91 protein-coding genes and 1 pseudogene are annotated in these 112559 nt (G+C 54.3%); 50 read left to right on the top strand and 42 right to left on the bottom strand.

Annotation, left to right across the window (positions count from 1 at the left end):
- Positions 1 to 163 precede the first annotated feature (163 nt).
- From amrA to KP814_RS21500, 3 genes are all read right to left on the bottom strand, one after another.
- Entirely contained in the window at positions 164 to 727 is a 564-nt protein-coding gene (amrA, locus tag KP814_RS21510) for an AmmeMemoRadiSam system protein A (protein ID WP_216738697.1), read from the bottom strand.
- Positions 714 to 1493, bottom strand: a complete 780-nt coding sequence (gene amrB / locus KP814_RS21505; protein ID WP_216738696.1) for an AmmeMemoRadiSam system protein B — start codon at positions 1491 to 1493, stop codon at positions 714 to 716. Before amrB ends, amrA begins: the two co-directional genes overlap by 14 nt.
- A gap of 147 nt (positions 1494 to 1640) precedes the next feature.
- On the bottom strand, positions 1641 to 2411 hold the full coding sequence (locus tag KP814_RS21500; RefSeq protein WP_216738695.1) for a DUF2057 domain-containing protein: 771 nt from the start codon (positions 2409 to 2411) through the stop codon (positions 1641 to 1643).
- A gap of 170 nt (positions 2412 to 2581) precedes the next feature.
- Here KP814_RS21500 and KP814_RS21495 point away from each other — a divergent pair, with 170 nt between their 5' ends.
- Positions 2582 to 2812, top strand: a complete 231-nt coding sequence (locus KP814_RS21495; protein WP_127973440.1) for a DUF6316 family protein — start codon at positions 2582 to 2584, stop codon at positions 2810 to 2812.
- 4 nt (positions 2813 to 2816) lie between these two features.
- Here KP814_RS21495 and KP814_RS21490 read toward each other — a convergent pair whose 3' ends face one another.
- The 9 genes from KP814_RS21490 to glyA are packed head-to-tail and all read right to left on the bottom strand — an operon-like array spanning position 2817 to position 10112.
- Positions 2817 to 3332, bottom strand: coding sequence for a phosphatidylglycerophosphatase A (locus KP814_RS21490; RefSeq protein ID WP_216738694.1), 516 nt, complete (start codon positions 3330 to 3332; stop codon positions 2817 to 2819).
- Complete coding sequence (gene thiL / locus KP814_RS21485) at positions 3329 to 4306, bottom strand: thiamine-phosphate kinase (protein ID WP_216738693.1); 978 nt, start codon at positions 4304 to 4306, stop codon at positions 3329 to 3331. Before thiL ends, KP814_RS21490 begins: the two co-directional genes overlap by 4 nt.
- A gap of 30 nt (positions 4307 to 4336) precedes the next feature.
- Positions 4337 to 4786, bottom strand: a complete 450-nt coding sequence (nusB, locus tag KP814_RS21480; protein WP_216738700.1) for a transcription antitermination factor NusB — start codon at positions 4784 to 4786, stop codon at positions 4337 to 4339.
- Positions 4787 to 4816: 30 nt separating this feature from the next.
- A complete protein-coding gene (ribE, locus tag KP814_RS21475) occupies positions 4817 to 5293 on the bottom strand; it encodes a 6,7-dimethyl-8-ribityllumazine synthase (RefSeq protein ID WP_127973443.1) in 477 nt (158 codons plus the stop codon).
- A gap of 21 nt (positions 5294 to 5314) precedes the next feature.
- Positions 5315 to 6451 (bottom strand): bifunctional 3,4-dihydroxy-2-butanone-4-phosphate synthase/GTP cyclohydrolase II, encoded by a 1137-nt coding sequence (gene ribBA / locus KP814_RS21470; protein WP_216738692.1) that lies wholly within the window; start codon positions 6449 to 6451, stop codon positions 5315 to 5317.
- Positions 6452 to 6500: 49 nt separating this feature from the next.
- Entirely contained in the window at positions 6501 to 7169 is a 669-nt protein-coding gene (locus KP814_RS21465) for a riboflavin synthase (RefSeq protein ID WP_216738691.1), read from the bottom strand.
- Position 7170: 1 nt separating this feature from the next.
- Complete coding sequence (gene ribD / locus KP814_RS21460; RefSeq protein ID WP_216738690.1) at positions 7171 to 8289, bottom strand: bifunctional diaminohydroxyphosphoribosylaminopyrimidine deaminase/5-amino-6-(5-phosphoribosylamino)uracil reductase RibD; 1119 nt, start codon at positions 8287 to 8289, stop codon at positions 7171 to 7173.
- Positions 8289 to 8798, bottom strand: coding sequence for a transcriptional regulator NrdR (gene nrdR / locus KP814_RS21455; protein ID WP_216738689.1), 510 nt, complete (start codon positions 8796 to 8798; stop codon positions 8289 to 8291). Before nrdR ends, ribD begins: the two co-directional genes overlap by 1 nt.
- Positions 8799 to 8855: 57 nt before the next feature.
- Positions 8856 to 10112, bottom strand: coding sequence for a serine hydroxymethyltransferase (gene glyA / locus KP814_RS21450; protein WP_216738688.1), 1257 nt, complete (start codon positions 10110 to 10112; stop codon positions 8856 to 8858).
- A gap of 387 nt (positions 10113 to 10499) precedes the next feature.
- Here glyA and ettA point away from each other — a divergent pair, with 387 nt between their 5' ends.
- A complete protein-coding gene (ettA, locus tag KP814_RS21445; protein ID WP_216738687.1) occupies positions 10500 to 12161 on the top strand; it encodes an energy-dependent translational throttle protein EttA in 1662 nt (553 codons plus the stop codon).
- Positions 12162 to 12266: 105 nt separating this feature from the next.
- Positions 12267 to 12644, top strand: a complete 378-nt coding sequence (locus tag KP814_RS21440; RefSeq protein WP_127973450.1) for a PilZ domain-containing protein — start codon at positions 12267 to 12269, stop codon at positions 12642 to 12644.
- 11 nt (positions 12645 to 12655) lie between these two features.
- On the opposite strand, the gene radA is transcribed toward KP814_RS21440, so the two are convergent.
- The 12 genes from radA to KP814_RS21380 all read right to left on the bottom strand — a co-directional run bounded on the left by radA (position 12656) and on the right by KP814_RS21380 (position 29854).
- On the bottom strand, positions 12656 to 14014 hold the full coding sequence (radA, locus tag KP814_RS21435; RefSeq protein ID WP_216738686.1) for a DNA repair protein RadA: 1359 nt from the start codon (positions 14012 to 14014) through the stop codon (positions 12656 to 12658).
- 32 nt (positions 14015 to 14046) lie between these two features.
- Positions 14047 to 15117, bottom strand: coding sequence for a uroporphyrinogen decarboxylase (gene hemE, locus KP814_RS21430; protein WP_216738685.1), 1071 nt, complete (start codon positions 15115 to 15117; stop codon positions 14047 to 14049).
- A gap of 130 nt (positions 15118 to 15247) precedes the next feature.
- Positions 15248 to 16666 (bottom strand): FAD-dependent oxidoreductase, encoded by a 1419-nt coding sequence (locus KP814_RS21425; RefSeq protein ID WP_011399673.1) that lies wholly within the window; start codon positions 16664 to 16666, stop codon positions 15248 to 15250.
- A gap of 129 nt (positions 16667 to 16795) precedes the next feature.
- Positions 16796 to 21247, bottom strand: a complete 4452-nt coding sequence (gene gltB, locus KP814_RS21420; protein WP_216738684.1) for a glutamate synthase large subunit — start codon at positions 21245 to 21247, stop codon at positions 16796 to 16798.
- Positions 21248 to 21449: 202 nt separating this feature from the next.
- Complete coding sequence (locus KP814_RS21415) at positions 21450 to 23081, bottom strand: AAA family ATPase (RefSeq protein ID WP_216738683.1); 1632 nt, start codon at positions 23079 to 23081, stop codon at positions 21450 to 21452.
- Positions 23082 to 23095: 14 nt separating this feature from the next.
- Complete coding sequence (aroB, locus tag KP814_RS21410; protein WP_216738699.1) at positions 23096 to 24178, bottom strand: 3-dehydroquinate synthase; 1083 nt, start codon at positions 24176 to 24178, stop codon at positions 23096 to 23098.
- A gap of 11 nt (positions 24179 to 24189) precedes the next feature.
- Positions 24190 to 24768 (bottom strand): shikimate kinase AroK, encoded by a 579-nt coding sequence (aroK, locus tag KP814_RS21405; RefSeq protein ID WP_216738682.1) that lies wholly within the window; start codon positions 24766 to 24768, stop codon positions 24190 to 24192.
- Between the two features lie 90 nt (positions 24769 to 24858).
- Positions 24859 to 27021 carry a type IV pilus secretin PilQ gene (gene pilQ / locus KP814_RS21400; RefSeq protein ID WP_216738681.1) on the bottom strand — a complete coding sequence of 721 codons (2163 nt, stop codon included), beginning with the start codon at positions 27019 to 27021 and terminating at the stop codon, positions 24859 to 24861.
- A 44-nt stretch (positions 27022 to 27065) separates the two neighbouring features.
- Complete coding sequence (locus KP814_RS21395) at positions 27066 to 27608, bottom strand: pilus assembly protein PilP (RefSeq protein WP_216738680.1); 543 nt, start codon at positions 27606 to 27608, stop codon at positions 27066 to 27068.
- A complete protein-coding gene (locus KP814_RS21390) occupies positions 27608 to 28222 on the bottom strand; it encodes a type 4a pilus biogenesis protein PilO (protein ID WP_216738679.1) in 615 nt (204 codons plus the stop codon). The genes KP814_RS21395 and KP814_RS21390 overlap by 1 nt, the downstream gene beginning before the upstream one ends.
- Position 28223: 1 nt before the next feature.
- The gene (locus KP814_RS21385) at positions 28224 to 28790 is read right to left on the bottom strand and encodes a PilN domain-containing protein (protein WP_216738678.1); all 567 of its coding nucleotides are present in this window, start codon (positions 28788 to 28790) and stop codon (positions 28224 to 28226) included.
- Positions 28790 to 29854 (bottom strand): pilus assembly protein PilM, encoded by a 1065-nt coding sequence (locus KP814_RS21380; RefSeq protein WP_216738677.1) that lies wholly within the window; start codon positions 29852 to 29854, stop codon positions 28790 to 28792. Before KP814_RS21380 ends, KP814_RS21385 begins: the two co-directional genes overlap by 1 nt.
- A gap of 177 nt (positions 29855 to 30031) precedes the next feature.
- Here KP814_RS21380 and KP814_RS21375 point away from each other — a divergent pair, with 177 nt between their 5' ends.
- The gene (locus tag KP814_RS21375) at positions 30032 to 32443 is read left to right on the top strand and encodes a penicillin-binding protein 1A (RefSeq protein WP_216738676.1); all 2412 of its coding nucleotides are present in this window, start codon (positions 30032 to 30034) and stop codon (positions 32441 to 32443) included.
- 108 nt (positions 32444 to 32551) lie between these two features.
- Here KP814_RS21375 and KP814_RS21370 read toward each other — a convergent pair whose 3' ends face one another.
- Complete coding sequence (locus KP814_RS21370) at positions 32552 to 33823, bottom strand: malic enzyme-like NAD(P)-binding protein (RefSeq protein ID WP_216738675.1); 1272 nt, start codon at positions 33821 to 33823, stop codon at positions 32552 to 32554.
- Between the two features lie 241 nt (positions 33824 to 34064).
- Positions 34065 to 34283, bottom strand: coding sequence for a 50S ribosomal protein L31 (rpmE, locus tag KP814_RS21365; RefSeq protein ID WP_127973462.1), 219 nt, complete (start codon positions 34281 to 34283; stop codon positions 34065 to 34067).
- Positions 34284 to 34443: 160 nt separating this feature from the next.
- Between rpmE and KP814_RS21360 the strand changes: the two genes are divergently transcribed.
- The 5 genes from KP814_RS21360 (at position 34444) to KP814_RS21340 (ending at position 39828) form a co-directional block, all read left to right on the top strand.
- Positions 34444 to 36681 (top strand): primosomal protein N', encoded by a 2238-nt coding sequence (locus KP814_RS21360; protein ID WP_216738674.1) that lies wholly within the window; start codon positions 34444 to 34446, stop codon positions 36679 to 36681.
- A gap of 155 nt (positions 36682 to 36836) precedes the next feature.
- A complete protein-coding gene (locus tag KP814_RS21355; RefSeq protein WP_216738673.1) occupies positions 36837 to 37394 on the top strand; it encodes an SPOR domain-containing protein in 558 nt (185 codons plus the stop codon).
- Positions 37395 to 37550: 156 nt separating this feature from the next.
- Complete coding sequence (gene hslV, locus KP814_RS21350; protein WP_127973465.1) at positions 37551 to 38096, top strand: ATP-dependent protease subunit HslV; 546 nt, start codon at positions 37551 to 37553, stop codon at positions 38094 to 38096.
- A gap of 15 nt (positions 38097 to 38111) precedes the next feature.
- Positions 38112 to 39440 carry an HslU--HslV peptidase ATPase subunit gene (gene hslU, locus KP814_RS21345; RefSeq protein ID WP_216738672.1) on the top strand — a complete coding sequence of 443 codons (1329 nt, stop codon included), beginning with the start codon at positions 38112 to 38114 and terminating at the stop codon, positions 39438 to 39440.
- A 22-nt stretch (positions 39441 to 39462) separates the two neighbouring features.
- Positions 39463 to 39828 (top strand): gamma-butyrobetaine hydroxylase-like domain-containing protein, encoded by a 366-nt coding sequence (locus tag KP814_RS21340; RefSeq protein ID WP_216738671.1) that lies wholly within the window; start codon positions 39463 to 39465, stop codon positions 39826 to 39828.
- Positions 39829 to 39948: 120 nt separating this feature from the next.
- On the opposite strand, the gene KP814_RS21335 is transcribed toward KP814_RS21340, so the two are convergent.
- The 3 genes from KP814_RS21335 to rppH form a co-directional block, all read right to left on the bottom strand.
- The gene (locus KP814_RS21335) at positions 39949 to 41205 is read right to left on the bottom strand and encodes a patatin-like phospholipase family protein (RefSeq protein WP_216738670.1); all 1257 of its coding nucleotides are present in this window, start codon (positions 41203 to 41205) and stop codon (positions 39949 to 39951) included.
- A 266-nt stretch (positions 41206 to 41471) separates the two neighbouring features.
- Positions 41472 to 43748 (bottom strand): phosphoenolpyruvate--protein phosphotransferase, encoded by a 2277-nt coding sequence (ptsP, locus tag KP814_RS21330; RefSeq protein ID WP_127973469.1) that lies wholly within the window; start codon positions 43746 to 43748, stop codon positions 41472 to 41474.
- A 12-nt stretch (positions 43749 to 43760) separates the two neighbouring features.
- Positions 43761 to 44246, bottom strand: a complete 486-nt coding sequence (rppH, locus tag KP814_RS21325; protein WP_216738669.1) for an RNA pyrophosphohydrolase — start codon at positions 44244 to 44246, stop codon at positions 43761 to 43763.
- Positions 44247 to 44486: 240 nt separating this feature from the next.
- On the opposite strand from rppH, the gene KP814_RS21320 reads away from it, so the two are divergent.
- Together KP814_RS21320 and KP814_RS21315 are read left to right on the top strand one after the other, a co-directional pair.
- Positions 44487 to 45143 (top strand): HAD family phosphatase, encoded by a 657-nt coding sequence (locus KP814_RS21320; RefSeq protein ID WP_216738668.1) that lies wholly within the window; start codon positions 44487 to 44489, stop codon positions 45141 to 45143.
- A complete protein-coding gene (locus tag KP814_RS21315) occupies positions 45140 to 46297 on the top strand; it encodes an imelysin family protein (RefSeq protein WP_216738667.1) in 1158 nt (385 codons plus the stop codon). Before KP814_RS21320 ends, KP814_RS21315 begins: the two co-directional genes overlap by 4 nt.
- A gap of 53 nt (positions 46298 to 46350) precedes the next feature.
- On the opposite strand, the gene KP814_RS21310 is transcribed toward KP814_RS21315, so the two are convergent.
- On the bottom strand, positions 46351 to 47544 hold the full coding sequence (locus KP814_RS21310; protein WP_216738666.1) for a class I SAM-dependent rRNA methyltransferase: 1194 nt from the start codon (positions 47542 to 47544) through the stop codon (positions 46351 to 46353).
- Positions 47545 to 47736: 192 nt separating this feature from the next.
- Between KP814_RS21310 and KP814_RS21305 the strand changes: the two genes are divergently transcribed.
- Positions 47737 to 48612 carry an HDOD domain-containing protein gene (locus KP814_RS21305; protein ID WP_216738665.1) on the top strand — a complete coding sequence of 292 codons (876 nt, stop codon included), beginning with the start codon at positions 47737 to 47739 and terminating at the stop codon, positions 48610 to 48612.
- A 66-nt stretch (positions 48613 to 48678) separates the two neighbouring features.
- Here the strand turns inward: KP814_RS21305 and gcvH are convergent, their stop codons facing one another.
- The 5 genes from gcvH to nudF form a co-directional block, all read right to left on the bottom strand.
- Positions 48679 to 49074 carry a glycine cleavage system protein GcvH gene (gene gcvH, locus KP814_RS21300; RefSeq protein ID WP_216738664.1) on the bottom strand — a complete coding sequence of 132 codons (396 nt, stop codon included), beginning with the start codon at positions 49072 to 49074 and terminating at the stop codon, positions 48679 to 48681.
- A 91-nt stretch (positions 49075 to 49165) separates the two neighbouring features.
- Positions 49166 to 49759 carry a YqiA/YcfP family alpha/beta fold hydrolase gene (locus KP814_RS21295; RefSeq protein WP_216738663.1) on the bottom strand — a complete coding sequence of 198 codons (594 nt, stop codon included), beginning with the start codon at positions 49757 to 49759 and terminating at the stop codon, positions 49166 to 49168.
- A 52-nt stretch (positions 49760 to 49811) separates the two neighbouring features.
- On the bottom strand, positions 49812 to 50615 hold the full coding sequence (gene cpdA / locus KP814_RS21290) for a 3',5'-cyclic-AMP phosphodiesterase (RefSeq protein WP_216738662.1): 804 nt from the start codon (positions 50613 to 50615) through the stop codon (positions 49812 to 49814).
- 208 nt (positions 50616 to 50823) lie between these two features.
- Positions 50824 to 51267 (bottom strand): DUF1249 domain-containing protein, encoded by a 444-nt coding sequence (locus KP814_RS21285; protein ID WP_216738661.1) that lies wholly within the window; start codon positions 51265 to 51267, stop codon positions 50824 to 50826.
- Between the two features lie 37 nt (positions 51268 to 51304).
- Positions 51305 to 51952, bottom strand: a complete 648-nt coding sequence (nudF, locus tag KP814_RS21280) for an ADP-ribose diphosphatase (RefSeq protein ID WP_216738660.1) — start codon at positions 51950 to 51952, stop codon at positions 51305 to 51307.
- A gap of 398 nt (positions 51953 to 52350) precedes the next feature.
- Between nudF and KP814_RS21275 the strand changes: the two genes are divergently transcribed.
- Entirely contained in the window at positions 52351 to 53679 is a 1329-nt protein-coding gene (locus tag KP814_RS21275) for a TolC family outer membrane protein (protein ID WP_216738659.1), read from the top strand.
- Between the two features lie 58 nt (positions 53680 to 53737).
- Here KP814_RS21275 and waaA read toward each other — a convergent pair whose 3' ends face one another.
- Positions 53738 to 55012, bottom strand: a complete 1275-nt coding sequence (gene waaA, locus KP814_RS21270) for a lipid IV(A) 3-deoxy-D-manno-octulosonic acid transferase (protein ID WP_216738658.1) — start codon at positions 55010 to 55012, stop codon at positions 53738 to 53740.
- 150 nt (positions 55013 to 55162) lie between these two features.
- Between waaA and KP814_RS21265 the strand changes: the two genes are divergently transcribed.
- Both KP814_RS21265 and KP814_RS21260 read left to right on the top strand, forming a co-directional pair.
- A complete protein-coding gene (locus tag KP814_RS21265) occupies positions 55163 to 56365 on the top strand; it encodes an FAD-binding oxidoreductase (protein WP_216738657.1) in 1203 nt (400 codons plus the stop codon).
- Positions 56362 to 57138 carry an aldo/keto reductase gene (locus tag KP814_RS21260; RefSeq protein WP_216738656.1) on the top strand — a complete coding sequence of 259 codons (777 nt, stop codon included), beginning with the start codon at positions 56362 to 56364 and terminating at the stop codon, positions 57136 to 57138. Before KP814_RS21265 ends, KP814_RS21260 begins: the two co-directional genes overlap by 4 nt.
- A gap of 32 nt (positions 57139 to 57170) precedes the next feature.
- On the opposite strand, the gene KP814_RS21255 is transcribed toward KP814_RS21260, so the two are convergent.
- Both KP814_RS21255 and KP814_RS21250 read right to left on the bottom strand, forming a co-directional pair.
- A complete protein-coding gene (locus KP814_RS21255; RefSeq protein ID WP_216738655.1) occupies positions 57171 to 58220 on the bottom strand; it encodes a DUF2333 family protein in 1050 nt (349 codons plus the stop codon).
- Between the two features lie 38 nt (positions 58221 to 58258).
- Positions 58259 to 60262 (bottom strand): EAL domain-containing protein, encoded by a 2004-nt coding sequence (locus tag KP814_RS21250; protein ID WP_216738654.1) that lies wholly within the window; start codon positions 60260 to 60262, stop codon positions 58259 to 58261.
- Positions 60263 to 60524: 262 nt separating this feature from the next.
- Here KP814_RS21250 and KP814_RS21245 point away from each other — a divergent pair, with 262 nt between their 5' ends.
- The 13 genes and pseudogenes from KP814_RS21245 (at position 60525) to KP814_RS21190 (ending at position 76313) form a co-directional block, all read left to right on the top strand.
- Positions 60525 to 62141, top strand: coding sequence for a diguanylate cyclase (locus tag KP814_RS21245; RefSeq protein ID WP_216738653.1), 1617 nt, complete (start codon positions 60525 to 60527; stop codon positions 62139 to 62141).
- A 341-nt stretch (positions 62142 to 62482) separates the two neighbouring features.
- Positions 62483 to 62926: a type II 3-dehydroquinate dehydratase gene (gene aroQ / locus KP814_RS21240; RefSeq protein WP_127973487.1), complete on the top strand. Its 444-nt coding sequence runs from the start codon at positions 62483 to 62485 to the stop codon at positions 62924 to 62926.
- A 16-nt stretch (positions 62927 to 62942) separates the two neighbouring features.
- Complete coding sequence (gene accB / locus KP814_RS21235; protein WP_216738698.1) at positions 62943 to 63398, top strand: acetyl-CoA carboxylase biotin carboxyl carrier protein; 456 nt, start codon at positions 62943 to 62945, stop codon at positions 63396 to 63398.
- A gap of 91 nt (positions 63399 to 63489) precedes the next feature.
- Positions 63490 to 64830 (top strand): acetyl-CoA carboxylase biotin carboxylase subunit, encoded by a 1341-nt coding sequence (gene accC / locus KP814_RS21230; protein ID WP_127973488.1) that lies wholly within the window; start codon positions 63490 to 63492, stop codon positions 64828 to 64830.
- Between the two features lie 14 nt (positions 64831 to 64844).
- Positions 64845 to 65723, top strand: a complete 879-nt coding sequence (gene prmA, locus KP814_RS21225) for a 50S ribosomal protein L11 methyltransferase (RefSeq protein WP_216738652.1) — start codon at positions 64845 to 64847, stop codon at positions 65721 to 65723.
- 234 nt (positions 65724 to 65957) lie between these two features.
- Positions 65958 to 66056 (top strand): annotated as a pseudogene (locus KP814_RS33475) (MJ0042-type zinc finger domain-containing protein); the annotation flags it as partial.
- Positions 66057 to 66080: 24 nt separating this feature from the next.
- Complete coding sequence (locus tag KP814_RS21220) at positions 66081 to 67316, top strand: DUF3426 domain-containing protein (RefSeq protein ID WP_253938539.1); 1236 nt, start codon at positions 66081 to 66083, stop codon at positions 67314 to 67316.
- 255 nt (positions 67317 to 67571) lie between these two features.
- Positions 67572 to 68582: a tRNA dihydrouridine synthase DusB gene (gene dusB, locus KP814_RS21215; RefSeq protein WP_216738650.1), complete on the top strand. Its 1011-nt coding sequence runs from the start codon at positions 67572 to 67574 to the stop codon at positions 68580 to 68582.
- Positions 68579 to 68887, top strand: a complete 309-nt coding sequence (fis, locus tag KP814_RS21210) for a DNA-binding transcriptional regulator Fis (RefSeq protein WP_127973491.1) — start codon at positions 68579 to 68581, stop codon at positions 68885 to 68887. The genes dusB and fis overlap by 4 nt, the downstream gene beginning before the upstream one ends.
- A gap of 184 nt (positions 68888 to 69071) precedes the next feature.
- Positions 69072 to 70649, top strand: coding sequence for a bifunctional phosphoribosylaminoimidazolecarboxamide formyltransferase/IMP cyclohydrolase (gene purH / locus KP814_RS21205; protein WP_216738649.1), 1578 nt, complete (start codon positions 69072 to 69074; stop codon positions 70647 to 70649).
- A 91-nt stretch (positions 70650 to 70740) separates the two neighbouring features.
- Complete coding sequence (gene purD / locus KP814_RS21200) at positions 70741 to 72039, top strand: phosphoribosylamine--glycine ligase (RefSeq protein ID WP_216738648.1); 1299 nt, start codon at positions 70741 to 70743, stop codon at positions 72037 to 72039.
- 217 nt (positions 72040 to 72256) lie between these two features.
- Positions 72257 to 76048: an EAL domain-containing protein gene (locus KP814_RS21195; protein WP_216738647.1), complete on the top strand. Its 3792-nt coding sequence runs from the start codon at positions 72257 to 72259 to the stop codon at positions 76046 to 76048.
- A complete protein-coding gene (locus tag KP814_RS21190; RefSeq protein ID WP_216738646.1) occupies positions 76032 to 76313 on the top strand; it encodes a circadian clock KaiB family protein in 282 nt (93 codons plus the stop codon). Before KP814_RS21195 ends, KP814_RS21190 begins: the two co-directional genes overlap by 17 nt.
- A 15-nt stretch (positions 76314 to 76328) precedes the next feature.
- On the opposite strand, the gene KP814_RS21185 is transcribed toward KP814_RS21190, so the two are convergent.
- Entirely contained in the window at positions 76329 to 76847 is a 519-nt protein-coding gene (locus KP814_RS21185) for a hypothetical protein (RefSeq protein ID WP_216738645.1), read from the bottom strand.
- 280 nt (positions 76848 to 77127) lie between these two features.
- Between KP814_RS21185 and KP814_RS21180 the strand changes: the two genes are divergently transcribed.
- Positions 77128 to 77637: a GAF domain-containing protein gene (locus KP814_RS21180; protein ID WP_216738644.1), complete on the top strand. Its 510-nt coding sequence runs from the start codon at positions 77128 to 77130 to the stop codon at positions 77635 to 77637.
- A 208-nt stretch (positions 77638 to 77845) separates the two neighbouring features.
- Positions 77846 to 78736: a DMT family transporter gene (locus KP814_RS21175; protein ID WP_216738643.1), complete on the top strand. Its 891-nt coding sequence runs from the start codon at positions 77846 to 77848 to the stop codon at positions 78734 to 78736.
- Positions 78737 to 78751: 15 nt separating this feature from the next.
- Here KP814_RS21175 and KP814_RS21170 read toward each other — a convergent pair whose 3' ends face one another.
- The gene (locus KP814_RS21170; protein ID WP_216738642.1) at positions 78752 to 80008 is read right to left on the bottom strand and encodes a diguanylate cyclase; all 1257 of its coding nucleotides are present in this window, start codon (positions 80006 to 80008) and stop codon (positions 78752 to 78754) included.
- Positions 80009 to 80300: 292 nt separating this feature from the next.
- Here KP814_RS21170 and KP814_RS21165 point away from each other — a divergent pair, with 292 nt between their 5' ends.
- The 17 genes from KP814_RS21165 to KP814_RS21085 all read left to right on the top strand — a co-directional run bounded on the left by KP814_RS21165 (position 80301) and on the right by KP814_RS21085 (position 106564).
- Positions 80301 to 82070, top strand: coding sequence for an Ig-like domain-containing protein (locus tag KP814_RS21165; protein ID WP_216738641.1), 1770 nt, complete (start codon positions 80301 to 80303; stop codon positions 82068 to 82070).
- Between the two features lie 299 nt (positions 82071 to 82369).
- Positions 82370 to 83239: a 4-hydroxy-tetrahydrodipicolinate synthase gene (gene dapA / locus KP814_RS21160; RefSeq protein WP_216738640.1), complete on the top strand. Its 870-nt coding sequence runs from the start codon at positions 82370 to 82372 to the stop codon at positions 83237 to 83239.
- A gap of 387 nt (positions 83240 to 83626) precedes the next feature.
- Positions 83627 to 84775, top strand: a complete 1149-nt coding sequence (locus KP814_RS21155) for an acyl-CoA dehydrogenase family protein (RefSeq protein ID WP_216738639.1) — start codon at positions 83627 to 83629, stop codon at positions 84773 to 84775.
- A 232-nt stretch (positions 84776 to 85007) separates the two neighbouring features.
- The gene (locus tag KP814_RS21150) at positions 85008 to 85421 is read left to right on the top strand and encodes a DUF6041 domain-containing protein (protein WP_216738638.1); all 414 of its coding nucleotides are present in this window, start codon (positions 85008 to 85010) and stop codon (positions 85419 to 85421) included.
- 106 nt (positions 85422 to 85527) lie between these two features.
- On the top strand, positions 85528 to 87225 hold the full coding sequence (locus KP814_RS21145; RefSeq protein WP_216738637.1) for an NAD(P)/FAD-dependent oxidoreductase: 1698 nt from the start codon (positions 85528 to 85530) through the stop codon (positions 87223 to 87225).
- Between the two features lie 27 nt (positions 87226 to 87252).
- Positions 87253 to 89976 carry a PEP/pyruvate-binding domain-containing protein gene (locus tag KP814_RS21140; protein WP_216738636.1) on the top strand — a complete coding sequence of 908 codons (2724 nt, stop codon included), beginning with the start codon at positions 87253 to 87255 and terminating at the stop codon, positions 89974 to 89976.
- 206 nt (positions 89977 to 90182) lie between these two features.
- A complete protein-coding gene (locus KP814_RS21135; RefSeq protein ID WP_216738635.1) occupies positions 90183 to 92660 on the top strand; it encodes a biosynthesis protein PigD in 2478 nt (825 codons plus the stop codon).
- Between the two features lie 39 nt (positions 92661 to 92699).
- Positions 92700 to 95240: an aminotransferase class III-fold pyridoxal phosphate-dependent enzyme gene (locus KP814_RS21130; protein WP_216738634.1), complete on the top strand. Its 2541-nt coding sequence runs from the start codon at positions 92700 to 92702 to the stop codon at positions 95238 to 95240.
- Between the two features lie 34 nt (positions 95241 to 95274).
- Positions 95275 to 96294 carry a methyltransferase gene (locus KP814_RS21125; RefSeq protein WP_216738633.1) on the top strand — a complete coding sequence of 340 codons (1020 nt, stop codon included), beginning with the start codon at positions 95275 to 95277 and terminating at the stop codon, positions 96292 to 96294.
- Between the two features lie 52 nt (positions 96295 to 96346).
- Positions 96347 to 96589 (top strand): acyl carrier protein, encoded by a 243-nt coding sequence (locus KP814_RS21120; protein WP_216738632.1) that lies wholly within the window; start codon positions 96347 to 96349, stop codon positions 96587 to 96589.
- A gap of 30 nt (positions 96590 to 96619) precedes the next feature.
- Complete coding sequence (locus KP814_RS21115; RefSeq protein ID WP_216738631.1) at positions 96620 to 98899, top strand: aminotransferase class I/II-fold pyridoxal phosphate-dependent enzyme; 2280 nt, start codon at positions 96620 to 96622, stop codon at positions 98897 to 98899.
- Positions 98900 to 98986: 87 nt separating this feature from the next.
- Positions 98987 to 100612, top strand: coding sequence for an amino acid adenylation domain-containing protein (locus KP814_RS21110; RefSeq protein WP_216738630.1), 1626 nt, complete (start codon positions 98987 to 98989; stop codon positions 100610 to 100612).
- Between the two features lies 1 nt (position 100613).
- A complete protein-coding gene (locus KP814_RS21105) occupies positions 100614 to 103442 on the top strand; it encodes a polyketide synthase (protein ID WP_216738629.1) in 2829 nt (942 codons plus the stop codon).
- Positions 103443 to 103456: 14 nt separating this feature from the next.
- Positions 103457 to 103774, top strand: a complete 318-nt coding sequence (locus KP814_RS21100) for a RedY protein (RefSeq protein WP_216738628.1) — start codon at positions 103457 to 103459, stop codon at positions 103772 to 103774.
- Positions 103761 to 104564 (top strand): 4'-phosphopantetheinyl transferase superfamily protein, encoded by an 804-nt coding sequence (locus tag KP814_RS21095; protein ID WP_216738627.1) that lies wholly within the window; start codon positions 103761 to 103763, stop codon positions 104562 to 104564. Before KP814_RS21100 ends, KP814_RS21095 begins: the two co-directional genes overlap by 14 nt.
- A gap of 37 nt (positions 104565 to 104601) precedes the next feature.
- Positions 104602 to 105729, top strand: a complete 1128-nt coding sequence (locus KP814_RS21090; protein WP_216738626.1) for a nitroreductase family protein — start codon at positions 104602 to 104604, stop codon at positions 105727 to 105729.
- Between the two features lie 103 nt (positions 105730 to 105832).
- Positions 105833 to 106564 carry a DUF1295 domain-containing protein gene (locus tag KP814_RS21085; protein WP_216738625.1) on the top strand — a complete coding sequence of 244 codons (732 nt, stop codon included), beginning with the start codon at positions 105833 to 105835 and terminating at the stop codon, positions 106562 to 106564.
- 377 nt (positions 106565 to 106941) lie between these two features.
- On the opposite strand, the gene KP814_RS21080 is transcribed toward KP814_RS21085, so the two are convergent.
- Entirely contained in the window at positions 106942 to 107433 is a 492-nt protein-coding gene (locus KP814_RS21080) for a hypothetical protein (RefSeq protein ID WP_216738624.1), read from the bottom strand.
- A gap of 406 nt (positions 107434 to 107839) precedes the next feature.
- Between KP814_RS21080 and KP814_RS21075 the strand changes: the two genes are divergently transcribed.
- Together KP814_RS21075 and KP814_RS21070 are read left to right on the top strand one after the other, a co-directional pair.
- Positions 107840 to 108457: a DUF5565 family protein gene (locus KP814_RS21075; protein ID WP_216738623.1), complete on the top strand. Its 618-nt coding sequence runs from the start codon at positions 107840 to 107842 to the stop codon at positions 108455 to 108457.
- Positions 108458 to 108697: 240 nt separating this feature from the next.
- Positions 108698 to 109306: a DUF2239 family protein gene (locus tag KP814_RS21070; RefSeq protein ID WP_216738622.1), complete on the top strand. Its 609-nt coding sequence runs from the start codon at positions 108698 to 108700 to the stop codon at positions 109304 to 109306.
- Between the two features lie 67 nt (positions 109307 to 109373).
- On the opposite strand, the gene KP814_RS21065 is transcribed toward KP814_RS21070, so the two are convergent.
- Entirely contained in the window at positions 109374 to 110069 is a 696-nt protein-coding gene (locus KP814_RS21065; protein WP_216738621.1) for a hypothetical protein, read from the bottom strand.
- A 358-nt stretch (positions 110070 to 110427) separates the two neighbouring features.
- Here KP814_RS21065 and KP814_RS21060 point away from each other — a divergent pair, with 358 nt between their 5' ends.
- Positions 110428 to 112452: a UvrD-helicase domain-containing protein gene (locus KP814_RS21060; RefSeq protein WP_216738620.1), complete on the top strand. Its 2025-nt coding sequence runs from the start codon at positions 110428 to 110430 to the stop codon at positions 112450 to 112452.
- Positions 112453 to 112559 lie beyond the last annotated feature (107 nt).

Raw genomic sequence — 112559 nt, 5'->3', positions numbered from 1 at the left:
TGTGGAAAGAGCTGCGGATATAGGGCGATAGGCCCACTTCCGCCCTGAAAGGGGCGAAAGTTGTTGGAAAAAGCAGTATATGGTTGGGCCAAATGCACAATGGAGAGGGATATTGGGATAACTATGGGTTATTCAGAGGTTCCCTAGATGCAGCCATACTGAGCTATATGTACGTAGTCTGGTATATTTCAGCCTTCATATCCTTATCCCAGAAACCTCTATCCAGGCCCGCCTTACGCTTTAATTGACCAATAAAGTCTTCAGGATCAGTGAGTTGCTCCCAAACAGATGGCAAAAATGTAGCCCGGCGCCCGCGCCAAGAAAGTATCAAACCATCCTCCCCCACCTTCAGTTTGCCCGCCAGATCCTGCTCAGAAGTAACTGGCAATAATTGTGGCTGAGTAAGCACAGAGATATGCAATGCGCATAGTGGCCATTCATCCGACTTCAAAGCAGTAAATCGGGGGTCCTCAAATGCTGCGCTGAAAGCATTATGCGACACATCCTGGACTAAAGGACGGATAGCCTCCAACACACCTATGCATCCGCGTAATTCGCCTTGTTTCAAGACGGTAACAAAAGTAGCCGCCGGCTGACACAGCGTATCTGAATACCCAGACAGATCAATAATTCGTCTTTCACCAGAAATAAGCCCCTGCTCGATAGCGAGGGAAGCCACTTCGTATAGCCGCTTCTTTTCTTCGTCCGAGAGATTAATACAGTGCATAGGAAGCATACCCTACAACTCGACGCTTATCGCCAGCGGTATCACCAGAGTTAGCCTGGGCCAAACAAGAAATATGCATTCCTTTACGGCCAGCCAACAGCAGAAGCCCGTTTACACCTTTGCAGCCGCAGGCCTGATCTCCCGTGAGACCATGGTGGAGAGCCAGAATTTCACGAGTTGTCGCCGCATCAATATCTAAAGCTGTTGCGTAATCATGATAGTGACTCAGATCCGTACTAATGACGAGCAGCGTCTCCTCTCCTCCCCACAAAAGCTCTAGAACTTCTGCGACTGATTCTGCGTCAGCATCGCCTATCACAAGGGGTGTGAGTGCAAAGCCATCAAGGCACCGCTGCAGGAACGGCAGGTGCACTTCCAAACTATGCTCCTGGGCATGCGCCGAATCCAAAGTAATAACCTGAGGGAGCAAGGCAAGCTTCGCCAGATTATCGAGATCGACCACAATGCTGCCAAGGGGTGTAGAGAATACATCGGAGGAAGGGACTGCGATTCCTCGAAAGGCAACGCGATGGCTTGGCCCCAGCAATACAACCTTGCTGATCCGTTTGGCTGAATTGCGCAGAGCGCTATAAGCCACTCCCGCTATTGGACCAGAGTAAATATAGCCTGCATGAGGGGCGATAATCGCCTTGGGGGCATAATCAAAGGAGGCCGACGCCGCGATATAGCGACTCACTGATTCAGAGAGATCTTTCGCGTTGGCGGGGTAGAATAGTCCACTGACTGCAGGCTTTCGAACAGACATTTATATCTCCCTTTTGACGCCTCACAACCAATATTGATTTCAAGATTGTGGACAATTAGAGAGGATTACTGAATGTCTATTCTGGACCCACCAGGAAAATTTGTCACCCCCGAAGTCTTACAGGGCAAGCCTTCGGGGAAGAAGGTACTACTTAAAAGCCCAGTGAAGAAATTGTTTCTTCTCTTCAGCCGACGCCTTTTCCCAAAGCACTTTTAATGCCTCAATACGGGAAATGCCAGCGTCTGATGGCAGTGCTGAAACATTATTCTGCACAGCGCTTTGCCCAGGCTGAACAGCTGCAACAGCAGGGCTCACTGTAGCTGTAGCCGCAGTAGCAGACGGTTGAGTAGCTGTAGGCTGAGTAGCAGCTACAACAACTGGCTGATATGCGCCCCCTACACCAATGGTCCTATTCGCACTATCAACTAGAGCGATTTTAGGGTTACGCACAAAGACTGCCGCTTCGCGTTTATTATCAGGCTTGTCATAACTGAACGTGTAAACCTGTCCGGGCTTCATATCCACCGTAACTTGAAGACGATCCGTAGCAACCGTATCAACATGTTCGGCATTTCCATCATCGCTTTGTCTTGGCTTAGCCCAGATGCTCGCGTAACGATAAACAAGCGTCCGTTGGCCAGGCAAAATATCGTAGGTTAAATCAATGTTTTCCAAGAGAAAGTTTTTTTGCGAGACGCCGTCGATTTCAAGCAGCTCTATTTCAGCGGGAGCCATGACTTTAGCCACTTGGCCATCGCCCAGGGTTTGACCATCATAGGTTTTAATCGCTCGCGTCGTTCCACACGCACTAATGGCGATTGCTAACGCCACTACAAGCGACGACCGGAGCCAGGACCAAATAACCTTCATATCATCCTCTTTAACTTTTATTTCGTAAGAAGCTTTAGGAGCTTTCATAAAACGGGCTCAATTGTCATACGGCGGAAGGGCTTATGCAACCTCGTAGCGCCACTTATTAAGCCAACAAAATAACGCATAGGCTAACCCATTTGCCTAATTTAATAAGTTGTGCCACTTTTTAATCAAACGATAACAACACTATATCTATGCAGAAGAGGGACTTTAATATGGATACTACCAACAGAAGAGGTGAAGACGGCTTGACGCCGTTTCGCAGCGACCGCTTCTTCGCTGTCGGCGACAAGTGGTATTTTTCTACACGGGAAGGCTTTGATAGCGGACCTTACGCCGCTAAAGAACGCGCAGAAGAGGGATTGCGCCGCTTCCTGAAAGTCGCCCAGCTCCTGCCTGGCGAAAGCCAAGCCGCCAGAGTGATGCGAGCGCATAGAATCTATTGAGGCGCTAAAACAACGCGGCGCAGTAGATCGTCAGTTGCGTCGCCGCCAACGCCATGACGCCAGCCAGCAGGTCGTCGAGCATAATTCCTTTCCCCCCATGGATATGACGATCGCACCATCGAATAGGCCACGGCTTCCAGATATCAAATAGCCGAAAATAAACAAAAGCCAGCAGGACGAATACACTATTCCAGGGTAACAGGAACAACGCTATCCATTGCCCGACAAACTCGTCCCACACAATAGCCTTGTGGTCGTGCACTCCCCAGTCGCTAGCGGTTCTACCACACAAGTAAACGCCCAAGATCGATGACACAAAGATAACCGACAATTGCAGCCATGGCCCCAAGTGCGCCAAAGAGGCCATGTAAATGAGCACCGCCAACGCGGAGCCAAAGGTTCCTGGAGCCCAGGGAGCCAAGCCAGACCCTAAACCAGCCGCTAGCAAATGAGTCGGCGACTTCAGCGTCGCTATAACGGACGGTGTAAAGGAAGATTCAGCGCGCGTAGTCAAAGTCACGTTACAGAGTTCTCTTTAAAGTGGTCATATCCGCCCCTCGGAGCCAGCTTTACCTCTTCTCCATGCCTTCGCAATGCGACCCCCGACTCCCTTCGCAAGCTTCCGATACAGCTCAACGCCACATCAACGGATAATGATTGAATAAGTTCACGCGCAGATTGTGGTGCGGTAAAGCAGAGTTCATAGTCATCCCCGCCCTGAAGGGCGAAGTTCAATGCGTCTTCTTTGGGGAAAGTCGCCAGTAAAGCGGAGGACAGCGGTATCGCATCTTCTTCTATCAGCGCGCCGCAATTTGAGACGGAACAGATATGCGCCAAGTCAGCTACCAGCCCGTCAGAAATATCAATGGCTGCGGTCGCAACACCTTGCAACTCGCTTCCCAGCTTTATACGGGGCTGCGGACTTTCATAGCGCTGGTATAGCTGGCGCTCCAAAGGCGTTAAAGAGGCATGCGGCCGCCCTAATAAAGACAAAGCGGCGGCGGCGTCACCGAGAGCCCCGGAAACCCAGACATCCTCTCCGGGCGAGGCTCCGTGACGATATAGGCAATGATCTTGAACACGCCCAAACACCGTTACAGTGACAGTAAGAGGGCCTTTCGTCGTATCCCCACCAATGAGAGGAATCTTCCAAGCCAAGGCGGACTCAAACAACTGAGAGCCAAACCCCTGCAGCCAGTCCTCATTGATAATTGGCAAAGTTAACGCCAGCGTAAACCCGACAGGCTCAGCGCCCATCGCAGCTAAGTCACTAACGCTGGAGCCAAGGCTGCGGGCGGCGACCATTTCCGCAGATGCATCCACCGGAAAGTGGACGCCAGATACGCAGGTATCAGTAGAAATCACGAGACGACCACTCAGAGGAGCTAAAACGGCGCAATCATCCCCAATTCCGGTCTCAATCCGCCGCTCAGCACCCGGGAAGTTCGCGAAAGGCGCATGAAAGTAGCGCGATATTAGTTCGAACTCACCCATTAGCCGCTCTACCTGACGTATCCGCTCAATTTACTTTTTCTTGTTTTTGGCGGCGGCCACTTCCGCCTGGCGTAATTGCGGGGCCAGCTTATCCAGAACGCTGTTGACGAACTTATGTCCATCCGTTCCGCCAAACTGCTTGGCAAGCTCAACGGCTTCATTTATCACCACTCGATAGGGCACTTCGATACGCGAGCGCAACTCGAAAGCTCCCATACGGATCAAGCTCAATTCTACCGGGTCCACATCCGTCAGTTTGCGGTCAACGAATGGCTGTAATAGCGCATCAAGCTCACTCACACTGGAGGGCACGCCATATAAAACCGCCTTGAACAAATCCCTGTCCACTTGTTGCAGATCGTTATCCACGGCGAATTCCGCTTCGATCTGAGAAATGGAGGCGCCGGCGACGCGCCATTGGTAAAGCGCCTGCAGCGCCAGTTTACGGGCGGCGCGGCGCTTCTCCATCGCCTTGGACATGGGGCGCCCTGAAGACGGTTGTTCGCTCACTTATTCACCTACCTGCTGAAGTAGTCCGACCATTTCCAACGCTGAAAGCGCGGCTTCCGCCCCTTTGTTGCCGGCTTTGGTGCCTGAGCGCTCGATGGCTTGCTCAATGCTGTCCACAGTCAGTACACCGAATGCGACAGGAATGCCCGCCTGCAGGGAGACCTGACCCAGCCCTTTGGCGCACTCACCTGCGACATACTCAAAATGAGGCGTACCGCCACGGATCACCGCGCCCAAAGCAATTACCGCATCCGGTTTGGTACGTGCGGCAACTTGCTGAGCCAGCAAAGGAATTTCAAAAGCGCCAGGCGCTCTATAAACAGTGATTTGACTTTCCGCAACGCCATGACGACGCAAAGCGTCCAGTGCGCCTTCCAGCAAGCTCTCCACTACAAAGCTGTTAAATCTCCCTACGACAATGGCGTATTTCGCGGACGCCCCTTGCAAGAAATCGCCTTCTACCACTTTGACCGTCATATCTTCTCTCCAAACTTAACTCTAATTCGTTGACTCGGCTTCGCCACAAAAGGGAACATATTCCACAACTTCGAGGTCAAAACCGGACAACGCGCTGAACTTCATCGGCGCGCTCATGACGCGCATTTTACCGACGCCAAGGTCCCTTAATATCTGGGACCCCGTACCTATAGTCAGATACGCTCCGGAAACCGGAGAAACATTGCCCGACCGCTTTTTCTTGGGCTTAAAGAAATCATGGACTCTTTCGCTGATATCCTGCTCGCCACTTTCACTGTCCAGCAGAATCACCACTCCCTCGCCTTCTTCAGCCACCTTCGCCAGCGCTTTACCAATGGGCCAGCTCTCAGAACCTGGGCGTATGGCGCCAAACAAATCTTTCAATACGTCGGCGAAGTGAACGCGAACCAGCACAGGTCTATCAGGACTTGGCTCGCCCATCACCAGCGCCAAATGAATATTTTCCTGAATCGTGTCTTTATATGTCACCAACTTGAAGGCGCCGTATTCTGTCGGCAGCTCGTTTTCCTCCAGACGCTCAATGGTCTGCTCTGTTGTGGCGCGATAATGTATCAGGTCAGCGATAGTGCCGATTTTAAGACCGTGCTCGCGAGCGAACGCCTCCAGCTCTGGGCGACGCGCCATAGTGCCGTCTTCATTCATGATCTCGACGATTACAGCCGCAGGTTCGCATCCGGCCAAACGCGCCAAATCACAGCCCGCCTCAGTATGACCCGCACGACTCAGCACGCCACCAGGCTGGGCGGTGAGAGGAAATATATGGCCTGGCTGCACCAAATCCGTCGGTTTGGTGTTACGTCCTACGGCGACTCTAATTGTATGCGCGCGATCTGCCGCGGAAATACCGGTAGTTACGCCCTCCGCCGCTTCGATGGACACAGTGAACGCTGTAGCGAATTGCGCATTATTGGCGTTCACCATGGGATTCAAGCCAAGATACTGACAACGTTCCCGGGTCATGGGGAGACAAATCAAACCCCGAGCGTGCTTCGCCATGAAGTTGATGTCTTCCGGACGCACCATCTCCGCAGCCATGATAAGATCGCCTTCGTTTTCGCGATCCTCATCATCCATCAAAATAACCATTTTGCCTTGACGGATGTCCTGAATCAGTTCTTCTACGCTGTTAAGCTGCATACTCAGCCTCAAATATCGTACTCACATCTGCTTTCAGCGCATGTGGCTTTTATGATTTATAAAAGCCATGTTGCGCCAGAAATTCTTTACTTATTGTAGACGTCTTCGCGTCGCTCTTTTCAGCGGAAGCGCAAAACAGTAGTCGCTCGGTATAACGGGCAAGGAGGTCCACTTCCAAGTGCACCAGACTTCCGGTCTTCAGCCCCCCCAGCGTTGTCGCATGCGCCGTGTGGGGCACAATATTCAGACTCATTTCAGACCCGGCGATATCATTAACAGTCAGGCTAACGCCATCGACAGTGATAGAGCCTTTGGCGGCGATATAGCGCAACAAATCTTCCGGCGCTCGGATTGATAAGCGTAGAGAGCGCGCATCTTCCTGTTTTGAAATCAGTTCACCAACGCCATCGACATGCCCCGACACCAGATGACCACCCAAGCGCGCGCTCAACTGCATGGCTTTTTCCAGATTCACCTTTACGCCTGAACGCCATGCAGCAATAGACGTATGCGCAGATGTTTCCCGCGACACATCTGCGCGGAAGCCTTTGCCGCTCATTGACGTCAGCGTCAGGCACACTCCGTTTACCGCGATACTATCGCCCAGACGAACGTCCTCCATGAAACCTCCGGTGGCGCCGATTTCCAGCACCCAATCGCCGCTCTGTTGGCGGATCGCGTTCACTACGCCCACTTCTTCTACCAATCCGGTAAACATGTCACTCCTTCCTCCAGATCATGCGCACATCGTCGCCGACCTGACGGACTTCGTTTAACTTCAAAGATATAACCTGATCCATTTGATCGAAACACGGCAAAGCGAATGCTGAACGCCCCTCCCCCATTAACTTGGGAGCGATATAAGTCCAAATCTCATCCGCAAGCCCTTGTGCGACAAAAGCGCCCGCCAGGTTGGCGCCCGCTTCAACCAGCACTTCATTGCACTCTCTGGCCGCCAAAGCAGAGAGCAAAGCGGTAAGATCAACCCGCCCATTCTCGCCCGTGAGCTTCAGCACCTCAAAGTCAGCCTCGCAATTCCGCCGCTGCGCGAGCCAACTTTCAGGAACGTCAGCGCATGTAACCAGCAATATTTTTCCTGGCAGTTTGAGCATTTTGCTATCGGCTGGAAATCTCAACTGGGAGTCCAACACCACTCGCAAAGGCTGCCTCAACTTACCATTACAGATCCGCTCCAGCTCCTGACTACGGACATTCAGCGAGGGATCATCCGCGATCACTGTGCCGATCCCCGTAATAATTGCAGAGCTGCGGGCGCGCAGTTTTTGCACGTCTTCTCTCGCGGCGCCGCCAGTAATCCATTTACTGACGCCATTAAGCAACGCAGACCTTCCATCCAGACTGCTTGCGACTTTTACCCGCACCCAGGGACGACCTGCGCGCATACGCTGAAAGAAGCCAATATTAAGCTCATCCGCTTCCGCCGCCATACATCCGGCATGGGCTTCAATACCTGCATTTCGCAGTAGAGCCAGTCCTTTGCCGGCAACGCTTGGATTAGGATCTTCCATGGCCGCGACAACCCGCCGTACGCCTGCCTTAACCAGCGCCTCAGCGCAAGGCGGCGTACGCCCATGGTGGCTGCATGGCTCCAGCGTCACATAACAGTCAGCGCCTCTTGCAGAGTCGCCAGCTGCCCGCAATGCATTGACCTCCGCGTGCCCTTCACCGGCGCGTTCATGCCAACCTTCGCCGACAATCTCGCCATTTTTCACCAAGACACAGCCCACTCTGGGATTGGGATCTGTGGTGTATAAACCACGCTCGGCCAATCGCAGCGCGCGCGCCATGAATGCATAGTCTTGCGAGGAAATAGCCATTACTTGGAAGTGACGTCGTCTTTATTAGACGCTTTTTCCGACATCATGGGTGTGGCTGCATCTCTGGAGAGTTTGTCAATCTCAGCGCGAAACTCATCCAAGTCCTGGAACCTGCGATAGACCGAAGCAAAACGGACGAAAGCGACCTGATCCAGTTCACGCAGCTCCGCCATAACTTCTTCCCCAATGACTCTGGAGTTCAGTTCCCGTTCTCCGGTGGCGCGCAGACGGAATTTAATACGGTCTACAGCCGCTTCTATTTCCTCCATGCTCACCGGGCGCTTTTCCAATGCTTTCAGGAAGCCCGCCCGCAGCTTATCTTCGTCAAAAGGCTCACGGGTGCCGTCTTGTTTCACGACTCTGGGCATCACCAACTCCGCCGCTTCGTAGGTAGTAAAGCGTTCAGAGCAAGAGACGCACTCGCGGCGGCGGCGCACCTGGCTGCCATCGGCGACCAAGCGGGAGTCAATTACCTTTGTGTCCGCAGCGCTGCAAAACGGGCAATGCATATATCACCAAAATCCTGTGTCCAGAAAAGCAAATGCTCCCCGCAGGGAGCGCTTTATTTATCCTTTGTATACCGGGAAACGTTTGCACAGCTCCAGTACTTGCTGCTTAACGCGCTGGATAGTATCTTCGTTTTCGATATCGTCCAGAACGTCGCAGATCCAGCCAGTCAGCTCTTTGGCTTCCGCTTCGCCCATGCCGCGACGGGTGATGGCAGGCGTACCGATGCGTAAGCCGCTGGTGACGAATGGAGAGCGAGGATCATTAGGCACCGCGTTTTTATTCACTGTGATGTTGGCGCGCCCCAATGCCGCGTCAGCATCTTTCCCGGTGATATCTTTCTTGATCAGGTCAACCAGGAACAAATGGTCGTCCGTACCGCCGGAAACAATGTCATATCCGCGCTGAATAAAAGTTTCCGCCATAACTTGGGCGTTTTTAACTACTTGCGCCTGATATTGCTTGAATTCATCAGTCATCGCTTCTTTGAAGCAAACCGCTTTCGCAGCAATGACATGCATCAAAGGGCCGCCCTGGCTCTCAGGGAAGACAGCAAAGTTCAGTTTCTTTTCCAGCTCTTCGTTGGCTTTGGCGAGAATCAGACCGCCGCGGGGACCGCCTAATGTTTTGTGAGTCGTGGTCGTAGTGACGTCGGCGATCTGCACTGGGCTGGGATATACGCCCGCAGCCACTAAACCGGCGATGTGGGCCATGTCGACAAACAAGTATGCGCCGATTTCGTCCGCGATAGCGCGGAAGCGCCCCCAATCAATCACTCGGGAATACGCGGAGAAGCCAGCCACGATCATCTTGGGCTTATTCTCACGCGCCAGCTTGGCGACTTCTTCGTAGTCAATCTCACCGGTTTCTGGATTCAAGCCGTACTGCACTGCTTTGTAAATACGACCTGAGAAGCTGACGGAGGCGCCGTGAGTCAGGTGACCGCCGTGGGCCAGGCTCATACCGAGGATCACATCGCCAGGTTTACACAGGGCCATGTATACCGCTGCGTTCGCCTGAGAGCCAGAGTGAGGCTGCACGTTGGCGTAATCTGCGCCGAACAGCGCTTTAGCGCGGTCGATAGCCAGTTGCTCAACCACGTCGACATATTCACAACCACCGTAATAGCGCTTGTTGGGATAACCTTCCGCATACTTGTTGGTAAGCGCAGAGCCCTGGGCTTCCATAACGCGTGGACTGGTGTAGTTTTCAGATGCAATCAGTTCTATGTGCTCTTCCTGACGCTGGGTTTCACCTTGCATGGCGGTCCAAAGATCAGGATCAAAACTTGCAATGGTCATGTCACGCGTAAACATCTGTCGCCTCTATCTCTAGGAAGTGAGTACCGTAGTTTCGTGAAGTCAGCGTACGGCGGTGAGAAAAGCCGCTATTTTAATCGATTATCCCCTGCTCTTCACCCCATTTTACTGCGCGCCGGAGAAGGCGGGTCAAAGCTCTAGCAAAACCGCCGCCCGTTTGCCAAAGACAACGATTTCAGCTAACTTAAACGGCCATTCACAGTACCATTCCATTCGCCCAGACGCTTGCGGCCGGACTTTACGCCAATGTCCAGACAGGCCCGCGTAGTTTCCAGCCGTCACTCGTTAGGACAGATGGAGTCTCAGAATTTTTTCCATAAACGGCTTAACGCGGGCGAACGCTTTCGTTTTCACTATCAAATCAAAGATATAGGTTTCAATCTCATGGCACAGTACGTGTACACCATGAATCGGGTGGGCAAAGTGGTCCCCCCGAAGCGAGAAATTCTTAAGGACATCTCTCTCAGCTTCTTCCCTGGCGCCAAAATCGGCGTTCTGGGTCTGAACGGCTCAGGTAAGTCTACGCTATTGCGCATTATGGCTGGCGTGGACACCGACATTATCGGCGAAGCCCGTCCGCAGCCTGGCATTAATGTCGGCTACCTGCCGCAGGAACCGCAGCTGGATGAAAGCAAAGATGTTCGCGGCAACGTCGAAGAAGCCGTAGCAGAAATCAAAAACGCAATGACGCGCCTGGATGAAGTATACGCAGCCTATGCGGAGCCTGACGCCGACTTTGACGCCCTGGCCGCAGAGCAGGCCAAGCTGGAAGCGCTGTTGCAGACTACAGACGGCCATAATCTTGAGCGCACGCTGGAAGTCGCCGCCGACGCGCTGCGCCTCCCCCCCTGGGACGCCCAGGTAAGCACCCTGTCCGGAGGCGAGCGCCGCCGCGTTGCTCTGTGTAAGCTGCTGCTATCCAAGCCAGACATGCTGCTGCTGGACGAACCTACCAACCATTTGGACGCAGAAAGCGTTGCCTGGCTGGAGCGCTTCCTGCACGAATATCCCGGCACCGTCGTAGCGATTACCCACGATCGATACTTCCTCGACAATGTCGCCGGCTGGATACTGGAACTGGACCGCGGTCGCGGCATTCCTTTCGAGGGCAACTACAGCCAGTGGCTGGAAGCCAAGGAAAAACGCCTTGAGCAGGAAGAGAGAACTGAAGCCGCTCGCCAGAAGACCATCAAGTCAGAGCTGGACTGGGTGCGCAGCAACCCCAAAGGCCGCCACGCCAAGAGTAAAGCGCGTCTGGCCCGCTTTGAAGAGCTATCGTCTCAAGACTTCCAGTCCCGTAACGAAACCAACGAGATTTACATTCCGCCCGGACCACGCTTGGGGGATATCGTCATTGAAGTCAATGACGTCAAGAAACGTTTCGGCGACAAACTGCTATTCGATAACCTTAACTTCAATGTGCCCCCGGGTAGCATTGTCGGCGTCATCGGCGGCAACGGCGCAGGTAAGTCTACGTTATTCAAGCTGATCGCAGGCATGGAGCAACCAGAGTCTGGCGCTATCCGCCTTGGCGACACAGTGCAGCTTTCCTACGTTGGACAAATGCGGGAGCTGGACGACAGCAAAACTGTATGGGAAGAAGTCAGCGACGGTCAGGACATGATTGAAGTGGGTTCTTATCGCACCCCTTCCCGCGCTTATCTATCCCGCTTCAACTTCCGCGGCGGCGAACAGCAAAAGCGGGTCAAGGAGCTGTCCGGCGGTGAACGCAACCGTTTATTCCTGGCCAAGCTGCTAAAACAAGGCGGCAACGTATTGCTGCTAGACGAACCTACCAACGATCTGGACGTTGAGACCTTACGAGCGCTTGAGGAAGCCTTGCTGGCGTTCCCTGGCTGCGCCATTGTCATCTCGCACGATCGCTGGTTCCTTGACCGTATCGCCACCCACATCCTGGCTTTCGAAGGCGACAGTGAAGTGGTTTGGTTCGAAGGCAACTTCTCCGAATACGACGAAGACTACAAGAAACGCGTCGGCGAAAGCGCCGCCGTGCCCCAGCGCATGAAATACAAGCGCTTGGCCTGATAGCCTTTCTTTCCGGACGGGGTCAACGCCCCGTCCGCTTCTCTCAACGTGAAGTTCTCCCATGTAGCGACTATAGTTTAGGTATCGCTACAGGGAATAAAAACTATGTCGCCCACGACTTCTTCCGATCGCCGCCGTTTTCAGCGTATATCATTCGATGCGGAGGTGACCATTCAACAAAGCAACCGCAGCTGGATCAGTCAGTTATTGGATATCTCTTTTCGCGGCGCACTGGTGCATGAGCCTGCAGACTGGGGTGATGCTGACGCCAACGCTCCGTTTGAGCTTCGCGTCAACCTGGGAGCGGAGCATCTAATCAGTTTCAACGGACATTTGCGCCACGCAGAAAAAGGCCACCTGGGGTTTTCCTGCGAGCACATGGATCTGGATAGCGCCTCCACGCTGAGACGCCTAGTGGAGTTGAATCTGGGAAGTTCCGATCTGTTGGAAAGAGAACTCGCCGCACTGATTGAAACAGTGTAACGCCCCTCGCGTTACAGCAGCTCCAGCGCCTCCTGCAGACGGGAAACGCCAATCACCTGCATGCCTTCAGGGGCTTTCTTGGGTGCGTTTGATTTGGGAACAATCGCCTTGGTGAAGCCGTGCTTGGCCGCCTCGACAATACGCTCCTGCCCACTGCTGACGGGCCGGATCTCTCCTGACAGACCCACCTCGCCAAACACCACCCAATCACTTGGCGCCGCTCGGTCCTTGAAGCTTGAGGATATCGCCATCAATACTGCCAAATCCGCACTGGTTTCGGCGATTTTCACACCGCCCACCACGTTAATGAACACATCCTGATCCCCCACGTGTAAGCCCCCGTGGCGATGCAAGACCGCCAATAGCAGAGCCAGACGCTGGGGGTCTGAACCTATCGCCAAACGTCTGGGGGCCGCGCCGAAGCCTTGATCCACCAACGCCTGAATTTCCACCAGCAGTGGTCGGGTGCCTTCCCAGGCGACGGTCACAATACTGCCCGCAGCGGTGTGTCCCTCGCGATTAAGAAAAATAGCACTGGGATTTTTAACGTCCTTTAGCCCCGTCTCCATCATGGCGAAAACGCCTAACTCATTCACGGCTCCAAAACGATTCTTGATCGCGCGCAACGTCCGGAAACGGCTATCTTCGTTACCTTCCAGCATGATAGAGGCGTCGATCATATGCTCAAGCACTTTGGGCCCCGCCAAAGAGCCGTCTTTCGTGACATGGCCGACGATCAACAAGGCGACGCCGGACTGCTTGGCGTAACGGGTAAGCGCCGCAGCGGCTTCGCGCACCTGCGCCACACTGCCGGGCGCGGATTGCAGCTCCGCCATATGCATGACCTGAATACTATCAATCACAAGAATATTCGGCTGCTGCTCGCGCGCGGTATCGAGAACGCTTTCGACGTCCGTCTCCGACATCACCTGCATACCGTGACTGTTAAGCTGCAGCCGGCGTGCGCGCATGGCGATCTGTTGAATGGACTCTTCCCCGGTCACATAGAGGATTTTGTGTCGCTCCGCCAGTCGACAGGTCGTCTGCAGCAACAGCGTACTTTTGCCTGCGCCGGGATGACCACCGATCAGCACAACCGATCCGGGAACAATACCGCCTCCAAGCACACGGTCAAACTCGGGACTCAGAGTGGATGTGCGGGGAAGATCGACAAGTTCGACCTCTTCCAGAGACTGTAATTGCGCCCGCTGCCCAGTAAATCCGCTGCGGGCGGCGCTCTTGACAGGCGCCCGGCTTTCACGAAACTCGCTGACCGTATTCCAGGCGCCGCATTGAATACACTGCCCCATCCATTTGCGGTAATCCGCGCCACACTCCGTGCAGACGTAACTGGTCTGTTTCTTCGCCATTCCTACAAATACTCCACTAACGCCAATCGCAATCAGGCATTCTGATGATAAGGCGCGCTCAACTCATGGACGGCGTCGATAAAGACTTTCGCGTGCTCTGGGTCTACATCCGGCGTGATCCCGTGACCCAGATTAAAGACATGCCCCTCGCCAGAACCAAAGCTCGCCAGAATGCGTGAGACCTGATCCCGAATCGCAGCAGGAGGCGCATATAATGCAGCCGGGTCCATATTGCCTTGCAAAGCAACCCGATCACCCACTCGCCTTCTGGCCTCGCTGATTTCCGTCGTCCAGTCGAGTCCTAGCGCGTCGGCGCCTGCATCTGCAATATGCTCCAGCCATTGGCCGCCATTTTTGGTGAACAGAATCACCGGTACAGGACGCCCCTCCGCCTCACGCTGCAGCTTCGACACGATCTTTTTCATATAAGCCAGGGAAAATTCAAGGTATCCCGCAGCAGTCAGAGCGCCGCCCCAGGTATCAAAAATCTGCACAGCCTGCGCACCCGCACGAATTTGCGCATTCAGGTAATCTGCTACGGAATCAGCCAGTTTATCCAGCAACAAATGCAACAATTCCGGTTGTCCGTATGCGAGCTTCTTGATTTCACGGAAGTCCTTGCTTGAACCGCCTTCCACCATATAAGTAGCCAGAGTCCAAGGGCTGCCGGAAAAGCCGATCAGGGGAACGCGACCGTTCAACTCCCGGCGAATGGTGCGTACGGCGTTCATGACATAGCCGAGATCTGTGTCCGCGTCTGGCATATGCAGCGCGTTGACGTCCGCTTCCGTTCTTACCGTCTTTTTGAAACGGGGGCCTTCTCCAGTTTCGAAGTACAGGCCCAGCCCCATCGCGTCAGGAATAGTGAGGATGTCAGAGAAAAGAATCGCCGCATCAAGCTCAAAACGCTCCAGTGGCTGAAGCGTGACTTCACAGGCGAATTCCGCATTTTTACACAGGTCCATGAAGCTGCCTGCACGAGCCCTGGAAGCCCGATATTCAGGCAAGTAACGTCCGGCCTGGCGCATCATCCACACCGGCGTCACGTCCACCGGCTGCCTCATTAATGCGCGTAAAAATCGATCATTCTTCAGTTCTGACATGACGTCTCCAGGGTTCCAGAATTTGAGAGCAGCACATATACCACGTTCGCCCCCAACAAAAAAGGCATGGAAAACCATGCCTTTTTATACGTCTGAAGCTTTTTGATTGTTAATCAATCACTTCACAACGTCATACTTCCAGATAATCGAGAATGCCTTCTCCCGCCTGTCTGCCTTCCCAGATAGCCGTGACCACCAGGTCGGAGCCGCGCACCATGTCTCCGCCGGAGAACACCTTCGGGTTAGTCGTCTGGAATTTGTATTGCTGCTGTTCCGGCGCAATGACTCGTCCGCCGTTATCGACATCAATACCAAACTCCTGGAACCAGGGTGAAGGGCTGGGACGGAAACCAAATGCGATCAGCACCGCGTCCGCCGGCAGAATCTCTTCGCTTCCCGCCACCACTTCAGGACGACGACGGCCATTTTCGTCCGGCTCGCCCAGGCGAGTCTGCACCACTTTCACGCCCTCTACCCGCTCATCGCCGATGATGGCGACGGGCTGACGGTTGAACAGGAATTTGACGCCCTCTTCTTTCGCGTTGGCGACTTCCTTACGTGAACCAGGCATGTTGGCCTCGTCGCGACGGTAAGCGCAGGTTACTGATTTAGCCTTCTGACGAATCGCCGTCCGGTTACAATCCATTGCAGTATCGCCGCCGCCAAGGACGACAACTCGCTTGCCCTGCATGTCGACAAAGTCTTCCGGCGCTTTTTCATACCCCAGGCAACGGTTGACGTTGGATATCAGATACGGCAGCGCGTCATAAACGCCAGGCAATTCCTCGCCTGGGAAACCGCCTTTCATATAATTGTAGGTTCCCATTCCCAGGAAGACGGCGTCGAATTCATTCAACAAATCCGCAAACGCCACGTCTTTCCCTACATCCGTGTTCAGACGGAACTCGATGCCCATCTCTTCAAACAGTTTGCGGCGGCGCACCATAACCTCTTTTTCCAGTTTGAACTCTGGAATACCGAAGGTCAGCAACCCGCCAATTTCCGGGTAGCGGTCGAACACGACAGGCTTCACGCCATTGCGGATCAATACGTCCGCGCATCCTAAACCGGCGGGACCCGCGCCGATAATGGCGACCCGTTTATCGGTCATGGCCACCTTGGACATATCCGGCTTCCAGCCCAGAGCCAGCGCCGTATCCGTAATATATTTCTCGGTCGAACCAATCGTCACGGCGCCGAAGCCATCATTCAGCGTACAGGCGCCTTCGCATAGTCTGTCCTGCGGGCACACCCGGCCACAGACTTCAGGGAGCGTGTTGGTCTGATGGCTGAGCTCGACTGCCGCCATGATGTTGCCTTCCGACGCCAACTTTAGCCAATTGGGAATGTAGTTATGCACTGGGCATTTCCATTCGCAATAGGGGTTGCCGCACTCCAGACAGCGGTGCGCCTGGTTTTTGACTTCCTCTTCCTTAAAGGGCTTGTAGATTTCTCTAAACTGCTTCTTACGACGCCCAACCGGAACCTTTTCAGGATCTTGCCGTCCCACATCGAGGAACTGAAAGTTATTGCTCAGTCTCTCCGCCATTGCGTCTAAACCTCTAAACTGTATACAAAAAATCTGTTTCTGGACCCGGCGCGGCGCGTACGCCCGAGGCGTAGTCTCGCCACCCTCTTACGCCGGGAACTCCGAATAAACTTAAACAGCTCCGATTTATTACTCAGGCCTTGCCCGCGTGCTGTCCATCAACGAGGCAAGGCTGGCGGCTTTGGGTTTCACCAGCCAGAAGCGCCCTACATAGTCATCGAAGTTATCCAGCATGTTTTCCGCCCAGGCGCTGCTGGTTTCCCGAACGTGCTCGTCAATCACGTCGCGCAGATAGTTGCGGTAAGCTTCCATCGCTTCGCTGGTAATACGGTGAATCTCCACCAGCTCATGGTTATAGCGGTCGACGAAGCGATTCTCCAGGTCAAGAACATAAGCAAAGCCGCCGGTCATGCCCGCACCGAAGTTGTAGCCGGTTTTCCCCAGCACAGCCACCATGCCGCCCGTCATATATTCACAGCAGTGATCGCCCACGCCTTCAACCACCGCATAGGCACCGGAGTTACGCACGCCAAAGCGTTCGCCCGCCACGCCCGCGGCAAAAAGCTTGCCGCCAGTGGCGCCATACAGGCAGGTGTTACCGATGATGGAAGTTTCCTGCGATGCAAAAGAGCTGTTCTGGGGAGGACGTATGGTCAACTTACCGCCAGTCATGCCTTTGCCCACGTAATCGTTGGCGTCGCCTTCAAGATACATGTGCAGACCACCAGCGTTCCACACGCCGAAGCTTTGCCCAGCGGTGCCGGTCAAACGGAATACCAGCGGGTTTTCCGCCATGCCCTGATTGCCGTGTCGCTTGGCGATCTCGCCAGACAAGCGAGCTCCGATAGAGCGATCACAGTTGGTGACGCGAAACTCAAACTCACCGCCACTCTTGGCTTCGATGGTTGGCAGCGCAGCCTGCACCATTTCTTCCGCCAAACGGCCTTTGTCGTATGGGGCATTTCGAGCGGACTGACAGGTATGCGGCTTGTCCGCAGGAATCGCGTCGTTGCTCAGCATCGGCGTCAAATCTAGATTACGCTGCTTGGCCGTCGCGCCCGGTAAAATCTTCAGCAAGTCCGTACGGCCAACCAGTTCTTCCAGAGAACGAACGCCCAGCTTCGCCATCCACTCACGGGTCTCCGTCGCGACGAACTTAAAGTAGTTGATCGCCATTTCCACCGTGCCCTGGAAATGCTTATCGCGCAGATCTTTATTTTGCGTCGCAACACCGGTGGCGCAGTTGTTCAAGTGGCAGATACGCAGATACTTACAGCCCAACGCCACCATTGGCCCAGTGCCGAAGCCGAAACTTTCCGCGCCCAGAATGGCGGCTTTCACCACATCCAGACCGGTCTTCAGACCACCGTCCGTCTGCAGGCGCACGTTGCCGCGCAGATCATTCGCGCGCAACGCCTGATGCGCTTCTGATAGGCCCAATTCCCAGGGAGAGCCGGCATACTTGATAGAGGTCAGCGGACTGGCGCCAGTGCCGCCGTCATACCCCGAAATCGTGATCAGGTCAGCGTAGGCCTTGGCCACACCTGCGGCGATAGTGCCAACGCCCGGTTCAGACACCAGCTTGACCGACACCAGCGCCTCAGGATTCACCTGTTTCAAATCGAAAATCAGCTGCGCTAAATCTTCGATCGAGTAGATATCATGATGCGGCGGTGGAGAAATCAGCGTCACGCCTGGGACGGCATAACGCAGACGCGCGATTAACTGGTTAACCTTACCGCCAGGAAGCTGCCCGCCTTCGCCTGGCTTCGCGCCTTGCGCCACTTTAATCTGCAGCACATCCGCGCTGACCAGATAGTGCGGCGTCACGCCAAAGCGACCTGAAGCCACCTGTTTGATCTTGGAGCGCTTCTCCGTCCCATAGCGAGCCGGATCTTCACCACCTTCGCCTGAGTTGGAGCGACCGCCCAAGCGGTTCATCGCGACCGCCAGCGCTTCGTGCGCCTCAGGAGACAGCGCGCCAATGGACATAGCGGCGGAGTCAAACCGGGGAAGAATGTTTTCCAGCGGTTCGACTTCGTCTATCGAAATCGGCTTGACCTTATCAGAGATTTTAAAGAGGTCGCGCAGCGTCATCGGCGCTCGGCCGTTTACATAGGAGGCATATTCCTGATAAACGCCATAGTCGCCTTCGCGCACCGCCTTCTGCAGCGCGCCGACTACATCCGGGTTATAGGCGTGATATTCGCCGCCATGGACGAACTTCAGCAGACCGCCCTGCAATATCGGCTTGCGTTTGGCCCAGGCCATTTTAGCCAGCTCCGCCTGCTCCGCCTGGAAGTCATAAAATGAGGCTCCCTGGATGCGGCTGGGAACGCCGCAGAAGCACAAATCAACAATATCATCCGCCAGCCCCACGGCCTCGAATAACTGCGCGCCGCGATAAGAGGCGATTGTTGATATCCCCATCTTGGAGAGTATTTTCAACAGGCCTTTGTTAATGCCTTTCCGATAGTTATTTTTGGCTTCGATAGGATCGATCAATACTTCGCCGGTACTAATCAGGTCATTAAGCACTTGATAAGACAGGTATGGATAAACCGCAGTGGCGCCGAAACCAAACAACACTGCGAAATGATGCGGATCTCTCGCCCAAGCGGTTTCCACGATGATATTGGCGTCGCAACGCAGACCTTTGTTCACCAAACGGTGATGCACCGCGCCTGTCGCCATAAAGGCGTTGATTGGCAGCTCGCCCTGATTAATGCAGTTGTCGCTCAGTATCACCAGCACTCTGCCGTTACGCGCCGCGTTTTCCGCTTGGTCCGCCACGGCTTCAATCGCTTGCTTGAGCCCTAACTCCGGACGGTACGACAACTTGATTTTCTCTACAGAGAAACCTTCACGCTGCAGGTTGGCGATTCGGAAGAACTTGGCTGGCGACAGCACCGGCGTACTCAGGATAATCCGGTTAGCATGCTGAGCCGTTTCCTGGAATACATTGCGTTCCGCGCCCAAACAGGTCTCCAGAGACATGACGATGGTTTCCCGCAACGGGTCGATCGGCGGGTTGGTCACCTGAGCAAATTTCTGGCGGAAATAGTCCGCAACGGAACGGATGCGGGTCGACAGCACCGCCATTGGCGCATCGTCCCCCATTGAACCCACTGCCTCCTGGCCGGATTCAGCCAGAGGACGTAGCACCTGGTCGCGCTCTTCAAAGGAAATCATGAACATTTTCATGTATTCATGCAGGTTTTCCTTTTCCATCAGCGTGAATTCAGGCGTTTGCTGATTAAGTTTGGTTTCCACACGCAGTGCGTTTTCACGCAGCCACTTCTTGTAGGGGTGCGCCGATTTCAGACGGTTATCCACATCCTGAGTATGCAGCACTTCGCCGGTATGGGTGTCCACCGCCAAAATCTGACCCGGACCAACACGGCCCTTGGCGACGACATCCTCAGACTTGTAGCCATAAGTGCCCACTTCCGAGGCCAGCGTAATGTAGCCGTTTTTGGTGATAACCCAGCGCGCAGGACGCAATCCATTACGATCCAGCAGACACACCGCGTAGCGACCGTCAGTCAATACCACGCCAGCGGGGCCATCCCAAGGCTCCATGTGCATGGAGTTGTATTCATAAAACGCGCGCAAATCCGGGTCCATGGTGTCCACGTTCTGCCATGCAGGCGGGATCATCATACGCACGGCGCGGAATAGATTAACGCCGCCCGCCAGCAAGACTTCCAGCATGTTGTCCATGGAAGAGGAGTCTGAGCCAGTGCGATTTACAATCGGCTGCAGCGCTTCCAGGTCAGGCAGGTGTGGGGATTTAAATTTGCTTGCGCGAGCCATCGCCCAGTTACGGTTGCCGTCGATAGTGTTGATCTCACCATTGTGAGCCAGATACCGGAAAGGCTGCGCCAACGGCCAACGCGGCGCCGTATTAGTGGAAAAGCGCTGGTGGAACACGCAAATAGCGGTTTCCAGGCGCGCATCGCCAAGGTCCAGATAAAAATTTGGCAGGTCGACGGGCATCATCAACCCTTTATAAGAAAGCACCTGGCTGGACAAGCTACAGATATAGAACTCTTTATCTTCCGCCAAGACGTTCTCGGCCATCCTGCGGGCAATATACAGTTTGACCGCAAACTCGTGCTCATTAATGCCCTTCGGGGCTTCAACGAATATTTGTTCTATAACGGGAAGGCAATCCAGAGCCATGGGCCCCAGGCATTCCGTATTCGTAGGAACCAGGCGCCACCCGACGGTTTTCACGCCTTGTTCGGCCAGCGCGGACTCCAAGCGCTCACGGGCGGCTTTCGCCATGGCTTCGTCCTGATTCAGGAACAGCATGCCCACCGCGTAATTCGCGCCCAACTCAATATTAAAGCTTTCTTTGGCTATCGCCCTAAGAAAGGAATCAGGCTTTTGTATCAGTAACCCACAACCGTCGCCGGTTTTGCCATCCGCAGCGATACCACCTCGATGAGTCATGCATGTGAGGGACTCAATAGCGGTGCGCAGCAGATCATGGCTGGCTTGCCCATTCATATGGGCGATCAAACCAAAACCACAGTTATCTTTGAACTCACCTGGTTGATACAGACCTGTCTTCATATGCTTTCTCTCACTTAAATCCTTACGAATCAAAAGCTTGCCTGAAAGAAATCAAAACCAAGCAGCTTTTGATAGGCAAAAATGGGCCGCCCATAATACACACGGACACGCCTTAGCTCAAATCTAAAGAGATTTGTTAATTAGTAAAAATACCTAAAGGTTTGTGCTTATAACAGAGGTAAGAGAGAAAAAGTCTCGATCCTTATTTGACCAAGCCCTGCAAACCGGAAATGCTGCGCACCCACGCCCCCTGCTCAACCAACGGCTGAGGAAGCTGGGCAAGCGCTTCTTTGGCTTGCTCGACGGAAGGGTAAACGCCGCGTAATACGACGAACCAGTCTTTCCCTTGATACAGGGATTTGACGTAGAAATCCCGGGTGTCTCCCTCCCGTCGCAGGAAGGTCTGCACCGACTCTTTGTGTAGACTGCCCAACAGCTGGATCGTCCAAGCTGAGGACGCTTGCGACTGCAACCACTCATTGGTGCGGAAGTAGTGATCCAGGTCATCCACAACTTCAGCAGTTGGGACGTTTTTTCCCACTGCTTTGGTTCTAGGGGGGTCTGCCTTCGCAACAGTTTGAGTGGAAGATGCTGACTCACCAGCCACTGCAGCCGGCTTTTTATGAGCAACAATCGGCGGCGCCTGATCAGAAGTCGTGGTCTCGGCAACCTCATCCGGCTTCGCGACTGGCGCTTTTTCAGATGGTTCAGCAGCCGCCGTCTTTTGATTCGCTTCTTTCTCGACTTTCTGAATCGGAGCCGATGCGCTTTCTGTTTGCGCATCGTTCATCGAATCGGGTGATGGCAGCTCATCGGACGTATCAGCAACCGACTCGACGGGTATTTCAGGTTGAGGAGCAATCGCCTCCGCTTCCGGTTCTGGCGCAGGGAGTTTTATCGTCACCCGGGAAGAGTTCGCAGAGGCGCCTTCCACCTTGGGCGTCGCCTCATAACGCCACGCAATAAAGCCGACACCCCCAATAAAAATCGCCAACAAAAAGCCGGAAACCAGCTGATATAGCTTCGTGGAAGGATTAAAACTTTTGGACTTCGACGCCTCCACGGAAAGAAGCAGAGACCCCGCCAAGCGATCAATTCGCCCCGGTATCCCCTTACTTAGCTGGTATAGTTTCCCCACTACCGCAGGTGGTATTTCTCCCTCACCACCACTCCACCCGGCCGCCCGAAGCTTTTCTTTTAAATAACGGGATGTATCGCTAAGATCCAGCGGAGGAATACCAACATACTGAACAGAAGTCCCACGCGCGCCACAGGCGCGGGCAAGCTGCTGAGTGATCTGCAGCTGCCCCACCAGCAATAAGCCGAAGGCCCCTGACTGTTCGGGATTAAAGCGAGTGACCAGCAGCTCAAGTGATTCGTCTGACAGCTCGTGAGCGTCGTCAATGATGAAAAGCGTACGTAGGCCTGATGCGAAACTTCGTTCGCAGCTTTGCATTATTTCCGCCAACAGCACCTTGGTGGACAGATTGCTTTCCACTGCCGGCAACGCAAGCCCCGTCGCCAGTTGAATAACGAGCGCTTCCGCCCCTTCCAACAGACCCGGCTTCAGTAGCACGATTCTGAGCGCTTCGCCTTCCAATTCAATCAAACGCTTTAGAAGCAAAGACTTACCGCCGCCTTTCGGAGCGGTCAGAGCCACTATACGCTCTGAAAAATGAATCAGGTGACGCAGGTTTTCAATAACCTCGCCATAACGCCCTACTTGCAGCAGATCAGCGCGACGGCCATCAAAAGGATCGCCGTCTACGCCATAGACTTCTCGCCATGCGTCTAACGCAAACGCTGGCTCCTGCTGTACGACTGTTTCTTGCATCAAATTTCGAACAACTAATGAGTGGTGAAAAGCGCCAGAGTTTCCTGCAGCATGTCCGCAGGGAAGTCAGCAGTCACATCAGCCCGTCCCAGCGATTCCAACAACACCAGGCGCAACTGCCCATCCAGCACTTTCTTATCGATCGCCATGTAACGGATGAAGTCATCTTTCGTCATACTGACAGGGGGACGGACCGGCAAATCCGCTCGGCTAATCAGTTTCGTAATCCTCTCACAGTCCTGCTCGCTCAGCCTTCCCATACGACGGGACAAATCCGCCGCCATCAACATCCCTACAGCCACCGCCTCGCCATGCAACCACTCTTTGTAGTGCGTATACGCTTCAATGGCGTGACCGAAGGTATGACCGAGATTCAAAATGGCGCGCAGCCCTTGCTCCGTCTCATCCGCAGCGACCACTTCCGCTTTGATTTCGCAGGAGCGCTTGATAGCGTAGGTTATGGCGGCCGAATCAAGTTCTTTAATCTTATCGATATTTTCTTCCAACCAGCTGAAAAACGCCTGATCGTAAATAAGACCGTACTTAATAACTTCCGCCAAGCCTGCCGACACTTCCGACGCAGGAAGGGTTTTCAGCGTGTCCGTATCTATTACCACTGCTTTCGGCTGATAAAAAGCGCCAATCATATTTTTGCCCAGCGGATGATTCACGCCGGTTTTGCCGCCGACCGATGAGTCCACCTGCGATAACAGCGTGGTCGGGACCTGAATAAAGTCCACTCCCCGCTGATAGCATGCGGCGGCGAAGCCGGTCATGTCGCCAACTACGCCGCCACCGAGGGCAACAAGCGTCGTAGTGCGGTTATGCTTTTGGGTTAGCAGATGGTCAAAGATGTTATTCAGTGAGTCCAAATTCTTGAACTGCTCACCATCTTCCAGAATGGTTTTATCAACTTGAAAGCCTTCAAGACTGGCTTCAAGCTGCTCCAAATAAAGAGGAGCAATGGTTTCATTGGTGACGATCATCACCTGCTTGTGTCTAATGGCGTCCGCAAAATAACTGGATGCCTTCATCAAGCCTGCTCCGATATAGATTGGGTAGCTACGGTCGCCTAATTCGACCTGAAGGGTTTCCATAGTCATCTGTTTCATCGCTCGACAGTTTCCTCACGTGATGCCCGAAGTGTTTTCACTATATCCCGCACGACTCCTTTGGGACGCTTAGTATCGGTACTGATAATCAGGTCGGCTATGGATCTGTATATGGGCTCGCGCACTGACATGAGTTTCTTCAGCACACTGAGAGGGTCTTCGCTACGCAGCAAAGGTCTTTTGCGGTCTTTACGGGTGCGCTGATATTGTTGCTCTACGGAGGTATGAAGATAAACGATGAAGCCGTATTCTTTCAATGCGCGCTGATTATCAGGATCTACAACGGCGCCACCGCCAGTCGCAATAACCACCGCATCACGTTGCGAAAGGTCGGCGATAACGCTCTTTTCACGCCCTCGAAAACCAACCTCGCCTTCCACATCGAATATCCAGGGAATATCAGCGCCGCAACGGGCCTCGATTTCACGATCAGTGTCTACAAACTCAAATTGCAGCTCTTTCGCAAGCAACTTGCCGATTGTAGTTTTACCGGTCCCCATGGGGCCCACCAGAACGACATTCTTCTTCGCTTTCACCCGAACAGTCCATATTGATACGCCACGGTAGCGGAGCATATCACGCCAGTCCCTCGCCCCTCCACTTTTGCTGGTGCACAGGCACAAAAAAGCCGCCTTGCGGCGGCTTTAAGATCAAGTCAACTAGATTTAATTATCAATCAGCCCATTTGTGATTAGCTTAGGCGTGATAAACACTAGCAACTCTGAGCGCTCATTCACATTTTCAGTCTTTCTAAACAACCTACCAAGATAGGGAATATCCCCCAAGAAAGGAGTCTTTGTAACAGTAGAAGACTGCTCAGATGTAAAAATCCCACCCAAAACTATTGTTTCGCCGTTGCCAACCAAAACCTGGGTTTCTATCTCATTTGTGTCGATACTTGGAATATTAGCAGTTACAACACCCCGCGAATCCTGGTTAATAACCAAGTCCATAATAATTTTATCATCCGGCGTAATCTGCGGAGTTACTTCTAACGACAGCACAGCCTTTTTGAAAGATACAGAGGTTGCCCCACTAGATGACGCCTCCTGATAAGGAATTTCTTCACCAGACTCGATCCTGGCGGTTTGACGGTCCGCTGTTACAATTTTAGGCTGTGCGACAATTTCACCTTTACCATCTGACTCGAATGCAGAAAGCTCCAACTGCAACAATGTAGAACCCTTGCTAAATCCAATAGCCAAGCCACTGGTATTAGTTCTAGTAACTCCCAAATCGATACCTAATGCATTAGGAAATGTAGCCAAAGTTGGGGCGTCAGGGAGTGAGTCATTCCCATTAATGATGTTATTGATCCGCTCTGTGTTATAACGATTGATTTCGTTGTGAGCCTCAATGTTCGAATCCATTCCGCCACCAATAATGATCTGACCAGAGTCATCGTTGCCAGCGACACGAGTCCCCCCCCACTGAACACCCAACTCCTCGACCGCGTCGGATCTAGCTCGAACAATTCTTGCCTCGATAAGCACCTGACTGACAGGGATATCCCATGTCTGGATTAGCCTACGAACTTGACTAATCTTCTCCGCTGTCTCACGAATACTAATTGTATTCGTTCTTTCGTCAGAAGAAATGAACCCTCTGGCAGAAATTAGGTCTTTATCTTCTTTCAATAAGTCAACAATATCTTTTGCCTTCGCATAATTAATCTGCACAACCTCTAAGCGAACAGGGGCCAACTCCTTGACCTGCTTGCTAGCTTCAAGCTCAAGCTTTTCGCGTGCAGCAATCTCCTCTGCAGGTGCAACTAAGAGAACATTACCAACTTTCCGCTGGTCAAGGCCTTTCGTTTTTAAAATCAACTCCAATGCCTGATCCCATGGAACATTCTGCAACCTTAACGTAATACGCCCACCAACGGTGTCACTAGCAACCAAGTTTAACCCAGTAAAATCTGCTATTAACTGAAGAACGGAACGCACCTCAATATCTTGGAAGTTAAGTGATAGTTTTTCACCAGTATAAGGAAATTTCTCCTTCCGACGCTGCTCTGACTCTTCTTCAGTTAAGGGCTCTACGGCTAGCGTAAACTGGTTATCCGCTTGGTAAGCCAAGTAGTCATAATCCCCTGTTGGCTTAATAATTAAAACCGTATCACCCCCTTCCATGTAAGAGTCCACAATTCTCACCGGTGTAGCAAAATCAGTAACGTCTAGTCTTCTCTGCAGGTTTGCAGGCAAAGTCACCCCAGAGAACTGGAGCCTAATATTGCCTGCCTCCTCCGACATATCCACACTTACTTTTGCGTTAGTAAGAGTAACTAAGACTCGGCCATCACCTTTCTCTCCCCTCAAAAAATCAATCTCAGATATTGAGGGCTTACCAGAGAAACTATTCTGTACTGGCTTCGCAGCAGAGTTAGAGTTAGAGGCAGGAGCAGACAGACTTTGAGAATCTGATTTTGCTGTATTTGCGCCAGTAGTCGCCGCAGTACCCAACTGCAAAACCAGAGTATTACCGTTAATTCCAGTTGTGTAGGGGACTAACTCAATCAGGTTTACAATAACACGTGTCCGCCCTGTGGCTTCCAACACGGTAACGCTTTGCGTATTGCCTTTTGATAGCTGGTGATTTCTTTCTGACAATCCATTCGTGACTCCTTCCAGATCCAATGCAATCCGGGCAGGTTGCTCAATTGTGTACCCTTTGGGTTCTGGAGGGACGGAGTCGAAGTGCAATTTGACCTCAGTCCTGTCCCCAGGAAGGGCGGCGAAATCAATACCAGTCAAACTGGTAGCTTCGCTCAAACCGCTTATGCCTAGCGCTAGTAACGACAACCAGACTTTAAAAATGCGCGCTGTCATTGTTTTCTCCACAAGATTCTCAAATGGCCTAAGGTATACCTTCATTAATTTACTTCCTTCAACCCGAGGGTCCTCGGCCGTTCAAACCAACCGCCCTGCCCATCAGAAACTATTTCTACAATATCAACACCAGTGTCAGATATTGAAACAACTCTTCCGTGATTCTTCCCCATATATTGTCCTTTTCTTACTCGGTGAATACCTCCTTGCCCATCATTCACCAAAGCATACAGGGTAGTTTCGCCGTCTTTATTTATTGTTCCAACCATACTCATGGAACCAATAGGGAAGCTCTCAAGCAACTCAGGAGGTCTATCAAAGTCGGGCTTCACGTTACTCTTAGGCTTATCTTCAATCTGCGCCAGCTTCAACTCCTGAGGAGGAGCAAAAGGAGACCTACGATTTGCCGTACTGTAGGAAAATGCTTGATATGCTTTTGGCTCAGGCAGTGGCTCGATACGCTTCTTGGGCCTCGCTTTTACCTCTTTAACAAAGGCCTGCAAATCGTCAAATCCGGCATTCGACGAACACCCTCCTACTCCCCCAAAAAGCACAACTAAAGCGGTAGTAAATATAATCCTCTTCATTATTTAGCCCCGCCAGCATTATAACGATAAGTTTTAGCCTGAATATCCATAGACAAGGCCTCACCTTCTTTACCACTCTTAATGGTAAAGTCATGAAGAGTAACAATCCTGGATAGGCCTGCAACACCACTTACAAAAGAGGCCAAATCGTGATATCCGCCTTGCACTTTAATATCAATCGGCAGCTCTACATAGAACTCTTTGGAAACCTCAGGCCTTAAGTCAATAGAGGAAAGTTCCAAACCGCTTAAGGATCCTATTGACGAGATATCCTCCAAAAGCCCTGGCACTTCGGTATCACTTGGCAATTGCTTAAGCAAGTCGCCGAATGTTTTTTCCATCTCGACCATTTGGGCTTTATATTCTTCCAAGTTAGAAACTTGAGCAGCTTTCCCTTCAAACTGCTTCCTTAAATCCACTTCCTCTGTTTGCTTGGTTTCTAAGTCTAAGTTTAGGTCTTTTATATCAAACCAATATACGGCGCCCAGAACTATGCCTACGACAATAATGCAACAAATAAACTTAATAGGCGCCGGCCATGAACCAGCATTATTGAAGTCCAGGTCGTTTAAATCAAAACCCTTCATACTCTCAAGAGAGTCAGCAAAGCTCATATTAAGCTCCTCCCTTCTTACTATCTTCTTTTGGAGCTTCCTGCTTCACTGTCATATTAAAAGCACTCTTAGCTTCATCGTCCCTAAGCGCCTTAACTGAAGTCAAGTTTGGCTCTTTAAACCAGTCTGATTCATCGAGTCTACGCATCAAACTAGAGATTCGGCTGTTCGATTCGCCTACGCCTTTTATCTCTAGCGTTTCTCCCTTCTTAACAAGATTGGTAAAGTAAACTCCATCAGGGTTTGTTTTGACCAGCTCATCAAAAACGCGCACAATAATAGGCCGCTTACCTTGAAGGTCCTGAATAACCTTCATACGCTCGATCAAGGCATCACGTTTCTTCTTGAGCTCTCGTATCTCTTTTATCTGCTTCTCTAATTGAGCGATTTCATTACGGACGAAGTTATTACGCTGAACCTGATATTCGATGGAGCCCTCAACGTAACGATGCCAAAGAAAGCCCGCCCCAGCGCTAATAATCAACATACCCAGCAGCACTGTAATAAATTGCTTCTGTCGCTCAGCTCGGAGCTCTTCCCGCCAGGGACGGAGGTTAATACGCGCCATTAGTCAAAACTCCTCATTGCCAATCCGCACGCGATCATGAGGGAGGGAGCGTCATTACTTAATGCTGACGCATTAACCTTTGACGACACTGTCATGTCTGCAAATGGGTTCGCCACCAGCGTTGTGGTCCCGACCCGCTCCTGAACCAATTCAGCGACACCAGGAATTGAGGCGGTTCCCCCCGCCAAAATGATGTAATCAACTTCGTTGAATTGAGTGGACGAGAAGAAGAATTGCAGCGATCTGGCCACCTGCTGTACAACCGCTTCTTTAAAAGGATGCAAAACTTCCTGTTCGTAGTCATCAGGTAAGCCGCCTTGTTTTTTGGCTAATCCTGCTTCCTCTTGCGACAAGCCATATCGGCGCTGTATTTCTTCCGTTAACTGCTTGCCGCCAAATAACTGTTCGCGCGTATAGATAGTCTTGCCGTCAGACAGCACACTCAGCGTGGTCATTGTCGCGCCGATATCAACAACAGCTACGGTTTGAGACTCATCACCCGTACCAAGCTGCGCTTCTATAAGCCCCATGGCTCGTTCCATTGCGTACGCTTCGACGTCCACCACTTTCGTGGTGAGACCGCCGATTTCCAGAGCATCTTCACGAAGCTCAACGTTCTCCCGTCTACACGCAGCCAAGAGAACATCCATCATTTCTGCGTTGACTTCGTTTGGACCCACCACCTCAAAATCCAGAGCGACTTCGTCTAGTGGATAGGGGATGTACTGGTCCGCTTCGATTTGAATTTGTGACTCCAGATCCTGCTCTCGAATTGAAGAACTCATCTGAATGACTTTGGTGATAACCGCTGAACCTGCGACTGCAACCGCAGCCTGCTTGGTGTTGACCCGAGCTTTGCTTACAACTCTTGAGATCACTTCACCTACTGCTTCTGCATCATTGATATTCTTTTCAACGACTGCGTTCGGCGGCAAAGGCTCCACGGCATAACTATCCACTCGATATCGACTGCCCTGCTGACTGAGTTCAATCAGCTTGACCGATGTAGAACTGATATCAAGCCCTAAAACCGGCTGTTTTTTCTTTCCAAATAGTCCAAACACAAAGTTGCCTTCTTATCGCACTACGGTTAAAAGGTTAAAGTCTGCTCTGAAAGCATAGCCAACATTCGAAGATTACTAAAATCTCCAGCGCAAAAAGCGTATAATCTGACTGTGTTATCCAAACCTAAAGAAATTTCTTAAATAATAGACATAGATTGTAAAGATGTCAGGAAAAACATGCGAAATTTTGTGAGGCTCTTACGATTTTTAAGTTGGATGTTCGCGGCGGGCCTCGCCGCCGGTATCGTTATTGCATCCAGCTTCTATCTTTTCTTATCACCCAACCTGCCGGATGTGGAGCAGTTAAGGTCCGTCCAACTCCAGACACCACTGCGAATCTATACCCGCGACCAGCAACTGTTAGGTGAATTCGGCGAAAAGCGAAGAACGCCCGTTTCCTACAATCAAATACCTACAAATCTTGTCAACGCCTTCCTTGCTGCGGAAGACTCCGCTTTCTTCGAACACCAAGGCGTTAATGTAAAAAGCTTGGCGCGCGCTTCTTTGCAACTTGCCAGTACTGGTCGCATTCAGTCCGGCGGCAGCACGATTACAATGCAAGTCGCAAAAAACTTCTTTCTCAGCCAGGAACGCACTTTCGACCGAAAATTCAATGAGATACTTTTGGCTTTAAAGATTGAGCGCGAACTTGGAAAACCGGAAATCCTTGAACTTTACCTAAACAAAATCTATCTGGGGAATAGGGCATATGGCATAGAGGCGGCAGCAAATGCTTATTATGGGAAGAGCATCAAAGAACTGACACTTGCTCAGGCTGCGATGATCGCAGGTCTTCCAAAAGCTCCATCCAAATATAACCCTATCGCCTCACCGGATCGGGCGCTAATCCGCAGAAACTGGATACTAGGCCGTATGCAGGAGCTGGGTATGATTACTCCAGAGCAGCAGGCCGAGGCGCGCAAAGCGCCAGTTACAGCCAGTTACCATGGAGCACAACCTGAGGCTGATGCGCCTTACGTAGCGGAGATGGCGCGCCAGGAAATTGTCAACCGGTTTGGCGTCGATGCCTATACCGATGGTTACAATGTCATTCTGACGATAGATAGCAAATTGCAGAAAGAAGCGGACGCAGCCTTAAAGCGGGGGCTCGTCGAGTATAGCGAGCGTCATGGCTACAAAGGCCCCGCCGGACACATTGATGCGCCAGAGGGAGAAGACGCACTTAATATTGTTGCGGAGCGCTTAAAAGAATTCCCTTCTGTTGGAGAACTCAAGCCCGCATGGGTTATCGCCGTCACAGAGAAGAAAGCGACTCTCCTAATGTCTTCTGGCGACACCGCCACACTACTCTGGGAAGGCATGGCATGGGCGCGCAAGTATGTTCATGTTAATGAACGCGGCGGCTCTCCCAAAAAAGCGGAGGATATATTCAAGCAAGGCGATGTCATTTATGTGAAGTCGCACGAAGACAAACTGTTCCTCAGCCAAATCCCCAACGTTCAAGGCGCCGTAGTTTCACTAGCACCGGAGGATGGAGCCATTTTGGCGCTTACTGGCGGCTTTGATTTCTTCTTGAGCAAATTCAACCGCGCGACTCAAGCATTGAGACAACCCGGCTCAAACTTCAAACCCTTTGTTTATCTGGCGGCGCTGGAGAATGGCGCCACCGCTTCGACAACAATAAATGACGCCCCCGTTGTTTTCGAAGACGCCAATCTGGAGGACTCGTGGCGGCCGCAAAACTCATCGTTGAACTTTAACGGCCCAATGAGATTGAGAAAGGCGCTTTATCAGTCCCGCAACCTTGTATCCATACGCCTTCTGCAAAAGATAGGCATAGATACCACCGTCAATTTCCTCTCACAAGCTGGATTTGAAGAAAGCCGCATTCCTCGCAACCTCTCACTTGCTTTGGGCTCGGTTGAGTACACGCCAATGAATGTCGTGTCAGGCTATGCCGCCATTGCCAACGGCGGGTACAAAGTAAGCCCTTACCTTATCGATAAAGTCATCGACTATAACGGCAAAGTGGTTTATCAAAGCAATCCAGCAGTGGCATGCACCCAATGTGACAACAATCGCAAGACTGCATCTAGCAATGACCAACATCAGGCCAATATTGCTCCCCCTATTGCCGACCCGAGATCGGTTTACATTTTGAACAGCATTCTGCAGGACGTTATTAAACGCGGCACAGGAACTAAAGCCATGTCCCTTGGCAGAAACGACCTGGCAGGCAAAACCGGCACAACCAATGATCAGGTCGACGCCTGGTTCTCCGGCTACAACGCCAATATCGCGACAACTGTTTGGGTAGGCTTTGACCAGCCTTCGACATTGGGCCGTCGTGAATATGGTAGTCGCGCAGCGCTCCCCATATGGATAGACTTCATGGAAGACGCACTTAAGGACATGCCGGAAGCGCAGCTAAAACAGCCCCCAGGCATAGTCACCGTAAAAATTGACCCAGATACGGGCGAGCGCGCCGCGCCCGGACAGGAAAATGCGATTTTCGAAATGTTTAAAGCGGAAACAGTACCACAGGTAGTAAGACAAGACTCACCCACCTATGATGGCGGAAGCAGTGGCTCAAGCGATACGCCGCTAATGGAGATGATTTTTAATTAGCCCGCCCCTTCGCGAGCCTAGTCCTGGAGTAAGCACCAATTCTATTCAGGACGGGTCAGCGCCATAAAAAGCCGCGCAATTGCGCGGCTTTTTATTCGTCAACTCAAATCACACGATTTTAATATCATCGATTGAGTTCAATGGGTAGTGCTCGGGGTAAGGCAAACGAGCCACACCTGAGTCAACCGCCGCTCTGGCGACAGCCGCACATACTTCGGTCAACAGACGAACGTCCATCGGTTTGGGGATAATATAGTTCTTACCAAACTCAAACTTTTCGCCGCCATAAGCGTCAACAACATCTTGTGGCACAGGTTGTTTGGCCAGTTCACGGATAGCGTTCACTGCCGCGACCTTCATCTCTTCATTGATAGCAGTCGCACGAACATCAAGAGCGCCACGGAAAATGAAGGGGAAACCCAGTACGTTATTAACCTGGTTCGGATAATCAGAACGTCCTGTCGCCATAATCAAGTCATCACGAGCCGCCAACGCCAGCTCAGGCTTGATTTCAGGATCAGGATTAGAGCAAGCGAAAATCACCGGATTCGGAGCCATGCTCTTCAACATATCGACTGAAAGCAGATCCGGCCCTGAAAGCCCCACAAATACGTCAGCACCTTCGCAAGCGTCAGCCAGGGTACGCTTATCGGTATCCAGAGCAAACATAGCCTTATATTGGTTAAGGTCGTCACGACCACTATGAATAACGCCTTTACGGTCAATCATATAGATATTTTCCGATTTCGCGCCGCAGCTAATTAAAAGCTTCATACAGGCCACCGCCGCAGCGCCCGCGCCCAGACACACAATCTTGGCTTCGCCAATTTGTTTGCCTTGCAGCTCCAGGGCATTCAGCATACCCGCCGCCGTAACAATAGCCGTGCCATGCTGGTCGTCATGGAATACTGGAATAGAGCACTGCTCAATAAGCACTCTCTCTATCTCAAAGCACTCCGGCGCTTTGATGTCTTCAAGGTTAATGCCCCCAAAGGTATCCGCAATACGAGCGACTGTGTCGATAAACGCCTGTGGGCTCTCCGCTTTGACTTCGATATCAAAAACGTCGATCCCGGCAAAACGCTTGAACAGTACGCCTTTGCCTTCCATGACCGGCTTACTGGCCAAAGGCCCCAAGTTACCCAGCCCAAGAATGGCCGTCCCATCAGATATCACTGCGACCAAATTCCCCTTATTGGTGTAGCGATATGCATTTTCCGCATCTTTGGCGATTTCGCGAACAGGCTCAGCTACGCCCGGGCTATAAGCCAGGGACAGATCACGAGAAGTCGCCGTAGGTTTGGTAATCTCAACACTCAACTTACCCGGGCGCGGTTGTGCATGATACTCCAGCGCCGCTTTTTTCAACTCGTCTGACATTGCTTTTATCCTACTCTCTAATGATGGGATTACCGTCGCCTCCAAAGGCTAAACGAACCTCCACTTTTTTATATATTTTATATTGCCCGAAAGAACCGGAGGCACATTATTACTTGTTTAATTTCTGCACTCAAGGGAAACCACGGCGGTTTCAGCGACTTAAGCTAAACTTGGGGCGATGCTGGTCCAGAAAATAAAAAAGGCGCCAGAGGCGCCTTTTTTATTATTGGGTGTTCTGCGATTAGCTGGAACGACCCATGCGACCACCGAAACGCTTCTTAAAGCGATCGATACGTCCACCAGTATCCAGAACCTTCTGCTTACCAGTATAGAAAGGGTGGCAGCTGGAGCATACGTCGATGTGAATATTTTCACACAGAGTAGACTTGGTCTTGATAACATTACCGCAACTGCAAGTTGCAGTAATTTCTTTATATTCCGGGTGAATACCTTGCTTCATAACCTTACCTCGCTTAAAAACTGCCGCTACCCGAACCCTGAACTTGTCGGGCACCGCAATGTTAGGCAAACTAGCGCACAACCAATTTGGCCTGTGGAAAAGACGCGTGATCATACCAGATTGTGAACAATTCACAAGCATTAGATTCCTATAATCTGAAATGTCAACCTCTTTCGTAGTAAGCGTAGCGCTGCCAGTCCCTCTCCGCAGGCAATTTGACTATCTTCCGTCACAGCCCTCAGACCAAAGGGAAGAGTACTCACCGGGCACGCGAGTACAAGTACCTTTTGGACGCAGGAGCCTGACTGGCGTCGTCCTCGCCACACCCAGCGAGTCGGAACTGCCAGTGTCACGACTCAAACCCGTTGCAAAGATACTTGATCGTGCGCCATTGATTCCGCCCGTCATCCTCCAGCTATGTCAGTGGGTCGCCGATTATTATCATGCCCCGATAGGCGAGGTTGCGTTCGCCGCCCTCCCTCCACCTCTGCGCACGGCAAGTATTGATGCAGATATCATCAATTCATTGCAGGAGACTTACTGGACGGTATCTTCGTTGGGTCTCTCAGCAGGCAATGCAGACCACCTGATACGAGGAGCCAAGCAAAAGCAGTTGTGGAGCGTGCTCTCACAAAAAAAGTCCATGCTCCAAAACGATATCACCGCCCAAGGGTACTCTCTCACCCAATTGCGCGCCCTTAACGAAAAAGGACTGATTCAGTCCCATTCTTATATTCCTGGGAATAACGCCGCCACAACTCAGGTTGTTGCGCCGCCGCTCAACCAAGAGCAACAGGACGCTCTCAACACGATCACCTCTAATCCAGGCAGCTTCCGCACTATATTATTGAACGGAGTCACCGGCAGCGGAAAAACAGAAGTCTATTTAGCCTGGATCGCATTCGCTCTTGCCCAACATCCTGACAGCCAGTTTCTTGCTCTTGCGCCAGAGATATCACTCACGCCCCAGCTGAGACAGCGCTTCGCTTCTCGTTTTGGCGACAAGGTGGCCGCATACCACAGCGCTCTCACGGATAAAGAACGCATGCGTGTTTGGATAAATGTTCTGGAAGGACGTACACAGATTGTCATTGGAACTCGTTCTGCGGTGTTTCTCCCCTTCAATAATCTGGCTGGGATTATTGTGGATGAAGAGCACGACAGCTCATTTAAGCAGCAGGACGGCGCTCGTTATAACGCAAGAGACCTCGCCATTTTGCGCGCCAAGGAGCATAACTGCCCTATCGTACTGGGCTCCGCCACCCCCTCGCTGGAATCTCTCATGAATGCCAGCGCTGGGCGTTATGAGTCTATTTTGTTGCGACAACGAGCCGTCAACGCCAGCACTCCAAGTATCAGACTGCTGGATATTAAAAGCCGCCCTCTGTATGGCGGGATCTCCCCTCCTTTATTAGAGGAGATAAAGCAACACTTGGCTGAGCAGCGCCAAGTCATGTTGTTCATCAATCGCCGAGGGTTCTCTCCCACATTAATGTGCGTCGAATGCGGGTGGCTGGCGGAGTGCCGAAACTGCGACGCTCGCCTGACCTATCACATGAAAGCCGCCCAACTCCGCTGCCATCATTGTGATAGCACATACTCACTCCCCACCTGCTGTCCAAAGTGCAAACAAGACTCTCTCAAAGCAGTCGGCGCCGGCACGGAGCGCACCGAGGAGTTCTTGGAAACGACATTTCCCGATACGCCCGTCATCCGTATCGATCGCGACACGACCCAAACAAAAGGCAGCCTGCAGGATAAGCTACACCAAATTCGCAGCAACGAGCCCTGTATTATTGTCGGCACTCAAATGTTGGCGAAGGGGCATGATTTTCCCAACCTGGCATTGGTTGGAATAATTAACGCTGACAGTGGATTATTCAGCAGCGACTTCAGAGCGGCGGAAAAAACGGCGCAGTTGCTACTGCAAGTGGCCGGAAGAGCAGGACGCTCCACGGTGGAAGGCAAAGTCGTTATTCAGACCTTATTTCCAAGCCACCCCTTACTTCAAGCTATCGCCGCCCAGGACTACAACGCTATTTGTGAAGAAGAGCTGCACATTCGCGAAGCAGGGAGGCTCCCTCCCTATACAAGCATGGCCCTGATTCGGGCGGAGGCGCCTACGCTGGAAGCGGCACTCGGCGGACTCTGGACACTAAGAGAGTCTCTAACGGAGCTGCTGAAATTTAACAGCAATCTGCAGATAGAGGCGCACGGCCCCTTCCCTAGTGTGATGCAGCGAAAACAAAACCGCTTCCATGCAATCCTGTGGCTATTTGCTCCTCAAAAAGCAGAGTTGCGCCAGTTTCTGAAGCATTGGCTACGATATAGTGAAGGCATCGCAACCCCCTCAAGCTTTAAATGGCTGATTGACGTTGATCCGCTGGAAACCCTCTAGCATGCGGTTGCGAGTTGATTCTACGACATGGATAATGGCGAGCTTGACGAAGGTTGCGCCGAGAGAGCGGCTATCTCAGGATTATGCGCTGGAAAGCAAAACCTGCCTTTGTCGAACCTTTCACTGTAATAACCGACTGATAAAATCTTAGGTAAATGAGTAAGAAAGCCGCTACAAAGCAACCTGAAAAGAAAATTTCACCTTGGGTCTGGTTTATCAACCTGGGTTTGGCCGCCGCCTTCCTGTATTTTCTGTTCTACTTGAACTCCGTGCCTTCAACCAAATTAAACACAGGAATCCCCTCTTCCGCGACGGCGCAGACATCCAAGCCCAACTCATCCGCCAATGTCGCCAAGACAGAAACCAAAGAATCGGATGAGCCGCGTTTCAAGTTCTACGACATGCTTCCGGAAACGGAAGTCGTGGCCCCCAAAGTGGAGGCCTATACGCCTAAAAAGTCCAATGAGGCGATCATCTATATGCTGCAAACTGGCTCATTCAGAGAGTTTGACGATGCGGAAAAACAGCGGGCGACCATTGGCTTTCAGGGTCTAAAAGCCCAAGTAGAAGAAGTTAAGCTTTCCAGTGAGAATGTTTGGTATCGAGTGCAGGTTGGCCCATTTTCGTCACGCTCAAAGATGAACAGCGCCATGGACCGCTTGGTCGCCATTAACATTCAACCTCTGGTGAAGAAGCAAAAGCGGGAGAATTAATCCCGCTTCCTATCCCCATTGCGCCGTGCTACTCCGGCAATAGGCGCATCGCCTTGCGCTACGACTATTTTCTACTCTCCCACTTCCTTGAAATAGCCGTCATCGGCTCCATATACCTTTCCTTACGGTTATTCATTCAATCGCCTGGAGAAAGGCATGACCACCATTGTTTCAGTCCGTAGAGACGGTAAGGTCGCCATGGGCGGCGACGGCCAGGTATCCCTGGGCAATACAGTTATGAAGGGGAACGCCCGCAAAGTGCGCCGCCTCTACCACAATAAAGTCATCGCCGGTTTCGCTGGCGGCACCGCTGACGCATTTACATTGTTTGAACGTTTTGAAGCCCAGTTGGAAAAGCATCAGGGCAATCTCGTCAGAGCCGCCGTTGAACTCGCTAAAGACTGGCGAACCGATCGCGCCTTGCGCCGCCTGGAAGCTCTGCTGGCGGTCGCAGACAGCAAAGCTTCATTGATCATTACCGGCAACGGCGACGTAATAGAGCCGGAGAACAGCTTGATCGCGATTGGTTCAGGCGGCCCCTATGCTCAGGCTGCGGCGCGCGCGCTACTCGAAAATACCGAGCTTGAAGCGACTGATATCGTTAAGAAGAGCCTGGAAATAGCGGGGGACATCTGCGTTTTCACCAACCAGAACCTGACGCTGGAAGAAATTGACGGGACTCAGACTCCCCCCACTGTGTAAGAGAAGGTTTAAACAATGTCGTCCATGACTCCCCGTGAAATAGTTCAGGAGCTAGACAAGCACATCATAGGACAAGACTCCGCCAAACGTGCGGTTGCAATCGCACTGCGCAATCGCTGGCGGCGTATGCAGATTGATGAAAGTCTGCGTGACGAAGTCACTCCCAAAAATATCCTGATGATCGGCCCTACCGGCGTAGGGAAAACTGAAATCGCCCGGCGTCTGGCCAAACTGGCTGATGCGCCGTTTATTAAAGTAGAAGCCACTAAGTTTACAGAGGTGGGCTATGTCGGCCGTGACGTGGAGTCCATCATCCGTGACTTAGCGGATATGGCCATCAAGCTTCTACGCGAGAAAGAAATGGCGAAAGTGGAGAACCGCGCGCTGGACGCCGCCGAAGAACGCATTCTAGACGCCCTGCTTCCTCCCGCACGCTCATTCAACAGTGATGCGCCAGTCGAGAAAGAATCCGCCGCCCGTCAGGTGTTTCGCAAGAAGCTGCGCGAGGGCACGCTGGATGACAAGGAAATAGACATCGAGATCAAGGCCACACCGGTTGGCGTAGAGATCATGGCGCCTCCCGGCATGGAGGAGATGACCAGCCAGTTGCAAAGCATGTTCTCCAACATGAGCGGAGACCGCAAGCGCACCAAGCGCATGAAAGTGGCGGAAGCCATGAAAAAGGTCAAAGATGAGGAAGCCGCCAAACTGGTCAACGAGGAAGAGATCAAGCAACGCGCCCTGCGTGCGGTTGAGGAGAATGGGATTGTCTTCATTGATGAAATCGATAAAGTCGCCAAACGCTCCGAAACTAGCTCCGCCGACGTATCCCGGGAAGGCGTGCAGAGAGACCTGTTGCCGCTGATCGAAGGCTGCACCGTCAGCACAAAATTCGGCATGCTGAAAACGGACCATATCCTTTTCATCGCTTCAGGCGCGTTCCATCTCGCCAAGCCTTCCGACCTGATTCCAGAGCTTCAGGGGCGTCTGCCCATTCGCGTAGAACTGGATGCACTGTCGCCCAGCGACTTCCAACGCATTCTGACCGAACCGAATGCTTCACTCACTGAACAGTATGTCGCTCTGATGAAAACCGAAGGCGTGGACATCAGCTTCAGTGAAGGGGCCATCCAGCGCATCGCAGAGATTGCCTGGAAGGTGAATGAGAAGACTGAGAATATCGGCGCCAGAAGGCTGCACACAGTTATGGAAAAGCTGCTTGAAGAAGTCTCTTTCGCGGCTGGCGATAAGATCAGAGACAACTTTGAGGTCACTGCTGAATATGTCGATAAATGCCTGGGGGAACTGTCGGAAGACGAAGACCTCAGCCGATATATTCTTTAAACTTCCATAGGAAACAGTATAAATGTCTGCATCCCAGGCCCCTATTCCACGCCAAATCCAACTCCATCAACGCTCGGCCACACTTGAGCTGAGCTATGGCGAAACGGAAACCTATGTGTTGGAAGCGGAATTTTTGCGTGTGCTCTCGCCTTCTGCGGAAGTGCGAGGGCATGGGGGCAAGGGCGCGGTGCTGCAGACCGGCAAACGCCTTGTGCGCATTGATGGCGTAGAGCCCGCAGGCAATTACGCATTAAAGCTGACATTCAGCGACGGCCATGATAGCGGCATTTACTCTTGGCCGTATCTATATGACTTGTGCCAAAACAAAGAGCGCTACTGGGAAGGCTATCTCGCCCAACTAGATGCCGCCAACGCTTCAAGAGATTAACCCCGAGGCCCCTCTTCATACTGTCAGACAAATAGCGCCCTTCTATTTATCTGCAAAAGAAAAAACCCTTCGTCCAAATGGGGTTTGATAGGAGGGGGAAATCGGACGAAGGGTAAAACCTCAAATTATGTTCTTAGCGCTTTGCAATAAATCAGCCACCCCTTCAAGGCTATTACCGATCCGGCTTAAGTAGCTGACATTGCTGCGCTTTTCATTCGCCACATAGACTGGCAGCATTTCACCATAAAGGCTCGTACTGATAGTCCTCTGCTCATCTTCGAGAATATCTCTGCGAATAGTGACGCCGTAGGGCGCAAACTGCTCCGACAATGCGTCATATCTGTGCAGCAGATCCTGTCTGGTCATCTGGTATGCGTGTTCGCAGACAATGCGGCGCGACTGGAAACTGAAGACATTAGAGAAAAACAGTTTAGCGTCATAGCGGGCCGGCTCAAACAGCACAATGTCCGCATCGGGATACTCGCTTTCGTACATCGCCATGCCAGCGCGCATGCGGGAGTAAACCATGGTTCTATAGGTCTGCGACCAGATGTTCGGCATCCCTTTGTTGAGCAAGGCGCCCTGCGCCATGGTTCCGGCCTCCACCGCCTGCTGGACGTCTATAGGCACGACCGGGTTTATCGCCAGCACCAAGTCCGCGCCATCCTCCAGTGCAACGGAAGCGTGCATTCCTTTCCGTAAGATACCGTCGACATAGTGACGACCGTCAATCTCCACAGGCGTATAAATACCCGGAGCAGCGACGCTGGCCTGTACTGCTTTGGAGATTGGAACGTGATCAAAACCGGGCGAGCCGAAGCGAACGGCATCGCTGCTTTCGAGATCCGCCGCGATCAAATATAAACGGCGACTGAGTTTTCTGAAGTCATTGGTGCGTCCCAGTAGGCTGTAGGAACGCTCAAGGTATTCATGTAAACCCTCGTTTTCAAATAAGCCGGAGGGGGCCGCCTGCGCAAGAATCGTCATGGCTTCCAGCAGGCTTTGGTCGCGAGGGTTTTCAATGAATTTTGCGCAGGCTTCCATCACCAGTCCAGGGATGGAAACAGCTCGACGTAGATATTCACGTAAGGCGGGTCGATAAAATACGCCGGGGTGAAAAGGGTGCACATCCGCTTCGTTTTTGACAAATATCCGGCACATCTGCGCCGTGGTCATCTGATTGGCCAAATTCGCTGCGACGAATGCGCCTGCGCTAACGCCGACATAGACGTACAGGTCGTTGAAATCCAGTCCATCTAATGCCTCGTCCAGAGCCCGCAAAGCGCCAATTTCATAGATGCCGCCCAGCGCGCCGCCGCCTCCCAATACCAACCCGATCTTGGGGCCAGCCTTATTTTTCTCAGGGATTGCCGCCATTAGTTCTCCAACCTTTTAATTTCAGCTCATGCTTGATAGTGCGCGTAATCACTGCGCAGATGGCTTTTCTTGTTATGTGACTTAATTCAAACGCTAGCAGACGGAATTAGAATATTCATACTAAATAAACGTCGTCACGAAAAGCCTCACATGGCGTTATAACGACGCATTTTCCTTTATTCTATCGACACTTTGACGCGTTTAACGCCCAGGCTCATTAAAGCGCCTTTCAGAGTGGTTCGTCACTGAGACTTTGGTTTAGCCGATTAGTTTTGCCGCACCGGACGCGTAAGATGCTCAAACCCGACTTCTTTCAGCGCAAATTCCAGCGTGCTTTTAATTACCTGGGGGCTATCCATTATCAGCAGCCTGCGCAGCAGGTCTTCCGCCCAGCGCAGTGAGATCGAGCGCAGTACGGATTTTACTTTCGGCAGGTTCACCGCATTCATAGACAGCACATCATATCCCATCGCCGTCAGCAGAATGGCGCCGCCGGGGTCTCCCGCCAGCTCTCCGCATATGCTCGCCTGTTTTCCGACGGCATGGGCGTCGCAGGCAATCTTATACAGCGCCTGTAATACGGAGGGATGGAAAGAGTGATACAAAGACGCAACGCGCGGATTATTGCGATCCACCGCCAACATATACTGAGTCAGGTCATTGCTGCCTACGGAAATAAAGTCCACCCGCTCCGCAATTTCTTTGACCTGAAAAATTGCGCTGGGCACTTCAATCATTACGCCCACTGGCGGCATGCGCACATTAGCGCCTTCTTCTCTGACCTCATGGTAAACACGATAGATCAGGTGCAACGCTTCCTCTATCTCCGAGATATTGGAAATCATGGGAAGCATGATGCGCAGATTATCCAGGCCTTCGCTGGCTTTCAGCATCGCCCGCACCTGCACCAGGAAAATTTCCGGGTGATCCAGCGTCACGCGAATGCCGCGCCAGCCCAGGAAAGGATTCTCTTCACTTATAGGGAAATAACTCAACGCCTTATCGCCACCCACATCCAGCGTACGCATGGTGACCATGCTGGGCGCGAAAGCCTCTAACTGCTCGCGATAGCAATCCCGTTGTTCCTGCTCACTGGGAAAACGGTCGTTGATCATAAAGGGAACTTCCGTGCGATAAAGCCCAACCCCTTCTGCGCCATGATTCAAAGAGCGCACGACGTCAGTCATCAAGCCTGTGTTGACCCATAACGTCATGTGATGGCCGTCTTTGGTGACGCAGGGAAGATCACGCAGCTCTTCCAGGCCCTTTGAAATTTGCTGCTCTTCCTCAACGATTGAGTTGTAGTAGCTCAACAGCTCTGGAGATGGATGGCTGTATATCTCGCCATTGTAACCATCAATAATGATGTCTCTGTCATCCAGCTTGTTGATGGGCATATCTATAACGCCCATTACACACGGCAATCCCATCGCTCTGGCGAGAATCGCCACGTGGGAGTTACCTGAACCCTGCACCGACACCAATCCCAACAACTTCTCGCGAGGCACCTCGCCCAACATGGAAGGCGTCAGCTCTTCACTGACCAGGATGGTGTTTTCCGGATAGTCGCGCTGCTCATCAATATGCTGTTTTTGCAGATAAGCCAGAACTCTCTGGCCCAGATCTTTGATATCGACCGCTCGCTCCCGCAGGTAAGCGTCGTTGATCGCCTCGAAGTGGCGCACGTATTCCTGCACGACGACTTTAAGACTGCCCTGAGCCCAGTTACCTTCGCGAATGAAGTTCTTCACTTCGCCACTCAGCGCATTGTCATCCAGCATGCCCAGATAAACATCAAATAAAGCCTGCTCCTCCGGCCGCAACTGCGTTGACAGACGCTCGCCCACCTCTTTGATATCTTGCCGCACCGCCGCAACCGCGGCGTCAAACAGCGACATCTCTGCTTCAATATCGGTGCAGGGCTTTTCCGGTACGGCTTTCAGGTCAGCGTGAGGAAATTTGACGACGCATTTACCGATGGCGACGCCTGATGCGCCAGCGACGCCTTTAAAACAAATGTCCCGGGCTTTCTGTCCAGTAAAGTTTAATCCGGAGATGATTCCCGTCGCTTCTCCATGGGCGATAACTGCGGCGAGCTGAGCGGAGATAGTTACCAGGAAAGCTTCTTCACTCTCATCAAACAGACGACTGGCCTGCTGCTGAACAACCAATACGCCAAGTACTTTACGGTGATGAATAATAGGAACGCCGAGAAAGGACTTATACTTTTCTTCGCCGGTTTCAGGGAAATAACGATAACGGGGGTGGGCTGGCGCATTATGCAGGTTAAGAGGCTCTTCACGCACCCCCACCAACCCAACCAGACCCTCTGAGTGCCCCAGCTTAACCTTACCAATGGACTCGGGATTAAGCCCCTGGGTGGCCATCAAAATATAATGATTGGTCTCTGGATCCAGCAAATAGATGGAGCACACCTCCGTGTCCATCGACTCATGTACGCGTTTGACAATAAGCTCCAACGCCTCTCCCAGATTCGGAGCGGCGTTGACTTCTTGTACAATACTACGCAATACACTCAGCATAGGCGGGACGCTTCAACTTTCCTCACGCTTGAACAAGACCGGAGCGAACTCCCTCATCGCCCGTCGATACACCTCTCGTTTGAAGGATACTACCTGCCCGAGGGGATACCAATAGCTGACCCAGCGCCAGCCGTCAAATTCAGGTTTGTCCGTGTAATTCGTGCAGATCTCCGATTCATCCGCCAATAACTGCAGCATGAACCACTTTTGCTTTTGCCCCACGCACACGGGATGAGAGTCATAGCGAATCATTTTCTTCGGCAGCCGGTAACGCAGCCAGCCGCGGGTGCCAGCGACAATCTCAACAGCCTCAGGCGGCAGCCCTACCTCTTCTTTTAGCTCTCTGAACAGAGCCTCTTCAGGCGATTCGTCTTTCTTAATGCCGCCTTGGGGAAACTGCCAGGAGTCTTGTCCAATACGTCTGGCCCAGAACACTTCACCGCGAGGGTTGCACAGTATGATGCCGACGTTGGGACGGTAACCTTCAGCGTCTATCACGAACTGCCATCCTTATAATTTTTTTCAACATTGTTCCACAATTGAACAGCTGTATACAAATTAGCTTTACTTTAAGGGCTTTTAGCTAACTCTTCTAATAATATATTAGGATTTAGTCAATAAATAACAGAATGTCACCCTGACCGCCCGTCACGCCTCGTTCCCGCTACAGTTGGCCGCTACAGATCGATTTCCTTTATAGTGTACAATTCCCACGCCCATCACAGAGGAGTTTAAGCATTGGCTCTAGCTATTTTTGATCTGGACAATACTCTCATCGCCGGCGACAGCGACCACGCCTGGGGCGATTTTCTGGTTCACAGAGGAATTGTCGATCAGGAAGACTTCAAACGCGTAAATGACGAGTTCTATCAGGACTACCTTAAAGGTCAGCTGGATATCTTCAAATATCTGGGATTCGCCCTAAGCTCTCTGACTCAGCATCCGCTGGAGCAATTGCATCAGTGGCGAAAAGAATTTGTCGAAGAGTCGATCCGCCCTCTCCTGCTTCCCAAAGCGCTTGAGCTGCTCCGCAGCCACCGCGACAAAGGCGATTACCTGCTTATCATCACCGCCACCAATCGCTTCGTCACGCAACCTATCGCCGACCTGCTGGAAGTCGATGAGCTGATCGCCACCGAGCCTGAGTTCATCAACAACCGTTATACAGGCAAAGTCAGCGGCATACCGAGCTATCAGGCCGGGAAAGTGACACGTCTGCGTGAGTGGCTGCAACACAACCCTTACGATCTGTCAGACGCCTACTTCTATAGTGATTCCCACAACGACATTCCCCTTTTGGAGCATGTCGGTAACCCTGTTGTGGTCGACGGCGATGAGCGTCTGTTGCAAACTGCTCGCGAGCGCGGCTGGGAAATCATGAGTCTGCGCCCATGAGAGTAGGCGGACGTCATATTGCGATCCAGCTGCTCTTGCTGTGCGTCGCATTAGCTGCCTGCGATAAAAGCGCGGAGCGAAATTCTTCCAGTGAATCGCCAGCGCCGCAGCAGCCCGCCACGCCACTCCCCGCAAAGGAGCAGGTTGACGCCAAAGTGACGGACGCAACAGTCGTGTCGCCACTTTGGAGCGCGGCAACGGAAAAACATGACGCCGCCCTGCACGCAGTAGAAAAGCTGAATCGCGGCCTACAAGAATTTATCAGTACGCCAACGCCAGAGTCTCTCAACGAAGCCAGGGAAGATTGGCTGCAAGCGCATACGGCATTACAAGAGCTCAAAGTGTGGAGTCAGTTACCAGCGGCGAAAAACTACCTCAAGCACAAAGCGCCTGGAGCGCCATATAACCGCGCGTCGCTTTTGGACGCTGCGCCGCTGCTGGGCGGCTACCTTGACGAAGTGCCCGGCTATCCGAAAAGTGGACTGACCTATGCGGAAGACCTTGAGATCGACAACGCAACATTGAGTGAGCAGCATCAGTTTGCGGACGAATACTATCTGGTTTACGGAATGCATCCGATTGAGTTCATGCTCTGGTCGCATAACGATCCTGCGCAACAGTCAGCTCGTTTTATCGTGAATGCCGACACTCCTGATACAGAGCGCCGGCGCGAGCTTCTGCGCTTGCAAGGCGAGCGTCTGGTGCAAGACATGACGGAATTCTCCGCCGCCTGGCGGCCGCCTTCCGGGAGCATCTTCCTGAAAGGAAAAAGCATGAGCCAGATGGAAGCAGTGCGAGAAGCCAACCCCTGGCTTATCGCACTGATCGACTTTATTGACCGTGAAGTGGTCGGTGCCTTGAAACCTAAGGACGGCGAACCCGGCTGGCGATTTCAGGAGCACTTGGAGTTCAGTCAGGACGCGGCCCATTTTTGGCGCGGACGAATGAGGGCCATGCAGCCTTTTCTGACAGAGCCAGCGCTGTTTACAGACGCCCAGACTCGCAGCAGTCTTAAGGAGCTTCGACTTAAACTGGAGGGCTGCCTGACGGCATTGAGCGCCACCGCCGAGGATAACGAAGAACAGATCGCCATCTGCGAAAATCAGGCGCTGCAACTTCGGGAGCAAATCATTATCCGGTTCGCCGGAAACTAAGACTGCATTCTCATGGCCGGATGACTCCGGCCATCACTCCTTCCAGGCAACCTTTACAAAGTCGGCGTAACGCGCAGCAGCATGGCCTTGATGTAGTCCGTCTCAGGTATCGCCGGGAGAATCGGATGATCCGCGCCCTGCCCGCCTTGGAATATCAATTGCGCCGTACGATCGACTTCTCGCGCCGATGCTCGCAGGATATCTCTCAGGCGCTCAGAAGAAAGATGCATGGAACAAGAAGCTGACATCAGCATGCCGCCAGGAGCCGTCAATCGCAGCGCCATCTGATTCAAACGCTGATAAGCCCGCTCGCCTTGCTTTTGATCTTTGCGACGAGGTATCAGCGCAGGCGGATCGACAATCACCACATCAAACTTTTCTTTTTCCTGACACAGATTTTCCAATGCATTGAAAGCATCTTCACGGATAAAACGGCATGGCGGATTTTCCATCTGCAGGCGGCAGTTTCGCTGGGCCCATTCCAATGCGCTTTCAGATGAGTCGACGAAGGTGACGGATTCCGCGCCATTGGCCAGGGTCTGCACACCCCAACCGCCCACGTAACTGAACAAGTCCAGTACGCGCTTGCCTTTCACCCAGGGAAACAGAGCGGCGCGATTGGGGCGATGATCATAGAACCATCCCGTTTTTTGGCCACCCTGGGCAGGCGCAGACATAGTTACGCCGTTTTCAATCACTTCCAGCGTTTCAATCTCATCTCCAAAACACTGGGTATAGCGCTCCAGTCCTTCCACTTCACGCATCTTGCCGTCATTTTTCAGGATCACAGTGCGAGCGGAAAAATTATTTTTGAGGATATCGACGACATCGTCCTTGAACAGCTCCATTCCCGCTGTGGAGATTTGCGCTACAAAGTCAGCGCCGAAACGGTCAATCACCAAACCTGGCAGCCCATCGCTGTCGCCAAACACCATCCGATAATGCGGGGTTCCGAACAAATGACTACGCCATTCGTCCGCCGCCTGCATCCGCTTTTTCAGCAAGGAGCGAGAGAGAAACAATTTGGGGCTGCGGCTGACTATGCGTGCGCAAATCAACGCGTGAGGATTAGCAAAGGCCGCCGCCAGCGGTTTTCCCTTTGCGTTTTCGATAACGACAGGTTGCCCCGCAGCCAATTCAGTCAGTGGCGTTTTCTGAATATCGATTTCGTTGCTGTATACCCACAAATGCCCGCTACGAAGCCGCTTGTCGGCATTTTCCCGTAAACGCAGTACGCCCGCATCCATATTCGCCCCTCATTAGTTGCTGCGCCGCTGGCGCTGGTGATTCGATAAAACGGCGCGGATTATAACTGATAAAGCCCTCTCAAAGCCGCTTAATATCGGTCAGGCTCGCCATCATCAACACCCCGGACTTTATCAGTTGGACTAAACTTAAATTTGCGGCGTCGCATCCGCTGTATTCACATAGGAGTCCTCATGAGCACCGAACTCAACGAAGAGCAAATCCAGCATATTCTGCAGGGAATAAAAATACCGCCGCAGCCGCAAATACTGGTGGATATTCAAATGGAACAGGTGATGCCCGACCCGGATATCAGCCGTATCGCCCAGCTTATCAGTCAGGATGTGGGGCTCGCCGGCACAGTGTTGAAGTTCGTTAATTCCCCCATGTTCGGCCTGTCCAACAAGATTGCGTCTATCGCCCAGGCGGTTTCTCTTTTAGGACTAAAGAGTGTGGTCAACATCATCAACGGCATTTCCATCAAGGGCGAGATGTCCGATGAGCATATCGTGGAGCTCACTCGCTTCTGGGATACCGCTAACGATATTTCCAGCATCTCGGCCAATATCGCCAAGAAAATCGGTTACCAGTCCCCGGATGAGGCTTATCTGTTAGGGCTGTTTCATAACTGCGGCATTCCTCTGATGATTCAGCGTTTCCCCAACTATCTGCAGGTGGTTGAAGAAGCATACAGTCACGCGGATATACGCATCACGGAAACTGAGAACGAGCGCCTGAACACTAATCATGCGGTAGTCGGCTACTACACCGCCAAATCCTGGAATCTGCCCAAACACCTCTGCGAAGCCATTGCAGAGCATCACAGCGCAGAGAGGATCTTTGGCGACCGGGAAAGCCGCAATCCGGAGAAAAAAACCATATTGGCGGTACTGAAGATATCCGAACACATCTGCGGAAATTTCCACGTGCTTGGCAGGCAATCGGAGGACCATGAATGGAACCGTATCCAAAAAGATGTTTTGGAGTTCGTGGGGTTAACCAACTACGACGTGGATGAGATGAAGGAGTCGTTTTCAGAAATGGGCGTCAGCGTCAGCAACTACCGCTAAACATTCGAGAATCAAGCAGCGCCCGGGGGCATCCCGGACGCATGCATTGTAAATCAAGCCGGCGAATCAGCCTTCTTCCGCTTCACACTGTGCTGTGTAAGCTTCGGCATCCATCATGCCTTCCAGCTCTTTAACGTCGGCGATCTTGATTTTGAAGAGCCAGCCATCGTTGTAAGGGTCGCTGTTGACCAGCTCTGGAGACTCTTGCAGCGCCTCATTAACTTCCACCACTTCCCCGGTGACCGGCGAGTAGATGTCAGATGCGGCCTTGACGGACTCTACGACACCAGCGTTGTCGCCTGCGCCCAGTTCCGCTCCGACTTCAGGCAGCTCGACAAACACGATGTCACCCAATAAATCCTGAGCGTGATCGGTAATGCCTACAGTCACCACGCCGTTGTCTTCCAACAACACCCATTCGTGAGTGGGGCTGTATTTCAGTTCACTTGGAACGCTGCTCATCTTTTGACCCTTCTTTGTCAATTCATTAGGTTAATATTCGGGTATTTTATACGGACATACGTAGGTTTGCGTTATTAAAATCCTTTTATCGTCATTTCTGGATTGTAGACGATAGAAAAAAATTTACGATACTGGGCAAAACCCGCTCGAAATCCTCGAACTCATGCGACCCGCCGGGTTGCACCCAGAGCGCGCAGGCGGAGAACTTCAGCGCCGCCTCACGGTAGTTCAAAGTGGCGTCGCCGGTCTGCAGTAAGGTATAAACACGCTCTCCTGTAGCCGGAGGAGGAGAATCCAGCGCCAGCAACTCATCCATGTGGTGAGGCTCCAGCAAGTACTCTTCGCCCGTATAGAGATTTTTATTCACCCCCAAGTATCCTTCCAGCAGATCATAGGGTCTGACCGCGGGATTAATCAATGCCGCGGAAACACCATATTTATGGTGCAGATAAGCCGCGTAGTAGCCCCCCAGCGAGCTGCCGATGACTCCCAGAGGCCTATCGTTTCCTGCGAAATACTCTCTCTCCAATCGCTCCATCGCCGCTAAAGGCGAATAATGCAGATCGGGAATAGCAAGCTCTAAGCTCGGATGAGTTTGGGAAAGCCATTGTTTGGCGCACTGCGCTTTAAAAGACTGCGGAGAGCTGTTAAAGCCATGTAAATAAAGAATACAGGAATGATTCATCAATACTCGCAAACTAGAGGAAAGTCGTCATGACGGCGGCAAGAGCCCACGCTCAATAGCCTTTACTGGAGAGGTCCACCTCGAACTCAATATGACTGGCCCGCACGACGGAAGTGTCTACCCGTCCATCAGGATACAGCTTCAACCAACGATATCCCGGCGCCAGATTGTCCACCGCGAAATCCTCGCTGTAAGGCTTGAATTGCACGCAGGTGGACGGCGTCGCCAGAAGCCGCACGCCATTGCGCATCTGGTCATATTCCTGGTGAATGTGCCCCCAAAGTATCAGCCGGACATGATCATAAGCGTCGATCACAGAGAAGAAATCATCCCGATTATGCAACCCAATGGTGTCCAGCCAAGCGCAGTTCACATCGACAGGGTGATGATGGAAACAGATGATCACGTGTTTGTCCTGATCTTTCTCCAGCTCCGCTTTCAATAACTGCAACTCTTTTTTGGCCAACTTGCCATATACCTTGCGTCGAACAGAGGAGTCGAGAAAGATCAGTTTCCAGGGACCGAAAATTTTCACCTTGGCCAGACACTCGGGATTTCGCACCGCTTTGGCCATGACGCCCGGGTCATCATGATTGCCTGAAAACCAGTAAATCGGACACTGAAACGGCAGCATTTTCTCGTGGAAGCATTCATACGCCTCTGTTGACCCATCCTGCGCAATGTCGCCGGTGGCGAGCACAAAATCCGGGTTCTCGTGATTGGCGCGCACAAGCGACAACACCGCGTCCAGACTACGCCGGGTGTTCATACCCAATAGAGTGCCGTCCGGTTCCCGCCGCAGATGGGAATCAGTTACCTGAATAACGGTTAACGCTTGGTTGTTGTCTGACGCCACCTCATCATCCGCCGCAGTCTGAGTGAGTTGTTACGGGAAAATCCTTTTGCTTACTTATAAAAAATATATGCCGGATATGGACATTTTCCAGTTAGTCAGTCACATAATCATTGAAATTTGTGTTATTTCACAACAATCAGACACTTTTGGCCCGTCACCGGCTGTTTACTCGTCCCTGAATCAGCCGGCTAACATTGAGCCGGAGGGATTATAAGTCTCTCAGCTCTTCCGTCGAATGGCCATGGTGAAGACAATAATTCAGCCACTCGGAAAGAAACTGGTTTAGCTGCAGTTTTTCATCAGGCAAATGCATTTTGCCGTTAGGATAATCGTTCACCGCCTCTACTCGCGCATGATTCACCGCGCTGATGACTTCCGCCATACGCGCGTCGTGATATATCCGAACGGTTAACTGAGGGTTATTCACCCATCGACCAATTGCGTGAACCTGTTCCAAAAACAAGAGGTTAGTATAACGACTGGCTTCCAGTACCTTTATACGGATTAACCCCAGATAGGCTGCATGATTATGCAGCGAATAGGTGACCTCCGAGCCGGCTTCCCTATCGGCGACGAGCTTGCTCAGGCGAAAGTAATTCGCCTCGCAGATAGCTCCGAATTGGGCGATGTCTGGCACGTACCGTTGTTTCACGCATTCTCCTTCGTAATTGAAGTCTTAAATCATCATCTCATAAAAACTCACGCCACTCCGCCAGCAATTGCTCGCGGTTCAATTGTAGCCACTGTAACGCAATGATTCCCGCTGCATCCTTGATGCGCCCACTTTCCACCCATGCATAAGCCTGCTCGCGGCTCACCACGTGTACGCGAATATCCTCTCCTTCATGGGGCAATCCATACAGCCCCTCAACCCCTTCCGCATTCACCAAGCCACAAAACAGATCAATGGATTCCGAGCTTCCGCCGGGAGACGGCAGGTAATGGCGAATTTTACGCAGAGCCTTCACTTCCAGTCCCGCCTCTTCCTGAGCTTCACGACACGCAACGCTTTCAGGCGTTTCGCCTTCCTCATTGATTCCCGCCACCAGCTCCATCAACCAGGGCGATGAGCCTTCATATAGAGCGCCAATACGAAACTGCTCACACAGCACCACCTGATCACGCACCGGGTCATAAGGAAGCATGCAAGTGGCGCCGCCGCGCACAAACAGCTCCCGGCGAATCGGCTCAGACCAGGCGCCCGCGAACAACTTGTGTCTGAGTTCGAGTTTCTGGATAGAAAAGAATCCCTGATAGCCAGTCTGCCTGGAAATCACTTCCACATCGTCCTTACCAAATTGACTGTCCGCTGGCAGTTTCTGGGTATCCTGCTTCACCTTTCACCTCTCGCTCATAGTATCCGGATTTTGTATCGCCTTTTCCGACGCGGGTTTTCGCTCAGATAAGCGCAATTATTTCATGTTAAACCATTTTCGATTGCAATGGCTTTACCGCTTCTAATCCGGACTTAAGGCCGCCAAGTTTTGAGTTCAAAGCGAGTTAGCAGTGTAGACCATGCCGCGCCACCTCACCTGAGCGCTATTGCGCGGAGCCTATAAATAACCGAAGATACCGCCCCATGTAATCACCGTATACATACGTAATGTTTTATTTCCACACTTCGTGATCTAATGAGACGCATTCTGCGTTAAACTGTGCGGCATTTTTAATTCATACGAATTTTCAAGTGTTTACTCCACACAACCCGGACTGTTAAAGAGGGGTGCCCGACGTTATGTTCCGACCAAGCAAATTGCTTATCTCAATCGGGGCGCTATGCCTTAGCGCCTCCACTCAAGCCATGGATCTCGCCACCGCCTACAATAAAGCCCTGCAATATGATTCTGAGCTGGCGGCCGCTCTGGCGGGAAGGAATGCGGAAGCAGAAAGTGTCATCCAAACCCGTGCGGGATTGATGCCCAGTGTCGGCGCTGGCGCCAGCGTCGCCCACCATGACGTGGACACTCGGCTCACCCCGGATGACAGTTACGTCAGCCAGGGCGGCGAAGTCACATTGACCCAACCGTTATTGAAGCTAGACACATACTACAGTTATCAAGCCAGCAAATACTCCCGTAACCGCGCCGATGAAGACCTGCGCAGCGCAGAGCAGGATTTACTGTTCCGCACCGCTGACGCCTATTTCGGCGTACTACGCGCCTGGGACAACCTGACTACCGCCAAGCGCGCGGAAGAAGCTTTTCAGCGCCAGTGGGAGCAAGCGAAAGAGCGCTTTGAAGTTGGATTGATCGCCATTACTGAGGTGCATGAGTCCAAAGCGACCTATGACTCAGGCAAAGTCTCGCGCATCAACGCTCAAGGACAGCTGGACGTTGCATTAGAAAGCCTGCAGCGCATCACCGGAGACTACACCGATACCGTGCAGGTGCTCAGCGAAAGCCTACCTGTTGTGCAGGTATCGCCCGACTCTGCGGTGAAATGGGAAGAAACAGCGTTCGCCAACAACCCTCAGGTTTTGGCGGCCAGTTGGAGCGTGCAAAGCGCGCAAAGCAGCGTTTCCGCCCAAAAAGCCGGTCATTACCCGACCCTCGACGCTAAAGCGAGCTATGGCTTCAGTGAGTCCGATGGCCGTGGCGCAGCGGATGAACGCAGCAATGATTTGTCAGTATCTTTAAATCTTTCCGTTCCAATCTATACCGGCGGAGCGACCCAGTCCGGCGTGCGTCAAGCAAGCTATCGTCTGGAACAAGCGGAGCAGTCGTTGAATACCGCTCAGCGTAATATTCGTCTGCAACTGCGCAGTCTTTATCGGACGCTGCAGACCAATATTGAGTCGATCCAAGCTCGCAAACAGGAAATCATTTCTTCCGAGAGCGCGCTGCAGGCGACTCGCGCCGGCTATGATGTGGGTACGCGCAATATCGTCGAAGTTCTGGATTCAGAACGCCGCTATTACGCATCCCTCAGCAACTACGCCAACGCGCGTTACGACTTCGTTCTGAATACGCTGTCGTTCAAGCAAACCGCTGGCGTCTTGTCGGTCAACGACATCAATGAGCTGAACAAGTGGTTGGCGGAGCCAGTCAACGTATTGACCCGTTAACCCTCTGCAAGCATTAAAAAAGCCGCACTAAGTTGCGGCTTTTTAGTTTACCTGATGATCAACGCTGAGGCGCTTGCTGTAGAACGCCTTCCAGTAGTCGATCCAGGGCCCCACGATTATCATTGACGACTTTAGACGCCGCCTCGCCCATACGGAGCCTAGCTGCATCATCGTCACACAACGCCAATAAAACGTCTTCCAGCGTTCCCCGTTCAACAAAACGTAGACCTTGCGCCTGCTCCAGTTGCGCGCAGATATCCGCAAAATTGAACACGGCCGGCCCCATCAATACAGGTTTACCCACTGCCGCGGGCTCCAAGGGGTTATGCCCTCCCGTATCGACCAGGCTTCCGCCGACAAAAGCCAAGTCCGCTGCGGCGTAAAAGCGCAGCAGTTCCCCCATGGTGTCGCCGAGTAAAACCTGCGTATCCGGGGTTACTGTTGCATTACTGCTGCGCCTGACCATACGTAGCCCCGCCCGCAGGATATCCTCGCCCACTTTATCGAAGCGCTCAGGATGTCTGGGAACAATCACCAGGAGCGCATCAGGACGATGCGCCAACAGTTGTTGATGCGCCGCCAGAATCACAGCGTCTTCGCCTTCATGAGTGCTTCCGGCCACCCAAACGAAGCGTTTGGGTCCACCCCAAGCGTCTCGAAGCGCCAGGCTCTGCGCACGCAGCTCTTCGCTCACGCTGATATCGAATTTAATGCTTCCGGTGACGCTGAGACGCTCCTGAGGCAAGCCCAAGGCCACAAAACGACCGCCATCCACAGCATTTTGCGCCGCCACCCAGGACAGCTTTTGCAGCATCGGTCGCGTTATGGCGGAGACTTTGCCATACCCCTTGGCGGAACGCTCTGAAAGCCGCGCATTGGCCACCACTGTGGGAACGCCTTGCGCCGCGCATAGAGCTATCCAGTTGGGCCATAGCTCCGTTTCCATAATGATTAGAGCGCTGGGATTCAGGCGGCGCAAAAAACGCATAATAGGACCGGGAAGATCATAAGGGGCGTAGACATGAAATACGCGATCGCCAAATAACGCCTTCACCCTCTCCGAGCCAGTGGGCGTCATGGTGGTCACGACAATAGGACGTTCCGGATGCTCCTTCAGAAGACGATTCACCAACAGCGCCGCCGCAACCGTTTCACCAACAGAGACACTATGAACCCAGAGCGGCCGTTGTGCGAACCCCGGCGCCTTGAACCATCCTAAACGCTCCCGCCAACGTAACCGATAAGCGGGCGCCGCGCGACCTCGCCAGTAAAGACGGGCTAGAATTAGAGGAAGAATCAAGTAGTAAATGAGTGTGTAAAGGAATCTCGCCATATCGCCGCTCTTTCAAACCGGAGGCGAGTTTAGCACAGCGCCGGAAGAGCAATCAGGCTTTTAAATCTTGTTCATGATGCTCGCGGCGGGTTTGGGTTCGGTCTGACGAACGGCTATAATGGCGCGCATTTTTCGTAATGGAGCCACCGAATGGCAGAAACTCTAGAGACAGATGTCGTCATTATCGGCGGGGGAATCGCTGGGCTATGGCTGAACTATCGGCTGCGCAAAGCGGGCTATAGCACGCTGCTATTGGAGAAGAAAACCCTGGGCGGCGGACAAAGCGTTCGTTCACAGGGCATTATTCATGGCGGAGCCAAATACACCCTCAACGGGGCGCTAACCACCGCCGCTAACGCCATTTCGGAAATGCCGGATCGCTGGCGCGCCTGCCTGAAAGGCGAGGGAGACGTAGACCTCAGCTCCGCCCGTGTGCTCTCCGAGTATCACTACATGTGGTCCCGCGATCGCCTGGTTTCCAAGCTGACGGCGTTCTTCGCCAGTAAGGCCGTGCGCGGCAAAGTTTCTGGAGACGCCTCCACAGAACGCCCCGCCGCATTCAATACGCCAGACTTCCATGGCAACTTCTACGCACTGAATGAATTAGTGCTGGACGTCCCCTCAGTGATCAATGCGCTGATCTCCCCATTCAGCGATGGCATTCTCCAGTATGACTGCACCCAGCCCGGCACATTAGTGCAGGATCAAGGGGAAATCGTGGAGATGCACCTGGTAGGCAAAAACAAGCGTGTGCGCGTCAAGGCCAAGCGCTTCATCCTCGCAGCGGGAGAAGGCAATGAAAGCGTCCTGCACGGAGCCCAGCTGCATCGTCCCGCCATGCAACGCAGACCCCTGCACATGGTGATCGTGCGCCATCAGTATCCGCACCCGGTTTATGCACATTGCATTGGCGCCGGCTCCAAGCCGTTGCTGACCATCACTACCCACTACATGAAGGACGGCCAGCCCGTCTGGTACTTGGGCGGCAATCTGGCGGAAACTGGGGTCGAGCTCGACCGCGAAACGCAGATCAATTCCGCCAAAACCCTGGTGAAAGATCTTCTCCCCTGGATTGACCTCGGCGAATCCCGCTGGTCCAGCTTCCTGATCCATCGCGCAGAGCCTCAGCAAAAAGGCATGTTGCGACCAGATACGGCGTTCGTTCACAGTGAAAAGAATATTCTGACCTGCTGGCCAACCAAACTGGCGCTGACGCCTAATCTGGTCGACACCGTCATGGCGCAGCTGCAGGCGGACGGCGTCGAGCCAGGAGCGGCAAGCGACCTGGGAGCGTTGAGTTTCCTTCCCCGCCCCGGCATCAGCGCGCCAGTGTGGCAGGAGATGCTGTCATGAAATACCGTCCGCTTGGCGACACCGGCATCGAAGTCAGCCTGCTAGGTTTAGGTACGGTTAAACTGGGACGCGATCAAGGCGTAAAGTACCCCACCGCCTTCAAAATTCCCGATGATCAGCAAGCTCTGGCGTTGATCGGTTTGGCGGAAGATCTGGGGGTGAATCTGATCGATACAGCGCCAGCCTACGGCTCCAGCGAGACCCGCCTGGGCGAACTACTGCAAGGCCGTCGCCAGCGCTGGGTGATTTGCAGCAAAGTGGGTGAAGAGTTCGTTGACGGACAGTCCTATTTCAACTTCACGCCGGAACATACCCGAATGAGCGTCGAGCGTAGCCTGCAACGGCTGCGCACCGACTATATCGACATCGTGCTAATTCATTCCGATGGCGACGATATGGCGATTCTGCAGAAAGAAGGCACGCTGCAAGCCCTGGCGGAACTAAAGGCCAAAGGAATGATTCGCGCCATTGGGCTCTCCGGCAAGACGGTGGAGGGCGGCATTGCCGCTCTGCAACAAGGCGATGTCGCCATGGTCACTTACAATCTGGAGCATCAGGAAGAAAAGCCCGTACTGGACTACGCGCAAGCGCATCAAAAGGGGGTTTTGATCAAAAAGGCGCTGGCCAGCGGCCATATCTGCGTCGGCCCCCATGAAGATCCCTTGCGGAAAAGCATGGAGTTCGTATTCGCCCATCCCGGCGTATCCAGCGCCATTATCGGCACCATCAATCCTGAGCACTTCAAAGAGAATGTCCGCGCGCTACCTGTGTAACGATAGCGCGCGTCGTCGCCAATCGAATTTCCTTACCCCTGGGCCAGCAGGCTGCGTAAATCGATAATCGCCGCATTCGCTCTGGAGATGAACGACGCCATGGTCAGCGAGTGGTTGGCGAGTACGCCAAAGCCGCTGCCGTTCAGAATGACCGGGCTCCACACTGATTCCTGAGTCGCCTCCAGCTCCACGATAATTTGACGCAGACTGACAACCGCGTTCTTATCCCGCAGCACATCGCCAAAGTCGACTTCAATGGCTTTGAGTATGTGAATCAGCGCCCAAGCAGTGCCGCGCGCCTCATAAAAGACATCGTCGATCTCCAGCCAGGAAGTCTTCAATTCCACTTCACCCTGCCCCGGCGTAGACTGCTTCGCCGACTTGTCGCCAGCCAGCGCCATATCCAACTGCCGTTTGCCGACGCTTTCACTCAAGCGTTGCGACAAGCTGCCAAGACGCGTTTCCACATCAGACAACCAGTTGCGCAGGTTATCCGCACGGGCGTAAAACTGAGCGTCAGGCTTGTTTGGATCAGACAAGCGGTTCAGATAACTGCGCAGCGCTTTCAATCCGCGGCGGTATTCATCCTCAGTAGAAGGAATCACCCAGGAGCGGCTGTCAAAGTTAAACTGAGGCTCCGCCACTGTAAGGTCGCGATCTTCCGTCGACTGACTTTGAGAACGGCTGATATCTTTACGCAAGGCGCGGCTCAGGTCTCTGACTTGCACCAGCACACCATATTCCCAATGGGAAATGTTGTCCAACCATAGGCCGGGAGGGAATACGTCGTTGGAAATATAACCGCCAGGCTTTTCCAACAAGGTGTCGACCAGGGTGATAAGCGTCGCCGTAGTCGTACTGCCAACGACCAGCGGGCGGTTCTGATCCGTCACCACGCTCCTGGCTTTGGGGCCCACCTCAAATAGCTCTGGTTCAGAGCTCCAGTACCAACCCACAAATAATGCGGCGATTAAATATACGCCCAGAGCGCCGCCAATCAATTTAGCCAAAAAACCACCTCCCACGTAATCGCCGAGTTCTTCTCCGCGTTCATTAAAAAAGTCTTTTATCGCCTGCCACATAGATATTGCCGCTCCTCGCAATCTTCAAGCTCCGCCGCTCACGGCGCCGCCATATGTGGCGGGCTCTCCTGAGGCCGAAAGAGATAATATCCCATTGCGCCGTCCACCCCGAGCTGCACCAGACTGTCCCAGTCGTCCTGGGACTCGACGCCCACACCAATGACTTTAATGGCCTGTGAGTGCGCAATCTGCACGATGGAGCGCAAATAAAACTGATGCCCCTGATCTTTGTGAATATTTTTCACCAGACCGGGGTCGATTTTGATCATGTCCACCGGACAACTTTTCAAATATCCGAACGGCATACCGGTGGATCCGAATCGGCTGATGACGATACGGAAAGCCAGTTCATTACGCAACTGTAACAGACGATCAAACCCCGCCCAGGCCGCCTGCAAGGCGTGCTCGGAAACCTCCAGCAGCAAGCGCGGACATTGCGCGGAAAAACGATGCAATATCGCGCTAGCCAGACCAGCGAACTCAGCCGACTGCATACTGGATACCGCCAGACTGACGCAAAATGCAGCATCCTCATGATGCTCCGCCAGCCTTGTCAGTGCATCTTCCAGCACTTGCGCATCCACTTTCAGCGCCAGGTTAAAGCGATCCGCCATAGGAAGAAATTCCGCCGCCGCCAACACTCTGCCCTCCATGTTCATGCGCACCAGCGCCTGATGGAACAGGAAGCTCCGAGAGTCGTCGCTCAGAACAGGCTGAAAGTGTAAATAAAACCCTTTGTCCGCCAGCGTCGACAACAAGAGGGATTGCCACTCCGTCGCCGTAAGCGGCTTCTGACCCGCTTCTCGCCCGCTACTGCGCCCTTTGCGCCACGCATTCGTGCAGGATTTTTGCGCCACCCTCATCGCGAAGTCCGCCACCGACAGCACCTGCGCCAAGGGCGTTCGCCCCTCTGTATTGACTACGCCAATGTGCAGACGATTGGAGCCGCCCCAATTCTTAATCAACGGCAGCGATGTCAATCTTTCCAGCAAGCGCTCCGCCACAGCTTCCGCACGACTATCCGTCAGACCACTGAGAAATACGGTGAAGCAACCGCCGCCACGGCGGCCCACATAACTGCCGATATGCGACAGGCATTCGTCATGGATGACTTCCGCCATCTGCTTGAGCAGCGCATCCCCCTGCTCTCTTCCAAACTGATCGTTGTACTCAGACAAGCCTGACAGCTGCGCCAACAGCAGCGCGCCGACACTGTCACCATCATCTCCCGCCAGAGCCGCCTGTAAGCGATTATCAAAGGACTGTCGGTTCAGCACGCCAGTGACGGAATCCAACAACGCCAGTTTGCGCAGCGACTCAATGGTGGCCACCTGCTCTTCGAATGAGCGTCGCAAATGGTCCGCCATGCTGTTTACCGCCAACGTGACTTTCGCCAATTCCCGAGTGCCCGGAATCGGCAGTGAGACATCGAAATGCTTATCTTCAATTCGATGCGCCGCTTGCTCCAGCCGCTGCAAAGGGCGCAGCAGACTGCTCAACAGTAAATGGAAAGCCGCAAATGCAAAGACGGTGACTACCGCAAACCAGGCCAGTTGATTACGCAGCGTCGCCCATAGTTCTCGATAGGCGATGCCCGGATCGCTTTGCACCATCAAACGCCCAACCGGGCGCCAACCAGCGATCACTTCCGCCTCACCTACCGGCGCCTGCAGATCGAGCCAGCGCACAAACCATTTGGGCACGCCTTCCAGATCCTTGGAGCTGGTTCGCGCCACGACCGAGCGTCCTTCTTGATCTATAATACGAATACCCTGATAAGCGCCTGAGTCAAAGATAGCGTCCACCATGGAAGACGCAACCACCCAGTCCTGCGGGTCCGCCACATGAGAAACGGATAAACCCAACGAGGTGGCGGAATCTCTGGCGTGAGACTGTAGCTGATCCTGCAGATACAACTTCTTCTGCCACAAATTAAGGCCGAACACGCCCCCTAACAAAATCAACAACATCGTGGAGATCAGGCCCAGCATCAGCACTTTGATCGATCGTTTGTCACGCAATGCTTTATTATTATCAATCATGGCGACTCCGTCGGATTTGATCACAGATTCAGCGCTTTCCGCCCAAACCACCCGCAGTTGACGCTTAAAGGTTTGCGCTACTACACAAATGCACAAGAATTTACATACACATACAGTTTACGACTATATTTAAATAAAATTGCCAAACTATACTGAAACTTATATCAATACGTCCTGGCTTGAATTTTGTACTTGTAAATCAGGCGCATAGAAGAAAGAAAAACTGGTTGCAACCACTAATGGAAGCGGATTTACCCTCTCTATGACCATAGAAAGTCAACGGGACAAACTCAAGCAGCACTTCGCCGGTCGCGTCACGACACAGGCGCGTATTGTCCTGGAAGCATGGCAACAGCTGAAGCAAAGGAACTGGCAGGACAAACAGTGGTTTTCCGATTTCCAACTTGCAACCGATAAATTAGGTCGTTACGCAGCCCGTTTCGACATGACGGATCATCTGTGTATCGCACAGTCGATCAACACCAGTCTCAAGAGCATCAGTCTGCGTAAAACCCCTGTTACTACCGCAGATATTCTCGCAGTGGAGCAGCAGGTCATGCAGCTGGCGACCGTCACCCAGCGCAAAACCGATCGCAAAGACAGCAGCGCCAACCGAACCTATCTACGATCACCGATCTATCTGGCCCTGAATCAGAAAGACCTGGCGCAGCGCATTGCTCAACAAATGCAGTTTTTTGGTTTTCGCGGCGAATTGTATTCAACTCACGATACCCTGCAGGCGGCGACCCAGAAAAACAAACCTGAAACCATGATTGTCGACGTGGACTTTGGCGGCGAGAAAAACGCCGGCATCGAGCTGATCAAGCGTATCCAGGGCAATCATGAGACGCCTATTCCGGTCATGTTCATCTGTCCTCGCGAGGGCGACATCAAGACTCGCCTCGAAGCAGCGCGTTGCGGAGGCGAAGAGTTTGTAGAACGGACCCTTGACGCGGCGCAGCTTATCGAGAAAGTGGAGACTTACACTCGCTCCAGCGCCCATGATCCCTACCGCATCATGGTGGTGGACGACTCCAGAGCCCAGGCCGCGTTTATGGAAAGTACCCTACGCAAAGCGGGCATGACCGCCAAGATCATCACCGACCCGATGCAGGTTTTGATCGCCCTGGAAGAGTTCTCTCCTGAAATCATCATCATGGACATGTACATGCCGGGCTGCACCGGAACGGAGCTGGCCAAAGTGATTCGGCAACAGGACAAGTTCGTCAGCGTCCCTATTATTTATCTGTCCGCGGAAGACGACATCAACAAGCAGTTGCACGCGATGAGCCTTGGCGGCGACGACTTCCTGGTGAAACCGATCAATCCTCGACACCTGATCGCCACCATTCACAACCGCGGGCGGCGCGCGCGCACCTTGCACGCCATGATGATCCGCGACAGCCTGACTGGACTCTATAACCATACCCATACGCTGAATCTGCTCAGCATGGAGATCAACAAGGCCAATCAGACCGGCGAGCCTCTCAGCTTCGCCATGATGGACATCGACTACTTCAAGCGCATCAACGACACCCATGGCCACCCCGTTGGCGACAGAGTGTTGAAGAGCATGTCGCTATTCCTCAAGCAGCGGCTGCGCAAGACCGACCATATTGGCCGTTACGGCGGAGAAGAATTTGCTGTCGTGCTCCCTAATACCGATGAGTGCGACGCCAAGAATATGATGAACGACATTCGCGAACGTTTTGGAGAACTGATGCACCCCACCGAGGAGGACACATTCAAAGTGACGTTCAGCTGCGGTATCGCCGCCTATCAGGCTGGCAACACCCAACAGGTGCTGGCGCAAAAGGCGGATAAAGCGTTGTATGAAGCCAAACACGCAGGCCGAAACTGCGTGAAGGTGTTCAGATAGGTTCAGAGGCCCGGAATTGGCCGGTTTCCAGCCATCGTGGAAACCGCCTACAACAATGCGCTTATTGTGTTTTAAACCGAAGTATCAAAAATAGTTCACAGGACCGGGTTAATTGCCATTGTCGCCGTTATCATGACGGTGACGTAAAAGCTCCCACCAAGTCTGCGAAACGCCCTGTTTTTTCTGGGAAAATCGCACCTATTCCCACAGCTCCAGCGCTACTACCAAAGTATGACCGCAAACTGCGGCAATCTGCTTGAATATAGTAGACAAAAGAGTCAAACTTCCGAAATCTTGCTTTAATTACACCTTAAATATCCGACATATAAGGACAAGACGCCATGGCAAGCATTCTAGTGTTGCACGGCCCTAATTTGAACTTATTGGGAACGCGCGAACCGGAAATTTATGGCGCAGAAACCTTGGACGATATTAATTTCCGCCTGACGGAAATCGCCAGGCAGGCAGGCCACCATCTGCTGACGCTGCAAAGCAATGCAGAGTACGAACTGATTGATCGCATCCATGAAGCCAAGAAAGAAGGCGTGGACTTCATCATTATCAATCCAGCGGCCTTTACCCATACCAGCGTGGCGCTACGCGACGCCCTTCTTGGTGTCGGCATTCCTTTTATTGAGACGCATTTGTCCAATGTGCACGCCCGCGAGGCGTTCCGCCACCATTCCTATTTCTCCGATGTCGCCGTCGGTGTGATATGCGGATTCGGCAGCCAGAGTTACGAACTCGCTTTACAGGCCGCCTTTTCAAAGATTACCGGAAAATAAATTACGAGAGCCTATGATGGATATCAGAAAAGTAAAAAAACTTATTGAACTGATTGAAGAATCAGACATCGCCGAAATCGAAATTAAAGAAGGCGATGATTCCGTACGCATCAGCCGCCGTCTGGCTGGCGCCGAGCCTGTGTACGTCACTTCTGCGGCAGTAGAAGCGCGCCCTGCGGCGGCTCCCTTGGCTGCGACCGCTCCTGCTGCGGAAGCAGACGCCGGACCACAATATAACGGCCATCTGGTCAAGTCCCCCATGGTTGGCACCTTCTACCGTGCGCCATCGCCCTCCGCGCCAGTGTTCGCTGAAGTTGGACAAACCGTCAAAGCCGGCGACGTACTGTGCATTGTCGAAGCAATGAAGATGATGAACCAGATTGAAGCGGACAAGTCCGGCACAGTTGAAGCCATTCTGGTGGAAAACGGACAACCGGTGGAGTTCGACCAGCCGCTGTTCTCGATTGTTTAAGAGTCACTATCCGGACTCTTCCCGCCCAGCGGGACATCCTGATCATTCCGGCGCAAGCCGGACGGCAATGTTTTTTTAGGGTACTCCTACCATGTTGGAAAAAGTGCTTATCGCCAACCGAGGCGAAATTGCGTTACGCATCCTGCGCGCCTGCAAAGAGTTAGGCATTAATACCGTAGCGGTGCACTCAAGCGTGGATCGCGACCTGATGCATGTACGGCTGGCGGACGAGTCAGTCTGTATCGGCCCGAACAGCCCCACAGACAGCTACCTGAACATCCCCGCCATTATCAGCGCAGCGGAAGTGACGGACAGCGTGGGCATTCACCCAGGCTACGGTTTTCTGGCGGAAAACGCCGATTTCGCCGAGCAGGTGGAAAAAAGCGGCTTCGTCTTTATCGGTCCCAAACCGGACACCATCCGCCTGATGGGCAACAAAGTCTCCGCTATCCAGGCCATGCGCAAAGCGGGCGTGCCGACAGTACCGGGCTCTGACGGCCCTATCACTGAAGACAAAGAACGCACGCTGGAAGTTGCTCGCAAAATCGGCTACCCAGTCATCATCAAGGCCGCTTCCGGCGGTGGAGGACGCGGTATGCAGGTGGTCAACAGCGAAGCTGCGCTGCTCAACGCCATCCAATTGACGCAAAGCGAAGCCAAGGCCGCTTTTGGCGACCCCACTGTTTATTTGGAAAAGTTCCTCGACCGTCCCCGCCACATTGAAGTACAGGTGCTGGCCGACGGACAGGGCAACGTTATCCACCTGGGCGACCGCGACTGCTCCCTGCAGCGCCGCCACCAGAAAGTTCTGGAGGAAGCCCCAGCGCCGGACGTTGATCCTGAAGCCCGCGCCGCCACACTGAACTCCTGTGTGCAGGCTTGTCTGGACATCGGTTACCGTGGCGCAGGTACATTCGAGTTCCTGTACCAGGACGGGCGTTTTTACTTCATTGAGATGAACACGCGCGTTCAGGTTGAGCATCCTGTATCAGAGATGATCACTGGCGTAGATATCGTGAAAGAGCAGTTACGCATCGCCGCTGGCATGCCTCTGTCCATCAAGCAGGAAGACATCCAGTTCCGCGGTCACGCCATCGAGTGTCGCATCAACGCGGAAGATCCACGCACCTTCGCTCCCAGTCCCGGGACCGTCACGCATTACCACGCGCCAGGCGGCAACGGCGTGCGTGTTGACTCCCATTTATATAGCGGATATAAGGTTCCCCCTTATTACGACTCACTGATCGGCAAGGTGATTTGCTGGGGCTCCAACCGCAACAACGCGCTGGATCGCATGAACAATGCTCTGGACGAAATGCTGGTGGAAGGCATCAAAACCAATATTCCTCTGCACCGCCGGTTAGTGACCGACGCAGGCGTACGCCGTATGGAGTACACCATTCACTATCTGGAAAAGCTGTTAAAAGCTTGATTTGAGGAACACAGGTGTCCTGGTTACAAGTAAAAGTCTTAACTGATGAAGCCGGGGCGGTCGCTCTGGAGCAGATTTTCGAGGGCCTTGGCACCCTCTCCGTCACCATGCTCGACGCCGCCGACGATCCCGTCCTTGAGCCTGACCTTGGAACCACGCCCCTGTGGCGCAACACTCAGGTCGTCGCGCTTTTCAGCGCGGACACCAGCGCAGAAATGGTCCGTGAGCAATTGGAGCGTAATCAGATTGCGGCGGCGGACATTGAGTGCGAAGTCATTGAAGACCGCGACTGGGAAAGGGAGTGGATGACCCACTTCCACCCCATGCGCTTTGGCTCCCGGCTTTGGATTTGTCCAAGCTGGGGAGAGCCCGAAGATCCAAACGGCGTCAACCTATTGCTCGACCCCGGATTGGCTTTTGGAACCGGTACTCACCCCACAACCGCGCTTTGCCTCACATGGCTGGATAGCCAGAAGCTGCAAGGCAAGCAGGTTATCGACTTTGGCTGCGGCTCCGGCGTACTCGCCATCGCCGCCTTATTGTTGGGAGCGGATCACGCCACCGGCACGGATATCGACCCTCAGGCTCTGGAGGCCAGTCGCGACAACGCCGAGCGCAATAGCGTCAGCGAAGGTCTGACTCTGCACTTCCCAGAAAAAATGCCGGAGATGCAGGCGGAAGTCGTTATCGCCAATATCCTGGCGAATCCCCTGATAAGTCTGGCGCCCAAACTGGCGGCGCTTACCCTGCCCGGCGGCTCCATCGCTCTGTCCGGCATACTGAAAGATCAGGAAGAAGCTGTGGCGGAAGCGTACCGCAATTACTTCGAACTGGACCCCACCGAGTACAAAGAGGACTGGGTCCTGATCAGTGGTAGACGCCTGCCTTATTGATCGCCAATCCGGCGTCTTTTTCAAGGCGCCGGTTAGCCACTCCCGCGATAGACAGCCCCCCTCCGCTAGGCGACAATGGAGCGCAAAGTTGCTCTTGCAAATAGGGAACAATTCATTCATTTTTAAACAACTTTGTGAATGTGCGACGATCTCGGCGCCCCATTTGCAGGAACACCCCTAACATAGAGTTGGTCTACATTTAACTACTGACGCAGTTTTTTTCCAGGAGGCGTTTTGCTCACTCGCTGCCCACATTGCGCTGCAAGTTTCAGGGTTACTGATAAACAGCTGCAAGCCGCCCATGGCAAAGTAAGATGCGGCGCTTGTATGAAGGTATTCAACGCAGCGGAGCATTTAATGTCTGACAGCGCTCCAGCGCATGTGGACCCGACTCCCGTTAAAGCGCCGCCTCCCAGACCAGCCCGACAAGCGACAGCAGCAGCTCCCGCGCCTAAAGCAGCGGCGAAGCCCAAAGTTGAGCCCAGCGTAAAAGAAAGCGCAGTAAAAGCCTCTTCTTCAATTATCACTCCGCTCACAGCGATGGACCCAGACGACGATCTTGGCGATCTGACTGACGCGTTAGTCGCCGCCGGGGACGACGATGATGAATTCCTATTTCAGGATAATCCGGAAGAGGACAAAGATGACGAAGGCTACTCCGGCGGCATGTTCGACCAGAGTGAGTTGAGCGACAGCTTCAGGGAGCTTGATCGAGGCGGCCCCAGCGCTAAACGCGAATTTGAAACGCCGGATGAGCCGGAAGAAGAGGAAGCCACTGACGAAAGCTGGGCCGAACAGATGCTGCGTGAGCTGGAGCGTCCCGGACAAGCTGCGCCCCCTCCTCCGCCCGTTCAGGAAACAAAGCAGGACGTTAAAAAAGCAGCGCCTAAAGAGGCGTTGAAAGTCGAGCCTCCGCCGCCGCCCAAACCAGAGCCCGTTCCGGCGCCTGCTGCGCCGGAACCAGAACCGGAATACGAAAGCTATCCTGAGTTTGAAGCGCCCATGCACGCGGAGCCTCCCTCCCAGTTCCATGGGTTACGCGCAGAACCGATCAGTATCGATCACGCATATGAGCAGAAAGCGTCACCCGGAGTATTAAGTAAAATCATGTGGACCTTCGCCAACCTGCTGTTGGTGGTGTTCCTGGTTTCACAGTTGGCGTGGTTCCATTTCGATAAGCTGGCCCGCTACGACCAACTGCGCCCCTGGTACGCCAAGGCATGCGAAGTTATCGGCTGCACCCTGCCTTCTTTATATGACGTGGGCCAGATTCGTAGTCAGAACCTGGTGGTGCGCAGTCACCCATTGGTTAACAAGGCGCTGATCATTGACGCCATCATCACCAATCAAGCCAGCTTTGCGCAGCCCTTCCCAAATATTTCGCTGAACTTTTCAGACATTAATAACAACGTCATTGCGCATCGCATCTTTGCGCCGCTGGAGTACCTGTCCGGCGAAGCCAAGGACATGACGCAAATGCCGCCGGGCGCGCCTGTGCATATCACCCTGGAAATCCTCGACCCAGGTAAACAGGCGGTCAATTACACACTCGACTTCATCTCTGCATTATCCGGCCCGGCGCCCACCCAATAGAAAAGCGCCGGAAGCTACACGCCACTGTGACAAAGCTGATGTAAACAAGCGCGATTTGGACTTGACTCAGTGGCCAAGTTCTAGAAATAGGCCATTTAACCTATACGCCTCGTCGTTATGATTAACGAATGATCAACATATTGAGATTTGGGATAAAAAATACTCTATTTTTAAAATTTCAAGTCTTTCCCGTCATTAATCATCTGAGTATCATAGGCACCCCTATCCAGGGCGAACACTTTTTAGTCATTTCTTATGACCAGAGCGGAAGCGGCCGTGAAAATTGGACCCTATGAGTTGCGTAACAATTTGATACTGGCCCCGATGGCTGGAGTGACCGACCGCCCCTTCAGGCTGCTGTGCCGTAGTCTGGGCGCAGGCCTCGCAGTATCGGAAATGATGGCTGCGAATCCGGATCTGCGAGATACCCGAAAATCCAGATTACGTATGGATCACGACGGCGAAGGCGAGCCCATTGCAGTGCAAATCGCTGGCGCTGAGCCAGAGATGTTGGCCGAAGCGGCGAGATACAACGTCGAACATGGCGCGCAAATCATCGATATCAACATGGGTTGTCCCGCTAAAAAGGTCTGTAACAAAGCGGCGGGCTCCGCTTTGTTAAGAGATGAAGCCCTGGTGAAAGATATATTGACGGCTGTGGTAAGCGCTGTCTCTGTGCCGGTGACATTGAAAATACGCACCGGATGGAGCCGGCAGAGCCGGAACGGGGTGACTGTCGCCCGCATTGCGGAAGATTGCGGCATACAATCGCTCGCTGTGCACGGCAGAACCCGCGAGTGCAAATACGAGGGAACGGCGGAGTACGACACTATAGCTGAAATCAAACAAAGCGTTTCCATTCCGGTGGTTGCCAACGGCGATATTACCTGTGTTGAGCAAGCCAGGCATGTGCTGGATTACACCGGCGTCGACGCTTTGATGATCGGCAGAGGAGCCCAGGGGCGTCCCTGGATTTTCCGTGAAATCGAACACTTTATCGCTACCGGAGAGCGCTTACCGGAACCGCCAATGGATGAGATTAAGCAGATACTCATCGGTCATATTAAAGCGTTACACGAGTTTTATGGTGACTACCAAGGCGTCCGCATCGCACGCAAGCATGCGGGCTGGTATCTGCAAACCGCAAATATTGGGGCCATTTTCAAGTCACAATTTAATCGTTTAAACGATGCTCAAGCGCAGCTGGATGAACTCCATCACTTTTTTGAGCATCTGAGTATTGAAGGAGAGGAAAAAGCCGCATGACTACAGAATCTATCGTTACAACAGAAACCGGTTCTGGAGCTAATAATTTACTGACCGTGGAGCAGTCGGCCACTCAAACCATGACTTTGCGCGATAGCGTTGATCAAGCGCTGGCGAACTACTTCGCGCAACTGGACGGAGCTCCCGTCAAAGACGTCTATCAAATGGTGCTTTCCGAAGTTGAAGCTCCCCTGCTTGAGCAGGTGCTGAAATACACCCGCAACAACCAAACCAAGGCTTCTGTCCTGCTGGGCTTGAACCGCGGCACGCTGCGCAAGAAGCTGAAGCAGTACGATCTGCTGTAATCGCTGAATCACACATCTTTTAAAAGAGGGCTCGCCGACATTTCTCATCCAACTCTGAAATGTCCGGTACAAGAGCCCTCTTTTGTTTTTTGCGCAACAGGCTAAGCTTTTTTACGCTAGGGTCTGTTGGCGTTTCGGTAACTGACCCTGATAATTCTGCACTAAGGCAAGAGATCAACTTATCATGTCCAGCCCAGATAATGTGAAGATCAAACGAGCGCTCATCAGCGTTTCCGATAAATCCGGCATCGTCGAATTCGCCAAATCCCTGGCTGATCTCGGCGTGGAAATCCTGTCCACCGGCGGTACGTATAAATTATTGCAGCAGGAATCCGTCCCGGTGCGTGAAGTCTCTGACTACACCGGCTTCCCGGAAATGATGGACGGGCGGGTGAAAACGCTGCACCCCAAAGTACATGGCGGCATTCTGGGCCGTCGCGGTCACGACGACGCCGTCATGGCGGAGCACGACATCGCGCAAATCGATCTGGTGGTCGTCAATCTCTATCCTTTTGAAGCCACCATCGCCCGCCCCAATTGCTCACTGGTGGATGCGATTGAAAATATCGACATCGGCGGTCCGACAATGGTGCGTTCTGCGGCGAAAAACCATAAAGATGTAGCGATTGTGGTTAATCCTTCCGATTACGACGGCATTGTCGCCGAGTTGCAGGCAAATGGCGGCGCGCTGGCTTTCTCTCGTCGTTTTGATCTCGCCGTCAAAGCGTTTGAACACACTTCCGCCTACGATGGCGCCATCGCCAATTATCTCGGCCTGAAGGTTCAGACTGAAGAAAGCGCTTATCCGCGCACGCTTAACCAGCAGTTCATTAAAAAGCAGGATCTCCGTTACGGTGAGAACCCTCACCAAAGCGCCGCCTTTTATGTTGAAGCAAACGCTCGTGAGGCCTCTGTCTCCACCGCCACGCAGTTGCAGGGCAAGGAACTGTCCTATAACAACATCGCCGATACAGACGCGGCGCTGGAGTGCGTGAAACCATTCGCCGACGCCGCCTGCGTTATCGTCAAACACGCCAATCCATGCGGCGTCGCCATTGGCGTAGACATCAAACAAGCCTATGAACTGGCCTATGCGACGGACCCCACCTCCGCTTTCGGCGGCATCATCGCCTTTAATCGCGAGCTGGACGCCGACACGGCGCAGGCGATTATTTCCCGTCAGTTCGTGGAAGTGATCATCGCGCCAAAAGTCAGCGAAGGCGCTCGCGCCGCACTGTCCGCCAAAACCAACGTCCGCGTGCTGGAATGCGGAGAATTCCAGGGCGAACGCCTCAGCGCGTTCGACTTCAAGCGCGTTACTGGCGGCTTGCTGGTGCAGGACCGCGATCTGGGCATGGTGAATATGGATGCGCTGAAAATGGTGACGGATCGCGCGCCGACGGAACAGGAGCTGAACGACCTGCTGTTCGCCTGGGAAGTCGCCAAGTTCGTGAAGTCCAACGCAATTGTTTACGCCAAGAGCGGACGCACTATCGGCATCGGCGCCGGCCAGATGAGCCGTGTCTACAGCGCCAAGATCGCGGGTATCAAAGCAGCGGATGAGAACCTGGAAGTCAAAGGTTCGGTCATGGCTTCAGACGCTTTCTTCCCTTTCAGGGACAGTGTTGACGCAGCGGCGGCGGCCGGCATTACAGCGATCATTCAGCCCGGCGGCTCAATGCGCGACCAAGAAGTGATCGACGCGGCCAATGAACACGGCATCGCCATGGTGTTCACCGGCATGCGCCATTTCCGACACTAATTCCGCACCAGCGGCTACCAGCGTCCGAGTAGCCGCTAAACCCCAATTACCGCGGAGCGTCAGGCTCCGCTCGCAAATGTGGAGCAAACAGATGAATGTTTTGGTCATCGGCAGCGGCGGTCGGGAACACGCCCTGGCCTGGAAAGCGGCGCAGGCGGATTATGTAAACACCGTATTTGTCGCGCCCGGCAACGCCGGCACAGCTCTGGAGCCCAAACTGGAAAACGTGGCGATTGATGTGCTCGACTTCGATGCGCTGATCGCCTTCGCGAAAGACAACCAGGTGGAGCTCACTATCGTCGGCCCGGAAGCCCCCTTGGTGGCGGGCGTTGTAAACCGCTTCCAGGCGGAAGGTTTGCGAATCTTCGGCCCCTCTCAGGGCGCCGCGCAACTGGAAGGCTCGAAGGCCTTCACGAAAGATTTTCTGGCCCGCCACAACATTCCTACCGCCGCCTATCAGAGCTTCACTGAGATTGAGCCCGCCCTCGCCTACCTGCGCGAACAAGGCGCTCCGATTGTAGTGAAAGCAGACGGACTTGCCGCAGGCAAAGGCGTTATCGTTGCGATGACGCTGGAAGAAGCGGAAGACGCCGTGCGTGATATGCTGGCTGACGCCAAGTTCGGCGACGCGGGGCACCGCGTGGTGATTGAAGAATTTCTGGAAGGCGAAGAAGCCAGCTTCATCGTGCTGGTGGACGGCAAGAACGTGTTGCCCATGGCCACCAGCCAGGATCACAAACGCGTAGGCGATGGCGACACCGGTCCCAACACTGGCGGCATGGGCGCTTACTCCCCTGCCCCGGTTGTTACCGATAGCGTCCATGAGCGCATCATGCGCGAAGTGATTTATCCCACCGTGCAAGGCATGGCGCAGGAAGGCAACGACTATGTGGGCTTCCTGTACGCTGGCTTGATGATCAGCGCTGACGGCGCACCGAAGGTCATTGAGTACAACTGCCGTTTCGGCGACCCGGAAACCCAACCCATCATGATGCGCATGCAGTCGGATCTGGTTGAGCTATGCATCGCCGCCACACAAGGCGAGCTGGACAGCAAAACATCGGACTGGGACGCGCGCGCCGCCGTGGGCGTAGTATTAGCCGCCGGCGGATATCCGGACAGCTATGCTAAAGGCGCCGTTATTTCCGGGCTGGAAAACGCAGACCGGGCTGACGCCAAGGTGTTCCACGCCGGCACGACCATGCAAGACGGCCATGTGGTCACTCAGGGCGGACGCGTTCTGTGCGCTACCGCGTTGGGCGCGGACGTCACCGAAGCGCAACAAAAAGCCTATGAGCAGGTCGCCCGCATCGACTGGCAGGATATGTACTACCGCAAAGATATCGCGTACCGCGCTATCGCCCGGGAACAGGCGAGTAAAAACGCCTGATTCTGCTTTTTTCGGCGGCGGTAATTCGCCGCCGAATCCCACCTTTTATAAATCCGTCGCGATTTCCGACACTTAACGCCTCCTCCCCCCTGCGTTCGCATATCCACGGGGCCGCCTGCTCATTTTTCGCGCCCGTGAGCCTTGGATATATTGAGTAAGCTGACCTATTCTTTTGAGACCGACTGAGAGATTTCAGGGCTTATAAGGACTAAGATGGATGCCGAAGAATACAAGGAACAGCGGACGTCTGCGCCAGCCGCAGGCCCACGCCGGGCCCAGGTCTGACAAAGTCCTTCCCAGCGGACGGCGCGCCGTAAAAGGTCCTTTTCTCGCCGTTCCTCATGAAGCCCGTTTTCAGTACATCCTCGACGATATTCCTGAATTGATCTGCCGCTGGAAGCCGGATGGCGCTATCACTTATGTGAACTCGCAATACTGCCGTTACTTTGGATCTTCCAGAAACGCATTGATTGGAAAATCGATCTTCACTCTGTCGCCGGCTGAAGAGCGCAATGTGATTCATGAACAAATGCGCCGGATAACGCAATCCTCCCCTGTCAGTCAGCAAGAACGCAAAGTTATTGACGGAAATGGAGCCCAGCGCTGGTTGCTATGGACGGATCGCGGAATATTTGACTCACAAGGACGGCTGCTGGAGTTCCAATCCATCGGTCGCGATATCACGGACAGCCGGGAAACCAATGAACAAATCGGCTCCATGGCCAGTCTGGCGACCTTGAGCCCTCACCCCATCATGCGCGCGACCCGCGACGGAGCCATTATCTACGTCAATTACGCGGCGGCGGAATTTCTCAAGTTATGGGGAACCGCCATTGGCGACCACATTCCTTCAACCTGGGCTGCCACACTGAAAAAAGTGATGGGCTCAGGAAAGACAGCGATGCTGGAGTTAGAGCGCAACGGCCGGCATTTTCTACTGACTCTCTCCTGTGACCGCTCAGCGTCTTCTCAAGAAAAAGTCGCCAACCTCTATGTCACCGACATCAGTAAGCAGAAGCAAAATGAGGATGCATTGCGTCGCAGCGAAAACCGCCTCGGCGCCCTAGTTTCAGCCGAAGCAGACAGTATTCTGGTGATTGACGATGCAGGCGTCATCCGCTTCGCCAACCCCGCGGCTGAGCGGATTTTCGGCAAGCCCAAAGAGATGCTGATCGGCCAGTCATTCGGCGCTCCCTGCCTGATTGGCGACTATGCGGAAGTAGAGTTTCCCAGAGGCGGCAAACGCATCGCGGAAATGCGCGCGCAGCCGGTGCCCTGGAACGACATCCAGGCCCATCTGATCACGTTGCATGACGTGACGGACCACCGCAAGCGCGAACATTTGCTGCAGCGACGCAATCGCACGTTGGCGGTGCTCACCGCCTGCGACCATCACTTGGTGAGAGAGAGCGATGAGCGACGTTTAATTGATTCTTTCTGTCGTCAGCTGGTTGGCGTCGGCCGCCACCAAACCGCCTGGTTCGGGTGGGTGGACGACGGTCGTCTGGATACCTCCAGCAAAGTCATTCTGGCTGGAGACGAGACGCCGTTCACGCTAATGAAAGAGCGCCATCGTCTGGCCCTGGATGAGAATGATCCAGTGATCCGGGCGCTTCGCGAAGACTGCTCCGTAACACAACACGATCTGTCAGAGCTCTACGGGCTTCCGCCAAACTCGAACAGCCAGCCTTTGAGTCAGTGTATGATCGCCTTACCCGTGGGCAAGTCTCCTGAGACGCTGGGAATCATGGTCATTTATTCGGAGTACGCGGAGGCTTTCGACCACGAAGAGATCGAGTTGCTTGAGCAGCTCGCTGATGATCTTTACTACGGCGTAGTCTCCCTGCGCACCCGGCATGCCCGGGAAAAAGCGGAGGAATCGCTGCGCTTGCGCGATCGCGCCGTGGAGTCGACCCCCAATGGCATACTGATTCTCAATGCGCGCCGCCCCGACCTGCCGCTGGTTTACGTCAATCCCGCATTCGAACGCATTACGGGGTATAGCAGCGGTGAGGTGGTAGGGAAAGGGCCGTTTTTTCTGCAAAGCGACATTGATGAAGACCGCCGCAGAGAGTCCCTGCACTTTTTGATTCGCAACCGGGAGGAAGGCTGCGTTCTATTGCGCAACCAGCGCAAGGACGGATCGCAGTTCTGGAATGAGCTGCACATCGCTCCGGTTTACGATGACCGTCGCATGCTCACCCATTTTGTCGCCGTGATCAACGATGTCACTGAGAGCCGACATTATCAGGAACAATTGGAATACCAAGCCTCCCACGACGATCTGACCGGCCTGCCCAATCGCAACATGATGCGCGACCGCCTGGGTCAGGAGCTGTGGCGCGCCGCCCGCAACAAACACAAAGTGGCGATCGTGTTTCTGGATGTCGATCAGTTCAAGTTGATCAATGACAGCCTCGGCCATAACGCCGGCGACGCCATGTTGAAGGTGATCGCCAAACGGCTCACTGGCATGGCCCGCGCCAGCGACACTGTCGTGCGCTACGGCGGCGACGAGTTCGTCATCATTCTTCCGGATATTTCACCGCCGGAGAAAGTCGCCAGTTTCATTTCCCGCCTGATGGACGTGATCGCGCAGCCCATTCAACTGGATCATCGCGACATTCGGGTTTCCGCCAGTATCGGCGTCAGCATCTACCCTCAGGATGGCGACCACCCCGAAGTCCTGATTAAAAACGCGGATATCGCCATGTATCTGGCCAAAGAAGAGGGTCGCAACCGCTTCCACTTCTTTACCGAAGACCTCAACAAAACCGCGATGGAGCGCCTGGATCTGGAAGTGCGGCTGCGCGCCGCCCTGGAAAAACAGCAGTTTCATCTGGAGTACCAACCGCAAGTGGATCTGCGCAGCGGCGTCATCACCGGCGTCGAGGCGCTGTTGCGCTGGCATGAACCGGAGCTGGGCGACATTCCTCCCGGTAAATTCATCCCCATTGCGGAGGAAACAGGGCTTATCGGCGCCATTGGCGAGTGGGTCCTGCACGCCGCATGCGTCCAGGCGAAAGCCTGGACTGATCTGGTCCCGCATCCGTTGACCATGTCCATTAATCTGTCAGCGAAACAACTGACCATGGCGCGTTTTGACAGCGCCCTGCACAGCATTCTCACCGACACCGGCGTGGACTGCCGTCATATCGAAATCGAGTTGACGGAAAGCGCCATCATGCGCAACGTCGACGAAATGCGCGAGCGTCTGAACCTTTTGAAGGAACAGAGACTCAAACTGGCGGTGGACGACTTCGGCGTGGGTTATTCCAGTTTCAGCCATCTGCGCAGTTTCTCCTTCGATCGGCTCAAGCTTGATATCACGTTCGTGCGCGATATAACTACCGACCCCAATACCGCTTCCATCGCCCGCACGGTCATGTCCATGGCGAGAAGCATGCATATGCAAGTGGTGGCGGAAGGCATCGAAACGGAAGCTCAGTTGCGCTATCTGCAACGACTGGGGTGTGACGTCGGCCAAGGCTTTTTCCTGGGACGACCGGCCTGTGCGCAGAACATCGAGGCGCTGCTCGCCAGCCCACGTATTCGCTCCGTGCGTCCTCCCCCCTCCACCGCCGCCCGCAACCTGCTGGTGCTGGATGACGAAATGAACGTGGGCAGCGCTATCAAACGACTGCTGCGTCATCAGTTCAACGTGTTCCACGCCACCACATCGCGGCAGGCGTTCGACATCATGGCGCGCACGCCGATTCAGGTGGTTATCTCTGATCAGCGCATGCCGGACATGTCGGGAACGGAGTTTTTGAATCGGGTGAAAGAACTGCACCCTAACGCAATTCGCCTGATCCTCACCGGTTATGTAGATATGGAGACCATCACAGAAGCCGTGAACAAAGGCTGGATATTCAAGTTCCTGACTAAGCCCTGGCAGGATGACAAGCTGCTGCAGGTCGTGACGGAAGCCTTTGAGCAGTACGAGAAAGAACACCAGACGCGACTGCTGGATACAGCGAGCGGAGTCAGTGATGCAGCCCGGGCATGAGCCGTCGCCGGTAGAGCTGACGCTCTATGTGCAGTCCGCCTCAAAAGTATCGCTGAATGCAGTTCGCGCAGCCCGCCACCTTTGCGAGAATGTGCTGGCGGGGCGCTGCACGCTTAACATCGTCGATCTCGATCAGAGCCCCCAGACCGCCGAGCGCGACGCCGTGCTGGCGACGCCGACCCTGGCCTGTGGGAGTCGACGCATTATCGGCGATCTGTCCGACAGCGCCAGAGTATTGGAACTGCTGGAGCTAACGGCGCTCTGATCGCCGCATCGGGAATTACTCGTCCTCCAGCGCGTCCATCTGCTCCTGATAAGCTTTACGTTCTTTGATCTCCTCCAGCAGATAAGCGATGACGCAGTCATGAGTGCCAGGAAACTCTTCCTTGATCGTCAGCAGGTAACCTTTGGCCAGATCCAGATTGCTCTCCCGGCGACGCATATAGGCCACGGAGACATGATATAAGGCGTGAGAGCGAACTTCCGCCGTCTGGGTCTTGTCGTTGTAGATATCCAACAGCAGCTCAATAGCCTGATCCAGGCCATGAGGCGGCCGGTTTTTCACAAACTCAATGATTTCCGGGCTGATACGATATTGCTGGCGCGGGCAGTCGATACCTTCAAAATCTTCCTGATATTTGGCGTATCCCTCTTTCACCGCATGAACGAAGTCATGTTTTTGCTCCGTACGTTTGACGATGGCCACATCCGTCGCCACCGCCGCAGCGCCAGCCCAACACCCCGCCAGTCCCAGACAGGTCAGCGCAAGCGCCAGTCCCGAAAGCAGTTGTCTCAGCATAATATCCCTCGCAGTCTTTGTAGGCAGTTCTTCTAGATAATTCTTATGCGCCGTTTTAAGGGCGGCTATTCCGCACGAACAGCCACCGGCAGGCGTTTTTCGCGATCATACTGAATTCCGCGACGATTTCAGTGACATTCCGCTACTTATCTGATTTCGGGCAATTTTCTCCAGCGTCGGCGCCGGAGTTTATCTGCTTTGCAAACGCACTGGAGCTATGGCCAAGCCGCCGACGCAACCGCTATGATAGTGAGCGTTTTTATTCAGGGAACGCACAACCATGTATGACAGCCTGCCTTTATTGAGCTCCGAGGAAGAAAAGTCCGCTCACTACCAACACACCCTGCGGGCGATCCGTCACGCTATCGAGGGAGAAACGGACTGGACGGCGATTCTCTCCACTGTCGTCTGCGAGCTTCATCATCGCTTCGAGTATTTTCACTGGACCGGTTTTTACCGCGTCGTGGCCCATGAATTAATGAAAGTAGGCCCCTATCAGGGCGGCCACGGTTGTCTAACTATTCCGTTCAATCGCGGCGTTTGCGGCGCTGCCGCCCGTGAGCAAAAAGTGCAGCTGGTGCCTGACGTTAACAAGTTTCCCGGCCATATCGCCTGCTCCGGCACAACGCAAAGCGAGATTGTTCTGCCGCTGTTCAACGCCAATGGCGACGTCGCCGCCGTGCTCGATATCGATTCCGATCACATTGACGCGTTCGATACCGTAGATGAACGTTTCCTAGCGGAACTGCTGACCGATCTGATCCCCCTGGCTCCCTCCCCCTTGTTCTGAGCCCGCGAATCACATGGCCTTCGGGGTTAAACCGAGGGCTGCTTAAAGCCTTATCTGTACTCCTCACTGCCGTCATAACAGACTCTGTGCCGTCAATCTGTATCCCTGCAAACGACAACAATCTGTGGCTTATCGTAGATTTAACGCTCCCCTTACAATAAAGATCCTCAATTCAGTAAATTAATGCCGTTGCGGCGATAGAGACAGTATGCAGGCCACCTATATCCCTTATCTTTTTGTCTTGTTGTGGGCGACCGGGTTCGTCAGCGCCAAATGGGGCCTGCCTTACGCCGAGCCCTTCACCTTTCTTAGCCTGCGCATGCTGCTGGTCGTGCCTCTATTCGCGCTCCTGGCGATCACTATGAAGCGCCCGCGGCTTAACGCCGAGCAGCGCCGCCAGCAGATGATTACCGGCATTGGAACTCATGGTCTCTACCTCGGCGGCGTGTTCTACGCCATTGCGGCGGGTATGCCGGCAGGCATCGTCGCTCTGATTGTCGGCGTGCAGCCTTTGCTGACCGCGCTAGTCAGTTGGCCTTTGGGAATTGGCTCGCCCTTACGTCCCTTGCAATGGATTGGCGTGATGCTGGGACTGGCGGGATTAGGCGTTGTGGTGCTGCAGGGCGGAAAACTATCTGGACATATTACCGGCGCAGGCCTGACCGCCAGCATTATCGCCTTGCTGGGCATATCCGGAGCAACGCTTTGGCAATCGGTTAAGGGGGGCAAGACGGACTTGATCTCTGGCGGCTTATGGCAATACATCGCTGCGCTGATCATGTTCCTGATCGCCGCTTTCACGCTGGAAACCCGTGAGGTGCAGTGGAACCCCAACTTTATCGGCGCCTGGATGTGGTCTGTGTTCGTGCTTTCACTGGCGGCGGTGTTGTTGTGGCTGTATATGCTGAAAATCGGCGAAGCCACCAAAGTGACGCAGTATCTGTATCTAACGCCTCCGACTACGGCAGTTATGGCTTACCTGTTGTTTGACGAGCCTTTGACCCTGCAAACCGGTTTGGGCGTCGCACTGGTAGTGGCCGGGCTATACTTGGCGCGACGCGGCGCCATTGCTCGCAAGCCGGCGCTGTCAAAGGCCTGAGAACGCTCAGAGAGATTAAATATCTTCATCTGTCGTGAGGCGGTTACGTCCGTTGTCCTTGGACTCGTACAACAGGACGTCCGCCCGCCGGATCAGATTGTCCAGCGAATCCCCCAAAACATCCGTGGCGCCGATGCTGACCGTCAGGCGTAGATGATCGGAAAGAAATGGGATAGGGGTCTGCTCCACTTTGTGCCGGAACGACTCCAGCATTGGCGAGACCTTCTCAATGCTCATGCCGGGAAACAGCACACAGAATTCCTCGCCGCCAAAACGGGCCGCGAGATAATCCCCAAAAGCTTCCCCTATCATCTCGGCGAAAGCGCAGATAGCGCGGTCTCCCGCCTCGTGTCCATAGGTGTCGTTGATGCGTTTGAAGTGGTCCACATCAATCATCGCCGCAGTCAGCGGATCACCATTCTCCTTGGCGACCCGATACAGCTCCTTGGCCGCGCTGAACAAGTAACGCCGGTTATACATTCCGGTCAGATAATCCCGATTGGCCGCATCGTTCAACGCCTGAATATTCTCCATGGCTTCGATGTTGTGCATGATGCGGCAGTGAAATTCCTCGTGAAAAAACGGCTTCATCAGAAAGTCATTGGCGCCGTTCTTGATGAATTTGGCGGACAGCGTGGCGCTGCCATATCCAGACAGACCAATGATGACCAGGTCTTTCTTGTCATACTCCCTGCGCAACGCCCGGGTCAGTTCGAAGCCATCCATTTCCGGCATGTTGTAATCGGAAATCAGCATTTTGATATCCGGGTCCGCCTTGATCATTTCCAAGGCTTCACGCCCATGCTTCGCCAGTTGCACCTGATACAGATGCGTGCCCAGCAATTGCCGCACGTAGTGTCGTGAGGTGTCGGAGTCATCCGCCACCACCACTTTGATGCTGCGATTACGCAGGAGACGACGAATCAGACGGGTGACGTACTCATAGGAATAACGGCTTTCTTTGACGACGTAATCGACTATGGGTTTCTGCAGTATGGTCTCGCGTTTACCTTCGTCATAGGTGGCTGTGAGAACAATGCAGGGCAGCTTTTTCGACAGCACGTAATCGAGCACTTCGCCATTGGGCGCGTCCGGCAGATGCAAATCCACCACCGTCACGAAATAAGCGCCGGGATCTTTTTCCAGAAACTCCTGCGTCTCCTGCAGCGTTCCTGCGCTATCGCAAGGCAGGCCAAGCTCGGTCTTGATCAGGTGACGCAACACTTTCGTGATCATCACACTGTCTTCAATCAGAAGAATTCGTTCATTCATGCCAGATTATATCTTTGCGGCAGTTCGCCAAGAGAGTCGGGTGAGTCTAGTCTACATCCTATCTTTTAAGATTAGTTGAAGCGCACCGCGCGGCAAGTAATTATGACATCCTGGCTCATTCCGCCTGCGAGGCATTGGCGCCTTCCCATCCGCGATGAGCCCGGGGCTCACCAGAATCTAATAGAACATCCGGCCAATTGGCGTTAAAAAATGCTTCTGCTAGCCTGCCCCGACTTACAATAATCCTATTGATCTGCTTGGCAAAAAATCAACAATCCGGCATAGGACGTCCATGCGAACCCATACTCAAATCATCTGTCTGGCTGCGGCCGTTATCGGTCTACAGGGATGCGCCGGTCTTTCCGGCCCTGCGACATCAAACGCACCCTCGTTGGCCTTTTCCGCCCCCGCAGCAGGCGAGACCAAAGCCGCCGCCATCCCTGTCATCACCCTTTTCTTTAACGAAGCGCTGGACCCCGCCAGCGTCGACGCCAGCGCCATCGAGCTGAAACTCGATCCCACGCGAATTATCGATATTGCGGAGCGGGAGTACGACGCCCAGGCCAACGTATTGACGTTGCGCCTCGCCATGCCTCTACCGCTGTCCACAAATGTCGCGCTGAATGTGAGCGGCCTGAAAAGCGAAAAAGGACAATCCGTCAGCACTATCAACCTGAGCTTCACCACCGACGACACTTATCGCTATCGCGGCATCGAATTCCAGGATGGCCGTATCAGTGGGTATTTCGAGGAGTGGAGAGATTCTCGCGAAGGCGAGGAGGTTAGCTACAACGTTAATTACATAAACTCAGGTTCAGATCAGGTTTGGTTCACCGGCGATGATGAGATCAGCCGCTATGTTCGCACCCGTTCGACTGCGGAAGGAACACTGGAGGCGACCTTTGTCGCGCCGGGCGCCGACGGAGTCTGGCTCACCGACGATGACGTTCCGGAAAGCTACACCCGTCTTCGTTCTTCCGACACGCTATACCAGTCTGCGCAGTACCAGGGCCCTGGTCCTGATGGAGTCTGGTTCACCGACGACGACGCTTCCGATAATTGCGCGCTGCAAAGCTCCGAAGGCGACGAGGAACAATCCGTCACTGTTTACAAGCGCAGTCGCCAGGGCGCAGACAACCAATGCTTCACCGCCGACGACGTCATCCTTGAAGTCAATCGCGACGAGCAGAAATCCCAGGGCGACAAGGTACGCGCCGCCAGCTGGGTATACAGCCATCCCGGCGCCGATGGCGTGTGGGAGACGGCGGACGACCAAGTCAGCGCTTTCAGCGTGTCCGACTATGACGACGAAACCAGCGCCGTCGCCAATTACGCTTCCCCTGGCAAGGACGGCGCCTGGCTCACCCAGGATGACCGCCTGAGCGACTACAGCATCACCACCACCAAAGAGGGACTTACCCGCACGGTGTTCTACCGCGACCCCGGTTATGACGGACTGTGGCGCACCGCTGACGATATTCCTTTCGGCTACTCCGAGGAGCGCAGCGATGCGGACGGGCATAACATCTTCAGCAAAGAAGTGAACAATCCCGGGCCTGACGGCGTCTGGTTCACTCAGGATGATTTACTGGCCAGTCACGCCAAGAGTGAAACGGATGAGAACGGCAATTTCAGCCGCTGGATCAACTACAGCTCCACGGGTCCTGATCGAGAGCCCTTCACCGACGACGACTTGGTTAACGAGTACTACACCTCCAGTATCAGCGCCGACCGGGAAAGCATCGAAGAAGCCGGCTTTCGCGCGCCGGGAGCGGATGGCGTCTGGTTTACCGAAGACGATACGCCAACAACATTGTCGAGGCGTTGGGAGCGGCAGGATGAAGAGACCCAGCGCAGCCTCAGCGCCACCTACAATACGCAAACCGCCGCCACCGTAGGACAAATCAGCGATGACGCCATTACCTACTACAGCGTCAGCGAATCGCAGGCGGGGTATTACATGGACGCCAGCTATCAGTCCCCTGGTCCGGACGGACTGTGGCTGACCGCCGACGATACGCCAGCCACCATGACGTTGAACTACTCCGATCCGCAAGAGTAACGATGCTCGCTCCGGCGGCCAACGCCGCCGGATAATTTCAGATTGATGTCGCCGCGCGACCGCATTAAAGTAGTCCGGTGTCAGATTTACTTAGCGTTTTATACTCGTGCCGAATTTTGCATTCCTGCTCAAACGAAAGACTGGGAAACCGGGGTTCCACCTTGCGGCCGGGATTTGCGCATGCAAATAAAATAATTCCTGGGGAATCCATGAAAAAAAACCGGTCGCGATTGCTTCGCCGCCGGTTTTTTTTTGCCCGTAACCCAGGTACGTCAATTCTATTGCCAAGGAGTTAATTTATGTTTCGTGGTTCCTTAATCGCCATGATAACGCCATTCATCAACGGCCAAGTGGATGAGAAAGCGCTTGCCGGTCTCGTCGACTGGCAAATCCAACATGGCGCTCACGGCCTGGTTCCGGTGGGCACGACAGGCGAGTCCCCCACGTTGACGGAAGAGGAACACAAACGGGTGGTGGCGCTGGTGGCGGAGCAGGCGCATGGCCGAGTCCCGGTAATCGCCGGGGCTGGCTCCAACAACCCGGTGGAGGCGGTGCGTTATGCGCAACACGCTCAGCAGGCGGGCGCGGATGCGGTGCTTTGCGTCGCCGGATATTACAACCGTCCGTCCCAGGAAGGTTTGTACCAGCATTTCAAAATGGTTCATGACGCCATAGATATTCCCATCATTGTCTACAACATCCCTCCTCGGGCGGTGGTGGATATCAAGCCGGAAACCATGGCGAGACTGGCGGAATTGCCGCGCATCGTCGGAGTGAAAGACGCCACCACCGATTTGGCCCGTATCAGTCGTGAGCGCATGCTGATCAACAAGCCTTTCAGCTTTCTTTCCGGCGACGATATGACCGCCATCGCGTATAACGCCAGTGGGGGGCAAGGCTGCATCTCAGTTTCCGCCAATATAGCGCCGGACCTGTACGGTMAAATGCAAACCGCCACTCTGCAAGGCGATTTCCGCGAAGCCCTACGTATTCACGACTTGCTGGCGCCTCTACACGAAGCGTTATTTCGCGAACCCAGCCCTGCGGGCGCCAAGTACGCCGCCTCGTTGTTAGGCCTTTGCAAGGAGGAATGCCGCTTACCCATCGTTCCGTTAAGCGAGCAAGCAAAATCGGATATCAAGAATATAATCAATGAGTTATACAAATAGCTCAATAATCGTACAATTAAGCGTCTAATACCAAATGGTAATATCGTCGAGGAAATATTCGCGATAAGAATATCCCTACTGATACGGATAAAAAATACAAGCAGTAAACTCCTACCGTCTCAATATCAGGGCTAACGCGCCGCGAGACGACAAAGTTTAAAATGAAATATTTATTTCAATGATTGTGTTTTGGAATGGCAGTGGTATTTTAAACTTCTCCTACCGCCTCTCCAGCAGGTCCCGGAAGTACTGACCTGCATGTATTAGTGGGTATTATCGAGAATAAGGACGCCCATCGTTACGGAGTCGTAACCTGGGCCCGCCGCTGCGGAGTGTTCCGTTGCGGCTTTCAGAGATCTATGGAAATCCTGAAAGAAGGACTTTGTAATGGACTTTCGACTCGATGATGAGCAGCTCGCTCGTGTCTCCCACGTGCGTGAATTCGCTCAACAAGTACTTTCGGAGTCGGCTCGGCGACGTATAGCAGAATCCGCGTTTGATCGCGAACTCTGGAACCGGGCTGCGGATTTGGGACTCTCTGGGCTCCCTATCCCCGAGCAATGGAGCGGCTCCGGTTTCGGCGCCCTGGACACCATGCTGACAGTGGAAGCGCTCGGTTTCGGCTGCACTGACATGGGACTTGTCTTCTCACTCTGCGCGCATATGTTCGCCTGCGCAGTTCCTATCTGGCGTTACGGCGACGACGCGCAACGCCAACACTACTTACATCGCATCTCCAAGGGCGAGCTTATCGCCGCCAACGCCATCACCGAACCGGAATCCGGCTCAGACGCTTTCGCCATGCGCGCCAGCGCCACCCGGGACGGCGACACTTACATCCTGCGTGGTGAAAAGTGCTTCGTCACCAATGCGCCAGTGGCCGATCTGTTCCTGATATACGCCAAGACGGACCCCAATCAGAGCTTTTTCGGGGTCAGCGGCTTCCTGGTTCCCCGGGATACGCCAGGGCTTTCAGTGACCGATGGCGGCTCCAAAACCGGCTTGTGCACCAGTCCATGGGGCTCACTGTATATGGACGACTGTCGCATCCCTGCTTCCGCCCTGCTGGGTGAAGAAGGCGGCGGCGCGCCGATGTTCCATGACTCCATGATCTGGGAACGCGGCTGTCTGTTCGCCGCCTATGTCGGCGCTATGGAGCGCGCATTGCAGCAAAGTATCGACCACGCCCGCAACAGAAAGCAGTTCGGCCAGCCCATCGGCCGCAACCAATCTGTCTCGGGTCGGCTGGTGGATATGAAGTTGCGCCTGGAAACCTCCCGACTCCTGCTGTATCGGGCTGGCTGGCTATACGACCAGGGCGAACCCTACGAGGAAGCCATCGCCCTCAGCAAACTCTGGATCTCCGAGTGTTCCGTGTTAAGCGGACTGGACGCCATGCAGGTCTTCGGCGGAACCGGCGTTTCCAGCGCCGCTGGCGTCGACCGGCTGCTCCTGGATTCCCTGCCGTCGAGGATATTCTCGGGCACCTCTGAGATTCAGAAAGAGCTGATAGCCAGGCATATGGGATTGCGCTGACGCGATATTTCATACGGTCTAAAAAAGGAAAATACGGGAAAGGAAGTCTGTAGCAGCCTGTTCGGCTGATTTGCCTGCATTACCCCGTCACCTGAGTTTTGAAAGCCTTCACCGGCTTTCAGGGGCTGCTTTTGCCTTGTGAAAAGTACAAGCGCTTCAACGCCCCTCGCGACACTAATAACCAAGAGCCCGCACACATACGGGTCATACGACAGCGAGCAGAGCAGATCCAATGAAAATAGTTAAGATTATCAGATACTTATTCGGCGCCCTCTATGTCATGGCGGGCATCGCCAAGGCGTTTCCTCAAATTGAAGATGTCGGCGTCACCCTTCAAAAAGCCGCCGCCGCCAACCAGGGAACCTGGCTGGCCGGTCTCAGCGAATGGCTGGCGGCTCATGCCCAGTTAATGGCCTGGGTCAGTGGCTTCGCGCTGCTCGCATCCGGTCTTTGCTATTTATTCAATCGCCTGCTGGTTCCCGCGGTTATCGGCCAGTGCGTCATGCTGGCGGGCTTCGTCACCATACTCCACCGGGCTTTTCCACAGATTGTGTTCGTGGATTTGGTCTTCCTGATTGTCGCCCTGCTTGTCCTGTGGGAATCCGCTAATCAGAAGAGGTCTCTGTACGCCCTGTCCCACTATTAATCCGACGAACAAATAGCGCCCCCTATTTGTCTGTAGTCGACTGGGCCTGGCAAGTCAGGCCGCGATTGGACTCATTGCCTCTATAACAACGGAAAGGTAGGAACAGATGGAATCACAAGACAACTCACAGTATGCGGGCGAAGCGCCCGTATTTCCCAGCAGGGACTTTGAACGCAATCAAGGTTCCTTTGACGAGACGGACGCATCGCCCCCGCAACACGTTGGCGATTTTGACGTGATAATTGTTGGCGGCGGCATATCTGGACTGTCTTCCGCCTGGAAGCTGCGCGAGCGCAAGCTATTGGTGCTGGATCAACGGGACCGCTTCGGCGGCGCGGCGCGTCTGGAGCAGCGGGATGGCCTGTTATACGCCAGCGGCGCTTCCTGCTTTCAATTGCCCACAGGCGACAACGAAGTGTCCCATCTGCTGCAGGACCTGGACTTGTGGAACCAATGGCGCTCCACTGCGGAAGATACCCTGGTCATCTTTGACACCAAGCGCCTGATGAAGGGCCTGGGTGAAGTTACCGCCGCTTTATTGAAACAGCCCAAAGAATTACTGAAGCCCGCTGTCTGGGGACTGACCGCCAACCTGCTGTACAGCGCCATGTCAGGCAAACCCTTCATTTCTGCGGAGAAGAAGTTAGGCGACCCCATGTTCGCCGACTTGTTTCAATATCTTAATCGTTTCACTCCTGATTCCGGCAAACACCCCGCCATGCCTTGGCGGGAAGGCTGCGACTGGACGCGTGAGGAAATGGAGCTGTTTGATTCCGTATCCCTGCATGACTTGCTGTTCGACCCCGCGACACGACGCTCCCTGCCGCAGCATCTGGTTCCCAGGCATCGTTTTGGCTCATTAGTGAAAGACGCAGTGGAAACCACACTACGCGTAGAGTGCCTTTCTATAAAGGACGTCTCCGCCTACGTCGGCCTGCATTTCCTGGTGGGATACCTCTATCGACCACTGGTGACCTTTCCCGGCGGGAACGGCTACATCGCGGATCGCATACGCCAGCGCCTGATGAGCACTGGCTCCTGCAAATTCAAGGCGGGCTCCAAAGCCTATTCCATCACCCAGAATCAGGAAGGCGTAAAAGTCTGCTTCCAGCAGGAAGGCAAAAACTATTACGCGAACGCCAAGGCGCTGATCTGGGCCGGCGCCAAGCACGCCGCCGTACCAGTGGTGGACGGATTACCGCCACAGCAAAAAGCGGCCATCGCGGAAATTGAACACAGGGACTACGCCATCGCCGGGGTGTATCTGAAAAAAGCGGCGCTGACCAATTACTTCGGCGGCTACGTCATTGAAGGCGATATTGGCGGTCGCTATCCGAATAGCTGGTGCCGCAGCGGCGTCTGCCTGGCGGCGAACTGGAAAGACCCGTCCTACGCCGGCGACCTAGGCGTCCTGACGCTGCTTAAGCCCATTTCCGGCGCCGCCGATCAGGGCAAGCTGGACAAAGCGAGTTTCCGCAACCTGCAACAAACCGCCTATGGCGAAGTGCGCGACATGCTGATCGCCACCGGTCACTCCCCTGAGCTGATTGAAGACATCAAATTATGGCGCTGGCCCGGCGGCCTGGTGGTGTCCAAGGTAGGCCAAATGAAACATGACGTCTTCGCCAACGCCTCTCGGCCCGTCGGCGCAGTGTTCTTCGCCAATCAGGACAGCGTCGGCATGGGCAATATGGAAAGCGCTATCTGGGCCGGCTGCCACGCCGCGGATCAGGTGCGCCAACACATCCGCTCTCACAGCAGCGTCGTTTCCCATATCGGCGACTATGCCGCGACCCAGAGCTAAGACGCCAATCAAGGAAAGGGAACTGACATGACTTACGATTCGCACATTGTAGAAGTCTCCGGACAACAAAAGTCCAACACGCAAAGTCTTGGAGGCAAGGCCAGCTCGCTTAATACGCTGGCGGCGGCGGGATTTCCCGTACCCAGGGCCTACTGTCTGACCGTGGACGCTTACGCATCCTTCCTGCAGGAGTCAGGACTGGATCAATGGATCAGCGGCCTGGAGCAATGGGACGCCAGTGCGTTTACGCAAATCCGCCAGCGTATTGAAGAGACGCAACTGCCCTCTTCGTTACGTCAGGCGATCGTCAGCGCATACAAGGACATCGGCGCCGAACGCGTGGCGGTGCGTTCTTCCGCCATCAGCGAAGACAGTGAAGAACACTCGTTTGCAGGCCAGTACGACACCTATCTGCATGTAGAAAATGAAGAAACGCTGGTGGACTGCGTAAAGCGTTGCTGGGGGTCTTTCTGGACAGAACGCGCCCACGCTTACGAAGGCCGTCAGGATCAACGCCGCAGCAACGACGCAGAGGCGCCCAAACAAGGCATCGCTGTAGTGATTCAAGCCATGATAGACGCAGACGTCGCGGGGGTTCTGTTCACCGCCGACCCACTGAACGGCGATCCGCAGCGTACGGTGATTGAGTCATGCTGGGGGCTGGGCGAAGGCGTCGTTTCGGGTCAAGTAACCACCGACACCTTCGTCGTCGACAATCAGAAAATGGAGCTGCTGGAGCAAACCCTGCGGGAAAAACCGGTGATGTCCACCCGCGCGGAGAACGGCGGCGTCTGCCTGCGCAAAACCGCGTCCGATAAAATCAACGCCCCCACCCTCAACGAAAATGAAGCCCTGGCCCTGGCGGGTTACGCCAACGCCATCCGCAGTCACTATGGGCGGGAGATGGACATTGAGTGGGCGCTGAAGGACGGCAAGATCTGGATTCTGCAGGCCCGCCCCATCACCGTCACGCCGACCCGCGGCGACAATCGCCTGTTTGCGGACGCCGATGAAAGCAATGGCTATATACGCGATAACGCGCTGTTCTCACGCATGGATACCGGCGAAATCGTCACCGGACTGATGACGCCTCTGGGGTTGTCGTTCTGCCGCTTCTACCAGCACAACGTACACGGCCCTGCAGTCAAAACCATGGGGCTGTTGGATATCGGTGATTCACAACATTACATGGGTTATTTACAAGGGCATGTGTATCTCAATATTTCCGCGTCGGCGATGCTGCTTACCCAGTGCCCTCCAACCCGGGACCCGTTGAAGTTCACCAAGCGTTACTCTACGGAGGAAGTGGACCTGAACTTCTACACCAACCCCTACGGCAAAGCGCCGCAAGGGCTGCAATATCTCAAGAGCGTGGGCTACTGGACGCTGTATCAAGTGCGCAACCTGGCGACTGCGGAGCGCACCGTGCGCGACATGATCACATTGCGCAAGCGGGAAACCGAGCGCTTTCTGAAGCTGGATCTCAGCACGATGTCGCTGAGCGAGCTGGATGCGGAACTGCAACGTATCGACCGTTACTTCCTGGAATCCTGCGCCGCCTATATGCCATTCTTTCTGCAATCGTTCGCACTGTACGACGCCCTCGCCGAACTCTGTGAGAAGTGGCTGGGCGACAGCGGCAAAGGTTTGCAGAATCGCATCAAAGCGTCTCTCAGCAACCTGCGCACCATCGAAGTCACCCGCGGCGTGTGTGATCTGGCGGCCTCCGTCCAACGTTCCAGCCACCTGCGTCAACTGGTGCTGGAGACGCCGTTGGAGCAGTTGGCGCAGACGCTACAGAACGACGACGAAGGCGCACGCTTCTGGAACAATGATTTCATGGCGTTCCTGCGCGACTATGGCGCCCGCGGTCGTCAGGAGTTTGAACTCAGCATCCCCCGCTGGGCCGACGATCCCAGTTATCTGCTGCAGGTGATTCGTATGTACCTGACCAGCGACGTGCAGTTGGAGTCGCGGCTGGAGGAAATCGACCGCAAACGAGACGACGACACCCGCGCCCTGCTGTCCGGTCTGCCATTGCGCATTCGCCTGCTGTTCAAGTTCGTTATCTCCACCTACGCCAAAATGGCGGAGCGACGCGAAGCCACCCGGCCCACCTACATCGCGCAAACCTGGTTCTATCGCAAAATCATCGTCGAAGTGATGCGTCGCCTCAGCGCGGAGAAAGTACTGAAAATGGAGGACTTGCCTTACATCGACTTCAACGAGCTGCGCGATTACGTGGCGGGAAGAAAACCTGCTCAGCAGGCTTTCTCCGCAGAGCTGATTGAGCGCAATCGCCGCAGTCATTTGTTGAACCAGCGTCTGCAGGAGCCGCCCATGGCGATTGTCGGCGGACATACCCCCAGGCGCGAAACCGCAGAAACGGAGCCGATGGATGGCGTCCCCGTGTTCCAGGGCATCGGCGCCAGTCCCGGCGTCGCGATGGGGCGCGCCCGCGTCATCACGGATCTGCCGCGGCAGGCGGAAGAGTTTCAGCAAGGCGAAATACTGGTGGCCCGTTTCACCGACGCCTCCTGGACGCCGCTGTTCGTGCTCGCCGCCGGCGTCGTCGCCGACGTGGGGTCGATGTTATCGCACAGCTCAATCGTATCCCGGGAATTCGGCATCCCCGCCATCGTCAACACTAAAACCACCACTCGCCGCATCCGCACCGGAGATATGCTCTATCTCGACGGAGACGCAGGCATCGTGCGCATAGAAGAACGCAAGGAGGACGCCAGCCAGTAGATATCCGCCTGACAATAAAAAATGCAATGAGCGCAGCGGCCCGCCACAGACAGAAAAATAAGCCGCTCTGATTTTACGTTAATTAAACATCGACCTCAGCCAAGTTGTAGTCCGGCTGCAGACAGATTCCAGCTAGCAGGGATCAGGGGTTTCTTTGCGCCTGAAAAAGTCCCTGGAACAGTGACGAGAATAGAGGGAGATTAGTTATGGAAATTACGATAGGGGTCATCGTCGTCACCCGCAGTCGCGGTTTTTTCGAAACCGGACTCAGCGTTTTGAGCGACATTCGCGGTGAAGTATTCCAGCAAGTATCTCTGGATGCGGATATCGAATTCGAAGAAAAGCTGCCCAGCACGCACCCCGTTTATGAAGAAGCCCGCGACAAAGCGGTGCGTTTCCTTGGCAAGCGCAAGGAACGAATCTCCATGCGGGTGATCCAGGCGGACAGCCTTGAGCGGGCGCAGGCGAAAATCCTGCAAACGCCCCTGCTCGGCGTCAACTTTCAAGTGGGCATGGTGTACGTCGACTACGCCGATCCCCAGTTTGAAGACCTGGCGCCACAGCAGATCGACACGCAATTACAGGCTTTCTACGCAGCGCTGCGGCAGGCGGATATTCCCGTCTTCCAGTCCTCATTTTCGACCGTGGTGTACACCCTGCCGCAACGCCCGCGCATACGGCACCAGCCAATGGAATACATTGAGCGCCAGCTACCGGACGACCGCTCTCTGCTGCAGGCGGATCTGCTGTGTCTGTGGATGGATTTCTTTGAAATGAGTTACGCCAACCGCCGCGTCAAGCCCGCCGCCCGGGTCCTGCCGCACAACACTCTGGGAGAGCATCTGATCAACTTCCTCAGTGCGCGCGCGGGATCGGAATGGCTGGGCTTCTATTTCACCGGCTCGCTGGTCTCCAACATGATCAACCATCTGGAGCAGGAGGCAGAGCGCCGCAATGTGTTACTGCTGCGCGGTCCCAGCGAGCACAGTCTGGCCTGCGGCGCGATGGCCAACTGGCAGTTGTACCGCCGCCCCTTCCTGATCGTGGTCACCAGCGGCATGATCGACGAATTCAAGGGCACCATCGCCAACCTGCGGGAAGCGCGGGCGCAAGGTTTCATCGTCTGCGCGGAAAACCGTCATGATCAATGGTTCGCCTTTCAGGGCACGGTGTCTGCAGAAGAGGATTCACGGGAGGTGATTAAAGCCCGCGGGCTGCCCTGTCTGTACCTCAACGATGTCGATCGCCTGCAGGAAGACCTGCAGAAAGCGATGGAACTATACGACGCCAAGCGCGGTCCGGTGGTGCTGCTGGCCACCCAGGCGGTGTTGGAAGCCTGCAGTCGCTTCGACATTGCTTATCCGCCCGCCCCGCAAGCGCCGGCGGACGCCATACCGGAATCGGTCCAACCGGTGCTGGATCAAGTCATGTCGTTGCTGAATGAGGGCCCGGACAAGCTGGTCTGGCAGTGCGGCGCCATGGATGAAGAAGAACTGGAGCTGACCCTGTCCATCGCAGATCGCGCGGGGATTGCGTTGGTGGATTCACTGACCTATCCCGGTTCCGTGCCCAAGTTCCGTCATTGCCAGCGCAATCGCAATTACCTTGGCACCCTGGCGGTCTATGGCTACAGCCCACGGGTGTACAACTTCCTGCACACCAACGACAAAATGAACCCACAGTCCGAGCAGTGCCTGTTTTTCATAAAGAGCAAGCTGCATCAAGTATGCACGCCTTTCTCCGATGGCCGTTTGCAGCGCAAGCTGCAGATTGTGCAGCTGACCGAAAATCCTGAGCATATTTCGCCTTACACCGACTTCCCGCTGGTGTTGGAGCATAAGCAGTTTCTCCGTTACGTGGATAAGCATCTAGCCCCGTCTCCAGAGCTGGTGGCGCGACGTTATCAAGCCATTGCGTCTGTGCCTGACACCCCCTCGGATATGGCGAGCCGCCTGCCGACTACCCCCATGACGCCGAACTATTTCTTCGCCCGCCTCAACAAGCTGATGGAGAAACTGATCGTCGAGCATGGTTACGACTACACCGGTCTCTATGACGTCGGGCGCTGCGGTATTTCAGCCGTGCGCAATCTGGCGCGCACGCGCCGCGGCTTTTCCGGCTGGTACGGACGCGCCCTGATGGGCGACGCCCTCATGGCCAGCATCAGCCTCGCGTTCACCAGCCCTTCCAACGTAGTGGCGTTCATCGGAGACGGCGCCAAAGGCCTCACTCCCGACGTGCTCCCCTCGCTGTTGGAGAACGCCCTGAGCTATCCCGGACGCATGAACCGCAACCTCACCATTTTCTATTTCTGCAATGGCGGACATTCGGTCATTAACACTTACCAGGAGCGCATTCTGTTCAATTACACCTCGCGACAAATGCGACTGGTCAATGTCACCGATCAGGATTGGGAGGACGAGCTGGGCGGTCTGCGTTTCACCTCGCGCACGTTAACCACATTCGATCCGGCGGCGCTCACGTCCGCGCTATTGCGCCCGGGTTGCGTCAATTTGTTCTCGGTGATGGTCTCCCACAACAACGAGGGCGACGGCATCAGTCTAGCCACCGCCACCGGCTGGCAGCGCGATCCAGCCGTTCAGACGCAAGCTGAAGCGAAAGCAGAAACAGCAACGGGGACGGATACAGAAACGGATAAAGAAAGCGCGCAGCCTGTCGTTTAGACGCTGGCGAATAGCAGTTCAGTAAAGGATATCACTGTTATGAAATTCGGATTTATCGGACACCCGACCTCCATCGGGCTGAAACGCTACGTAAAAATGCTCGACTTGCTCGACCGCAGTTCGCGGGACCTGCAAGTGGGCTATCAGCGGGACATTTGGAGCCATCGCAATCTGGTGCCCTTCGTCGATTTCTGCCGCATTCAGTCCCCCGCCGGAGTGAGTTGCGAAGGCATCGTGCATTACCTTCCGCTCACCGCGGAGGAAATGCTGTCCACGCCCCGGGCGGTGCAACAGCGTATTTTCGAAGGCATCGAATCGTTGCAGGCGCAGGGCGCTCAGCTTGTAGGTCTGGGCGGCTTTACCTCCATTATCGGCAAGCGCGGGCTGGTGACGGCGGAGCGCGCCGGCATCCCCGTGACCAGCGGCAATTCTCTCACCACTTACGCGGGCTACACCGTGCTACTGCAGACGCTGGAGCGTTTGCAGCTCGATCCGGCGGACGCGCAGGTGGCGATTGTCGGCTATCCCGGCTCCATCTGTCTGGCGCTGGCCAAACTGTTGCTGCAGCTGGGTTGTCGTCTGGATTTAGTTCACCGGGGTACAGCGGATGATGCGCAACTGCTGGAGCATCTGCCCGAGCATTGGCGCGGCCGGGTCACCTTGTTGAACTCCATGGATGCGGCGTATGAGCGCAATCGTCTGTTCGCCGCCGCCACTTCGTCCGGCGGCGTGATCGATGTATCCCGCCTGTCGCCCGGCTCCATTGTCGTAGACATCGCCCTGCCCCGTGACGCGGAACGTCCACCTACGCCCCGCACCGACGTACTGGTGCTGGACGGCGGTTGCGTCACGGCTTCGCCGGATACCAGGCTGGGCGGCGAATCCATGAATATGTCGATCAAGCAGCAGATCAACGGTTGTCTGGCGGAAACCATGGTGCTGGCTCTGGAAGGCCGTGCGGAATGCTTCTCCATCGGACGCGACCTGCCCCCGGAAAAAGTGCTGGAGATTGGTGCGATGGCGGAACGTCATGGCTTCCGCGCCTTCCCTCTGGCGTCCTTTGGCGAGCGCATCAACATCGAACTGATCAACGGCCTGCGTCGTTTTCACCATAGCGGTAAAGCTCAGGCGCCAGGGTATACCCCTTCGGATCTGGCGGCGACAGAGCCGGATTCAGGCGAAGCGCGCCGCTCGCAAACAGTGCAGCGTTTCCGCAGTTATATCAATCCGATGCTGGCGGATTTCCTGCAGATGCAGCGCTGCGACAAGGTCTTCGAACGCGCGGAAGGATGCACCCTGACCGATACGGACGGCGAGCGTTTTCTGGATATGGTGTCCGGTTACGGCTGTCTCAATCTGGGCCATAACCCGCAAGTGGTGACCGAAGCAATTCAGAAATACGTCGCCAATATGGGGCCCAACTTCGTGCAGTACGTCTCCCTGCCGGAAGAAACCTCCAAGCTGGCGGAACGGCTCTGCGCCGTGGCGCCGGGACGCTTCGAACGTGTCTTCTTCAGCAACTCCGGCACGGAAGCGGTGGAGGCCGCGCTGAAACTGGCGAAAGCGGCCAGCCGCCGCTCCCGTTTTGTCTTCGCCAACAACAGTTACCACGGCAAGACACTGGGCGCGCTGTCCGTCACCGGACGCGAAAAGCATCAGAAGCACTTCCGCCCTCTGCTGCCCGGTTGTACGGGCGTACCGTTTGGCGATCTGGATGCGCTGCGCGTTGAACTGGAGCAAGGCGACGTGTGCGCGTTCATCATAGAGCCAATCCAGGGAGAAGGCGGCGTCTATCTGCCGCCGGACGGCTATCTGAAGGCCGCCCAGGAACTGTGTCGGCGCACAGGAACCCTGCTGATCGTGGATGAAATCCAGACCGGCCTGGGACGCACAGGACGCCTGTTCGCCTGTGAATGGGAAGGCGTGGAGCCTGACATCATGGTGCTGTCGAAGTCCCTCTCCGGCGGGCTGATACCCATTGGCGCCACGCTCAGCTCCGCGCGGATCTGGGACGCCGCCTACGCCTCCACCGGACGCTTCCTGTTGCACACCTCCACCTTCGGCGGCTGCAACCTGGCTGGCGTCGCCGGACTCGCCGCGCTGGAAGGCGTGATAGAGCAGGATCTGCCCCGCCGCTCGCAAGAGATGGGCGACTACTTCAAAGCCGAGCTGCAGCAAGCCGTGCAAGCCTATCCCTTTATCAAGGAGGTGCGCGGCCGCGGCCTGATGCTGGGCATCCAGTTCAACAATGACTTCAGCGGCGCCGTGGAAGCCTGCGCCCGGGAATTCGGCACGCGTCTGCCGGGAGACTGGCATCTGGCGTATCGCTTTTTCCCTGACGAAGTTCGCGAGCACCTGGCGGCGGCGGTGGACAAGATGGAGGAATCGTTAGCGGAAATGTTCTGCATGCGCTTCGTCACCAAGCTCAGTAACGATCACCGCATTCTGACGTTCGTCACCGCCAACAGCTCCACCGTGATCCGTATCCAGCCACCGCTGATCATCAGCAAAGAGGAGGTCGATCACTTCGTGAAATCCTTCGCCACCGTATGCGAAGAAATGTCCACTTTTATGAACTAAACAACGCCTTTTTTGAACGCATGGAGAGATAGCGATGGAAATTAGCAAAGATCAAATTGTTGACCTGATGATGGGCTTCTTCAAAACCAAAACCCTGACCGCCGCCTTCGACCTGGGGCTGTTCGACGCCATGGCGGAGGGCCCCGCCTCTCTGGAGGACATTTGCGCACGGGCCAATGCGCCAGTCGCTTCAGGCAAGCGCATGCTGATCGCGCTGCAGGCCATGGGATTGCTGCAACGCGAGGGGGACGCCTATTCCCTGGCTCCGGGCGCCGCGCCCTATCTGGTCAGCCAGTCGCCGCAGTGGCTGGGCTGGCTGGGTCGCCATATCGATGCATTCCTGTATCCGCTGTGGTCCAACACCACCCAGGCAGTGCGTGACGACAAAGATCAACGGGAGGCGGTATTCGGCGACAAACGCAGCTGGTTCGACATTCTGTATCAGAACCCGTCCGACGTGACGGACTTTCAGGAGTTCCTGGGCATCTTCGCCAAGCCCTTTATTGACGGCATGGTGGAAGGCGTGGACTTTTCCGCTTATAGCCGCTTCATGGACATCGGCAGCGGCGTCGGCAGCTTGCCGGTCGCCGTGGCGGAAGCCTGCCCTCATCTGGAGATCGCCATTTGTGAATTACCCAAGGCGGCCTGCTACGTGCGCGACAAAATCATGTCCGGCGACTTCGCTGATCGCATCAAGGTAGTTGAAGGCGACGTCATCACCGGAACCATTCCGCAACAGGAGTACGACCTGATTCACCTGGGCTGGATGCTGCACGACTACGCCCCTGACACGCAGTTGCAGATTCTGCGCAACATCTACGACGCCCTGCCGACCGGCGGCGTCTTCATGGCCAGCGAAACGCCACTGGACGAGGACGAAAGCGGCCCGCTGTTCACCTCCCTGCTCTCCATCAACATGCTGGTGTCCACGGACGGCGGCGTGGAATCCACGGCGCAGCAGTACATGCAGCGCTTTGAAGAGGCCGGGTTCAGCAACGTGAGAGTGCTGCGCATCAACGGACCGCGCACGTTATTCGTCGGAGAAAAGGCCTGACCAACGGGCTTCGGCCCGTCTTCCAGTCCCCCCTCAAAAAGGAAGATGCACAATGCTAGAGAACACATTATTAACCTACATTTCCGAGAATTATCTGGGCTCGGACGATCAGGGGTTCAACGCGGACACCCCGATTCTGGAACTCAACATTATTGACTCCGGCTCCCTGTTCGATCTGGTGGATTTACTGCGGCGGGAAACCGGCGCATCAATCCCCCTTAATCAGGTTACCCCCGGCAACTTCGCCTCCGTGCGCAAGATGGTGGATCTGGTCACGCGCCTGCAACAACACTAGCCCCGAATATTCAAGGAATGAGGTAACACCATGACAGAACAAGTATTTGCCGATACGCAACAGGCGGAAGAGTCTCTGCGGGAACTGGTGCTAAGCGCCTTGCAACGCCACACGGAATACGCGCAGGAAGACTTTGACGACGACGCGGATTTCGAGGGCGACCTGGGCGTCGATTCCATCACCCTGGCTTCCGTGCAGGCGGAAATTTATCAAACCCTGGGGCTGCAGAATAAAGCCGTGCAAGCAGGCCTGGACAACGTCGGGCAACTGCTGCGCCATATCGGTCAACGCCTGCAGAAAGAAGGCCTCAGCGCCGCCACGGTTGCGCAGCAAACGGCGCCTGCCCGCCTCGCTGACGCACAGGACGACGCACTGAGCGCAAATGTGCTCGACGTGTATCAGGCTCACACTGGCTACCGTCGTAGCGAGCTGGATCTGCAAGCGGATCTGGAAGGCGATCTGGGCGTCGACTCGGTGACTCAGGCCGCCGTGCTGGCGGAGATCGCCAAGCTCATGCACATGGAGAAAGCCGGTTTTCCCGCCGGACTAAGCACCATCGCGCAAGTCATCGCCTACCTGCGCGAGATCGGCGCCGACGCCGCTCTGGCCCGTCCCGCCAAAGAAATTGGCGCCGCTCCGGCGCCACAACCGGCTTCCAAGCTATCTGCTTCCAAGCTATCTGCTTCAAAACTACCTGCTTTCAAACCATCTGCTTCCAAACAAATAGCGGAAGGCCGCGCCAGTGGTGATGGCATGTGGACGGATTTTATCGACCGTCTTAATCAGGACAACGTGAAGGAACCCAGCGACGCGGCGACAGAACTGGCGGACCAGTTCAAGCTGAGCTTCCTCGCCAGCGGTTTTGGACAGAAGGACATATCCGCCCTGCATGACCGTCTGCGCAGTGAGCACGGCATGCCCGCTCACCTGAGTCTGGCGGACTGCGATACCCCCGAGAAGCTGCTGCAATACATCCGCGCCAGCCGTCCGCATCAGGTTGAAGCTCTGGGAACGGAGCATCTGGAAGCGAGCTACGACGCCAACGCAGCGGCGGAAAACGACCCCCGCACCATGAAGGATTTCGTCAATCTGCCCGATCGGGATCTGTTTCATAAGACCCGGGAGTTCCGCAAATTTTATGTGGCGAAGCAACAGGCGCAGCTGTACTGGTACGGCATGCCTCTGGAGTCCCAATGCCGTAACCGCGCGGTGATCTACGACGAAGTCACCGGACGCCGCCGTGAGTTTCTGATGTTCGCCTCCAACAACTATCTTGGACTGGCCAATCATCCCGAAGTCATTGAAGCCATCGCCGAAGGCGCTCGTCGTTACGGCGCCACCAACACCGGCTGTCGTCTGATCGGCGGCAGCAATGTCTTGCACAAGGAACTGGAGCGTCGCCTGGCTAAATTGAAGGGACGTGAGGCCTGCATCGTTTATCCGTCCGGCTATTCCGCCAACCTGGGCTGTATTTCGGCGCTGGCGGGACGCAACGATCTGGTGTTCACCGACTCCATCAATCACATGAGCATTCAGGACGGCTGCAAACTCTCCGGGGCTTCCCGCAAGATCTATCAGCACAGCATGGAAAGCCTGGAAACCACGCTGAAAAAATACGCCGAGCACGACGGCGGCAAGCTGATCGTCACGGACGGCGTGTTCTCAATGCATGGCGACATCGTCGACCTACCGCGTCTGGTGGAGTTGGGGCAGCAATACGGCGCCCGCGTACTGGTGGATGACGCTCACTCCACCGGCGTTCTCGGCAAAACCGGCTCCGGCACCACCGAGCACTTCAACATGAAGGGCATGGCTGATCTGGAGCTGGGCACCATGAGCAAGGCGCTGGCTGGCGTCGGCGGTTTCGTATGCGCGGATGAGGACGTGGTGGAGTACCTGCGCTTCTATTCCAACTCTTACGTGTTCGCAGCCACGATTCCCGCCGCCGTGGCGGCAGGCGTGATCGCCTCTATCGACGTGATGGAGCGTGAGCCGCAACGTTTGAGCAAACTCTGGAGCAACATCCATCGTCTGCGCGGTCACCTGCTGGGCGCCGGGTTCGATCTGGAGCATTCCAACAGCGCCATTATTCCGGTGGTAGTGGGTGACGACCGCAAAACCCTGGAGCTGGGACGCGCCGTCCGCGCTCGCGGTATGTACTGCCAGACCGTGGTGTTCCCCGGCGTGGCGGTGGGCGACGCGCGCCTGCGCATCAGCGTCACCAGCGAACACACCGAAGAAGACCTGGATCTGGCGGCGCAGATCATCATCGACGCAGCGAAAGAAGTGAATATTCCCGTCACGCTGTGATCCGATCAACCCGGATGGCGCACCGCCAGCCATCCGGGTTGATGACGTCACTGCGCCAGCTTAATGCAGGATTGGAGGAGAGCAGGCATGAAAGTACAAGAAACGGAAAACGGATTTGTCCCTGTCATCGACTATTTACGACGCTCCGCCGCCAAATTTCCCCAGCGACCGGCGTTTGTCGGCCCGGAGGAAATGAGCTACGAGCAGTTCTACGCCAGGGTGCGTCGGTGGGCCGGCTATTTCCGCTATGCCGGTCTGCAGCCAGGGGATCGCGTGGCCATCTGGCTGCCCAAACAAATCGACTATGTCGTCGCCCTCTACGCCACCATGGAATGCGGCGGCGTGTATGTTCCCATGGATGGCATGCAGCCGGTGGACCGTGCGCAAAAAATTCTCGCAGGCGCGGAGCCCGCCATTCTAGTCACGGACAGCGCCCGTTTTGAACAACTGGGCGCTATGACTTACACGTCATTACGGCTGGCGCTGGTCACCGACTTCCACAAAGTTCCCGATGCGGCGGCGCCCGGCCGTTTCGCGGTCGCGTCACGGGCGTCGGCGGACGCCTTCGAACCTCAGCCGGAGCAAACGCCGCATCATCTCGGCCCACAGGATCTGGCGGCGATTCTATTCACCTCCGGCTCCACCGGCATGCCCAAGGGCGTACAGATCAGCTATGGCAATCTGCACGCCTTTATTGGCTGGGCGCTGCAAGAACTTTCCCTGAGTGAACGGGACGTCTTTTCCAACCACGCCGGCTTCCATTTCGATCTCAGCACCTTCGATCTGTTCGCCGCAGCAGCGGCGGGCGCGGCGGTCTGGGTTATCGGCGAAGAACAACAACGGGATGTCGCCGCGCTGGCGGAAGGCGTTCGGCGCTATGGGATCAGCGTGTGGTACAGCGTTCCCTCCATCCTGTCACTGATGGTGAACGCAGGCGCTTTGGATACTGACGTCACCGCCTCGCTACGCTATCTGATTTTCGCCGGCGAAGTCTTTCCGATTCGCCCTTTACGGGAGCTAAGCCAGCGTCTGCCCAGTGATTGCGCGCTCTATAACTTCTATGGCCCAACCGAAACCAATGTCTGTCTTTACTATCGAGTGACGAAGGAAGACCTGCAACGGGATATGCCGGTGTATATCGGCGTTCCGCTGCCCGGACAAACCGCCCTTGTACTGGACGAGCAAGGCCAGCCTGTCAGCGCTCCCGGCGCAATCGGCGAACTGATCATCGAGGGTTCCTGCGTCACGCCGGGTTACCGCAATCGCATCGATCCCGCCAACTCCGACAACCATCTACAGGGACGCCATGCGACCGGCGATCTGGTGGGTTACGAAAATGGTTACTTGTACTACCACGGACGTAAGGACCGCATGCTGAAAATCAATGGCTACCGGGTGGAGCTGGGAGAGATCGAGGCGGCATTGTCGACCATGCCGGGCATCCGGGAAATCGCCGTGGTGGCGGAAATCACCGAGCAGGCGCAAAACCTCATCGCTTATTTCAGTGCGGTTGACCCGGCCTCTGCGCCCAGTGTCCTCGCCATCAAGCAATACTGTCAGACGCGGTTGCCCCGTTACATGATACCCAAGCTGGTGCGCAGGCTGGACGAACTGCCGAAAAGCCGCAACGGCAAAATTGATTATCTGGCGTTAAAAGCGTTGGCGCTCAAGCCGACCGTTGCGTCAAAGACTCACACGGACCCGGTTGCCTGATATGACTGACGCCAGCTTATTTTCCACCGCCTCACCCGGCTCTCATGACCAGACGTTGCGCGAGCCTGTGGCTATCGTCGGCATCGCCTGCATTACCCCCTCCGCCCAGGATAAGGAATCGTTCTGGAGACTGCTTGAGCAGGGCGAACACGCGCCCCTGCGGGCCATGCCTGCGCACCGGATACCGCAAACCAGCGCAGCGGCCAGGGCGCATCTGGACGCTTGGCGCGGTTCATTCTTTGCAGAGGCGGAGAGCGACTTCAAACGCTTCCGCATCCCTCCCGCCTACCGCAAATCCGTTTCCCAGATGATGCTGTTGCAGCTGCGCGCAGCGGAGCAATGTCTGCGTGACGCAGGCTATCCCGACAAGCTGCCGTCACTGGACGACACGGATGTGTACAGCGGCTCCTGCTTTTGCTTCGACAGCGCGCTTAATAACGCCTTGAAAGTGGAAGGCGTGCGGCTCGCTTATGAGGCCGCAGAGCAACGCTCAGGAGATTGCGAAGCTGACCTGGACGCTATCCGCGAACGTCTGCGTGAGCACTTCGGCTTGTCCTCTCATGATCGCGTCGGCGAAATGGCGAGCAGCATCCCCGCCCGCATCGCCTCGCATTTCGGTTTTCGCGGGCGCGCCCAGGCGCTTGAGTCCGCCGACGCCACCAGTTATGTGGTGTTGGAGGCCGCCCTGCTGGCGCTGTCAGGAGGCCAGACCAAAGCGGCGCTGGTCATCGCCGGACAGCGCTATGACAGTCTGCTGCCCGCCCTCGCTCTGGAGAAAAAAGGCTTTGCGTCCGGCGCGCCTTTCACCGCCAATTCTCCCGGTGCGCCGTTAGCGGAAGGGGCCACGGCGTTGTTATTGAAGAAGCTCAGCGATGCGCGCCGGGATGGCGATCGTATCTACAGCGTCATTCGCGGCGCCGCCAGCGCTCGCCGCGATTCCCCCTCAGGCTACCGCTACGGCGGCGATGCCGCATTGAAGTATCAGGCTGCTGCGGAAGCCTGCCGTCAGGCCAATATCGATCCCGCCAGACAAGGCTACATTGAGTGCGCCTTGCCGGGTCATGTGGAGGAAAGCAAAGCCCTGTTGACCGCGCTGGCGGATTTGCGCCATGACGATAAGGTCTCTCTGCGTCTGCGCTCCTGCGTCGCCAACCTGGGGTACGCTTTCGCCAACGCCGGACTTAACGCCATCGCCGCCGCCAGTCTGGCTCTGCGCCACAGTCGCCTGCCCGCCATGCCGCAAGTGGACGGCCAGGCGTTATTGCTACGCCAGAACATCGACTACGGCGCCGGACGCAGCGAGCCCTGGCCGCAAACGGACGAGCGTATCGCCGGCGTGTGCGGCGGCGGACTGAGCGGCGTCAGCTGGCATTTGGTGCTGTCCAGTCCGGATGCTGTCCCGGCGGACATTGAAACAACTCCGGCGTCCCAGGAACCCATCGCCATTGTAGGTGTCGGAGGTTCTTTCGGTCCCTGGCGAGACGTCGCAGCAATACGCGCAGGCCTGTGGGATAGCGCTGATGCCGTTCAGCTATTGCCGGAATCAGTACTGCCCCGTCGCGCCGTCTTCAGCGCGGACGCATCGCGACCGTTGAGCTGTTACGCGCAATATGGCGCGGCGCTGGAGCAAAGCGAGTTTGACTTATCCCCTTACAAAATTTTTCCGCGCCGCGCCGCCGGTATGGACAAAGCACAAAAGCTGGGACTACAAAGCGCAGCAGAGGCATTGGCTGACTACGGCCTGTCACGCAAACGTCAGCGCCAGGAGGCAGCGGCGGTGTTTATCGCCAGCAACCTGAATCTGGGACGGGAACGCGCACTCTCAGCGGCGCTGCATTATGCCCAGTTGCAGACGCTGTTCGCCGGCTCGCCGCTGGCGGCGTACTTTCAGGACGCCTCAGAAAAACAGCGGCTCTCCCCTGAAGAGGTCGATCACTTCACGCTCGACAGCTTTTCCGCCAGCGGCATCGCAGCGCTGATCTCCAATTGCTTTCAGCTCAACGCCGCCCCCGCCGCCGTTGAAGCGGCCTGCGCCTCTTCCCTGGCGGCGCTGCATAACGCCGTGCTGGCGCTGCGCAGTCATCGCTACGACCTGGTGCTGGCGGGAGGCGTGGAGTTACCGGTGAACATTCGCGATCTGACGCTGTGCTCCGCGCAAATGATGCTGTCGCAACACAAAATCGCGCCTTTCGCGATAGACGCCGACGGATTTTCACCCGGAGACGGCGCCGGCATGTTCGTCCTCAAGCGTCTGAGTGACGCATTGCGGGATGGCGATAGTATTTACGCGGCCATCACCGGCGTCGGCGCCTCCTGCGACGCCCGCTCCATGACAGCGCCGGACCCGCAGGGACAGGCGCTGGCCATGCGTAAAGCCTTCGTTCAGGCCGGTTATTCTCCCGCTCGCGTGGAATATGTGGAAACCCATGGCACAGGCACGCGGCTGGGAGATATTGCGGAGCTGACCGCACTGAACGAGGTGTACCGGACACAAGAACGACGCGGTTCGCTTAAGGTCGGTTCGATCAAATCCAATATCGGACATACCTTCGCTGCAGCTGGGTCAGCCGGCCTATTGAAAACCCTGCTGGCGATCCGTTACGGTGATATCCCCGCCACGCTGTTAAGACGGGAGATGAATCCGGAGCTGCCCCTGGCGGAGATTCCCACGGAGCCTGTCACCGCCCTGCAACCCTGGCCATTGGGCGAAGACGCCCGATACGCCGCCGTTAGTTCATTCGGCACCGGCGGCGTTAACTATCATCTGCTCTTAAAGTCCGTAACCGATACCCATGCGGCGTCGGACGACTCTCAATACACTGCAAATTAAGGAAAGGGAACGAAATGGAAACCATCATTCACAAAATCCGCCTGTTCGATATTGCACAAGCCGACGCCTTCGAGTCCTGGGTGCAAAACGTCGACTACGCCACCTGCCCCGACCTGCCCAGCGTCGTGCGCTTTGACGTGCATCGCGCTTCTCAGGACCCCGCCGCGCCTTATCACTATCTGGAGGTGATAAAGATAACCGACCGCGCCGCCTTTGATGCCGATATGGAAACATCAACCTTCGCCGGACTGGTGCAGGCCTTCTCACGCATGGCGGAAGTGGTGGAGGAGCTGGCGGGCGAGCAATTGGGCTCGGGCTATGCCGCAGGCTGAGCCTGCCGCGTCCCACCCCCGGCTGCATTCAGGGAAATTACCGACTTCAGACTGGAATCGTTCGCTGATGGTCGGCCCCTGGCGTCTGCATGCTGTGTCGGTGAAGAACTGGCGCAACCACTTTGAGACCGAAGCGGATCTGCGGCGGGCTTTTGACCTGCGTGAACGACGCCATCTGCGCCAGATTCGTTTCGCCAAGCGTAAGCTGGAATGGGGTGCGGGAAGACTGGCCGGAAAACAGGCGCTCCAGCGTTTGCAGGCAGAGTTGGGGCAACCGCAGCGCGCCTTACGGGACATCATTATCAGCAATTGCAAAACTGATCCCCATCAAGGCCGCCCGGAAGCCAACATGGAAGGCTACATCAGCATCAGTCACGCTGGCGACTGGGCGGTGGCGACAGCGGGGCGCTGCCCGGTCGGCGTCGATATCGAGCCCGTTCGCACCTTCTGCGGCTCGGTCTGGGAAATGGCGTTCACCCCGGAGGAGCAGCGCTGGTTGTTACGCCGAGGGCGCAACGAACGCGACGCTTCCGCCACCATGACGTGGGCGTTCAAAGAGGCGCTGCTGAAATGCTACGGACGCAGTATTTTTGGCTGGTTCGCTGATGTAGAACTGCATTCGCCGGGAGACACAGGCGCATTGTCCTGGACGCTATCACGACGGCTCAGCCGGGAACTCGGCGCTGTCGCCAATACGCCTCTGGTGGCGATAGCGGACCGATTTCAGGGATGCGCCCTGGTGGTTGTCGGCAGTCCTCCGGAAGTCTGCGACCTGCTTAGGGGTTCTTAATTCGCAAGGAATTTATTAAAAGATTGGAGCTTTATTTATGCCGTCGGATTTCACCCATGAACTTCAGGAAACTGTGGATTTGGCGCGCTGGGCGCCCTCATCCCACAACTCGCAACCCTGGACGTTGATCCATATTCAGGAGCGCGAGCGGGCTAACGCACTCCTCGGGGACCCCCTTCAGGAAGGAGAACAATGCGTCGTCCTGGCGTTGAACAGCGCTCGTAAACTCAAAGCCCTGGAAAGTCTGGAAATCGAAATGCTGATGAGCTGCGGATTATTTCTGGGCTTGTTTTGCATGACGCTGGGCGTCAAAGGCCATGACTGGCGTCTGCGCTGGCTCTGCGAGGACGAAAAAGACGCCGCCCTCACAGCACTGGAGCAGGAACACGGCTGCCTTGCGCTGACGGCGGTGCGTATAACGCCCGACTGCATTAAGCCCGTCATTGATGCTGAAGCGTGGCGGCGACTGGTTCTGCAGCGACGCACCCACCGCGGACCTTTTAACCCATTGCGCATTAGCGACGACGGGTTGCAGAAATTGCTGGCGCGGCGCTGGCCGTTGTCCTTGACTGGCGAGCATTTGCTGATGCGGGTTGAACGCGATCCCGCTACGATCCGTCGCGCGGCGCAACTGGTGAAACAATACGCGGTGCTGGACTTCGCCAACTATAAAGCCTGGCGCGAGACCTATCGCTACATCCATTTTTCCCTGGAAGAAGATGCGGAAGACGGATTCTATCTGCAAAGCCTGCTCGGCCCGCAAAGCAAATGGAGCAGTCTTTTCTACCGCTGCCTCCTGGCGCCGCCGGTCATGCAGGCGCTAAGGCCTTTCGGCGCGCCGCAACGTATGGCCGATCAGCTTGGCGCGCTGGTGGAGGACTCATCGCAGTTGCTGTTCTGTCACCTTGGAAACGAGCATATGACGCCCAAAGCGCTGACTCAGGCTGGCGCGCGTTTGATGGAGGTCTGGCTTAACGCTCAGGAGCAGAAGCTGGCGATACACCCGGCCAGCGTCATGCTGCAGCATGATCAGGCGCGCATTGAGATCGAGCGTCTGCGGGACGAAAACGGGCGCATGATTTTCTTCGCCAGGCTGGGCGCCATCAAAGAAGTTTTCGATAAAAGTCCCAGAAGAAAAACCAACGGCATCATCGCCGCCGGATGACGCACGGAGCCGAAAAGAACAACTCACTCAACGGAACCGTCAATACCACCTAACCCGTCGCCAGACGGCCTACTCAAGTTCGATAGAAAAAGGAAAAGGAAATATGGAGCAACAATGGATAATCATGATCATTGTGATCGAGGCCATGGCCGTCGCTGGCGTCATCGCCGCCTTGATCACCAAGGATACCAAAGCGCCGTTTATCTTTGGGTTTAACACCCTGCTGCCGGTCACGCTGGTGTATTGCTGGTACGGGGAGGCAGATCTGGTGCGCAAAGCCCTGCTGCTCGGCATGGTGATTATTTACCAATTGCGTATGAACGTCGTGCTCACGCTCTGGTACAACAACACCGCCGCCGCCAAGCTCAAGGAAGTCATGCCGCTGTCGGCCATCTACTTTTTACCCATCATCCTCGCCAACGTATTTGGCTGGCTCTACTGCCTGCCGTTCCAATGGGCGGCGGACCGTGTCGGCCCACTGAACTGGATCGATTACAGCGCCGTCACCGTCTATCTGGTCGGCACCATTTTCCATTTCGGCAGCGATTATCAGAAGCACTTATTCAAGCAGCAACCCAATTCACGCGGCCAGATCCTGGACACCGGCTTCTGGCGCTATTCCCGCCATCCCAACTACTTCGGAGACTTCCTGATTTACGTCGCCTTCGGCCTCACCGCCGGCAATCCCTGGGGCGTCATTGCGCCATTGGCCAATATTGCTCAGTACATGACGGACGCTATTCCCAAAAGCGAAAAAATGGCGGAAGAGCGCTACGGCGAAGCCTGGCGGAACTATAAGAAAAAAGCCAAGTGCCTGATTCCGTTTGTGATCTAAACCAAACTTGGCTTTCCTGAAGCCAAATTGCTGGAACGTACATAACGGCCGTCCGCCACGAAAGACAGGGCCAGGCACACCGCAGGCCCTGTTACTTTCAGTCATCTAATCCCTCATATTGCTAATACGCGCTTTAATCCATTGATATGCCTTTGGTATTCCAACCCAAAGGAAAGCCGAGACAAAGATGACGAACGTAAGGATAATCGCCATCACATTCATCGCCGTGTAACGATCGCCGTATACGCTCAACGTGTATTCATAAAGCGACCACATCAAAAAACCCAATACACACAGCCCTAAAATCAGCAAAAATCTCATAAGCTCAATCTAAATTAGTCAATAAACTGCAAATACATGGATGGATAGATGGGCGCTTACACGCAAGCCGCGCCCAAGCTGTGGAGATAAGAGCGAAGCAGACTCTTCCCTTCCTCAACGTTCTTGAAGCGAGAGCGACTGTATTCACAGCAAACAACAGTGTTTGTCGGCGCATGGGTTAAACAAACGTTACTGCTGGTTTGACGAACCAGCGGAGAATCGGGAGTATCTTTGGCGTAAAACTGTATGGATAGATCCTGTTCCGCCATTGCTGGTTTGGCTTGCTCATCCCATTGTGGATAGAGCCTCGCCAAGCGACCTCCCTGCGTAAGTATCGACGAGGCCTCTTGCATCATTTCGTATGCGTGTGGCCCATGGAACTTTACGATGAAGAAATCCGGTCCGCCACAACGCTTGGCGGAAGCACTCGGCTCATAGAGAAGTTCAGGCGCAAGCGCGTTTTGTTCTCCAAACAACAGACAGGCCCTCAGCAGGTCGGGAAACCTATCTGTATCGGATTGAGGGGAGATATTGAGATATGCGTTCATCAGCGCCGGCCTTAACTCGATAAAGCCGGTCAGTGTAGCTTACTGGCCGCAGTTTAGAAAAAGACCCCAAATCCCTTTGGGTCAAGCGCTATTCCGTGCGCGCAAGGACATCAACTCAGTGGGGTGAGAAATCCCTATCTCTTACGCCTTCCATTACCACATAGACAGCACAGCGGCAGTGGCTTCCCTGCGGTGAAACGATCACACCTTCGACCAGCGCCGCTTTACAAGAGACATATTACGTAGCGCAGCGACAGAGGCTGTCGCCGTATGCATTTATTTGAAAAATTTTGCGTAATCCGACCACCTGGTTTGACCGTCATTGATAACTGGCGTTACCATGCCGCCTCTCTTCATGGAGCCGGACGGGACTCGAAATCCGTTTAACCTTCATAGGAGAAAAAACATGAAAAAGATCAAGACGTTATTCGCCATCGATCGCCGTAGTCATCTGGCGACGGAGCAAGTGGTTCCAGAGTCCGCCTGGGTGTTGCAAGGCACAGGGCTCGCCACCGAGAAATTCGACGGCAGCGCCTGTCTGTTCAGAGAAGGCCGTTTGTGGAAACGCTACGATCGCAAACTGCGTAAGCCGTTCGCCGCCAAACTCCGCGCCGGACGTCTCGCAACGCTGGACCACGCCATGTTCAAATCGGCGCCGGACGGGTTTGCGCCTTGCGAAGCGGAGCCTGACGCCATCACCGGACATTGGCCCGGCTGGCTGCCGGTTTCCGAGGCCAGCCCGGAAGATCGCTGGCATTGCGAAGCCCTTGAGCAGACCGCTGGCGCACTGATCGAAGGCCAGACCTACGAACTGGTCGGCCCTAAAGTTCAGGGTAACCGCTACCAGCTGCAGCGCCACGCGTTGTGGGCGCATGGCGGCAAGATCCTGACGCCGCCGGAGCGCTTGGACTTCCACTCTCTACGAGACTGGATGGCGGCGCAAAACATGGAAGGCGTTGTTTGGCATGCGCCGGATGGACGCATGGCCAAACTGAGACGAAAAGACTTCGGTTTTTCATGGTGAATACAGGCCTGGGATTTTCCCCAGGCTTTTATTTTCTCCCTCCCATCTCTCCCTTTCTTCACTCTAACCGCTAGCCTACGACTACTAACTCGCGGTTTTAGAAACGCTTTTTTACCAACGCAAAAGCAATATTTTTTACCGGGTAATATTGACTTCATTTTTTACCCGGGTATTATTGGCGGCATATTTCCAGGGTAGTCGTGGTTACCGGCTATCCGAGCGAGCACAGGAGTGAAACAGATGAGCGCAAAAGAAACTCAAAGTTATACCGGCTTTCACGGCCACCAGCTTTTCGCCGCTGGCGACTTACCGGAAGTGGCGTTGAAGGCCAAATCCTTACTGGAACAAGACGCCAATGCCCCCGTCGCCATTTACGACAACGCCACCGGACGGATTGTAGAGGTCGATTATCGCGGCGCGGCTGAAGACGTCCTCGCCAGGATCGCAGCAAGCAGCGAAGACGGCGCCCCCAAACCTAAAGCAGGACCTGGACGTCCCAAACTGGGAGTGGTGTCGCGAGAAGTCACGCTGCTGCCCCGTCACTGGGACTGGTTAAGAGCGCAACCCGGCGGCGCGTCTGTGGCGCTGCGCAAGCTGGTCGAAGCGGCCAGACGCGACAATGTGGACAAAGACCGGTCACGCCTGGCGCTGGAAGCCGTGTATCGCTTCATGTCCACCGTCGCCGGCGACTTCCCCGGCTTTGAAGAGGCCTGTCGCGCCTTCTTCGCCAAAGACTATGAAACCTTTGATGACATGATTTCGCTATGGCCTGACGACATTCAGGACTATATCCGGCATCAGACTGAGAAAGCGTTGGAGATGGAAAAGCTGGCGGAGGCCCAGGACTGAGCCCCGCTATTAAGCTCGGCGATACGCGCCCTTTTATAGCGCGTGTCGCCGTTTTCGCGCGGAAAGACTAAAACTGATAGGTCACCGCCACAGACAGGAATCCCTGCGCGCCGCCCAGATCATCTTCTATATCGCGACGCTCGCGCTCCAGATTATCCGCAGACAGAACGCCTCCAGGATCTCTGGCGCTCAGCTTCACATCAGGATCGCTTAACGGCGTCATCACCCCAAACTCGGCCTGGAAAGAGAAGCCGGATTCGCTGCGAATGCGATTCCCCCACCCCAGACTCAGATAAGGCGCCCAGGAAGACTGATCGATTTCCGCATTCAAACGCACATTATCGCTGCTGCTGACATGCGCGCCGCCAACGTCGAAAGATTGATCCGCCTTGGTGGTCCCTTTGATATCGTGATCAAAATAGACCAGACCGCCAGAGAAAAAGATGTTATCCACATACTTACCGGAGAATGGATACCAGTCCACGCCGCCGGTCAGCGTCCCAGTGCGGAGATCCGCTTTGTATTTGGTCCCGCTCAGCTCAAGATCATCGACGTCGTCCACATCCAGCCCGCCGAAGGTAAAACGCAGCTGCAGTTGATCTTCATCCACCAGACTCCAGTCCGTCCGTTTGGCGGCGGTGACGCCAACGCCCTGCGTCCCCAGCATGCCGCCGACAGAGTAATCCGCCGCCTGCGCCGAAGTCGTGTAAGCCGCAGCCAAAATAAGTGTCGCCCCCAGGCGAACGATAGAATTGCCAGCCATTGCCCGGCCTCCCTCTTTTTCAAATATTTAAATCTAACTACACAAAAGGAGATGTGATCTTAAGAGGCCAAACGAAAAAGGTATGTGGCTGATTTGGGACAGAATGTGACGATGCCAAAAGCGACAAGAATGCCCCGATTAGGCATAGACAAAGCAAGCAAAAACTCCCGTAGAAATGATTATTTATCGCAATCAGTTATAAACAACCAAATTACAAATAAACTGCTATAGTTAAATGATTTCTTAGTAAGAATATCGGAACGAACAACATACTTTAAATTTCAAATAAGATATTCACACAAACACCAAACAACAGCCATTTATGTAACTTTCCATTTCACTCTATGAGGTTTATGTAATGAGCACAAAAAGAAGTGAATCAAATAAAAATCAATACTTCATTCAATCTGAAGTTGTAGAACAATCACAAAGACTATTTTCAATGGGTGGAAAGTTTCAAAAGGCAGCAAATGAAATAAGCAATATAATTTTTAAAATTTCCTCAGGAGACGCCAACCCACTACAAGGTATAAAACTAACAAATCATGGTGAGTCGAGAATAAAACATTGTATTAAATATCAACTAGCTGGAGCATGCCGCCTCGTTACGATACAGAATTCCAATAAAATCTTCCTCGTATTTTTTGGCAAGCATGAAGAAACAGACTCCTGGTTAGATAGGAATAGAGGAGTAAAGTTTGTTGCGGATGATGAAAGAAACGTAACGCTAATACGAGCAATTTCAGAAACTAGAGAAGATGGCGATAGTATTTATATTCCCCCAAAAAACTCGCAAGGATATTTGCATGAAAAACTAAAAGAGTATGAATATGACTTTTTGGTTGATGGAATACCTAGAAGCCAAATGGTTGAGTTAGAGAAGTTGACATCTTTTTCAACTGATGATGAAATCCAGCATGTTATCGAAAAAATAGATATTATCAGCAAACAATGCCTAATATTTGATGTAATACTTTCCTTAAGGGCGGGAGAAGTAGAAGCTGCTCGCTCCCGAATAGCTTTTGAAAAAGGAGACCTTACAGAAGTATGTGAAGCCCCCATCAAAGAGAGCGAAACAATTCAAGAGATCCCTCGAGATGACCTAGCTTACGCAGAATTATTTTCTCACTTTATTAAAACTGCAGATTATAGGAAGTGGATGCTATTCATGCACCCAGACCAAAGGAAAGCAGTAGAGGAAGATTTCCCTTCATCAGCAAAGTTATTAGGAATTTCTGGATCAGGAAAGACTTGTATCGTAGTTAAGAGAGCTATTCGTCTCGCCGAGAGATACACCGGAAAAAAGATATTAATTGTTACTTTAAATCGCTCTTTAGCAAAGCTAATCTCTGAGCTTGTAGACACTGTCATTTCTAAAGACATAAGAAATAGAATTCATGTTCTACCTTTTTTCAAGCTTTGCCAGCAATACCTTATGATTTTTGAGCCAGGTAATGACAAACTTTATGACGACAAGACCTGGAAAAGCGAGGAGCATATTGATGAAATTTGGACGGAGTTTTATCGATGTGAACTAAACAACAGAGATGCTCATATACTTCAGCCAGTTCATGATTACCTATTAACATGCAAAGTTAACCCTGAAACCTATATCAGAGCAGAGTTCGATTGGATTCGGAGTGCCTTTGGTCGATGCAATAGAAATGAGTACTTTGATGCTGACCGAAAAGGAAGGTCTATACCTATGAAGAGTAGCTATCGCCAGGTGCTACTCGAAGGGCTTAGTGCTTGGGAAAAGAAAATGAAAGATATTGGAGTTACAGACTATTTGGGCGTAGCAACTGCCCTATATTGCTATATCCCTAACCTAACCCCTGACTACAGATGTACATTGATAGATGAGTATCAAGACTTTGGTACGACTGAGATGGCGATTCTTCGAAAGATTACAGATGTAGGAGATAATGACTTATTTATCTGTGGAGATGCAGCTCAAAGGGTATCTACAAAGTTTCAGTCCTTATTAAAAGCAAATATTAACATACCTTTAAATTCATCTAAAAAGATATTCAAGAACTATAGGAATAGCAAGGAAATATTATCTGTATCTCATAAGATTCTTACTAACGGTTTAACTGCGGATTTTTTCGACAGTGAAGACCTTGAATTCCTAGACCCAGAGTACTCCACATTCTCTGGTTCATCACCTTTGCTACTTGAAGCTGACTCATTAGAAGAAGAGATATCTTATGCACTGGAGTTTCTTAGGTCAGAATTAGAGAAAGAGCAAAAAGGATGTATAGCCATATGTGGTTACAGCCTTTATGAAGTCCAAAAATACGGAGTGCATTTAAATATTCCTGTATTAGAGGGAGATAGAAGCCAGGCAAATCGCACTATGTGGTTGAATAGTAGACAGTAAATCCATAGAGTACGCCCATTTTTCTCCCCTAATAAGGACTGTTATGGGTTCTTCTTTAATTGACGGCGTTAAACACCATTTCTCCAGCCTTTCTGATCCTCGTCGAG

The sequence above is a fragment of the Hahella sp. HN01 genome, assembly GCF_018986435.1.
In the GTDB taxonomy this organism is placed as follows: Bacteria; Pseudomonadota; Gammaproteobacteria; order Pseudomonadales; family Oleiphilaceae; genus Hahella.
The sequence above is the reverse complement of the archived record's forward strand: the minus strand, read 5'-3'. Positions and strand labels throughout refer to the sequence as shown.

Coding starts and splice junctions, on each gene's coding strand:
- glyA (WP_216738688.1), bottom strand. CDS start 10,112: ATGTTTACGCGTGACATGACCATTGCAAGTTTTGATCCTGATCTTTGG.
- aroK (WP_216738682.1), bottom strand. CDS start 24,768: ATGCTCCGCTACCGTGGCGTATCAATATGGACTGTTCGGGTGAAAGCG.
- KP814_RS21155 (WP_216738639.1), top strand. CDS start 83,627: ATGGACTTTCGACTCGATGATGAGCAGCTCGCTCGTGTCTCCCACGTG.
- KP814_RS21175 (WP_216738643.1), top strand. CDS start 77,846: ATGCAGGCCACCTATATCCCTTATCTTTTTGTCTTGTTGTGGGCGACC.
- aroB (WP_216738699.1), bottom strand. CDS start 24,178: ATGGAAACCCTTCAGGTCGAATTAGGCGACCGTAGCTACCCAATCTAT.
- radA (WP_216738686.1), bottom strand. CDS start 14,014: ATGGCGAAGAAACAGACCAGTTACGTCTGCACGGAGTGTGGCGCGGAT.
- KP814_RS21080 (WP_216738624.1), bottom strand. CDS start 107,433: ATGAACGCATATCTCAATATCTCCCCTCAATCCGATACAGATAGGTTT.
- KP814_RS21060 (WP_216738620.1), top strand. CDS start 110,428: ATGAGCACAAAAAGAAGTGAATCAAATAAAAATCAATACTTCATTCAA.
- KP814_RS21415 (WP_216738683.1), bottom strand. CDS start 23,081: ATGCAAGAAACAGTCGTACAGCAGGAGCCAGCGTTTGCGTTAGACGCA.
- KP814_RS21370 (WP_216738675.1), bottom strand. CDS start 33,823: ATGTCAGACGAGTTGAAAAAAGCGGCGCTGGAGTATCATGCACAACCG.
- KP814_RS21130 (WP_216738634.1), top strand. CDS start 92,700: ATGAAATTCGGATTTATCGGACACCCGACCTCCATCGGGCTGAAACGC.
- KP814_RS21110 (WP_216738630.1), top strand. CDS start 98,987: ATGAAAGTACAAGAAACGGAAAACGGATTTGTCCCTGTCATCGACTAT.
- accC (WP_127973488.1), top strand. CDS start 63,490: ATGTTGGAAAAAGTGCTTATCGCCAACCGAGGCGAAATTGCGTTACGC.
- KP814_RS21165 (WP_216738641.1), top strand. CDS start 80,301: ATGCGAACCCATACTCAAATCATCTGTCTGGCTGCGGCCGTTATCGGT.
- KP814_RS21310 (WP_216738666.1), bottom strand. CDS start 47,544: ATGGATGCGGGCGTACTGCGTTTACGGGAAAATGCCGACAAGCGGCTT.
- KP814_RS21265 (WP_216738657.1), top strand. CDS start 55,163: ATGGCAGAAACTCTAGAGACAGATGTCGTCATTATCGGCGGGGGAATC.
- KP814_RS21145 (WP_216738637.1), top strand. CDS start 85,528: ATGGAATCACAAGACAACTCACAGTATGCGGGCGAAGCGCCCGTATTT.
- KP814_RS21120 (WP_216738632.1), top strand. CDS start 96,347: ATGCTAGAGAACACATTATTAACCTACATTTCCGAGAATTATCTGGGC.
- KP814_RS21070 (WP_216738622.1), top strand. CDS start 108,698: ATGAGCGCAAAAGAAACTCAAAGTTATACCGGCTTTCACGGCCACCAG.
- amrA (WP_216738697.1), bottom strand. CDS start 727: ATGCACTGTATTAATCTCTCGGACGAAGAAAAGAAGCGGCTATACGAA.
- hemE (WP_216738685.1), bottom strand. CDS start 15,117: ATGTCAGAACTGAAGAATGATCGATTTTTACGCGCATTAATGAGGCAG.
- KP814_RS21260 (WP_216738656.1), top strand. CDS start 56,362: ATGAAATACCGTCCGCTTGGCGACACCGGCATCGAAGTCAGCCTGCTA.
- KP814_RS21195 (WP_216738647.1), top strand. CDS start 72,257: ATGCCGAAGAATACAAGGAACAGCGGACGTCTGCGCCAGCCGCAGGCC.
- KP814_RS21065 (WP_216738621.1), bottom strand. CDS start 110,069: ATGGCTGGCAATTCTATCGTTCGCCTGGGGGCGACACTTATTTTGGCT.
- ribBA (WP_216738692.1), bottom strand. CDS start 6,451: ATGCAGCTTAACAGCGTAGAAGAACTGATTCAGGACATCCGTCAAGGC.
- ettA (WP_216738687.1), top strand. CDS start 10,500: ATGGCACAGTACGTGTACACCATGAATCGGGTGGGCAAAGTGGTCCCC.
- ribE (WP_127973443.1), bottom strand. CDS start 5,293: ATGACGGTCAAAGTGGTAGAAGGCGATTTCTTGCAAGGGGCGTCCGCG.
- waaA (WP_216738658.1), bottom strand. CDS start 55,012: ATGGCGAGATTCCTTTACACACTCATTTACTACTTGATTCTTCCTCTA.
- KP814_RS21220 (WP_253938539.1), top strand. CDS start 66,081: ATGTCTGACAGCGCTCCAGCGCATGTGGACCCGACTCCCGTTAAAGCG.
- rpmE (WP_127973462.1), bottom strand. CDS start 34,283: ATGAAGCAAGGTATTCACCCGGAATATAAAGAAATTACTGCAACTTGC.
- KP814_RS21465 (WP_216738691.1), bottom strand. CDS start 7,169: ATGTTTACCGGATTGGTAGAAGAAGTGGGCGTAGTGAACGCGATCCGC.
- ribD (WP_216738690.1), bottom strand. CDS start 8,289: ATGGCTATTTCCTCGCAAGACTATGCATTCATGGCGCGCGCGCTGCGA.
- KP814_RS21355 (WP_216738673.1), top strand. CDS start 36,837: ATGAGTAAGAAAGCCGCTACAAAGCAACCTGAAAAGAAAATTTCACCT.
- KP814_RS21335 (WP_216738670.1), bottom strand. CDS start 41,205: ATGGCGGCAATCCCTGAGAAAAATAAGGCTGGCCCCAAGATCGGGTTG.
- KP814_RS21440 (WP_127973450.1), top strand. CDS start 12,267: ATGTCGCCCACGACTTCTTCCGATCGCCGCCGTTTTCAGCGTATATCA.
- KP814_RS21500 (WP_216738695.1), bottom strand. CDS start 2,411: ATGAAAGCTCCTAAAGCTTCTTACGAAATAAAAGTTAAAGAGGATGAT.
- KP814_RS21395 (WP_216738680.1), bottom strand. CDS start 27,608: ATGAAGAGGATTATATTTACTACCGCTTTAGTTGTGCTTTTTGGGGGA.
- gcvH (WP_216738664.1), bottom strand. CDS start 49,074: ATGAGCAGCGTTCCAAGTGAACTGAAATACAGCCCCACTCACGAATGG.
- KP814_RS21085 (WP_216738625.1), top strand. CDS start 105,833: ATGGAGCAACAATGGATAATCATGATCATTGTGATCGAGGCCATGGCC.
- hslU (WP_216738672.1), top strand. CDS start 38,112: ATGTCGTCCATGACTCCCCGTGAAATAGTTCAGGAGCTAGACAAGCAC.
- KP814_RS21125 (WP_216738633.1), top strand. CDS start 95,275: ATGGAAATTAGCAAAGATCAAATTGTTGACCTGATGATGGGCTTCTTC.
- KP814_RS21360 (WP_216738674.1), top strand. CDS start 34,444: ATGTCAACCTCTTTCGTAGTAAGCGTAGCGCTGCCAGTCCCTCTCCGC.
- ptsP (WP_127973469.1), bottom strand. CDS start 43,748: ATGCTGAGTGTATTGCGTAGTATTGTACAAGAAGTCAACGCCGCTCCG.
- KP814_RS21095 (WP_216738627.1), top strand. CDS start 103,761: ATGCCGCAGGCTGAGCCTGCCGCGTCCCACCCCCGGCTGCATTCAGGG.
- KP814_RS21245 (WP_216738653.1), top strand. CDS start 60,525: ATGACCATAGAAAGTCAACGGGACAAACTCAAGCAGCACTTCGCCGGT.
- KP814_RS21375 (WP_216738676.1), top strand. CDS start 30,032: ATGCGAAATTTTGTGAGGCTCTTACGATTTTTAAGTTGGATGTTCGCG.
- KP814_RS21495 (WP_127973440.1), top strand. CDS start 2,582: ATGGATACTACCAACAGAAGAGGTGAAGACGGCTTGACGCCGTTTCGC.
- KP814_RS21340 (WP_216738671.1), top strand. CDS start 39,463: ATGTCTGCATCCCAGGCCCCTATTCCACGCCAAATCCAACTCCATCAA.
- amrB (WP_216738696.1), bottom strand. CDS start 1,493: ATGTCTGTTCGAAAGCCTGCAGTCAGTGGACTATTCTACCCCGCCAAC.
- pilQ (WP_216738681.1), bottom strand. CDS start 27,021: ATGACAGCGCGCATTTTTAAAGTCTGGTTGTCGTTACTAGCGCTAGGC.
- KP814_RS21295 (WP_216738663.1), bottom strand. CDS start 49,759: ATGAATCATTCCTGTATTCTTTATTTACATGGCTTTAACAGCTCTCCG.
- thiL (WP_216738693.1), bottom strand. CDS start 4,306: ATGGGTGAGTTCGAACTAATATCGCGCTACTTTCATGCGCCTTTCGCG.
- KP814_RS21185 (WP_216738645.1), bottom strand. CDS start 76,847: ATGCTGAGACAACTGCTTTCGGGACTGGCGCTTGCGCTGACCTGTCTG.
- KP814_RS21115 (WP_216738631.1), top strand. CDS start 96,620: ATGACAGAACAAGTATTTGCCGATACGCAACAGGCGGAAGAGTCTCTG.
- KP814_RS21250 (WP_216738654.1), bottom strand. CDS start 60,262: ATGATTGATAATAATAAAGCATTGCGTGACAAACGATCGATCAAAGTG.
- hslV (WP_127973465.1), top strand. CDS start 37,551: ATGACCACCATTGTTTCAGTCCGTAGAGACGGTAAGGTCGCCATGGGC.
- KP814_RS21425 (WP_011399673.1), bottom strand. CDS start 16,666: ATGGCGGAGAGACTGAGCAATAACTTTCAGTTCCTCGATGTGGGACGG.
- purH (WP_216738649.1), top strand. CDS start 69,072: ATGTCCAGCCCAGATAATGTGAAGATCAAACGAGCGCTCATCAGCGTT.
- aroQ (WP_127973487.1), top strand. CDS start 62,483: ATGGCAAGCATTCTAGTGTTGCACGGCCCTAATTTGAACTTATTGGGA.
- KP814_RS21150 (WP_216738638.1), top strand. CDS start 85,008: ATGAAAATAGTTAAGATTATCAGATACTTATTCGGCGCCCTCTATGTC.
- KP814_RS21105 (WP_216738629.1), top strand. CDS start 100,614: ATGACTGACGCCAGCTTATTTTCCACCGCCTCACCCGGCTCTCATGAC.
- fis (WP_127973491.1), top strand. CDS start 68,579: ATGACTACAGAATCTATCGTTACAACAGAAACCGGTTCTGGAGCTAAT.
- KP814_RS21385 (WP_216738678.1), bottom strand. CDS start 28,790: ATGGCGCGTATTAACCTCCGTCCCTGGCGGGAAGAGCTCCGAGCTGAG.
- KP814_RS21275 (WP_216738659.1), top strand. CDS start 52,351: ATGTTCCGACCAAGCAAATTGCTTATCTCAATCGGGGCGCTATGCCTT.
- KP814_RS21170 (WP_216738642.1), bottom strand. CDS start 80,008: ATGAATGAACGAATTCTTCTGATTGAAGACAGTGTGATGATCACGAAA.
- KP814_RS21090 (WP_216738626.1), top strand. CDS start 104,602: ATGCCGTCGGATTTCACCCATGAACTTCAGGAAACTGTGGATTTGGCG.
- KP814_RS21135 (WP_216738635.1), top strand. CDS start 90,183: ATGGAAATTACGATAGGGGTCATCGTCGTCACCCGCAGTCGCGGTTTT.
- KP814_RS21390 (WP_216738679.1), bottom strand. CDS start 28,222: ATGAGCTTTGCTGACTCTCTTGAGAGTATGAAGGGTTTTGATTTAAAC.
- gltB (WP_216738684.1), bottom strand. CDS start 21,247: ATGAAGACAGGTCTGTATCAACCAGGTGAGTTCAAAGATAACTGTGGT.
- nusB (WP_216738700.1), bottom strand. CDS start 4,786: ATGTCCAAGGCGATGGAGAAGCGCCGCGCCGCCCGTAAACTGGCGCTG.
- KP814_RS21180 (WP_216738644.1), top strand. CDS start 77,128: ATGTATGACAGCCTGCCTTTATTGAGCTCCGAGGAAGAAAAGTCCGCT.
- KP814_RS21315 (WP_216738667.1), top strand. CDS start 45,140: ATGAGAGTAGGCGGACGTCATATTGCGATCCAGCTGCTCTTGCTGTGC.
- dusB (WP_216738650.1), top strand. CDS start 67,572: ATGACCAGAGCGGAAGCGGCCGTGAAAATTGGACCCTATGAGTTGCGT.
- KP814_RS21100 (WP_216738628.1), top strand. CDS start 103,457: ATGGAAACCATCATTCACAAAATCCGCCTGTTCGATATTGCACAAGCC.
- KP814_RS21255 (WP_216738655.1), bottom strand. CDS start 58,220: ATGTGGCAGGCGATAAAAGACTTTTTTAATGAACGCGGAGAAGAACTC.
- KP814_RS21075 (WP_216738623.1), top strand. CDS start 107,840: ATGAAAAAGATCAAGACGTTATTCGCCATCGATCGCCGTAGTCATCTG.
- accB (WP_216738698.1), top strand. CDS start 62,943: ATGGATATCAGAAAAGTAAAAAAACTTATTGAACTGATTGAAGAATCA.
- KP814_RS21190 (WP_216738646.1), top strand. CDS start 76,032: ATGCAGCCCGGGCATGAGCCGTCGCCGGTAGAGCTGACGCTCTATGTG.
- KP814_RS21305 (WP_216738665.1), top strand. CDS start 47,737: ATGAGCACCGAACTCAACGAAGAGCAAATCCAGCATATTCTGCAGGGA.
- nrdR (WP_216738689.1), bottom strand. CDS start 8,798: ATGCATTGCCCGTTTTGCAGCGCTGCGGACACAAAGGTAATTGACTCC.
- purD (WP_216738648.1), top strand. CDS start 70,741: ATGAATGTTTTGGTCATCGGCAGCGGCGGTCGGGAACACGCCCTGGCC.
- KP814_RS21140 (WP_216738636.1), top strand. CDS start 87,253: ATGACTTACGATTCGCACATTGTAGAAGTCTCCGGACAACAAAAGTCC.